We start from the raw sequence: 115,343 nt of genomic DNA on the forward strand, positions 1-115,343 counted from the left end.
TACCATTAACCTCAATTTCTCTATATTCTGTTCCTTTAAGGCCGTCTGCAATAATTATGTTGCAGCCTACTGTTAATGGATTAAAACCATTTTCAAAAGCTGCAGTTAAATGGTCGATTGCATTAGATCTTCTACCAGTATATAAAGTGTTAGAGTCTGTTAAAAATGGCATGCCCCCTAATTCAGTTATTAACTTTACAACCTTTGCAGCATAATTTGGCCTTATGTATGCCAAATTTCCTGGTTCCCCAAAGTGAATTTTTATTGCCACAAATTTATCTTTAAAATCAATACCTTCTATACCAGCTTTTTTCATCAATCTTTCAAGTTTGTCTAATAAATTTAAACCCGGTCTAGTTCTTAAGTCTGTAAAATATACCTTAGATTTTTCCATAAAGACCCTCCCAATGATATTTCAATATTTTTAGTATAAATATTACAGTAAATAAAATCAATAGCAATATTTTAACAATGAAGGAGTGAAAAGAAATAAAAGAATGGGCATAAGCTAATCTATGGGGGAACATTTCAGTTCCTATAATATAATTCTAAAAATAAGCTAAAACTATAAGAAAAGATAATGAGGAGGCAGTGCAATGACCAAAGATGATTTGTTATGCAATACTTGGCATGATGTTCTTATAGAAAATGGATTTGATTCTTCCGAGGCTAAAAGCCTTATAGGATTTGTTTCTTGGAATAAGGGAGAGGAGTTTGCACATTTAGGAAGAGAAATCACAGAAATATTGTCAGACCATCAGGGTAAAGTTTTTGCAAAAGATGCAGTGAGCAGTTCATATGGAGATAAAGCATTACTATTCTTTGATAAGGATATATCTGAAGATACATCTAACAAAATGTTTGAAGCGATTATGAATTATGAACAAAAAGAGGTTTATTCTTCTGAAGAGGTTTTACAGGAACTAGATTAGGATTATAATCTTAATTATTTCTGCAAGAAAGGAACTTGTTTTATATGAGCAGAATTAATCCAGATGATTTTGAAAAAATATTAGAAAACATAAAGGATAAAATAAGTGATTTTGTTCAAAATATAACTCTCTGGTTTCAAGAAAATTATAGGTTAGAAGAGAGCCTTAGATAGGCGATGGCTTCCCATAAGAGATACAAAACTTAAAAATAGCACAAAAACATAAGTGGGCTTTAAATTAAGCCTACTTATGTTTTTTATTAAAATGCAATATATAATTGACATTGAGTAATGTTTGAGTTACAATATGTAATATAAGGAGGGGAAATATGAAAAATAAAAGAATGAAAATTGCTCGTTTGGAATGCGATATGAAACAAGAAGATTTAGCAAAAATTGTGGGGGTAACAAGACAAACTATTGGATTAATTGAATCAGGAAATTATAATCCGACACTTAACCTCTGCATTGCAATATGTAAAGCACTTGGTAAAACATTAAATGATTTATTTTGGGAGGGAATTTGATGAGAAGAGAAAAAATTCAAGATGAAAGAATTTTAATGCAGAAAAGGAAAATAGGAAGCGATGCATTTCAAATACTTTTTTATGGATTACTTTTATCGGTGTTAATTCAACAATATATGTTTAATGCACCATTTTCACAATATGCAGTTGAGGTAATTTTATTTCTTGCTATTTCCGTATATATCATAGTTCGTAATATAATGGTGGGAAATGACCTGTTTGAATCTTCGAAATACAGCCAAAAGCTTGTTGTGTTAAATAGCCTTGTTACTGGACTTGTTGTTACAATTATTAATACTACACTTAATTATATGAAATTAGGAGAGTGGTTTAAGAGGGATATTATAAATACTCTATTAGTTGCAGTCGTAACCTTTTTGTCGTCATCTATTATTACATTTATAGCATTTGAAACTCTTTATATAGTAAACAAGAAGAAGCAAAAGAAAATTGAATCCATGTTAAATGATGAGGATAATGACTAATATTAGTGCCACCCACATGGCAAGTGGCAAGATAATTTATAAATATGATATAATTATTTATAAAAAAGAAGACAATAAAAAACACAAAGGAGCTTTATCCTTTGTGTTTTTTTATTTATGGAGCGGGTGAAGGGAATCGAACCCTCGTAACTAGCTTGGAAGGCTAGCACTCTACCATTGAGTTACACCCGCAGGTTTTGTGGTCGGGGTGACAGGGATTGAACCTGCGACCTCATGGTCCCAAACCACGCGCGCTCCCATCTGCGCTACACCCCGATATAAAGTTTGTTAATGGTGCGCCATCAGGGGATCGAACCCGGGACACCCTGATTAAGAGTCAGGTGCTCTACCAACTGAGCTAATGGCGCATATTTGGTGCGTCTTAAGAGATTCGAACTCCTGGCCCACGCCTTAGAAGGGCGTTGCTCTATCCAGCTGAGCTAAAGACGCATATTTTAAACTTTGCAAACTAAACTACATGTACTATGTTTCCGTAAGAACTATTGTTTGCGACAAAAGATATGTTATCATAAATAAAAAGGTTATAAAGTTAATAATGATGGGTATGCAAAAAATAAGTTATAATCTCTTTATTATTCGACATTATATTCGATATTTTGAATAAAGATACACACGGATGCGTTTTTACAAGTGTTTAATTCTGAAAGCTCAGCCTGCGAGAAATTTAAAATAAAAAAGATAGATACTTATTCTCAAAATAAGTATCTATCTTTTTATTATGGTGCAGGTGACAGGAGTTGAACCTGCAAGCCGTAGGCGCTAGATCCTAAGTCTAGTGCGTCTGCCAATTCCGCCACACCTGCATATTAAATTTATTTGGTGGCTCACCGGGGAATCGAACCCCGGACACCATGATTAAAAGTCATGTGCTCTACCGACTGAGCTAGTGAACCGTGGCTGGGATAGCAGGATTCGAACCTACGAATGCGGCAGTCAAAGTGCCGTGCCTTACCGCTTGGCGACATCCCAGTATGTGACGAAAATTATCTTATCATAAATATAAAAGTTTAAAAATATAATAATATGTCATATATATAAAATAAATTATATTTCCTATATTATTTGAGACTATGTTTAAGATATCGCATAAAGATACGCTCGGAAGCGTTTTAATTAAAATAAGCTTATGAATTATGAAAATTGAAATGCCTATATTATTCCATAATATTATTTACAGCAATAGGTTAATAACGTATAATTATATTACAAAAATAGGAAATTATATTGAAAGGTGAGTAATATGCATAATATCTTAACAAAAGAAGATTTAGAAGCCTTGCAAAGGGAATATGATTATAGAAATACAACGCTAAGAGCAGAAATAGCCCGAGAAAAGATGGTGGCAGCGGCACATGGTGACAGATCGGAAAATGCTGAGTATATAGCAGCTAAACAGCGATATTATGAAAATAACCGAAGATTAGGTTATTTAAGAAGGATGATTAGAACATCAAAAGTAGCAGATGATGTTAACATTGATGAATGCAATATTGGAGATAAAATACTTATAGAATTTATAGAAGATAGTGAAAATCAGGAAATAACTTTAACTACTACATTAAAAAGCAATCCAATGGAATGGTTTATTGGAGTAGAATCTCCACTAGGAGCTGCCATATATAAAAAGAAAGTTGGCAGTACCTGCGTAGTAAGTTCACCTGAAGGTGATTATACAATTAAAATACTTAAAATTATATAGAAACTTGCCATGTGCCACGTGCCACCCACGTGGCAAGTGGCAAGTTTATTTTTTGCATATAAGCTTATAAATATACATAAAACCTATTGCATCATTATGCAGATAGTAGTATAATTATTCTATCGTCAAATTAAGTAGTAAATATTAGGGGGAAAGACAATGAAAAAAGTGATAAAGTTTATTCTTGCATTAACATTATGTACTGTTGCACTAGCTGGATGTGGGAAAAAAGCTGATTCAGCTCCAGCAGCTGCTGAAAATAGTGGAAAAGCATTATCAGGAAAACACTTGAAGGTTGCTATGAGTGCTAACTATAAGTACTTTGAAACAGTAACAGTAGATTCAAAGGGGAAAGAAGTATATGAAGGGTTAGACATAGATATTTTAAACAAAATGTCAGAAGACCTTGGTTTCACATATGAAATAATGAATATGCCTTTTTCTAGTTTAATTGGTTCTCTTCAAGCAAAGCAAGCGGATTTCGTAATCTCTGGAATGAGTTATACTGAAGAACGTGCTAAAAGCATAGACTTTTCAGACAAATATGCTACAGGTAAAGTTGGGGTATTAATAAAGAAGGGGTCAAATATAGACTCAGTAGCAGACTTGGATGGTAAAAAAGTTGCATGTAGTACAGGTACTAACTACGAGGATATCATTAAAAAAATTAAAGGGGCGCAATTAGTAACATTTGACGGTCAAGCTGCAGTTACTCAGGAATTAGCTATGGGGCGTGTAGATGCAGCAATCACTGGTGGAACAGCAGCTAAGAAAATATCATCAGAAAATGAGGGGCTATCATTTTTCGTTATAAATTCAAAAGAAGTAGAGTTAGGATCCTTAGATACATTTAATATTGGTTTCCCAAAAGGAAGCGAACTTGTACCTGTTTTCAATAAAGAAATTAAAAAATTAAAAGAAGATGGTACATTAAAACAAATAATTACAAAATGGCTAGGGGAAGATTACGTAGATTAATACTTTAAAATAATTTAACTAGAAAAAGAGATAGTACAAGCTGTAGAGATTACTGGTGGGAAGGTGATTTTTATGGCTTGTATCTAATTTTATAAAGGAGAATTTGTATGCAACTTGATTTTAGTTTTATGATGAAATATTTGCCCTATTTATATCGTGCAACCATTACAACTATTAATGTAACAGCTGTATCTTTATTACTAGGCATACTGATTTCTATTCCATTATCGCTTATGAAATTATCAAGATTTAAGGTGCTGAGAGCATTTGGAGCATTTTACACATCTGTTTTTAGAGGAGTACCTCTATTAGTACAGGTGTTTATGGTATATTTCGGACTTCCGCAATTATTTCCTGCACTAAAAGCTCTTTCAAATTTTGAGTTAGGATGTATTACTTTTGCATTTAATTCAGCAGCGTACATTTCTGAAAGTTTGCGTGGAGGTATTCAGGCAGTAGATGTAGGACAAAGGGAAGCTGCAATGGCCCTTGGGATACCTTATGGAAAAACTATTAGGGATATTATATTTCCACAGGCTATTAAAAGTGTCATGCCAAGTTTAATTAATGAGTTTATTGGACTTATGAAAAATACTACGTTAATTTCCACCATTGGAGTTGTGGAATTACTGCGAGCTGGACAAATGATTGTATCGGATACTTATCGTGCCTTTGAACCTTATGCAGTTATTTCTGTGTATTATTACTTTTTAGTAATGGTGTTATCTATGATAGGAAAATGGGTAGAAAGGCGAGTGAATAGAAGTGATAAACGTTAAGAATGTGTCAAAAACTTTTGGCAGACTCACAGTACTTAATAATATTTCTATGGAAATTAAAAAAGGTGAAATTGTAGCTATAATTGGCCCTTCTGGAAGCGGAAAATCAACACTGCTTAGATGTATGAATTTACTGGAGACTCCAACTTCAGGTAAGATTTTTATTGATGAGGTTGATATTACTGACAAAGATACAGATATAATGGCAATAAGACAAAGAGTTGGAATGGTATTTCAGCATTTTAACTTGTTTCCTCATATGACTGTTATGGAAAATATGATTTATGCGCCTACAAAGGTGAAAAAGATGAGCAAAAGTGAAGCTGAAGATAAAGCAATGAAGCTTCTTTCACAGGTTGGACTTTCTGAAAAAGCAGCGGTATACCCGGCAACTCTTTCTGGAGGACAAAAACAGCGTGTTGCCATAGCTCGTGCTCTTGCTATGGATCCTGAAGTGATTTTATTTGATGAGCCTACAAGTGCCCTTGACCCAGAGATGGTAAAAGAAGTGCTCAATGTAATTAAGGGCCTTGCAGGTACTGGTATTACCATGGTGCTGGTAACTCATGAAATGGGCTTTGCTCGTGAAGTGGCGGATCGTATTTGCTTTTTAGATGGAGGACAGATAATTGAAGATGATACTCCTCAAGTTTTCTTCTCAAAACCAAAATCTGATCGTGCTAGAGAATTCTTAGAAAAGGTAATGTAAAGTGCCACCCTAGTGGCAAGTGGCAAGTTTAAAATGCAGAAAAAGTTACAGCGGTTTTTAAAATATCTTTTAAACAAAAAACTATGCTAAAATATTTTAGCATAGTTTTTACATTCGATTATTTAAGTCTTAGCGGAGGATATAAAAATGGTGTGTCTTGGCTATAGAGGGAGATTACTATCTTTAGTGTTTTTTATCTTTGCTGCAATAAAAATCATAATTGGGAAAAATATCTGAAATGGAAGTGCATAATATTTATAAATTTGTGAAGTCCAAGATACTAGTTCCATTATGTTTTCGTAAAGTATATTTGAAAGATTAAACATTACTAAGACTACTGGAATTACTATTGCTGTATAATCCTTTACTTTTAATAATTTACTAATTCCTATAGAACAGGCATATATACATATACTTATTTTAATTAGACCAAATATATTTAATAATAAACCTTCGATTACTTCGAGTCTCTGAATAAAATCTCCAATACGTATTCTGCTTAGCGCTCTATAAGCTGGAAAGTATAATGAACCATACATTTCCTCGCCTAATGTTAATATTACATATAAACTAGTAAATAATAAAAATAAACCACCTACAGCAAGCCCAGTAAAATATGATTTTTTAATAAGCTTAGAATCATTGATGTTATTTGTTATGCAAAGAAATATAACACATTCACCAAAGGGAAAAGTTACAGCTGACCAAGCTCCTTTCATTACTCTAGATATACCATCCCCCATTATAGGAAGAATATTTTTCACATCTATTTCAGGTGTTAATAATATAGCAAGAAAGATTATTACAATAAATGTAAATACGCTTGAAAATAGTGAGAACCGTCCTAGTACTTCAATGCCTTTTTTTACTGCATATGCGGAAATAAAGCATGGCACAAGCATTATAACAAACTTTGGGGTTTCAGGCATGGTAAGAATATTCATGAACTCTCCAAAATCTCTTAAGGTCAATGAGGCTAAATGTATAAAGTACCAAATGTATAATATATTTAATATACCTCCGATGAATTTACCTAGTGTTAAATTACATATATCAAAGAGGTCTTTACCTGCATAAAGCAACTGTATCTCTGAATAAAGCCAAAATAATCCACAAGAAATGAAAATTGCTATTATTATAGAAAGCCATAAATCTCGACCTGCTTCTGGTGCAGTAGGAAGTATTATTGATCCATCTAATATAAAAGCTGCAATTAAAGCAATAGTTTGTTTTTTTGATATTACTTCCTTCATAGAAAATCTCCTATTTTCCTATTATAAATAGTATTATGTTCTCTATACCTTTTGCTGGACTTGGCACTTTTATCCTTAAAGATGTTAAAATGCTCAAAGAAAAAGCTGTAAAAAATATTATCAAATAAGAAAGAGGGCTACATTTTTTATAGCCTTTTACTACAGGATAGCCATCTATTATGAATAAAAATAAGTATAAAAAAATGACTATAAATATATTCAAATCATTCACTTCCTCCTAATGACTTCATAGTTTTTCCGGTATTTGTAATATTTAATTTCAAATTTATTGATACGGGCAGCGTACTAAATTTATCAGGCCACTCATCTTTTAACTTTTTCCAAAGTCTAGGATTACTTATTTGTACAGCTTTTCCAAAGCCAAAGATATCTGACTTATACTTTTTTTGGACTCTTTTAACTGTCTCAATAATTTGGCTTTTTATTTCTTCCTCACCTAAGGACTTTACTGCTTCAGTATATTCTAATTTTGAAAAATCAATAGGAGTACCTAGTTCTGCAATACCTGCATCAATTTCAGTATTTATAGTGATTTTTATATCTTCATTATCTACATTTGCTGTTATTTTAGACTTTGATTTATAAATTTCAAGAGTGATTTTTGAAATATCTTTTTCTAAGTTTTCTTTATTAATAGGAATCAATAGTAAAGGATTAGTAATGTCATTCCTTATTATTAAAGTAAATAATGTATGATTATCACTTAGTTTACCAACCATTTTATCTTTAAGAAATACAGCAGACCCTCCTAGGCTTGGAGCTAAATCTCCATCCGAGTGAAAATCTATAATTGGAAGAATAGGCTCAACTGTGTCCTCCATTGAACGCACTATAAATTCATGAAGATCAAGTGCAGGAAATGAACCTACAAATCTTTGAGTCTTTATTGCATTATTTAAGTTATAGTTCATCTTTTCTTGGAGGTTAGCTTCTAATCGTATTATTTCCTCTGCGGTTGTACTTGAACTAATATAAACTGTACAATCCTGTCTTACCTCTGGATCACGGTTAAAAAAGTCAATTGCGTTTAGCATATCCTTAGAAGCTATATTTTCACTTATTATCAAGGTTTGCATATGGCTCCAGAAAGCCTTTTTACCCAATAGTGGACCTGATTTTCTTATTGCATCAAATATTCCATCCCCTTCTACAGATATAACTTCTGGTATAATATTTACTCCACTCTCACTTGGTTTTGCATTAATGGCCTTTATAGTAACTCTATATTTTTCGCTTTTTTCAATATAATCAATACCTACAGAAATTGCTATTAACCTGTCATTTACTTCGTTATAGCTCCAGCATCCTGAGAGTAATATGCAGTTTATTAATAATATAAAAGCTAAAACCCATTTACTTATTACTTTCATGATTATCACCTTTGGAAAAATTATTCCTTTTAGTCTTTTGACGAAGAAAATTTTTCGCTGATATAAGTCTTGGCCTATATTTCATATACCACCAGGGAGATCTTACTAAAGTATCCTGCAAGTCATATTTTCTAAAGGTTGAAAGTCCCAGAGTATAGGGAATGCCAAATGACCGTAGAGAAAATAGGTATATTTCAAGTATGGTTATGGAAAATATAAATCCGTATAGTCCAAGAAGTGCAGCAAAAATAAGATTTAGTATTCTTGTAAAAACAATTGGTCCTTCTATAGACGAAACTAAAAAACTTGAAGTACCTGTTATTGCAGTTATTATTATTATAGGTGCGCTGATAAATCTAGCGGAAACAGCAGCTTCACCAAGAACTAGTGCACCAACAATACTAACTGTCTGCCCTATATTTGAAGGGAGTCTTCTACTGGCTTCTATAATAAGCTCAAACACAAAAAGCATAAGTATCAGTTCCACTATAGTTGGGAAAGGGACGGAATCCCTGGAGGCCAATATACTTACTAAAAGCGGTGTAGGTAGTAACTCCTGATGATATGTAGTTATAGCTAGATATATAGCTGGAGTACATGTGGTAATAATAAATGCCATAAATCTTAAAATTCTATAAAAACTTGCTTCCACAAAGCCTTTATAATAATCTTCATTGGATTGAAAGTTTTCAAGAAAAATAAAGGGCAGCGTAATTACATCAGGGCTTCCATTGCAAATCAGCAAGACTCTTCCTTCAAGCAGTTTACCGCAGGCAACATCTGGCCTATCAGTATATCCAGTTGTGTTGAATACAGACAATGGCGTATCAGTGATAAATTCTTCAATATAATGAGAATCTATAATGGCATCTATATCAATTAGGTTCAGCCTTTTTTCTAATTCACAAAGTATATGATGAGAGGCGATATTATCCATGTAAACTATGCAAATCTTACTTTTTGTCTGCACTCCCAAAGTTAAAGTTTTAAATTTTAGTTCAGGAGAATGAACTATTTGCTGGATTAAAGCTATATTTGTTTCCATAGCTTCTGTAAAACCTTCTTTTGGACCTCGTGTTACTTTGTTTGATTCCGGTTCAGTTATAGATCTTTCTGTTTTTTGTTGCGTATTTATTGAAATAGCTTCGCTGCATCCATCTATAAATAAAATTGTGTTTCCGTTTAAAATGTTATCAATACATGCTTCTATATCTTTTAATTTATTATTATCGTAAGTTAAAATTATCTTATTTAATAATAAGTCAATTCTATTATCATTAGGTATTTCATTTCCAAGTTCTGTAGACATAATTGGATTTAAAATGTTTCTAGATATCCTATCTATATCACATTGGTTTTCTGAAAATATAATGCAAAATAGGAGACTGTTCTTAGCTCGGCTCTCAAATTCTTTATATATGATAGATATATTGTTCTCTAAAATAGATTTTATAAGATCTACATTTTCTTTTAGCATATTGGAAATTTGAATGTTTTTGTATTCTTTGCTCATATGAACCACCTTTCTATACCGAATTTGTAATAGAAGGTAACTTTTTTTATTATTTACCAAATAAGTACTTTTATTCATAACATCAGCTTCTGGGATAAAGTAGTTTCATGGTAAGGCGGTGATCCTCTAGAGAAGTGGAGCAGACCGAAAGGATTTCACAATTTAATTTATGGGTGTTTTTTATTTTGTCTAAATAATAAATATGATATAATAATGGAAAATAAATACAATAATCAAGAAATTAAGTTGATAAAGGGTGTGAAATAAATGAGTATTGAAAAAGCAGTCACATTACTTTCTAATAGGTCTGTGCCGCTGGAGAGTGCAGCTGAAATAGCAGAAATGGATATTTTGGACTTTATCATTTTACTTCAAAGCAAGAATATACCTTGGAAGGAATATATGGAAGATGAATTTTACTTCAGTGAAATTTCACTAGGTGATGCTCAGAACAAACTAGGAGAGAAAGGAAATGACTAAGACTATTAGTAAAGTGCTTAAGTAATAAAATTGCAATAAATTTCTGTAGTATGTATTTAGAGAGAAGGCAGACACATTGAACAATATATTTGATTATTTAGAGTGGCGCGGAGACTTAAGTTTTGAAAAGGATGGATTTAATGAAGTTGATAATTTAATTATGTCGGTGCTTGCTTATGTAGAGTTCGATGACATTGCATCATTAAGTGCTGATGGAGAGTCAGTTACCATTAGGTCTGTAGCAGAACAATTTAAAAATTTATATGATGATATTTCAAAAGTTAGTGAGCATCAATTAACGATAGCTGGCTTTGAACTATTTATGAAGGCTGCAAACACAGTGCGTTATAGTGATATTATGTTGTCCAATTATGTGAATCAAATTAATTATGAAGAATCCAAGCAGTTTGCAGCTGTTATGTTTTCCTTAGATAGCAATCATCACTTTATTGCATTTCGAGGAACTGATGCTACTATTGCCGGTTGGGAAGAGGATTTTAAAATGACCTTTATGGATGAAGTGCAGGCACAGCGGGATGCGGTAAATTACACGAAAAAAGTTATGACATGTCATGATGGTGACTTTTGGTTTGGTGGACACTCAAAGGGTGGAAATCTTGCTGTCTATGCAGCAGCATATGCCTCTAATGAGGAAAGAAAGAGAATACTTGGTGTTTATAATAATGATGGGCCAGGGTTTCAAGCAAAAATAATACAAAGTGAGGGATATCAAAGTGTACTTAGCCGCATTAAAACAATAATACCTAAGTCTGCTGTTGTTGGCATGCTGCTGGAACATGGAGAAGAATATGCGGTAGTAAATAGCCATGCAATTGGCATTATGCAGCACAATCCTTTTTCGTGGGAAGTGAAGGGGAATTATTTTGTTTATGAAAAGGGGTTAACCAAATCCAGTCTTAACTTTAATAGTGTAGTAAGGGCATGGCTTAATAACTTATCCATTGAAGAGAGGGGCCAATTTGTTGATGCATTGTTTCAAATCTTACAGGCGGCAGGTGCAAAAACGCTGTTTGAATTGTCAAAGGAGCGCTTAAAGACTATTGATATTATGATTAAGACCTTCAAAAACATGGATCCAGTAACAAAACAAATATTAAAACAGACAGTGGAATCACTATTTGTGGAAAGCGAAAAGATATTTAAAACAGCTCTTAAGCCGGATAAAATATTATTTTTCTCAAGAAAAAAACGCTGATGAATTTATGGAAAAAAAGCGCTATGATAGAGAAAATAGCATGGATAATTTAATAAGGAATGAAAGTCTAAAAGCCAATGCTTAAACACTAAGCATTGGCTTCAAATTTACTAAATACTAGTTTATGTACATCGTGCACCCACTATCGACAATTAATCTACTGATAGTATTGATTTAGTTAGCTCAAATTAGGTTAATCCATGGCACTCAGAAATAATCACTTACCGCTGCTTCCTTCCAGACCTGACGGATTTCATGAGTTTCTGATGCATGGGACCCAGTTCTCAACACCACTTTTATCATACTGACTCAACAGAGTAAAGCCTATAGTGGGAATTCAATCCTGCTGTAGCGGATTGCAGGTTACAGGGCACCGCTAGCTCCCCATCTAGCACGAAAACTCTCTATTAAAGTATTTCTTCTTTTGTTGTGAGATTATAATAACATGTTTGAAGCTAATAAACAATGGAAATTGGTGCCACCCACGTGGCAAGTGGCAAGTTGAAAATTTAAACTTGTCACTTGTCATGTGGGTGGCACCAAGTAATTTGTGTTATTTTCTTTCATATGGTACATAATATGAAAGAAAATAACTTTTATTAAGGTTACTCACCATATGAAGGGGTGTTTTTATGCATATTAGCAAAGATGATATATTTGATAAACTAAAGTCAGATGAATGTATAAATAAATTTAAAGAATTAGGACTAAATACTGTAATGCTGTCTGGAAGTATAGTAACTGAGGATTTTAAGGGTTATTCTGATATAGATATAGCCATTTTAAGTGAAGAGGATATAAGCTTAAATAGGATTTTAGACCTAGAAGAATATTTGGAAAAGTTTTTAGGCACAAAGGTAGATGTAATAAATTTAGGGGATGAAAATTTGGATTTAAACCTAAAGGTCACTGTATATGATAATTCCATGATAATATACAGTGATGATAACCTTAGATTATACAACATTGAATATATAAATACAGAACTGCTTTATAAAGAAAATGAAACCTTCAATATGACTTATGGAGAATAAGTAGGTGGTGTATGATTTAATAAAAATATAAAAGAGATACCAGCACCTTCACAAGAAATTACATCTAAAACTGAGTGCATTTCTTGTGGAGAATGTATATCAAGTTGCCAAACGTTCTTTATTTGACAATATAAATACTTTTTCTGTAAAAAGGTATTGACTATTGTAAATGAATTAATTAAAATAATTACAAGTGGTTATATCAACATAACGACATAATGATAGAATGATATATAGATAGGAGTAAAAAATGGAAGATACATATTCAATGGCACCAAAATATTATGTAGTGAAAAAGAAAATTATAGATATGATTAATAGCGAAGAATTTAGTGATACTGGCATGATACCAAGTGAAAGAGAACTTATGACTATGTTTCATGTTAGTAGAATAACAGCGAGAAGAGCAGTTGATGATTTGGTAAATGAAGGTTATTTATACAGAATACAGGGAAAAGGTACTTTCATAAAATCTGATGAAGGAAATTATGATCTTGTTTCAATTATGAGTTGTACTGAAGATATTGTAAGAATGGGCATGACTCCATCAAAGAAGCTAATTTGCAGTACAGTTATGGAGGCTGATAAAGTAAGAGCTAAGAAATTACAGTTGATAAATGGCGATAAAGTATTAATGCTAAAGAGAGTATATTATGCAAATGAAGAACCACTTAACTATACAACTGCATATTTACCATGCAAGATTTTTCCGGGCATTGAAAATTATGATTTTGGAAAAGAATCAATTTATAACATAGTTGAAAATGTATATGGAGTAAAAATTACTAAGGCTCATAGAACTTTAGAGGCTGTTCTTGTAACAGATGAAGTAGCTGAATGCCTGGAGTTAAATTTAGGAGATCCCGTAATTTTATTTAATGCAGTAACCATGGGGATGGTAAATGGCAAGGAAGTACCAATAGAGACATTTAAAAGTTATTATAGATCGGATAAATTTAAATTTTATATAAATCAAGTAAAATAAAAATTTTATTTATCAAGAAAACGTTTTAAGGGGGATAAAGATGTTAAAAATTAAATCAACAAAAAAGTTAATTTCTATTATTTCTATGTTAATGTTATGTACTATGTTATTTACAGGTTGCGGTGGTAAAAAAACTGCAAATGAAGATTTGGGTATTGCTCTAATAACTTCAGCAGCTGGTCCTAATGACAATGGATATAATGCATCAGCAATTAAAGGTCTAGAAAAAGTTAAAAAGGAACTTGGAGTAAATTACAAAGTAGTTGAATCAAAAGATATCCCTGGAAGCCTATCAGAGCTTGCTAAATCAGGGTACAAGCTTATATTTACATTAGAATATAATTTCGATGCTCTAATAAATGGAGTAGGAGGAGGAAAATCAATAGCCGAACAATATCCTGATACAACATTTGTTATTTTTAATGATAATCCAAATGTAAATAAAGATGGTAGTGTAAAACATAAAAATGTAATTTCGGTACTTTTTGATGTACATGAAGCTGCATTCTTAGCAGGGGCTCTAAGTGTTTTAGTTAATGAAAATAATGCTCAATTATTTGATAAAGCACAATATAACTTTATAGAAGGCGATGCAGGTAGAAAATTGGGATTCTTTGGTGGAACAAAATCAAATGGAATTACAGTGTTTAGTTATGGTTTTGCCGAAGGAGCAAATTATATAGCTAAAAAATTAAATGTAAATTATAAATGTCTTAGTGATTACAATGTTGGATTTAGTGATTCAGCCGCAGGTGCAACAAAAGCAAATACTTATTATTCAGAAGGTACAAATATAATAATGTCTGTTGCTGGTGCAGTAGGTGATGGTGTAACATCCAAAGCTAAAGAAGTAAAGAAATTAGCTATAGAAGTTGATGCTGACAAAGATAACAATCAACCTGGATACATTCTTACAAGTGTATTAAAAAATACAGAAGTTCCAGTGTACAGCATAGCACAGCACTATAAAAATAAAACTATGGCAGAAGTTAATGGTAAAGTAATAAACTATAATTTAGCTTCAAAGGCAACAGGTATTACAGATTTATCAGTTATAGAATCAAAGGTAAAAGAATCAGGAAAAGATAAGTGGAAAGAAATCAAAAGTCAAATAGAGGAAATTACTAAAAAAATTGATTCACGTGAAATTAAAGTAACTAATGCCCAAGCAGGGGAAAAGCTTAATAAGTCTAGCTTAACTAATTTATCAATGCCAAATGATTAGCATCTAAAGAGAAAGGAGCTATCATGTACAAAATACAAACTTTTAATTTAACAAAAAAATTTGATAACTTTGTTGCAAATGATAATATAAGTATTTCTATTAAGCAAGGAGAAATTACTGCAATTATTGGAGAAAACGGAGCAGGAAAAACAACCTTGATGAATATGTTATATGGATTATTACAGCCTACAAGTGGAAAAATTGAAATAAACGGTAAAGAAGTACATTTGAAGTCTCCTATAGATGCAATAGAAAATGGTATAGGCATGGTGCACCAACATTTTAAGTTGGTGCCAAGTCTTACTGTTTTTGAAAACATCATGTTAGGAACAGAAGTAAAAAAGGGCATAAGAATTGGTAAGAAACTTAAATTTAATAGTTTTATTATAGATAATAAAAAAGAAAAAGAAGAAGTTCAAAAGATAATTGACTTATATAAATTTGATTTAAATCCTAATGACATTGTGGATAATATCTCCATCGGGTCTAAGCAGAGAATTGAAATTTTAAAAATGTTATATAGAAATGTTGATATTTTGATATTTGATGAACCAACAGCAGTTCTTACGCCACAAGAAGTAGATGAACTATTAGAAAGTTTTAGAGAACTTAAAAGTCAAGGGAAAACAATAATATTAATAACGCATAAGCTTAGAGAAATTATGGAAGTAAGTGATAATGTCGTTGTTATAAAGCGCGGTAAAGTTATAGGTGAAAAAAAGACTTCAGAAACCACCGTTGAAGAAATTGCTAATATGATGGTTGGAAGAGATGTTGTAGTAAATGTAAATAAGGATAGGAATACAGGAAAACAAGGCGAAGTAGTATATGAACTTCGAAATATATCTACCGAATCACAACCAGGCAAAAAGTGTTTGAAAAATATAAACCTTCAAATTCATGAAGGAGAAATAGTTGGAATTGCAGGGGTAGAAGGTAACGGTCAAAGTGAGCTTGTAAAAGTTATTACTGGTCTCATGGAGTCTACAGAAGGTGAAATATTAATTAATGGTCAAGATATTACAAATAAATGGCCAAAGGAAATAAGAAAATCTGGTATAGGTATCATTCCTGAAGACAGATATGCACAGGGTTTATGTATAGATATGAAAATATGTGATAACTTTATAGCTGGTTATCATGATAAAGAAGAATTTTCAAGCAAAGGATTTTTAAAATTTGATGAAATAGAGGAAAATTCAAACAAGCTAATAGATAAATATGATATAAGAGTAGCTGATAGAAAAGGGAATGTATCACAATTATCAGGTGGAAATGCTCAAAAGATAATAATTGCAAGAGAAGTTGAATCTAATCCAAGTTTATTAATTGCATCTCAGCCTACTAGAGGTGTAGATATAGGATCCATAGAATTTATTCATAACAAGATATTAGAATTGAGAAAATCAAATAAAGGCATATTATTAATTTCAAGTGAGCTATCGGAAATCATGAATTTAAGCGATAGGATTGCTGTAATGTATAAAGGGGAAATTATTGACATTGTAAATGCTGATGAAACTACCTCATCTGAACTAGGATTACTTATGGCGGGAATAAATAAAATTTAGAAAGAAATGAGCAGGGGGGCTAATAATGAAGGCATTTGAAAATAAATTCAGATCATTACTTGGACTAGTAATCCCTATACTTGCAGCATTTATTATTGGTGCAATTTTAATAATATTTATTGGAGAAAATCCATTTTTAACATATAAAATAATGATTGAAAAATCATTATTTAGTGCATCAGGAATAACAAAAACACTACACTTTGCATCCCCTTTGATTTTAACTGGATTGGCAATAGCAATTACCTTTAAAGCAAATATTTTTAATATGGGAGTTGAAGGAGCAGCAGTTTTAGGCGGATTCTTTGCGTGTGTTACAGGATTCTCCTTAAAGGGATTACCACCAATGATTCATATCAGTTTATGTTTATTAACTGGTATGATTACAGGAATGATATTTTGCTTAATACCAGCACTTTTAAAAGCTTACTTTAAAGTAGATGAAATGGTTGTAACACTAATGCTTAACTATGTAGTAGTAGAACTTGTTAAATACTTAGCTCAAGGGATATATAGAGATCCATCATCAGGTTATGTAGCAACCTATTCAATTTCAGAAAATGCTATGTTTAGTAAATTATTTGGAACAGATATTACAATGTTTTTCTTAATAACATTAATTATATTTGCAATAATTTATGTAGTATTTAACAAGACCAAATTTGGTTATGAAATAACAGTTATAGGAAAGAACCCAGAATTTGCTGAAGCTATGGGGATGAAAGTAAGTAAAAATATTATCAGGATGATGCTTATAAGTGGTGCATTAAGTGGACTAGCTGGAGCTGGTTACTTAATGAGCGAAAAATATAGATTTACATTGGATTTTTCAGGAAACCCCGGATTAGGATGGGATGGCATGCTCATAGCTTTGCTAGGTAATCATAATCCTGTAGGTGTATTAGTATCATCCATATTTTATGCAGCACTAAAGACTGGAAGTGAATACATAGGTATATATACTAATGTTCCAAAAGATATAGTGTCAATAATTCAAGGTATTTTAATTTTGTTCTTATCAGTAAAGTTTATTAATGAGAGAATAAATTTTAGTGGGAAGATAAGAAGTAAAATGGCAAAGGTAGAATTAAAGCAGTTAGGGGGAAATAGTAATGAATCTATTAAATAATATATTATATGATATGGTTTATCACAGTACTCCATTGATCCTAGCTGTATTAGGTGGCTTATTTGCTTATAAAGCAAACGTACTAAATATTGGACTTGAAGGTATGATACTGATGGGAGCATTTTCAAGTTCCTTTTTTATCTTAATATTCAAAAGTTACTATTTAGGAATAGTGCTAGCAATATTATGTACATTATTAGTTGGATTGATATTTTCAGTATTTGCTATCACTTTAAAAAGTAATTTTATTATCACTGGATTTGGATTAAATATACTTGTATCAAGTATGTGTACATTTATACTAAAGTATAAGATGCTGGTAAATATAAATATAGGATATTTAGTTAATGTTAATAATATGAAAATCAAAATTCCATTCATTGGTGACATTCCTGTTATATCTAAAATTCTAAGTGGACATACCCCTATTACCTATATAAGTTTTATACTAATTATCATTGCATATATTGTTCTTTATAAAACAAGATTTGGAATACATCTAAGGGTTGTAGGAGAGAGTGAAGGAGCAGCAAAGTCAGTTGGTATAAAGAGCGATAGGCTAAAATACATAGGAATCTTAATTGGTGCAGTTTTATGTGCTTTAGCTGGAATAAATTTATCAGCTGAAAGAATGGGCCTATTTACTGATAATATGATTGCAGGAAGAGGATTTATAGCTATAGCCGCAATTTATTGTGGAAAGGGAGAACCTTTAAAGTGTTCAGTTTATGCAGTTATATTTGGACTGGCAAAATCTTTGGCAATAAATTTAGGATTATATGCCGGCCCAATATCAGGATTGTTTGAAATTATTCCTTATTTAATGATTGTATTAGTTCTATTTGCTGTATCCAGTTCAGAATGTAGGAAAACAAAAATAAGGGGGATTAAAAATGCGTAACACAGCATTATTTATTATTGATATGGTAAAGGATTTTACAGATCCTGATGGATTAGTTTTTTATCCTCAAAATAAAGAAGTATTGCCAAGAATTAAAAATGTATTAGACGAGTGTAGAAAAAGTGACGTTTTAACCATTTTCTTTAGACATAGTTACAGAAAAAATAAATTTGACAAAAATCTAGTTAACATGAGACCTAACTGTATTGAAGGCACTGGTGGAGATGAAATTGATTCAATGCTTGAAGTAAATGAAGATAAGGACTATGTAATTAAGAAAAGAAGATATAGTGGATTCTTTGGAACTGATTTGGATTTAATATTAAGAGAAAATAAAATAGAGAATGTAATAATAACAGGTACTAAAACTAACTGCTGCATTAGAGCAACAGTTACAGATGCTTATTATCTTGATTATAACGTATATGTTGTATCAGATTGTGTGGCAACTAATGATGAGTTAGTAAATGAAGTTCATTTAACAGATATTAAAAAGTATTTTGGTAAAGTAGTATCATCTGAGGAGCTTTTTGAACTTCTTGAAAAAGGAGAAATATAGATGAAATATGATATTGTAACTAGTGGTTATATTAGCATGGATAGGATAATAAAAGTTGAAAACTCTATAAAGGTTGGTTATACATCTATTATTTCAAATTCTGATAATACAAAGGTGTATTATGGCGGCTGCCCTATAAATATTTCTTATTTGGCAGCTAAAATGGAACTAACGGCTTTACCAATAATGAGGGTTGGAGAAGATAAAGATACAACTGGATTTATTAACTACCTAAAAGCAGCTAATGTAAATATGGATGCGGTAGAAGTAATCGAAAATGAATCATCTTCCAATTGTTATATAATATCAGACAAAGAAAATAAGCATATAACAATATTTTATCCAGGAGCAATGGATTCCAAGTACAGTAAAGATATGAATGATGAATTCTTTAAAAGTTCTAAATTAGCTGTTCTTACAGTGGGATCCTATAAGGATAACTTAGAGTTTTATAATAAATGTAAAAAACATAACCTTCCAATTGTATTTGGAACAAAATTAGATTTTGATGCATTTCCTAAAAGTTTTTTACATGAAATTTTAATTAATAGCAAAATAATTTTTTCAAATGAAGCTGAAAGCGAAGATATTAAATCAATACTTAATATTAATGAAATTTCAGATTTGTTTAAATTAGGGCAAGCAGAAATGATAATAACTACTTTAGGTGAAAAAGGCAGTATGTATTATAGAAAGACTGAAGATGGTTTTGAATCAGGGGAAATTAAACCATGTAAACCCAAAAGTGTAGTAGATGCTACAGGAGCTGGAGATGCTTATATAGCTGGATTTTTGTATGGATATCTTAATAATAAAAGCATTAGGGAATCCTGCCTGATGGGAAGCGTAATGTCCTCCTTTGTTTTAGAAAGTGTTGGATGTACAACTAATGCACCAAGTAAAGAAGAATTTTTTGAAAGATTTAATCAGTATATAGAAACTATTTAGTAAAAACAGATTGAAATATCTAGGAGGTATATATGTCAACTTTATATTTAAAGGCTAGTGAAGAAAAGATATCAAAATATGTAATATTTTCAGGGGATCCTTGGAGAGTAGAAATGCTTCAAAAATTATTAGATGATCCGAATCATGTAGCTTTCAATAGAGAATTTAATACTTATACGGGTACATATAAAGGTATTCCAATAACCATATCATCAACAGGTATAGGAGCACCATCAGCTGCAATTGCAATGGAAGAGTTATATGATTGCGGCATGGAAGTAGCAGTTAGAATGGGAACAATTATGGGATTAAAAGACGGAATGATTGGCAAACTTTTAATACCAAATGGATCTATGAGAATGGAATCCACTAGTGATACTTATGTACCTAAGTCATTTCCTGCTGTAGCAAATCTCGAATTAGTAAACTGCATGAATAAAAGTGTTGTTCAAAACAATAGGGAATATATTAACGGAATTACATGTACTATGGATGGATTCTATAGTCAAATGAGAGAATCAAGATTATCTAAGAAAATGAAAACTAATATTTTAAATACATTTGATGAAATTGAGAAATATAATATTTCTGGAGTTGATATGGAAACAAGCTGTATGCTTGTGCTTGGAAATCTTATGAACATAAAAGTTTGTAGTGTTACCATGACTACTGTACTAAAAAACTTAAAAGAAGTGCTAGAAGGTGAAGATAGACTTAAAGCAGAACAAGATTTATGCAAGATTGTGTTAGACGGAATAAAAATTTATCACGAGGGAGGATATAAGTATGAGTAAATTAAATTTTGATAAAAAATTAGTTATAGGAATGGTACATTGTCTTCCGCTCCCTGGAACTTTAAAATTTAAAGACAATATGCATGAAATAATTGCACAAGCAATCGAAGATGCAATAACGCTAGAAAAGGCAGGAGTAGATGCCATAATAGTTGAAAATATGGGAGATGATCCATTCAATGTAACTTTAGATAACATACAGGTTGCAGCATTATCAGTAGTAAGTGCATTAGTGAAGCAAAGTGTAAATATTCCAGTAGGAATTGATGCTGCTATGAATGATTACAAAACAGCACTATCTATAGCTAAAGTTATTGATGCTGATTTTGTAAGAATACCAGTTTTTGTGGATACAGTTGAATTTTATGGTGGAGTTATTGTTCCTTGTGCAAGAGAAGCATTACTTTATAGAAAAAATATCGGAGCAGAAAATGTAAAGATATTTGCTGATATACAAGTTAAACATACACATATGGTACTTCCTACAGTTTCAATTGAAGATTCAGCAAATGCTGCTATAAGCTGTGGTGCCGATGCTATCATTGTAACAGGAACTCATATAGGTAAAGAAACACCTATTGAGATTATAAAAAGGGTAAAGAATATATCATCAATACCAGTAATAATTGGAAGCGGAGTTAACAAAAACAATATAAAAGAGCAATTAAATATTGCAGATGGAGCAATTATTGGTTCTAGCTTAAAAGTAGGAGGGAAAATTGAAAATCCTATTTCCTATGATTTAACCAAGGCAGTTTTAGATAATATAAAATAAATAGGAGTGATGACATGATGATGAGACCTATGAAATTGGCAGGATCCCAGTTAATGTTTGGCGAAGGATGTTTAGAACATTTAAAGACTCTTAAGGGCAGTAAGGCAATGATTGTTACTGGAGGATCCAGCATGAGAAAAAGTGGGATTCTACAAAAGGTTATAGATTATTTAAAAGAAGCAAATATTGAAAGTGATGTGTTTTCTGGAGTTGAACCAGATCCTCTATTTAGTACTGTTATCAATGGTGCAAATAAAATGAAAGAATATGGACCAGACATTATTATAGGACTTGGCGGCGGATCTGCAATGGATGCTGCTAAAGCAATGTGGATATATTATGAAAATGAGGAGTTTAAAACATTACAGGATATATTACCTCCAAATGAGTTTCCTAAACTTAGGGAAAAGGCTTACTTAGTATGCATACCTTCGACAAGTGGATCAGCAAGCGAAGTAAGTAGATCTATAGTAATTACAGAAGATGCAACGCATACTAAGTTTGGAGTAGGTAACATGGAAATGATGCCTGATATAGCAATATGTGATCCATTAGTTACTGCTACAATGCCTGGTAAAATTACTGCAGAAACTGGAATGGATGCATTAACTCATGCATTAGAAGCCTTAGTATCAAAAAGAGCTAATTATCTTAGTGACATTTTTTCACAGGCTGCAATTAAAGATATAGTACAGTATTTGCCTAAAGCATTTGAAGATGGTGAAAATCTTGAATATAGAGAAAAAATGCTAAATGCTTCATTTACAGCTGGATTAGCATTTACTAACGTATCCTTAGGAATAGTGCATTCTATGGCTCATACATTAGGAAGTCTATTTGGACTAGCACATGGACTTTTAGATGCTGTATTGCTTCCATATGTTATGGAGTTCAACAGTAAAGATGGAAATGCAAGGGAAAAATATAATAAAATTGCAACTGAAATTAAAGGTGGAAGTGATTTAGTAAGTATTGTTAAGGAATTAAATAATGAAGTTAACATTCCTGCTTGCCTAAGTGAATTAATACCAGATGACAAGAGCTTTAATGAGAAAATGGAACTCATGATTGATATGGCTTTAGCTGATGGATGTACAAAAACTAATCCAATTATTCCAACTAGAGATGAGTTAAGAGACTTGTACTTATATGCTTACAATGGAAGAAGGTAGGTTAAATAATATGAAATTAATTTGTTATTTATCAAATGGATATCCTACTATAGAAAGTAGTATAGAAATGGCAAAGATTTATACTGAAGCTGGATGTGATGTTATTGAAGTAGATTTTCCTTCACATGATCCATATTTAGAAGGAGATTTTATAGCTGGTAGAATGAGACAAGCCCTTAAGAATTGCAATGATTATGATAAGTATATGGATGGAATTCTAGAAATTAAAAAGAATAATCCTGATACACATTTATTACTTTTAGCATATGGTAACACAGTATCAGAAATAGGCGATGATAAATTTATAAAGTTTTGCTTAGATAATGATATTAAAGACTTAATATTTGTGGGAGAAGATATCGAACTTTTAAATAAACTTATGGAGCATGGATTGAAGATTTCCTGTTATGTTCAGTTCCATATGCCTGAAGCAGAATTAAAAGCTGCAAAGGAATCAAATGGTTTTGTGTATATGCAAGCAAAGCCAATGACTAACAATATAAACGAAAAATATCCAACTTTAAAAGATTGTATAGCTCATTTAAAGGAAATAGGAATAGATAGAGAAATATACTGCGGTGTTGGAATAAGAGATGCAAATGACATTAATATGGCTAAATTGTCCAATGCAGATGGTGTATTTGTTGGAAGTACAATTTTAAAATTACATGATGATATTCCGAGATTAAAAGAGGGCATAAAAGAACTTAAGAGTGCAACATAAATAATTAACGTGTATTGAACTCATATAAAGCACCATAATCATAGTATGTATAAAATAGTTATTATTAAAGAGCATCTAAAATGAAAAATTTAAGATGCTCTTTTTATATGCAAAAATAAATAACATAACTTGATACATTACTTTAAATTAAGTAAACTAATATAGCAGTTTATTGCAATATAAAATAGGAGTAAAATAAAATATGAGATTAGATAAATTTTTAGCACAATCATCCGTTGGCAGAAGGATAGAAGTTAGAAATTATGTTAAAGAAGGTATGGTTAAGGTGAATGGAGAAGTGATAACAGAGCCTGCTATGGAGATTAACGAAAGTTTTGATGTTATTGAGTATCTTGATAAGGTGGTACATTATACTGGAAAAGTATATTATATGTTTAATAAACCTGCTGGCTGCATTACTGCAAGAAAAGATGCAGTTAATAAAACAGTATTTGATTATCTTGATGATGCTCACATGAATGGAGTATTTCATGTTGGAAGACTAGATAAGGATACAGAAGGATTATTGCTATTTACCAATGATGGTGAATTTGAACATAAATTAATGCATCCACAAAAGCATGTTGAAAAAACTTATTTCTTTTGGGCTCTTGGTACTTTAGAAGAGGAAGATATAAAGGCATTAAAGCAGGGAGTTTATATTGGAAAAGGTGAAATATTAACAAAGCCTGCAAAAATAGAAGTAGATAAACATGGAGTGTATGAGCAATTCAAAAATGAAATATCTATTAATAATTTAGAGAGTATTGATTCAACACATTATAATCAGCCCATGGTATTAGGATATCTTACTATTTCAGAGGGACGTAAGCATCAAGTGAAGCGCATGTTAAAAGCAGTAGGATGTTATGTGGTGTATTTAAAAAGAATTTCCATTGGAGGATTAACTTTAGATGAATCGCTAAAAAAAGGTCAGTATAGATCCTTGACAGAACAGGAAGTTAAAAAACTAGTTGAATAATTACAGTTTTTTAACAAAAAAATATGGTTGAATTACTTTTTATTTCTAACTAATTTAGTATAATATTAAATAGAAATTCAAATATTATAGGAGCTTAAATATGGATAATAAAAATATAAAAATTGTAGTATCAGGCGATATATGTGTAAATCAGTTACAGTGGCTCACATATCCCAGCATAAATGTAGGATTAAACTGGCAAACGCACTTAAACATGCACAGTATTTTTAGTTCGGGAGAAGCTTTGCTTTTATCAAAGCTTACAGCTTTATCAACTAAGGCGCCTGTGATGTCACCTGATACAGAAAATATGGAGTTAACTTTATCAGGAGAAATTCTTCGATCAACTGCAGAATTAGGCCTTTTTCCAGTATATGGGGATAAAACCAATGATAAAAAGGTTTATAGGATAAGTCGTTTCATGGGATTTACAGGACCCAAGGATGCTAAAGCTAAACTGCTTCCTATTGTAAATGATGATCCTAATGCAGATATAGTGATAATAGATGACGAAAATAATGGTTTTAACTCCAATGAAGAATTTTGGCCATTGGCTTTAAAATCATCTGAATCATCACCAATAATTTTATACAAGATGAGCAACGTTATTGATTCTAGTAAGCTTTGGAAACATATCCAGGGACTTAACAATGAAAATGTTATAGTAATTGTAAATGCTGATGATTTGCGTTCTAAAGGAGTTAATATAAGCAAAGGCTTGTCATGGGAAAAAACAGCTCAGGATTTTGTATGGCAAATTAACAATAATCCTAGCCTTGCATTTTTGGCAACCTGCCGTCATATTATAGTTCCTTTTGGACTTGAAGGGGCTATTTATTACAAAAATGAAGATGTACGTGAAGTTAGATTATATTTCCTCCCATATGAATTTGAAGGCGGCTTTGTTAAGGATTCACAAGGTAAGATGTACGGACTTACTTCTTGTTTTGTTGCAGGGCTTGCAAGTACTATTGTTTCAGGAAATCAAGAAAATGAAGAAATATCAGAATCAATAAATATGGGAATTCGTAAAGGAATTGTTTCTGCTCATAAATATTTCCTTGAAGGATTTGGAGAAAATGTGGAGGAATGTGTATTTCCTAATCCAGAAATATTTACTGAAAAAGAAGAAGATTTTATACATAGGGATCATGTGCAGGATGCAGTAGTACCTGTTTCTTCTAACTCTAGCTGGTATATTTTAAAGGATAAGAGCTCTACAAGCTTAGCGGAAATAGCTTATGATATTGTTAAGAATGGGGTTAAAAATGCACTTAAGTTTATACCAATAGCTAAGTTTGGAAATTTAACAACCGTAGATAAAACAGAAATTGAGAGTTATAAGAGCATAGAAAATCTTATGCTTGAGTATATTTCAAATAAAAATACCGTACGTCCTCTGTCAATTGCTGTATTTGGTACCCCTGGGTCTGGTAAGTCCTTTGGTATAGTTGAGGTGGCTAATAGTATTGCGCCAAATATAATTAAAAAGATAGATTTTAATTTATCCCAATTTAGATCCACAATGGATTTAGTCAATGCCTTTCACAAAGTAAGAGATATCGTACTGGAAGGTAAAATTCCACTAGTAATTTTTGATGAATTTGATTCTGCTTTTGAGGTAAACCTTGGATGGCTTAAATATTTCCTAGCCCCTATGCAGGATGGTGTATTTAGGGAAGGGGATTCTATTCATCCTATTGGAAAGGCTATCTTTGCATTTGCAGGCGGAACAAGCAGCACTTTCAGCGAATTTTTCGGAGAAGATATAGAAGATGAAGAGGAGCAAAGACAGTTTTTATTAAAGTTTAGAAGTGCAAAGGGACCTGATTTTGTAAGCCGTTTAAGAGGATATGTAAATATTATGGGTCCAAATCAAACAAATAAGAAATTGGATCAATTGTTTATAATTAGAAGGGCAATATTACTTCGTTCATTATTAGAACGTAAAGTTCCCCACCTTATAAATGATAATGGAGAGGCTCAAATTGATAATGGAGTGCTAAGAGCAATGCTTAAAATTCCAAGATATAAACATGAATCAAGATCAATGGAAGCCATATTGGATATGAGTATGCTTACAAACTCTACAAAATGGGAGCAATCCTATTTGCCTTCCAGAGAGCAGCTAAAGCTTCATGTGGATGAAGAACAGTTTTTACGTCATTTAATGCATGATGCCTTTTATGGTGAAAAAATTGAAAGTATTGCAATGGCAATTCATGAAAAGTATAGAATCATTAATGAAAAATGCGAAAACATGGATGAAAATTGTATAAAGCCTTGGCAGGAGCTCAGTGAGGAACTTAAAAACTCTAGTCGTGAACAGGCCAGAAACATCCCAAGTAATTTAATTAAAATTAACTATGACATTGTTTCAATTAAGGATAAGCCTAAATTTAAACAATTTACACCTAGGGAATTAGAGATTTTAGCTAAAAATGAGCACATGAGATGGTATAGATATAGAAAAGAGTCTGGCTGGAAGTATGGCAAAGTTAAGGACAGCATTAAAAAGACTGACTCTGACCTTGTTTCATGGAATAGTTTGACTGAGGATAAGAAAGATAAACTATATAAAATGGTTGAAAGCTGGCCGGAAATATTGGCTAAATCAAATTTCAAGATAGAGCCAGTAAGAGTTTCCTAATAATGGAATGGTGCCACCCACATGACAAGTGGCAAGTTTGAAACAAAATATATTTAAAGATAGGGCTATCGCATTAAAAAATTAAACCTCAATATACTGTTTTAGAATTCAAAAAATCTAATACAATATAGTGAGGTTTTTATTCTTTGTGTCACAGCCTCATTTTTTATGAGATATAAAACCTACAGCTCGTCAGCAGAGGTAAATAAAATATTAACAATTTTCCTAATTTTTGATATAATAATCCTTATTTATACTAGAGAGTAAAGGAGGTATTAAATTTGAAAAAATCTCCTGGTATTATGGGTGTATTAAGTTTAATAATCATTTCTTTTATTATTGGGGAAGTTATAAAAATTACAATAACGAAGAAAGATGTAAATATGGCTGCTATACCAGCAGTAAGCTATAGCTTGATAAAGCCTATTGAGCCTAGATTTCAATTGCCTGATATTAAGGATAATAGGCCATCGCTTTTAATGGAAAAAGAACGTTTGGCAAAGGGTGGCGTAATAGGTACATCTGGAAGAGGAGTAGTTGCACTAAGATTTGATGATTATCAAAATGTATTTAGGGAAAAAATATATCCATTGCTAGTGGCTCGGGGCCTTCCATGCAGCATGGTCTTGATATCAAGATTTGATACTGCACAAAGCTGGGGTATAGGAACAACTTGGGATGACATTAGAGAGTGGAATAGAAACGGCGTTGAAATATGGAGTCATGGAACAGACCATAAGGATTATAGTAAAAGTGGATATTCAGGACTTTACAGTCAAATAGTTACTTCAAAAAAAGAGATAGAAATGCAGGGTATAAAAGTTGTAGGGTGGGCACTCCCTGGTGTTAAACCTAGTACAAGGAATTTGCCTTACAATGGATTGACCAAGCCCAGTCATTATAACAGTACTACTGGAAGATTACTGATGAATACATATGCTTTAACAGAAGCTTATATATATAATCCTCGGAGAGTTTTACCAGCGAGCATTTATCATGGATTAGGTCATGTAACTGCCTCTGATGGTAGAGAAACAGTTTCATCTTTAATGGAAGAAATAAATATAGCCATTAAATATAAATCAGGCATTGAGATAATGTGTCATGCGGGTAATTTGGGCAAGCCTGGGAATTTAACTTTTAAAGAGTTTGAAAATATATTAAATTATATAAAAATACAGTGGGATAAGGGCTTAATAGAGGTGTTAACTCCTTCTGGAATTTACTTTTCAGACCCTAATAGCAGCATCAGACTTAAATTAAATGCTGATGACAGCTTTGAAGGTTTAACAACAGCTAATTCAGGAGCATGGAAGGGAACAAGAAATTGGACCGGCAAGACTATTGAAACAAGTAAAGGAAGGACGGGAAAAAACTTTCTACGCATAGGCAGAAGTATTACCCATTCAGCAGTAACTCAAAAAATTGTAAACTTAGATAAATTAGGAGTTTCAGGAGAGCAATTTGTATTTGAAGGATGGTTCAGGTCCTATGGCAGTAAAGATGCAGCTGGTATGGTACAAATAAATGATTATGATAGTCCTAGTAAGTTGAAAATAATAAAAAAATCAGTAAGTAAGGGCAAAGAATGGACAAGACTAAGATTTGTATTTTGTATTCCTCCTGGCACAAAAAACATTGCAGTATCTCTTTATGGGGATCTAGAATTTGGTACTGATTGGGATGACATAAGTATAAAGAAGATATAGTGCCACCCACGTGACAAGTGGCAAGTTGAGTATAAGACATTGGTTTCAATAAAAAATAAATCAATAGATCATTCTTAAAGATGCACATAAGTGATTTTTATAAATAACTTGCTTTATATAATAAACTGTGTTATTGTTAACTGTAACTTAAATTAATAGTAAATAATGTATTATCATATATTTCAATTAGTACTAGATAAATATAGTATGTTGATATCGAAATTTTGTTAGTTAATTATTACAACTAGTTTAAGAATAATAAAATTTCGGAGGTACACATTATATGAATGGTACAGTTAAATGGTTTAACGCAGAAAAAGGATTTGGATTTATTACAGGAGAAGACGGAACAGATGCTTTCGCACACTTTTCTCAAATAAATTCAGAAGGCTATAAATCACTTGAAGAAGGTCAAAAGGTTTCCTATGACGTAGTTAAAGGCGCTAAAGGACCTCAAGCAGAAAATATTACTGTTATTTAATTAATAGATATTTTACCCCTTAAATAGTTTTCTATTTAAGGGGTTTTTAGTTTTTTGTTAACCTTAATACAATAGAAAAATTAGATAAAAATAAGTGAGCAATAGTTTAAATCTATTGCTTTTTATTTTATGTAACTTTAAGCATAATAAGCAAAAAATGAGCATATGTTTAAAATGTAAAATAAAAAAGAAATCTTACAAAAGATAATGAATACGTTTTTTATATAAAGTGTAAAAAATCGCAATAAATCAAATATGTTACAAAAGAAAAATAATGAGCAGGTGGCATGATGAGAAAGGATGATTAATTTATGAGCGAAAAAAGAATGCTTGTTAAGATAGCTCATTATTATTATGAGTTAGGGATGACTCAAGAAGATATAGGACAAAGGCTTTCAATGTCAAGACAAAAGGTCAATAGAATGATAAAAAGTCTTATAGAAAAAGAGATAGTATCAATAAAGATAAATGGATATGATGAGACTTATGTTGGTCTTGAGGACACTTTAGAAAAGGAGTTTTCCCTTAAAGAAGTTATAGTAACTTCAGTAGATGACGAGGATGTTTTAATAGATAAATTATCAGATGCAGCAGCTTTATATCTTGAAAGAACCATAGAAAATAATGAAACAATAGGAGTCTCCTGGGGAACTACACTTTCAAGTACTGCTGCCAAGTTAAAAAGTTTAAGAAAAAAGAACATATCTGTTGTTCAAATAGTAGGTGGGGAGAATCTGCAAGATCCATCTTTAAAGGCAGATGAAATTACAAGGGTGATTGCAAATAAACTTAATGGTACCCCATATCTTATGTATGCTCCTGCTATAGTTAAAGATGAAAGATTAAAAACAGCTATGATGAATGAGCAAAGTATAAAGAACATATTTAATCTTATAAAAAACTGTACTACGGCAGTAGTGGGAATAGGAAATTTAACTGAAGACTCTACTATATGTAAGCAAAGCTATTTAACAAAGGAAAATTTGGAAAAGTTAAAGGAGAAAAAATGTGTTGGGGATATATGCCTGCAGGCTTATAAAATTAATGGTGAAGTAATAGAAGATAATATAAGCAAAAGAGTTATAGGTATAGGAGCAGATGATTTGAAAAATATTCCTAGGGTAATAGGTATAGCTGGAGGAAAAGAAAAGACAAAAGCTATACTTGGAGCTTTAAGAGCAGGATTTATAGATGTGCTGGTAACCGATAATATAACTGCTGAAAGTATATTAAAAATTAAAAATGAACAGCAATAAATTTGGGGGGATTGTAGGTGTGTGACAATTATCTTTTAGGGATTGATGCAGGCACTTCGAAAATAAAAGCAGTTATATTTAACTTCAAAGGGGAAGAAATTTTTGTAGAGGAAAAAAGCAATTCCATTATTACAAAACATAGAACTTGGACAGAACAAAACATGGACTTATTATGGCAAGATCTTTGCTTTATAATAAAGAAGCTTTTAAATAAAAACAGAATTAATCCTAAAAGCATTTTGGCAGTAGGAATAACTGCACAGGGTGAAGGATGCTGGCTTATTGACAAAGAAGGAAATCCTGTGCGGGATGCAATATTATGGTCTGATGGAAGAGCTAGAAGCATTGTTGAAGATATAAAAAAAGACGAAGAGATGACACTTAAGATAAAAAAGATAACGGGATCTTATCCTTTTCCAGGAGCTACATCAATTATATTAAAGTGGCTGGCTATAAATGAAAAGGAAACTTTAGACAAGGCCTATGGATGCATGTTTTGTAAGGATTGGTTAAGATACAAACTGACAGGAGACATGTGTCTTGAAACCACAGATGCTTCAACATCATTATTAGATTTACAAACAGGAGAGATATCAGAAGATTTATTAAGACTGCTAGGTATTCACGACTATAGATTTCTTTTCAATCCCCTTTCTAATTGCTGCAAGCTTATAGGAAGAGTTACAAAGGAAGCTTCAGTTTTAACAGGGCTTGCAGAAGGAACTCCAGTATCAGCAGGTCTTATGGACATTGTAGCAGCGGCAACTGGTATGGCAGCGGTAGAAGAAGGAGACAGCTGCACTATTTTAGGCACAACTTGCTGCAATAGTGTGGTAAGAAAAAATCGTGAGTGCAGTACAGAAAACACTTCGGGATTTGAATGTCATGCTGTGGAAAACCTTTATTTAAATGTAATAGCTTCCATGGCTGGGACACCTAATTTAGAATGGGCAATAAATACATTTTTTCAAAGGGAAAGAGAAGAAGCTGAGAGTGAAGGAAAAGATGTATATAATATTTTAGAGGACTTAGTAAAAGACATAAAGGCAGGTTCAGGAGGAATAATTTATCATCCATATATAAGTACTGGAGGAGAAAGAGCTCCATTTTTCAATCCAAACGCAAGAGCGCAATTCTTTGGCATTTCATCTAATGCAACTAAATACCATATTTTAAAAGCGGTGTATGAGGGAGTAGCCTTATCCATCAAAGATTGTCTTCAAGATGTTCAAAGTAAAGGAAAGATATATCTAGGAGGAGGAGGGGGAAAAAGTTATTACTGGGCACAGATAATAGCAGATTGTACAGGTAAGGAAGTAGTAATACAAGAAGGAAAGGAATATGCAGCAAAAGGAGCAGCGTTATGTGCTGGTGTTGCAGTAGGAGTTTATAAAAATATAAGGGAAGGGGCTTTAAAAACTCTCCGTATAAAAAGAACTTTTATGCCAGATGAAAAAAATAAAGTTACATATGACAAGGTTTATAAACTATACAAGGGATTAAGGGAAGCGGAGTCATATTACTGGAACTTAAGAAGTGAAATTTTTCATGGGAATTAAAGTTTTATGGAGGGATTAAAATGGAAAATTATTTAAAGGAAAAAAATGAAGTCATACAGGCTGGCAAAGCTATGCTAAATGAAGGATATACCGTTGGAACCTGGGGAAATATAAGCGTTCGTTCTGATGATGGAAAATATATGATTATAACCCCAAGTGGAGTTGATTATGAAATCATAACCCCTGAGATAATGTCAGTGGTTGATATGGAAGGAAATTTAGTCTCAGGTAAAACACCTTCAATTGAAACAGGACTTCATCTTGCCATATACAAAAACAGGCCTGAAATAAATGCAATTATGCATTCGCATTCTATATATACCTGCGCAATAGCAGCAACAAGGGAAGAAGTGCCTCCAGTATTAGATGAATTGGCTCAAATAGTTGGTGGAGGAATAAAGGTTGCAGAATATGGACTCCCTGGTTCTAAGGAGCTTGCTGAAAATTGCGTAAAGGCCCTTGAAGATAGAATGGCAGTACTCCTTGCAAATCATGGAGGAGTGTGTGTTGGACGAAATATTAAGGAGGCTTATAAGATAACAAAGGTTGTAGAAGTCTCTCTTCAATCCTATTGTTTAGCAAAAAGTATAGGATGCCCAGTGGCACTTTCAAAAGAGCAGGTAGACTTTATGAGAAACTTCTTTTTAAACGCCTATGGAAAGCAAAATAAATAAAGAGAGAAGGTTATATAATGAAGGCTTTGGTTACTGCTGAAATAAATGAAGGTATAATAAGCGAGCTTAAGGACTATATGGAGCTTACCTTCGAAGGCTGGGGCAAGGAATTAAGAAAACTTACAGAGGATGAGATGATTTATTTCCTTAAAGATAAGGAAGTTTTAATTACAAGCTATGATCCAATTACAAGAAAGGTTATAGAAGCATGCCCGAATTTAAAACTAATAGCCTGTACCCGTGCTAATCCTGTAAATATAGATATAGATTGTGCAAAAGAAAGAAATATACCTGTAATATATACACCGGGAAGAAATTCAGATTGTACAGCGGAATTTACAATAGCATTAATGCTAGGTATAGGAAGAAAAATACCTATGGCCTATAAGAGCTTAAAGGATGGAAGGTATTTATCAGATAAAAAAGTAGAAAATGAAGCAAAAGAGGGACTAAAGGAGGATGTAACCTGGGCTCTTGGAGCAGGGACTCCCTATGTAGAGTTTAAAGGAACACAGCTTAAAGGACATACTCTAGGACTACTTGGATATGGAAGTATAGGCAGGAGAGTGGCAAGTATTGCAAAAGCCTTTGGAATGAAGATATATATATATGATCCTTTTATATCAGAAATAGAGTTAAATGATAATGCACAGACAAAGGTTTCCCTTGAAAAGTTACTTAAAGAATCGGATTTTATAAGTTGTCATTGTAAGGTTGATGAAAGTACAAGGGGACTTATGGGTAAAGAAGCCTTTGATATGATGAAGAATACAGCTTATTTTATAAATACTTCAAGAGGGGCTATAGTGGATGAAGAAGCTTTGATAGAGGCCTTAAGAGGAAAGAAAATTGCAGGAGCAGCCATTGATGTATTTAGCGCAGAACCTTTATTTAAGAATCATCCTTTTGTGAAAGAGCTCAGCAATATAGTTATCACACCTCATCTTGCAGGAGCAACCTATGATGCCATAAATAATCATTCCATAATGATTGTTCAAGATATAAAAAGTTTCTTAAAGGGCGAGAGAATGCTGCATGAATATAAATAAGCAAATTAGGGGGATAGGAAATGAACAAATTTGAAAAATGGGGACCATGTACAAAAGCAGTACACGTTGGTTCAGAACCTTGTCCAGCTACTGGAGCACTAGTGGCACCTATATACCAAACTTCTACCTATGCTTATGAAAGCACAGATGAAGCAGCGGAGGTATTTACGGGACAAAAATTTGGATATCTTTATGGAAGAGATCACAGCCCAACGGAATACCAGCTGGAAGAAAAGCTTGCAGCCTTAGAGGGAGGAGAAGCATGTAAGTTTTTTGCATCTGGAATGGCTGCTATTGCAAATGCACATATGGCATTATTAAAAGCAGGAGACCATGTAATATGCGGAGCTGTTGTATATGGAGGCACCTATGGATTATTTGACAAGATGCTTAGACCCTTTGGAGTAGATGTAACTTATGTAGAAACCTCAGATATAGAAGCTTTAAGAAAAGCATTAAAGTCTAATACAAAGGTTGTTCATGTGGAAACTCCAGCAAATCCTACTCTGAGAATAACTGATATAGCAGAAGTTTCAAGGTTTTGTAAAGAAAATAACTTAAAGCTCATTGTAGATAACACATTTTGCACGCCCTATGTCCAAAGACCCTTAGAACTTGGAGCAGACATTGTAGTTTATAGTGCTACTAAGTACTTAAATGGCCATGGAGACTGTATTGCAGGAGCCATAGTAGGATCAAAGGAATTTATAACAAAGGGACTTCATGAAGGAGTTACGAAGCTTGGAGCATTAATTTCTCCATTCACAGCTTTCCTTGTAAAAAGAGGAATGCAGACATTAACTCTTAGAATGGATAAACACTTATCAAATGCAATGAAGGTTGCAGAGTATCTTGAAAACCATCCTAAAGTTCAATGTGTAATATACCCAGGGCTTAAGTCTTTCCCTCAACATGAACTTGCCAAGAAACAAATGAGGGGCTTTGGAGCTATGATATCACTAGAAGTTAAAGGCGGACTTGAAAATGCTAGAGCCTTATGTAATAACCTTAAGATGATAAAAATAGCAGTAAGTCTTGGAGATGTAGGAACACTTATAGAGCATCCAGCTACAATGACACACAAATCATTACCAGTGGAAGAAAGAAAGGCAAGTGGAATTACCGATGGATTAATAAGACTTTCAATAGGAATTGAAGACCCAGAAGACATTATTAATGATTTAGAGCAGGCTTTTGAGAAAATTTGATGTAAATCCAATAACAGTTAAACATTTCTAGGATTCATTATATCGGAGAAATGAAGAGCGGGGAGGTTAATATTCATGGGAAAACGTTTATATTCAGTAGGAGTATGGGCATTTGGTTCCTGCAGTGATAGGTTTTGTGAAGCTGGATATCATGAAGGCAGAACTTTTAAAGAAAAGGTAGAATGTGCAAGTAAGGTAAAGGGACTTTCTGGTATAGAAATACACTATAATGGAGATTTTACAAAAGCAAATGCAGAAGAAACTAGAAAGATAATACAAGATGCAGGACTTAGAGTATCAGCAATAAATTGTGAAACCTTTGGAAATAGAATTTTTGCTAAGGGAGCTTTAACTTCAACAGATTCTAAGATAAGGCAAAGTGCCATAGACATTGTAAAAGCAGCGGGCGAAATGACAGAATATTTCGACGCGTCTCTTGTGAATTTATGGCCAGGAGCTGATGGGTTTGATTACTCCTTCCAAATAGATTTTGTAAGAGAATATGAACTGTTAATGGATTCTATAAGACAAATTACAGAGGCTAATCCAAAGGTTAAGTGTTCTCTAGAATACAAATTAAGAGAGCCTAGAATGAGGTCAACTATCGGAACTGCTTGCAAGGCATTAGCAGTTACAAATGAAATTTCTAAAGAAAATTTAGGAGTTACTTTGGATTTTGGTCATTCTATTGCAGCAAAAGAAAGTCCAGCTGAAGCAGCAGCTTTCTTAAGTAGATATAATAAATTATTTCATGTTCATTTAAATGATAATACAAGAGATTGGGATGATGACTTAATTACGGCTTCTTATCATCTATGGGAAACATTAGAGTTTTTATATTATTTAAAGAAATGTAATTACAATGGCTGGATAGGCTTTGACATGTCCCCTTGGAGAGAAGATCAAATAAAGGCTGTTGAACATTCTATAGAAATAGTAGAAAAGATGTTTGGATATGTAGATGAGATAGATGATGAAGAATTAAGTGAAGCCCTTAAGGACACCAATGCTCTTAGAAGTCACAGACTTTTATGGGATAAATTATTTAAGTAAAGGTGAAAGGGGGGAGAATTATGTATTGTATGGACATGACTGGAAAGGTAGCAATTATTACAGGGGGAGCAAGGGGTATAGGCAGAGCAATTGTAGAAGCTTTTGTAGAATGTGGAGCAAAGGTTGTTGTAGCTGATATAGACTTTGAAGAAGCATCAAAGCTTTGCAAGGAAATAGGGGAAGAAATAGCCCTGCCAATAGGCTTAAATGTAACTAAAAAGGAAGAGGCTGAAGATATGGTGAAGAAGGCCGTAGAAAAGTTTAAACGGGTAGATATATTAGTTAATAATGCAGGAACTTCAACTATGGATTATGTTGAAGACATCAAAGAGGAAGACTGGGATAAGATAATGGATATTAACGCAAAAGGGGTACTTTTATGTTCCCAGCCAGTGCTGAAGTTTATGAAAAAAGAGTCTATAAAGGGAAAGATAATTAATATAGCTTCTCAAGCAGGAAAAAATGGCTATAGATGTATGGGAAATTACTGTGCTTCAAAGCATGCAGTAATGGGACTGACAAAAGTTATGGCAGTAGAAAATGCTAAGTACGGTATAAATATTAATGCAGTATGTCCAGGAATAATTGAAACAGATATGAAAAGAAGAGAAAGAGTTTGGGGCGGAGCTTTAAGAAAAATGGAGGCTAAAGACATAGAAAACGAGGATAATTCTCAAGTGCCGCTAGGAAGAACGGGGCAGCCTGAGGATGTAGCAAATGTGGTAATGTTCTTAGCTTCTAAATATTCAGATTACATGACAGGTCAAGGAATAAATGTCACTGGTGGAATGACAATGAACTAATAATATTTTGAGAATGGAATAATTAAAACTAATTATCTTGCCTTTAAAATAATTATAAATTTATATGGGGGATGTAAAATGAAAAAAAGCAAACTCAGAAATATTATAAGTATGTCCTTAATTTTAGGTATGGCTTTGATATCTTTATCAGGCTGCGGATCAAGTAAAAGTGATAAGGCTGAAACCATAAAAGTAGGATATATTGGAGCACTTTCAGGGGATACAGCTGTTTGGGGTCAAGCTGGATTAAATGGTATGAAACTTACTGCAAAGAAAATTAATGCTGAAGGCGGAATACTTGGTAAGCAAGTTGAAATAGTATCTCTTGATGGACGTGGGCAGCCAGTTGACTCAGTTAATGCTTTTAATAAATTAGCAGATCAAAAAGATGTTATTGCAGTTGTTGGAACAAACTTCTCAAGCTGTAATATTGCAATGGCGCCTATTGCAGATTCAAAGAAGATTCCTTTAATTGCAACAGCAGCGTCAAATTTAAGGGTTACTGTTGATGAGCAAGGGAATTTACATCCATACTCATTTAGAATAGGATTTATTGATCCTTTCCAAGGAGAGGTTCTTGCAAACTTTGCATCAAAAGAGTTAAAAGCTAAAACTGCTGCAGTTATGACTGACGTTGGCTCGGATTACTCCACAGGACTTACATCATACTTCATTGAAAGCTTCCAAAAGAGCGGCGGAACTATAGTAGAAAAAGCAACAGGACACTCAGGAGATAATGATTTCCGTGCGCAGCTAAGTAAAATTGCTCAAAAGAATCCAGACGTTGTTTTAGTTCCATGGATTTATAAAGATGTTGCTTTAATTGTTAATCAAGCAAGAGAGCTTGGAATAAAATCAGTATTTCTTGGTGGAGATGGCTGGGACTCAAAGGAAATCTTAACTATGGCTGGTCCAGCACTTGAAGGCTGCTATTATACATCACAGCCATCCTTTGCAAGACCTATTACAAAACCATATCATGATGAATATGTGAAAGAATTTAATAATTTAGTTCCTGAAACAGAGGCGCTTTTTGCACATGACGGACTTTATTGGATAAAAGATGCATTAGTAAGAGCAGGAAAAGTTGATAGAACAGCATTAAGAGATCAATTAGAAAAGACTGAAAAGTTTGATGGACTTCTTGGAAGCATGAGCATTGACCCAAAAACTCATAATCCATCTAAACCATGCAGTATTTATCAAGTTAAAAATTCTAAATTTGAATATGTTGGAGATTTTAAGTAAGTTTAATTTGTTTTAGGAAAGTGGGACTGTCTCAAAAGGAACTATTCATAATATGTACTTAAACATTGCGAGATAGTCCCGCCAAATTATAAAGGAGGAGGGGCGTAGATGTTACTTCAGCAGATTATAAATGGCATTTCAATTGGTGGAATTTATGCACTGCTTGCTACAGGTTATGCACTTATATATAGTTTACTTGGATTTTCTAACTGGGCCCATGGCGATGTTGCCATGCTAGGTGCTTATATGGGACTTTTAAGTGTTACCACAGGTAATATGCCATTCTGGCTTTCTGCTATCATTGCAGTAATGGGTGCAGGGATAATTAGCATATTAAATGAAAGAATTGCATATAGGCGCATTAGAAATAATAATTCACCTACAATGTTTTTAATGATAGCAGCTATGGGACTATCAATAACCTTTCAAAATGCAGTGATGTTATTAATTGGACCAAAATTTAAGACATTTCCTCCAGTGTTTCCTGTAAAGGCATTGTCCTTAGGAAACGTAAAAATAGGAGTTCTTGATATATTTTCACTTATTATTGTACTTACAGCATTAATTTTACTCTCGTTTTTAATTAATAAAACTAAATTTGGCCTTGCAGTTAGGGCGGTATCTTCAAATATGAGAACAGCTTCAATCCTTGGAGTAAACGTTGATAAATATATAATGCTTGTATTCTTTCTTTCTGGAGCACTTGCAGGAGCAGCTGGGATGCTCCTTGGAATGAAATACACTGTATATCCCCTTATGGGAAATACCTCGCTAAAGGCATTTATAGCATCAGTACTTGGAGGTCTTGGCAGTGTTCCAGGAGCGATAATTGGTGCTTTTATTATTGGACTAATGGAGACTTTTGTATCTGCTTATATTAACACAACACTTAGGGATTTATTTGTTTTTGGACTTCTTGTATTAATTCTTCTTGTTAAACCTACTGGTCTTTTGGGTAAAGAAGTGGAAGATAAAGCTTAAAGAAAGTTGGTGAAAAAATGTCAGGATATGTTGGAGGAATAATTATACTTGTAGGTATTAACATAATAGCTGTTCTTGGAATATCAATACTCACAGGCTTTACAAGATTGTTTTCCTTTGGTAATGCAGGCTTTATGTCAATAGGAGCATACACTTCTGCGATTTTAACAACTAAGTTCCATGTTCCATTTGTTATGGCAGTGATATTAGGTGCTTCTATGGCTTCTATTTTAAGTTATGGACTTGGAAAACTTACATTAAATCTTAAGGGAGACTATTTTTTAATTACAACCCTTGGTTTTGGAGAATGTACAAGAGTATTTATGGAGTATATGGATAGGTATACAGGGGGAGCAAGGGGATTTGCAGGTATTAAGCAAAGTACTTCTATAACAGTTGTCATAGTTTCTGTTATACTTGCATCCTTTTTAGCTTGGAATTTCACTCATTCAAAGTATGGAAGAAACTTAGTTGCAGTTAGAGAACAGGAGGTAGCTGCAGCTGCGTCTGGTGTTGATGTGGTAAAGGCAAAGCAAATGTCATTTACAATCAGCGCATTTCTTGCAGGATGGGCAGGGGCATTATTTGCTCATTACTATACCTTTATAACTCCTGCAATGTTTAATCTTGATAAATCATCAGAGCTCACCATAACTGTTGTTATTGGTGGTCTTGGAAGCTTAACAGGCTCAATTATATCCACAGTAATACTTACGGTGCTTCCAGAGGTTATGAGAGCTTTTGCAAGTTATAGAATGTTATTTTATGGACTGGCAGTTGTTCTTGTTATAACACTAAGACCAAGTGGACTTATGGGATATAGAGAATTCTCACTTTCAGGTATTAAAAGGCTTTTTACCAAAAAGCATACTGCAGAGGTGAATAAAAATGAGTGAAATAATTTTAGAAATGAAAAATGTAAATAAGCAGTTTGGTGGAGTAAAGGCAATTGATAATTTTTCCGTTGAGCTTGAGAAAGGTAAAATCCATGGGCTGATTGGTCCAAATGGAGCTGGTAAGACAACAATATTTAATAATATCACTGGTATTTATGCACCTACATCAGGAACCATTCATTTTGACGGCAATGATATAACTGCACAAAAGCCTTTTATGATTGCAAGAATTGGTATAGCAAGAACCTTTCAAAACATAAGATTGTTTTCCCAGGTATCTGTTCTTGAAAATATTTTAATAGCAAGTCATATGGATGCAAAATATAATTTTTTTACTGCGGTAACTCATATAGGTAAGTATAGAAAAAATGAAAAGGATTTAAAAGAAAAGGCGATAAATTTACTTAAAATACTGGAACTTGACCATAAGATAAACGATTTGGCTGGAAGTCTTCCCTATGGTGATCAAAGAAAGGTTGAAATAGCTAGAGCACTTGCACTGAATCCAAAGCTTCTTCTTCTTGACGAACCAGCGGCGGGTATGAATCATGAGGAATCAAAGGAGCTTGTTAATTTCATAAAGGAATTAAAGGAAAAATTCAATTTGACAATACTGATGATTGAGCATCATATGGACGTAGTTTCGGGACTATGCGAGAATGTAACGGTTCTAAATTTTGGTAAGACTATTGCATGTGGAAATACAGATGAGATAAAGAATAATAAGGTAGTTATAGAGGCGTACCTTGGAGAGGAGGAGAGCAGCGATGTTAAAGGTAGATAATTTAAGAGCAAGATATGGTGGAATTAACGCAATAAGGGGAGTAAGTATAGATGTTAATGATAATGAGATAGTAGCCATTCTTGGTTCAAATGGGGCAGGAAAATCAACTTTGCTTAAATGTATTACAGGGCTTATGAAATGTGAGTCAGATGGCATTACCTTTGATGGCAATAAGATTCCCTCATCTCCTTATGAAGTAGTTAAAATGGGAATTTCCCATGTTCCAGAGGGAAGGCAGATATTCCCTAATCTTACTGTTTACGAAAATCTAATGGTAGGTGCGTTTCTTAGAAATAAAAGGAGTGAAATAGAAAAGGATTTAAAACATATATATGAGCTTTTTCCAATATTAAAGGAAAGAGAACAGCAGTATGGAGGGCTTTTAAGCGGTGGAGAACAGCAAATGCTTGCAATTAGCAGAGGACTTATGGCAAAACCAAAGCTTCTTCTTCTTGATGAACCATCCCTTGGACTTGCTCCAATAATTGTAAATCAAATTTTTGAAATTATTAAGGAAATTAATAAAGAGGGAACAGGAATATTGATTGTTGAACAAAATGCATATAAGGCTCTAAGGATATGTGATAGGGCATATATGTTAGATGTTGGCAAGATAGAAGATACAGGTACAGGTAAGGAACTCCTGGAGAAAGAAGATCTAGCCAAACATTATCTTGGGAAGTAGAGATAAAAGAAGCAATAGAATAATCCATTGCTTCTTTTATTTGCGTGTGTAGAGTAAAATATTATCAGGGGATGAGTGGAACATAATCCATATTATATGGAAAACATGTAATTAAATCGCGTACACGTCCTTGTATATGGAATTAAGTTCATAAATTACAAACAACCCACTATTGTTGTTAATATATCGTTCATATTATTATTAACATGCAATGGCGAAAGGAGAGAATTTATGAACAAACTATTTCAACAACGTATAGCAACAATGCTTATTGTATTTATGATTACTGTAATGCTTCCTGTCAGGGTATTTGCAGCAGGTGAAGACGGCATAGTTACTACTGCACAGGAAATCTCAGAAAACATAAATATAGAATCAGAAGAATTGGAAGCAAAAATAGTTGGGGAGGTGAAGGAAAAAAGAGAGAAAAACGTTAAATACTTTTTTAAGGACAATGGAACCTATGAGGCTGCAATTTATAATACTCCAGTGCATTACTTAGAAAATGGAGTATGGAAGGATATCGATAACAGCTTGATAGAGGAAAAGGATGAAGAAAACAGTAATGTTTTAGGTAACAGAGAAAACGATTACAAAGTAAAGATAGCAAAAAATTCTAATGCTAAAAAGCTTGTAACAATTGCAAAAGATAACTATGAACTTTCTTGGAATATAGAAAATCCTAAAGAGTCCCCTGTTGTGGTACAAGCTTTAGAGGAAGCAAAGCTCAATGAAGATACAGAAAAGGAAACATTATATGATTTAGAAACAAATAAAATTTATAAGAAAAAATCTGAAACAGAAAAGGAAAAGATAAAGAAAAACGCCATTGAAAATGAAAAGAAGAAAATTGTTAAAAATACCTCATCTTCAGTAAAGTTTACTGAAATTTTTGAAGGGGTAGATATAAGCTATGACATTTTAAGTGATAATGTGAAAGAAAACATAATTATAAACAAGCCTATTGAAAACAGCACTTTTAAATTTAATTTATACATAAAAAACTTAGTACCAAAACTTCAAAAGGACAAGACAATAGTATTTTATGACAAAAATGATACAAGTAAAGCAGTATTTATGATGAAAGCACCTTTTATGGTGGATGCTAAAAATCAGCATAGTGAAAATGTAGAAATATCTTTAGAGGAAAATGAAAATGGGTATGCTCTTTTACTAACCCCAGATGAGGAATGGTTAAATGACAGCAGCAGGGCATTCCCAGTAGTCCTTGATCCGCCAGTTAAAACGAATTTAGGCATTAATAGTATCGAGGATACTTTTGTAGCATCAAAACTCCCTACGGAAAATAAGTATAACTCAATACTTATTGGAGCAGGCAATGGAAGTGCTTCAGGAGTTACACGAAGCTTTTTAAAGTTTGAACTTCCAGAAGACTTAAAGAAGCCAGGCTCTGTAGTTGTAAATGCAAAACTTAATTTATCACTATTTACAGAAAATATGCAGGCTATGTACGTAGATGTGCATAAGGTACTAGCAAACTGGGATTCAAAAACAATAACTTGGAATAATAAACCCGATTATTATACTTATATAGAAGATTATGAAGTTGTAAAAGGCATATTACGAACTTGTTTTGATTGGGATATAACAAGTATAGTAAGAGAATGGTACAAAAATGGAAATAACTATGGAGTAATGATTAAGGCCCATGATGAGAGCACTGGTTATAATGAATTTTTATCTTCGGATTGTTCAGATGCCTATGCGTCATCTAGACCCCAAATTGTTATACAGTATGTAAATAACTCAGGACTTGAAGATTATTGGACTTATCATTCCCAAGATGCAGGCAGAGCAGGTACAGGATACATAAATGATGCTAATGGAAATTTAGTATTTACTCATAACGACTTAACTATGAATGGGAATAGAATGCCAGTTAGCATAAGTCATGTGTTTAATAGCAATGATAGAGCATCCAGTATGGGCTATGGAAATGGATGGAGATTAAATTTAAGTCAAAGAATAACTCCTAAAAGTTTTGAGGGAACTATATGGTACGAGTATATAGATGGAGATGGAACAAGAGTATACTTTAAGCCGGATTCACAGCCGGGAGTTTATAAAGATGAATCAGGAACGGAGCTGACTCTTAACAAAAATGCGGATGGAACTTTTACTATAAATGATAAGATGGATAATCTATTAATTTTTACATCCGCAGGATATTTGCTGAAAATACAAGACAGTAATGGAAATGTACAATTGCTTTCCTATCAAGGAACAACCCTAAAAAGTATAACGGATGGAGCAGGAAGAACTACAAACTTTAGAATATCAGATAGCGGGTATCTACTTGGAATTATAGAGCCAAGCGGAAGAGAAACAAGCTTTGCATATACTGGAACAAAACTTACTAAAATAACTTATCCAGATGGAAAGATAGCACTTTACGATTACGATATTAATAATAATTTAATAAATGTAACAAATATTGATGGATATAAAATAACCTATGGTTACAACACAAATGCTCCATATACAGTAAAAAGTGTACAGGAAACAGGAACAGATGGGACTCCAGGAGGAAATTTAAATTTAGTTTATGGTACCAATACCACTATATTTACCCAAATAATTGATAATGCACAGCCAATACCAAATATAAATAGAAATATATACCAATTCAATAATTACGGGAACACTATAAGCATAAAGGAAAATGATGATGCTACTGCGGTATCTTATAGGTTTGGCAGAGAGGAAAATAAAGATAAAAATAAATTAATCTTTGAATCTAAAATTCAAAAAACTATCACGAATCATTTGAAGAATCATAATGTGGAGATTACAAACGACAGCTGGAGTGGAGATTACTGGGGAACTTCCTTAGGAAGTACTGCATTTACCACAGAAGCTAAATATATAGGGAATCAATCCATAAAGATAACAAAAACAAATAATACAGCGAGACACTTTTACAACCAATTATTAACTCTAGAAAAAGGTAAAACCTATACTCTTTCAGGTTATGTAAAAGGCTCAGGAATTTCAAGCACTAATGGAAAAGGCGCAGCCCTATTTGTAAATTATCAAAATAAAGCCGGAACTTATGAAACGGTGGAATCAAAGTTTATAAGCGGAAATAAGGACTTTGAAAGAATTGAAGTAACATTTACAGTACCTAGTGATGCACTATCTGCCAACGTATATGCAAGGGCCGGGTTGATTGAAGAAACAGGTACAGCTTATTTTGATTGCCTTCAGCTTGAAGAAGGAGAAATGTCTAATAGATATAACCTTGTAGAAAATTCAGATTTTAATTATGGAACTACTGTTCCAACTTATTGGAATAAAAATTCATATAGTACTGTAGATGATATATCTACTAAAGTAAATGAAAAATCTACTTTTCAATTTAAGGGCTCAGCAACCTTAAAAAAGAACATCAACCAAACTATAAAGATTTCAGGTAAGGCAGATGATGTATTTATACTTAGTGGATGGGCTATGGGAAATTCTGTACCTGTAAGCGAAGAAGGAGAAAGATACTTTGCCTTAGATATTGGATTTAAAAAGGCAGATGGAAGTTATGTGTATAAAGTTGTACCTTTTAATGAAGATACAACAGGCTGGCAGTATGCAGCAGATGAGATAGTTCCAGGGGTAGATTATACAGAAGTAAATGTATATGGATTATATTACAATAACTTCAATACTGTAAACTTTGATAATATACAGCTTTATAGAGAAGAATTTGGAACAAATTATAATTACAATGCACAAGGAAATTTAGAATCTAATAAGGACTTATCAGGCAATGATATTAAATTTGGATATGATGGCAATAACAATAGGACTTCAATTACTGAAGGAAGCCAGGTGAAATTAACTTCACAGTATGATCCTAAGCATAATTTAGATAATGAAACCACAGCTGAAAATGTAATATCTTCTTTTGAACAGGATTCCTACGGAAATCCTACAAAATCTAAAGTAGGAAATGAATCATTATTTATGGAATCAGAATCTGCTTATACAACTAGTGGAAATTATATGTCCCAGAGCACAGATTCCTCTGGAAATAAGGTAAACTATAGTTATGATGAAACTAAGGGAACTTTAAATAATGTTAAGGATGCAAGGGGAAATACTATAAATTACACCTATGATAATATGGATAGGGTAAATAGTGTATCCAGCATGGCAGATGGACAAGAGGTTAAAAACAGCTATGGTTATGAAAATGATAAGTTAAAATCTATAACTCATAATGGTTTTAATTATAACTTTTTATATGATTCCTTAGGAAATAACACAGAAGTTTCCGCAGGAAATCAAAGATTAATAAAAAATACCTTTGATAACTTAACAGGAAATCTCACTAAATCTGAATATGGAAATGGACAAACAACTTCAATTATTTATGATTATCTAGGAAGAGCTACCGGAAGAACATATAATGGAGTAGAAAAGTTTAAGTATTCCTATGATGCTTCAGGGAATCTAGGGAAGCACGTAGATTTAGAAAATGGTGTAACCTATAGATACTTCTATGACATGGCGAATAAGCTTACAAAAATCGAAGATTCAAATAAAAACAGCACTGAATATAATTTTAATATAGGCAGTAATTTAACTGGCATTACAGAAAAAATCAATAATGCTACTTATTCTACTACCTATGGATATGATAAGGACAATAGATTAAAAGAAACAAAGTACGGCAGTAATTCAGTACTTTTAAATTACGATACTTTAGCAAGGCTTAAAGATTCTACTATAAACACTGGAGAAGCCAGCTTTAAAACAAGCTATGAGTACGAAGCTGGTGCTAAAGCAAATTCTACTACAGAAAAAGTAAGTGTATTAGACAACAATGGAGAAAAAATAGGGTATACTTATGATAAAAATGGCAACATAGAAACTATAACCTATAACAAAGGTGAAGGTACTGAAAATCAAAAGAAAATATACTACACTTATAACGAGTTAAATGAGCTTATACGTGAAGATAATGAACTTCTTAATAAAACCATAAAGTACTCCTATGATCTAGGAGGAAACATACTAAAAAGAGAAGAATTTAACTACACTAGAGAAGTACCGCAGACATTAGTTAAAACCTATGAATATAAGTATGAGGATACAAATTGGAAGGATAAACTTACAAGCTTTGATGGAAAACCAATAACCTATGATGCTATAGGAAATCCATTAAGCGATGGAAACTATACTTATACCTGGGAGCAAGGAAGACAGCTAAAATCCATAACAAAGGAAAACTTAAACATTTCCTTCAAATACAATGATGCAGGTATAAGAACAGAAAAAACAGTAAATGGCAAAACCACAAAGTATCATCTAGTAGGAGACAAAGTAACTTTTGAAACTGATGGTGAAAACAGTATATACTATACTTATGATGTAGGTGATAAACTTGTATCCATGAATTTAAACGGAGTAGAGTATTGCTACATAAGAAATCTTCAAGGCGATATTACAGGATTATTTGATAAGACAGGAACGCAGGTTGTAAGTTATACTTATGATTCTTGGGGGCAGCTAATCAGCATTAAAGACAAAGATGGCAGTGATGTGACTAATGTTACAACACATATAGGATATAAGAATCCGTATCGTTATCGAGGTTATCGTTACGATAGTGAAACGCAGTTATATTATTTACAATCAAGATATTATAATCCTAGCTGGGAGAGATTTATAAATGCGGATGATGCCTATATACTGCAGTTAACACAAGGACAACTTTTAGGATCAAATTTATTTAGTTATTGTTTGAATAATCCAATAAATGATGAAGATCCAAGTGGATACTATCCTTGTTGGAAGCATATGATTATAGCTGTAACAGAGATATTTGCATTTATAAACTTGATCCAAAGGCTACTGCCTATGGTAAAAGCTTCAATGAGATTTGTTTTGATGGCAAATTTAGCAGCTGTAAAAGCATCTACAGTTACAGGGAATTTATTAGTAGCATTATCAATAATTACTGGAATTACCGTATTTGTTTGGAATATAAGTTACACTGCTAGGGCACTCGCAGAAAGTATACAATATCATGTAATTAGAGGCCTAAATCCACGACATAAAGATTAGACTTTGTGGAATTGAAGTTATTTATGCATGACAAAATTAACTGGAGGTTATTCATATGAATTATATTCTTAAACGAGATTTAGTCATAGTAGTATGTATATTTATCTATTCTATTTATAATTGTTTTCATACTAAAAGAAAAGTTGAAGGATTCGTTTTTATTATTCTAAGTTTTTTGTCACTTATTTTTATTTTACAAGAAATGCTAAGAATATAAAGACAACTATGAACAAGCGAAAATAGCCTAGAATCAGTTGCTGCAAAGAGCCTAGGTAGTAGGTGTGTGATAGCAAATGACCTCACAAGTTCGATAATTATAAATCAAGGGTAAAAAAATACCATATAATGTTTTGGTGGGCTAGCAAATGTCAGTTTAAACAAAAGATAAACCGAAGGATGGCGAGGATGAAAGTCTGATGAAGATTTAATATGAAAGAAGTTAGATTAAAAAGATATATAGTAAATAAAGAAAGACAATAAAAAAGTTAAAAAAAACTAGAGCATCTTCAATAGTCATATTTATTATTACAATTATATTTATTTATATGCTGTGGGGACTTTAATATTTAGTAAGATTAAGCTAATAATATTGTAAAAAGTATATTATTTTAATAGTTTACAGTAAAAATAAGCCAATAGAACAATACTAGAAGTTTTATTGGCTTATTTTTTAACAAAATTTCCCTCTAAGGGAATTCATGCGGAGCTAGGAAGTATTTAGCTTTTATTATTTAAAGCTTAAACTGTCATCATAAATTGAAAGTCAATGCGGAAGCATTTTTTAAATTACATATCTATTACTATAAGATAAAGTAAAATATAAAAAGAATAACTAATGATTGGATAAAGTATCAGTTATATAAGAAATGCCCAAGGAGACATAATAGGATTATTTGATAAGACAGGAACACAGGTTGTAAGTTATACTTATGATTCGTGGGGGCAGCTAATCAGCATTAAAGACAAAGATGGCAATGATGTGACTAATGTTACAACACATGTAGGATATAAGAACCCATATCGATATAGAGGTTATAGATATGATGATGAAACTCAGTTATATTATTTACAATCAAGATATTATGATCCTAGCTGGGGAAGATTTATTAATGCGGATGATGTCGGTATATTACATTTAACACAAGGAGAACTGTTAGGAGCAAATTTATTTAGTTATTGTGTCAATAATCCTATTAATAATATGGACCCTAGTGGTTTATTTGCAATGAGAGTAAGTGATGTGACTGGCTTAATTGATACAATAATTACTGCAATTCCTTTTATGCGTGACGTAAGTAGAATGCTTAAATATGCAAAACGTGGTGGAAAACTTACTGATGTTTTGTCAGGATTTTATATGGAGACATTTAAACTGGCTACAGAAAAAGTTGTTGGTAGATTAGGCTTGCAGAGATCTATAGCAGGCAAATTGTTTGCAGTTATGAATGAGGCGTTCAAAAATATGACAGGAATTTCAGCTGGAAGTTTAATCACGTATGGATTAACAAGGATTTTTCCAACTGTTATATGGAAGGTTCGTAAGTATTGGTACTGGGGACCGATAGAAGATACTAAATTTATAATTTTTTCAAAGGAGAAGAAATGATGGATTTTTTTTGGAAAGCTATAGGTATAATTTTAACAGTAGCTTTGTGTTTGCCAGCTATAGTAATTTATAAAAATGATTATAATTTAATGATAAATAATATTATCATAATGACAAAGCAATATAAGTTGAAGGTAGTGCGTCATGAATCTGGTGACAAAGTTATTTTTATCAATGGCAAAGAGAAGATGGATTATGTCAGAGCCTTTAATCAAAACATTTTGCGTATCTTCGTATATGGTGAGAAAGGTTACTATATAATTAGTAAATGCACAGGAAAAATGTTATTTTACGAAAGTTATGAGTTAATTCCCCCAAAGTATAAATATGCTTTTGATAAAGTTATTGATAATTAAAGTTAAAAGAATATCAAATACACTAAAAAACTAGCTAAGTGAGAAAGTAGTAACTTAAAGTGTTTTCAATATAGTTACTATAATAGAATTCTCAAAATAATAGTTGTTGAATCTTAATTCAACAGTTAAAATCTGCTAAGTCTGCGTTACCCAAGTAAATAATCAAAGAGGGAAGTGAAATTTGAATTTAAAAATTTTACTTCCTTTTTTAAAATGATTTATTATGGACATTTTTTATAAATTCTCTATGGGAAATTCCGTTCCAACCGGTGAAGAAGGAGAAAGATATTTTGCCTTAGATATTGGAATTAGAAAGACAGATGGAACTTATCAGTATAAAGTTGTACCCTTTAATGAGGATTCCACAGGCTGGCAGTATGCAGCAGATGCAGTTATTGCAGAGGCGGATTATACAGAAGTAAATGTATATGGACTATATTATAACAATTTAAATACTGTAAATTTTGATAATATACAGCTTTACAGAGAAGAATTTGGACAAAGCTATACTTACGATAAGGATGGTAACTTAATATCTACACAGGATTTAGCAAAACAAACATCCACCTTTGTGTATGACACTAATAATAACTTAATTAAAGCTGTAGACCCCAAGGGATCAGCCTTTGAATATCATTATGATGAAGCAGGGAAAAACTTAACCAGTGCAAACTCTGCTGAAAATGTGGTATATTCATTTCAATATGATTCCTACGGAAACCCTAAAACAGCAAAGGTAGGAAGTGATTCATCATTTATAGATTCAGGATCTACCTATACTACTAGTGGAAATTATATGTCTGAGCTTACAGACGCATCTGGAAATAAGATTACCTACAGCTACGATGAAACCAAAGGAAACTTAAGTAGTGTTAAAGATGCAAAAGATAAGACTACTACCTACACCTATTATGATGATTCAGATAAGCTAGAAAGTGTATTCAAACAAGTAGATGGACAAGAAGTTAAAAATGTCTATAAATATAAAGATGAAAATAAGGATGACAAATTAGAAACTATAACTCACAATGGATTCAATTATAAATTTGAGTATGATGTTTTTGGTAATAATAATAAGGTTTCTGTAGGAGATCAAAATTTAATAACCAATACCTTTGATAACCTAACAGGAAATCTTACTAATTCAACATATGGTAATGGACACATAACCTCAATTATTTACGATACCTTAGGAAGAATTACAGGCAGAAAATACAATGGAGTAGAAAAATTTAGATACTCCTATGATGCTTCTGGTAACTTAGGAAAACATGAAGATTTAGAAAATGGTGTAAGCTATAGATATTTCTATGATATGTCAAACAGGCTTACAAAAATCGAAGATTCTAATAAAAACAGCATTGAATATAATTTTGATTTAAACAGCAATCTAAATACAATTACAGAAAAAATAAATGATGGATCTTATCATACAAAGTATGAATATGATAAGGATAATAAGTTAAAGAGCATATACTATGATAGATTTAAAGTAGAAAGCTCAAAAATAGAAAGATTTTCTTTAGATGGTATTCTTATAGGGGACAAGGGTACAAAGCCTTATAGTGAAAATGGGAAATTTGAAAATGATGAGGTAGGGGGAGTTGCCTTAGCAGCCCGCAGTGGAACTGATCCTACAAAGGTGCTTTATAACCTTGGAATGAATAAAGTATCTGGAACTATGGGTGTATGGTTTAATACTTCACAAGATAAAACCACAAGACACGTCATAGGAAATCAAAAGGATACATCACAATTATTTAATGTATATATAGATTCAAATGACAAATTAAACTTGGCTATTATAGATAAGGGAGTGTTTAGAAACCTAATTGTTCTGCCAGATATTATAGCAAAGGATAAATGGTACTTTGTAACTTTGTCATGGTATATGGAAGGGGACACTTTAAAGTGTAAGCTTTACTTAAATGGTAAAACACCTGGAGAAGGAAGTATATTAAATCCAGTGGACTTTACAGGAGCAGTAACAGCACTAGGCAGCAGCATAAATGGTACTCAGCACCTTAACGGAAGACTTAAGCAGTTTACATTCAGTAAAGAAGTGTTAAGTAATGAGGAAATAGCTCTCATGTATGCATCAGGAAGAGCAAGTACAGGAACTTCAGTAAGTTTAAATTATGATGCTTTAGGAAGACTTATAGATAAATCTGTAAATCCTCAAAATGTAAGCTTTAAAACAACATATGAGTACGAAGCAGGGATTAAAACAAATTCAACTACAAATAAAGTAAGTATAATGAGCAACAATGGAGAAAAAATAGGGTATAGCTATGATAAAAATGGCAATATAGAAACTATAACCTATAACAAAGGTGAAGGTACTGAAAATGAAAAGAAAATATACTACACTTATAACGAGTTAAACGAGCTTATACGTGAAGATAATCAAGTGCTTAATAAAACCATAAAGTACTCTTATGACATGGGAGGAAACATACTAAAAAGAGAAGAATTTGAGTACACTAGAGAAGTGCCGCAGACTTTAGGTAAAACCTATGAATATAAGTATGAGGATACAAATTGGAAGGATAAACTAACATCTTTTTATGATGGTGAAGAAATTAAGCAAATAACCTATGATGCCATAGGAAATCCACTAACTTATGATGGCTATACTTATACCTGGGAAAATGGCAGACAGTTAAAATCTATAGTAAAGGGAAATTCAAATATTTCCTTTAAATATAACGATTCAGGCATAAGAACAGAAAAAACAGTAAATGGCAAAACCACAAAATACCACCTGTTAGGGGATAAAGTAACTTTTGAAACAGATGGTGAGAATAGTATATACTATACTTACGATAGTAATGACAATCTTGTGTCTATGAATTTAAATGGAGTGGAGTATTACTATATAAGAAATGCTCAAGGAGACATAACAGGATTATTTGATAAGACAGGTAAAACAGTAGTATCCTACAGATACGACAGCTGGGGACAGATTATAAATATAGATGGAGAACTTAAGGATACTTTAGGTAAAATTAACCCATATAGGTATAGAGGCTACAGATATGACGATGAAACATCACTTTATTACCTGCAATCCAGATATTATAATCCTAGCTGGGGAAGATTTATAAATGCGGATGGAATAGCTGGACAAACAAGCAACCTGCTTTCACATAACATGTTTGCATATTGTCTTAATAATCCAGTAAATATGGTAGATCATTATGGATTTCTACCTAAAAGGCTACAAACGACTATCAATGTAGCTTCAGGATCACTTAATATTTCAGGTGGTATTGCTATGGCAGCTTCAGGTAACCCTTTAGGTATTCTAGTAGCCTTTCACGGGGTAAACCAGTTAGCAGAGGAAGCCTTTGGGTCGAAATATAATATTGAAAAGAAAGTTTTAGGTGAAAAGGGATATTTAGCATATGATTTTGGATTAAGTTTACTCAGTCTTAAGTTTTCATTTGATGATGTACTCAGTAAAAGTTTTTCTAAAATTTATCTAAAGACAACTACAACGATTATTAAGAAGCAAAAAGGAAATGTATATAAAGGATACACATACATTAAGACTTCGTCCACTTTAAAAGGTAAAAAGACAGTTTTTGATGCCGCAAGTACTGCTGCAAGTGGTTACTCTTTGTACAGTGACCCTAAAGATATAAATAACTACCAAGCTCCTACCACGTCATATCCAAATCCAAAGTCTGATTTTGGATATAGCATTGGATTTTGTTAAATAAGTTACCCATTAGTGTAAGTATTGATAATGTATGGAGGATTATAACTTTGAAATATAATAGAACAGAAGTGTTAAAATGTAGTTTATATGTAATGGCTGTATCTCTATTCTTTGAGTTATATTTAAGTTTTATAGCTGTAATAGTAAATAATAATACAATAAAAGAAGTGAAGAATGTATTGATAGCGGCTCCTTTACTATTCGGACCATCTTTAGGATATGGGATATACAAGATTATAAAATATAGAAAGAGAATAAAAACTGATTTGGAATTTCGTCGACAGTTAATAATAAGAACTACAGCTGAGATCATAGCTATTCTTATTCCATTATATATCCTTGCAGTTTTTCTAAAGCTTGTAAAATACTAAATGTACAAAAAATATAGATTGGACAATTAACAGCATGAAATATAATAGGAAATGGGTTGGATTAGGAAGTGCAGTATTAGCAATTGTAATAACTAAGCAACTATTGAACAGTATAGGTGGTATAAGAAATCTTCCCTATTTAACACAAATATTTGTTGTTATATTATGTCCTATTCTACTTTCATTAGTAGTAAAAAGGGAAAAACAAAAAATAAGTGATTTTCAATATAAATTCTTAAAAGTAGTTGTTTTATTTATTAGTGCTATGACCGCTATGGTTAATATAATAATTATATTAAATAATATGTTTTATGATATATGGATAACATATAAAGATTTATTAATATGTGTAACGTTAGGATTATTTATATCATTTACGATATATGTAATAGCAGCTGCAATTATTAATATAAAAAAACAAAACAAATAGAATATAAAAGGGCTGTCTAAAAATAATTTTTTAGTTATTTTTAAACAGCCATTTATTTTCTCAAGCATAATATAATCAATATTTAATTTCTATAAGTGAATTTATGCGGAGCTAGGAAGTAGTCAGCTTTTAATGTTTGCATACCAAAGTGTTTTTATAAGCTAAAGCCAATGCGGAAGCATTTTAAAAGCATATCTTTAAGATTGCAATATAAAGTAAAGATAGGGTAAGAATAACTAGCAATTGGTTAGAGTATTGCTATATAAGAAATGTCCAAGGAGACATTACAGGATTATTTGATAAGACAGGAACACAAGTTGTAAGTTATACTTATGATTCCTGGGGCAGCTTATATCTATAGATGGAGAACTTAAGGATACTGTAGGTAAAATCAATTCATATCTATACAGAGGTTATAGATATGACAGTGAGACTGGTTTATATTACTTGCAGTCAAGATATTATAATCCTAGCTGGGGAAGATTTATAAATACGGATGCTATTACAGGAGTAAATGGTGCGTTACTTTCGCATAACATGTTTGCATATTCAAGAAATAATCCAGTTATTTTCTCTGATCCAAGCGGATATAATCCATTACTTATAACCATGGCTATCGGAGCTGGAATTGGTGGTGCTATCAATACAGGGATAAATATTTATTTTCAAGTTAAGAATGGAGGATTAGATTGGAGCCAAGTAGGAGTTGCTGCTTTGAGTGGAGCAGCATCTGGAGCACTAAGTGGTTCTGGAATAGGAATATTTGGTGCTATTACCGGGAATGCGGTAATAGGAGGAAGTTCGTATGCAGCAAGTCAGTTAGTTTCTGGTGAGAACATTAACGTAATAGGTTTGGGTGTAAATACTGTTTATGGTGGACTATCAGGTTTGTATGGAGGTGCAGGAATGTATGGTGGAGAAGATGGAATTGGAATGGCACTGAAAAGGTAAATCTTACAGCAATCAATGCTACTTACGGACAAGTTAAATCTGGGGCATTTAATAGTGCCGTAAATGGATTTGTTAGCACAACTAGAAAAAAATTAGTTGAAAATACAACTAAAACTGCACTTGGTGGAACTATATCAAATTATACAGGAAATGTAACTAACTATATTTCTAATAGGTTAACTAATAATACAAATCCAGCTACTGATTTTGGATACAGTATAGGTTCTTGCTAAATAAGAATTTTAATCGCAAAGCTATAATTTTAATGTAAACAATTCCGCATATATTGGCAAATAATCGTATATAAAAAGGTAGTATTGTTTATTTTTATTAATAAGCTTTATTTAAATATTTAAATTAAGGAGTGCATTATGAAATTAATTAGTCTTTCAGAAATAATAGATAGTATGCCGTTATTATTTATGTTCTTAGGACTTATAGCTCTCACCTCTAGTCGAGATGAACATTATCAATACCGAATAAACATTCAAAAATATTTAAGAAAATTATACTTTGGTTTCATTAAAAATGATTCTGTGCCACTAATAACTTTTTTAACAGCTATGCAATTCAACATTATGCTGCCAATATCAATATTTATTAGATTAAGGTATTCAACTTTAAGCCTAGAGGAACTTTTAATAAGATTTCTGTTTATACCATGGTTTTTTGTGGGATCGGCTGTAGCTTTATTAGAGATAGTATCATATCTCATAATGCAGAAAAGGGTTAAAAAAAAGAAGAAATCTACAGAACAAAGGCATATAAAATCAAAGAAAAACAATAAGCACTCTAGATAGTACAGGTTTGTTGAAAAGCTGTGATTGGGTATAGATAGATATTAGAATCATTATAATGAAGAAATATAAGAAATATAAAAAACTTGATATAATTACTGACCAAGAGAAAATGTCAACAGGTTCTTATACCAGTTGACGTTTCTTGGCTATTGGAGCTAGAATTGGTTGTGCTATCAATACAGGGATAAATATTTATTTTCAAGTTAAGAATGAAGTTATTATCAAGTATAGTATTAAGGGGGAATAAAATGAGTTCATTAAGTATAGCTGAAATAATAGATAGTATACCTTTAATAGTTTTATTTGTATTAGTGATATATCTTTCATCCAGTAATGACAAACACTATCATTATAGAATGAATGTTTCTGAATACTTAAGAAAGATATATCTTGGAAATATAAAAAATGGTTCTGTGCCACTAATAACTTTTGCTACAGCTATACAGTTTTATATTACCCTAATTATAACAATAATTATTAGAATAAAAAGTGATGATTCAAAGTTACCAAAGCTTTTAAGTAAATTTTTATTTGTACCATGGTTTTATTTAATTTGCGTAATATTTTTACTAGAAATAATAATATATCTTAAAAATCTAAAATACTTAAATAAAAAAGAAAATAAAGAAAGCAAAAGTAATTCCAAGAAAAAATTCAAACACAAGAAATAGCCTTAAAAATAAACCAATAGAGTTCTATTGGTTTATTTTCGTTTAAGCTAACAAAATTCATGCCTATCTAGGGAATATTTACTCCTTAATATATGCAGCTGAAAATGTTAATATAAATTAGAACCTAATGATGTGGAAGGGATATAGAGGATAATGAAACATCAGAAAGGATCTTTAATTATTAAGATTCCATTAGTAAACCAACAGACGGGCAAAGGAGATATTATGGACGTAGATATTTTAAGAAAGGAACTAAAAAACAATAATATAGATAATGCGATAAGAGTTATTGAAGAGTTTGGTGAAAATAAGTTTTATGAAGCAGTACCATATCTAATAAAATGTTTTGAAGATACAAGTAATCACAAATTGAGAAATACTATTGCTATAGCTTTAGCAGATATAGGTGATCAATCCGCACTTAAACCTATAATAAACGCTTTGAATGATCCCAAAACTATAGGCAAAAGAGGAACTTTGTTATATGCATTAGGATTTTTTGATTATTCGCCATATATTGAGCTACTCACTAATCTTATAATCAGTGGCAATTTTGAGGAAAGCAGGCAATCATTAAGCTTACTAGAATCTATTGATATAAATATTGAACATGAAGTAATTGATGAATGTACTAAAGAAATTAGCAAAGATATTAACAAACTAGAAGAAAAAATTGAGTTTCTTTTGGAAGCAATAGATATTTTAGAGTCCTTAAAGAAATAGGACAAACTATTGATAAAAACAGATAAATTTGCAAGCTATCTTTATGAGGGGATAGGAGAACACAATTGATTAAAGGGAGCTTAACATTATGAAAAGGGTGTCTAAAAATAATTTTGTGATTATTTTAGACACCCTCTTATTTTTTCAAGTTAAATTGCAGGTAACTCATAGTCAGGGTATAATTTAGAGTTAATATTCTCTCTTGTTATATTAAAATGGCTTCCTACAAAAGGAGTTTTGTCAGGTACATGATAGTCAATTTCTCTTTGGAAATATTCAATAAGCTCTGTTATAACTTCCATATTCATATTCTTTGTTGTACCTGTTAGCCCTGCATATTCAATTAGCATAGCTTCTAATGGAGAAATTCCATTTCTTTCGCCTATTCCTAAAAGTGAAGTGTTTATAGAAGATGCTCCATAAAGCCAAGCTGTGGTTGCATTACTTACAGCTGCATAAAAGTCATTATGACCGTGCCATTCTATCATTTCCGATGGAACATTACAATAATATCTAAGACCGTGAATAAGTCCCTGTACGCTTCTTGGCAGTGAAGCTTTATTATATGAAACACCAAGTCCTAAGGTATCGCAAACTCTTATCTTTATAGGAATATCGGTTTCCTTTGAAAATCCCATTAATTTATCCACTAGTGGCAACACAAATCCATAAAAATCAGCCATAGTTATATCTTCTAAATGGCATCTAGGACGAATACCATGATTTAGTGCTTCTATGACTACAGATAGGTACATATCCATAGTTTCTTCTCTTGTTTTGTTTAATTTTTTAAATATATGATAATCAGAGCAGGACATGAGTATGCCAGTTTCTTTAATGTCCATTTCCTTTACTAATTCAATATCTTCTTTATCGGCTCTTATCCAGGATGTAACCTCTGGAAATTCATATCCTCTTTCAATACAAGTCTGTGCAGCCTTTCTATCTTTTTCTGTATATAAAAAGAATTCTGTCTGCTTAATTACTCCTGAGTTGTTATCTAGGTCGTGAAGATAATCGAAAATTCTCACCATCTGTTCAGTAGTATATGGAGGCATTGATTGCTGCCCGTCTCTAAAGGTAGTATCCGTAATCCATATGTCTTCTGGTAAATCCATAGGCACTTGTGAGTTATTGAAATTTACCTTCGGAATTTTAAAATAAGGAAATGTATCCTTATAGAGATTTCTCATAGATACATCTTGAGGGTAGTAATTGTAATTGGATTTTACCATATCATTCATCATCTCAAAACCTCCTTATAGCCAAGGTGTTGGCTTATTATTTGAATTAGAATATTGAATGAATTTAGTTTCTATATTTCATATATATTCATTACTGTGTGTTTTGTTTACAATTATTTTTATAGGGTGATTTTGTACTGTTGGTACTAAAAGTTTAGAAAAGCTAGGTTGCAAGTATTTGTTTTCTATATTGTAGCATTTTAGCTTTATGCTGGCAAAGAATAATTTTCTGAAAAATTGCAATTTTAACTAAATATCCATTCATGTGATTCGTTTACAATACGAAATAATATTGGTTATTACAAAATTGGATTTTGCAATAAAGTCCAATTCGGGGCGAAAATTTATCCCAAGTAAGATAATAGAAGAAATAGAGAATAGAGAGACTAAAGGCATTTTTTTATTTAATTCTATAAAAATAAATTATATTACTTTAAGGAATTTTGATATTATAATTTTTAAAACGTTGACATCCATATGTAAAAAGAATATACTTTTATTGAAATTAAATAATCCTCGGTAGGTGAGGCTACTATAAGGATATGGGTTGCTGCCGTAAAAGAATGGAAACATTCTGCACTGGTCAACAGATTTTGCCGAACAAAGAAGGTTTAATCTAATGCAACTTCACTGCCTAGTAGAGCTAAAACTTGAACGAGAAAGTATTGTAGATAATACCTTCATCATATTCAAGTTGTGATGGAGGTTTTTGTTTTAGGAGGTGGCAAGAATGGAAGATGGCGATAGTAGTATGGATGGAGAGATTAATAATACATTTAGTTATGTAGAGTCTATCTTCTATTCTTCTTACTTAACGTAATTATTTGTGCTAATATCTCTTCACCAGGATATCATATTTTAAGAAATTCAAATTTAATATGAACAATTAAATACAACTAAAACTCCACGAGGTGAAGAAATATGTTTCAAGAAAAGCAAAGCGAATTGATAAATAGTTTACTACAAAATGATAAGAATAAAATATATGAAATTATTGATCATATGTATCCCATAGATATTGCATTGGTTTTAGAAGATTTTAGCGATGAAAGTTTGTTGAAGTTTTACAAATTAGTACATAATGAGTTTATGGCTCAAATTATAGAGCAATCCAGTCATGAATTACAAGTTAGAATCATTAAACTATTTGATCTTCAAGATATAGCAGATTTATTTTCTTACATGTCCAATGACGATATTGCTGATATTTTAGGGAATCTTCCCATTAAAATGAGAAAAGATTTATTGAAAATGATGAAAAAAGGTGATACCAAACAACTCCAAGAACTGCTGGGATATGACGAAGATAGTGCAGGTGGTATCATGACAACAGAATATATTGCACTGAAAAGTGATTTGACTATAGAGGAAGCCCTAAAAAAAATTAGGGAAATTGGCCCTGAAACAGAAGTGATTGAAATTATATTTGTACTAGATAAAACTAAAAAGTTGATTGGAACAGCAGATTTACGAGATATATTATTGGCATCCGAAGATAAAAAGTTATTTGATATAATGAATGATAATGTAATTTCTGTTAATCCTGAAGTGGACCAAGAAAAAGTATCCTTACTTGTTTCAAAATATGATTTAAAAGCTATTCCAGTTATTAATCACAAAAATTGTCTCTTAGGAATTATTACAGTAGATGATATAATTGATGTTATTGTTGAAGAGCAAACAGAAGATATGTTAAGGTTAGGTGGTGTAAGTAAGGAAGAGAGAGCAAATAGTACGCTTAAAACTTCTATTACAAAGAGGCTTCCTTGGCTGTTTATAAACTTGGGAACAGCTTTCTTAGCTTCCTTTACAGTAGGTTTATTTGAAGACGTTATAGCTCAGGTAGTAGCTTTAGCTGCTGCTATGCCTATTGTTGCTGGTATGGGAGGAAATGCAGGTACTCAAACTTTATCTGTGGCAATTAGAGGTATTGCTCTTGGAGAACTTAGCCTTAAAAAGAATTGGAAGTTGGTATTTAAAGAAGTTACTCTAGGAGTAATAAATGGTGCAGCTACGGGTATTTTAACAGGTATTATACTTTATATGAAGTATAATAACCCTTATCTTGGATTAATTATTTTTGCCGCGATGGTTGGAAATTTAATGATAGCAGGATTTTTTGGATTTTTAATACCTTTACTGCTAAAGGTATTTGGTGTAGATCCAGCATTAGCTTCAGCTATATTTTTAACAACGGCAACGGATGTTTTTGGATTTTTTATTTTTTTAGGATTATCAAAAATGTTTTTACCTCTTTTAATGTGAATATATATAATAGTATGATTATTTTAAAATACTGTGCTACTAGAAATATAAATTATAATCAATTTAAGATAATTGGGTGGGAGAATTTTTAATTATGATGATTATTATAAAAGGAATTATTATTGGAATGATTGTTGTGTTTCCAATAGGACCTCTTGGAATTATAGCTCTGCAAAGAACTATAAACCGAGGTTGGAAAGTCGGTTTTTTTTCGGGCGTAGGTGCCGCTGTATCTGATTTGATTTATTCTTCAGCTGCAATATTTGGAATTAGTTTTGTAGATGATTTTATAGTTAAACGCAGGCATCAAATTAACCAAATAACAGGTGTGCTTTTTTTAATTGTTGGAATAAATATTTTTATTAATGCCATAGAGAATAAAGGAATAGAAGAAGAGGAGAAAAGAGAAATAATGCACCCAGCACTTTCAAATTTTCTACTGGGATTATCGAATCCAATGACTTTTTTAATTTTTCTAACCATATTTACTAAAATGGGAACAAAATTAAAAAATGGAGAACCGATACATAACCTGATACTTGTGATTTCTATATTTATTGGTTCGATACTCTTTTGGCTTATCACTTCTAAATTTGTTAATAACTCTAAAAGAAACTTTAAGATTGAAACGTTTTATATGATAAATAAGGTTATTGGTGTTATAATATCTTTGCTTGGAGTATATAGTATATTAAAAGGGATATTAAGGTTATAACAGTTAAAAAACATTGGACAAGTTTCCGATGTTTTTTATTTTATGTATTGTATATGCTGGAGAATTCATAATACATATAAAGATTAAAGGTCTATGATTAAGATTATCAAGTATTATATGTTAGTTCAACTCGGAATTTTTATGAATAATACCATCGTGGATTTATTTTACAATTTTCTAATTGACTAATTATATATTGAAGTGTAAAATTACACTATAGGTGTATAATTACTACTGGAAAATAACTAGATCTATAGTTGCTTATTAATTCAAATGGGGGGGATATGTTTTGAGAGTAAAAGATTTTATAAGTTTAAGCATCTTTGGAATGAAAACCATATTGTTTAAAATGAGAAAACCAATCTTGGGCACTATAATACTTACAGATTATTGTAATTTAAGCTGCAAGCACTGTGCGGTTAATAATATAAATAAGATCATGTATCCCTATGAAGATATAGTAGAAGAAATGAACAAGCTTTATGATGAAGGCATAAGGATACTTTTTTTCTGTGGTGGTGAAACTTTAACTTGGAAGGATGGAGACAAGACAATACGGGATCTTATTAAAGAAGCTAAGAAAATAGGTTTTTTAATAGTTAATATTGTGACCAATGGCACTATTGATTTGGACATACCTGAAGCCGATGTAATATTTTTAAGTCTTGATGGAATGAAAGAAAATCATAATTTAATAAGAGGAGATACCTTTGACACCATCTTAAACAATGTTTCTAAAGCTGACGCTTCTAATATTTGTGTATATATGGCTGTAAATAATATGAATCATACGGATATTGAAGCTTTATGTAAGCTGGTAAAAGAGACAAAAAATTTAAAATCCATATCCTTTAATTTTCATACTCCTTACGAAGGCACAGAACATTTATCTTTATCAAGGGAGCAGCAAGTACAAGCTGTGAATTCAATTAAATCCATGATAAAAGGCGGCTACCCTGTATTTAATTTATATTCCGCTTTGGATTATTATCTGCAAAATAAGTGGGACAGACCATGCTATCAATGTATCGTATCCGAAAACAAAAAAAGATTTGTCTGCGGCAGATGCGTTGAAATTGAAGGTCTTTGTGAGAAATGCGGATACCTATTTGCTGTTGAATTTTCTCTTCTTTGCAGAGGAAATGCTAGAGTGATTTTTGATATGATAAAAACTTACTTAAAATACGTATAGGAGTGAGGAATAGTGATTACAAATTTTCTAAGATTGCTTTTTACTAAATCCATTAAGCCCTTTGCTTTTACAAATGAAAATAGTTATGAGCTTAATATGGATGTTCCAGAGCTGGGTGTATATATTCATATTCCCTTTTGTACTACAATATGTGCCTTTTGCCCATATAATAAGATAAAGTATGATAAGACTTTAGCAGCAGCATACAAGGATGCTTTAATAAAAGAAATAAGTATGGTAGGGGGTATAAATAAGAAAAAGAATAAAATAACTAGTGTGTATTTTGGTGGAGGCTCCCCAGCCCTTATGCTTGAAGACCTACCTGATATTTTAAAAGCTTTAAGAAGTAATTTTGATATAAATTGCAATATAGGTTTAGAGCTACACCCAAGAGATGTGAATGAGGAGGATCTTTTAAAACTAAAAAATATTGGTTTTGACATGATAAGTATAGGTATTCAATCCTTTGATGAAAAATCCCTAAAGACTTTAGGTAGGGACTATATTAATGGTGCTGAAAAAGTCAGGATGGCAGCTTCTTTAGGCTTTAAAACAATAGATGTAGATCTTATCTTCGGTATAGAAGGACAATGTGAAGAGAGCTTAAAAAAGGACTTTAAGACAGCCTTTGAGGCAGGGGCAACTCAGGTCTCAACCTATCCCTTTATTGATTTTTCCTATGCTAATAACAAAAGTAAACCTCTAGGAAAGAAGGATAAAAAGAAACTTCTTAACTATCTTGAAAAAGTAAGTGAGGAACTTCAATGCAAAAGAACTGCTGTATGGACCTTTGGTAAAAAGGATGTTCCAAAGTATTCATCCATAACAAGAGATAATTTTATAGGTTTTGGGCCAAGTGCTACAACTCTTCTAAGGGATTTCTTTAAAATTAATACTTTTTCAGTAGAAGAATATATTAAGTGCGTTAATGGCAAAAAAATACCCACTGCTCTTACTATGAAATTTAATGAAAGAACACGAGCGCTTTATTGGTTATTTTGGAATTCATATACATTGAGTATTGATAATGAAAGTTTTAAAAAACTTTTTAACAAGGAATTGGAACAAATATTTAAACTTGAGTTGACCCTTGGAAGGCTAATGGGATTAGTAACTAAAACAGACCAGGGCTATGAATTAACAGAAAAGGGTACATATAAGTATCATTTAATTGAACAAGCCTATACCCATCAATATATTGATAAAACTTGGAGAATAGCAACACAAGAAGCATGGCCAAATAGGATAGAGTTGTATTAAGACAATGTTTAAGAAGCAGTAGTTTAAACTATTGCTTCTTTTTAAGTTGATTGCAAACCTACTGAGTCTAAGAATCACGTGATAAAAAATTATATTTTTAATTTTTCAGGTGAAGCTTTACTCATACTCATAAATGTACTTGCAATTATTGCATCAACTAATGCTATTGCTACAAGCATAAAACTTTGGTTTAAGATAATAACTGGGAATAGGGAAAAAATTAAGCTGGATAATATCATACAATACATAATACTGCCGCTTGCTTTATAAAGAGTAGTTAATAATATACTTATTCCAACCAAGTATGCTGAGAATTGTGCATAAAACTGTGGAAGCACAATAAACTTTGGTATATAAATAAGTGGTAAGAACCACAATGACCAAAAGAGGCCTGTTGAAATAGAAGACTTCCAAAAGCCGCTTTTCTCTTCGTTTGAGGGCTGTACTATTCCTCTCCAGCCAATTTCTTGAGAACCCAAGATTAATATTAACAAGGGCAGATAAAAAAAGAAATCTGTAAAATTACCATATTTATATACACCTTTTAAAAGTATGGCAAAACCATAATGTGCTCCTAGAAATATTGGTATTAAAATAATATTTTTAGGAGCGTTAATTGCTTTTAATTTAGTTATAAATCCTTTTGCTCCACCAAAAATTTCTTTGTTTAAAATGTGCACCAAAAATGCTGAAATAAGTGGACCTAAGCATCCAAGAATAAAAATAAATGAATAAAGTGGATTAGAGAATATGTCGTTAAATATAACTTTGTAATAAATTATTAAGCCAAAGCATGTGTAACTTATCAGAAAGGATATTAATAAAAATTGATTAGAACTTTTCTTCAAGATTTCTCCTCCAACAAATTGTATTTGGTTGATGATGGAGTATAAATGCCCATTATACATATACTACCACATTTATACATATAAGTCAGTATTTTTAGCTATTTTTTTAAAAATTATGAAATAAATGAAGATAAAAATAATTTAAAATAAATTACCAATTGGTTGTTGACATTCCATATTTTTCATAATATAATAAAGATGGTTGATGATGTATGATGCATCATATATAAAACACCATATAAAAATAAAATATAAATTAAATTTCAAGGGGGAGTTTTATTATGTATATGGATTTAAGTAAGTATCCTGCAGAACCTTTCAAGATTAAGAGTGTAGAACCTGTTAAAATGATTTCAAGAGAACAACGTGAAATCGCTATGAAAGAAGCTGGATATAATACATTCAATTTAAAATCAGAGGACGTATATATTGATCTACTTACTGACTCAGGAACTAATGCTATGAGTGATGCTCAGTGGGCAGGAATGATGATAGGTGACGAAGCTTATGCTGGAAGTAAAAACTGGATATACTTAGAATCAACTATAAAAGAATTGTTTGGATTTAAGCATGTTGTGCCTACTCACCAAGGACGTGGTGCAGAAAACATTCTTTCAACTATAGCTATTAAACCAGGCCAATATGTAGCTGGAAATATGTATTTTACAACTACTAGATATCACCAGGAAAAAAATGGCGGTGTTTTTGTAGATATAATTAGAGATGAAGCTCATGATGCAAGTATAGATCTTCCTTTCAAAGGAAATATTGATATTAATAAATTAGAAAGACTTATTGAAGAAAAAGGTGCAGAAAATATAGCATATATATGTCTTGCTGTTACTGTAAACTTAGCAGGTGGACAACCAGTTTCCATCGCTAATATGAAAGCTGTTAGAGAAGTTACAGCAAAACACGGTGTTAAGGTATTCTTTGATGCTACCAGATGCGTTGAAAATGCATATTTTATTAAAGAAAGAGAAGAAGGATATGCAAACGTTTCAATTAAAGATATAGTACATGAAATGTTCAGTTATTCCGATGGGGCTACTATGTCAGGTAAAAAAGATGGTATTGTAAATATTGGTGGATTCTTAGCAATTAATGATGATGAATTATTTGGAAAGGCTAAGGAAATAGTAGTTGTTTATGAAGGTATGCCATCCTATGGTGGTATGGCTGGCCGTGATATGCAGGCAATAGCAATTGGATTTAGAGAAGCAATGCAAGAAGAGTATATAGAACATAGAATAAAACAAGTTAGATATCTTGGAGATAGATTAAAAGAAGCAGGAGTTCCAATAGTTGAACCTGTTGGTGGACATGCTGTATTCCTAGATGCAAGAAGATTCTGTCCACATCTAAATCAAGAACAATATCCAGCTCAATCACTAGCAGCATCACTTTATATTGACTCTGGTGTTAGATCAATGGAACGTGGTATAGTTTCTGCTGGTAGAGATGTAAAGACTGGTGAAAATCATAAACCAAAATTAGAAACAGTTAGACTTACTATTCCAAGAAGAGTTTACACTTATAGACATATGGATGTTGTAGCTGAATCAGTTATTAATTTATATAAACACAAAGAAGATATAAGACCACTTAAATTCATATATGAACCTGCCCAATTAAGATTCTTTACTGCAAAATTTGATTATGCAGACTAGTAGGAGTAAAAAATTATTATTCTATATTATCAGGCTTCATGCTTGATAATATAGAATATAAGCATGGTACAAAAAGGTATGTTGAGTATAAATAAAAATACTACTTTATAATGACTCCTATTGTAGGGGTGAAAATTGGGAGGAGATGTATGGAAACTCAAGTTGCTCAAAATACTCAGAAGAGTGCTAAGTTTCAATCCAAGTGGGGATTTATATTAGCATGTGTAGGTTCTGCTGTGGGTATGGCTAATGTTTGGGGATTTCCTTATAAATTAGGTAGCAACGGTGGTGGAGCATTTTTAGTAGCTTATCTTATATTTATAGTTATTTTTAGTTATGTAGGGCTTTCTGCAGAATATGCAATAGGTCGTAGATCAAAAACTGGTACAGTTGGTGCTTATGAAAATGCTTGGGAATCTGGAGGTAAGGGAGGTATTGGGAAAATTGTAGGGTGGCTTCCCCTTGCAGGTTCTATGTGTATAGCAATAGGATATGCAGCAATTATTTCATATGTACTTAAAGGATGGACTGAATCTGTTACTGGTACTCTTATGACTGTAGATACAGGCATGTGGTTCGAATCATTTTCTATGACAGATTATTCAGTTGTACCGTATCATATAATAGTAGTTATTGGAACATTACTTACATTAACACTTGGCGCAGATAGTATTGAGAAATCTAATAAGGTTATGATGCCATTGTTTTTTATACTATTTATAGTTCTTGCTATTCGTGTGGCTTTTTTACCAGGCGCAGTAGAGGGATATAAATTCATGTTTATGCCAAGATGGGAATTTTTAAAAGATCCAATGGTTTGGATTTGGGCTATGGGACAAGCATTCTTCTCACTATCTGTAACTGGTAGCGGGATGATTGTATATGGTGCATATCTATCAAATGATGAAGATATCATAGATGGTGCAAAAAATACTGCTATATTTGATACTATTGCGGCAATAGTAGCGGCATTAGTTATTATACCTGCTTGTTTTGCATATAATGTAGACGTTGGATCAGGACCGGGACTTCTATTTGTAACTTTACCTAAAATACTACAAAACATACCGGGGGGCAGGATATTTGCAATAATATTATTTACAGCAGTAGTATTTGGCGGAGTAAGCTCTCTACAAAATATGTTTGAAGTAGTTGGGGAATCACTAATGTATAAATTCCCTAAATTAAAACGTGTTCCTATGTTAGTATTACTCTGTATAATTTGTTTTGGTATAGGTGTTAATATGGAACCTATATTCAAGTGGGGACCATGGATGGATATTATATCTATATATATTATTCCAATTGGAGCAACTTTAGGTGCCATATCTTGGTTTTGGATTATGAAAAAGGAAGATTTAATTAATGAGATTAACTTAGGCGCTAAGAAGAAACAAGGTGAGTTATGGTATAATATGGGCAGATACCTTTACGTACCATTTGCAACAATATTATGTATAATTGCGTTGTTCATGAAAGTATCATTTTAAATTTAATAGAGCTAAATAGGTGGATTAGTACTCCACCTATTTTATTTACATAATAAAATATTAGTGATATAATATATTAAATTATTAGTTTGTTTAATCAATAAAAAGACAGGAGTAATAGCGTGTTAATTAACAAAAAAACTTTAAGTGATCAAATTTATGATATATTAAAAATGGAAATATTAAAAAGAGAAATCCCCTTTGGAACAAAACTAGTCAATAGAACGCTGCAAAAAAGATTTGAGGTTAGTTCATCTCCTATTCGAGATGCTATAAACCGCTTAAATCAGGATGGACTTATTACATCTATTGATAAATCTGGAGCAACAGTAGTTGATTTTGATTACGATTTTTTTCTTGAAATAAATGAAGTACTTTTGTATGTAGTTAACACTGGAATAAAGTTGTCTTTTGAAAAGTCTAATATAGAAGAAGTTTGCAAAGATTTAGAAGAGTATGTGCTGCTTCAAGAAAAGCATATAGGAACTGATAAATTTTATGATTATGATTATAAATTTCATAAAACGTTTATTGAATACTCCCAAAACGGAAGATTAAAAAAGATTTTTGATGAATATAACGTTCTTCATGAAATGCTTGTTAGAAATTACTATGAGGCAGAGACATTTCAAATTCAGGAAGACGGTATCGATATACATAAAAAAATAATGGATGCATTTAGAGCTAAGGATTATCAATTAGCTATGACGCTTACTGAGAAACATTATAAAGCTGCTGAACAGATTTTTAAAAAGGTACTTCAACCACCAAAAGAAAAGTTGGAAGAAGATGGTTCTTGTAATTAAACTAAATTACTATTTATAAAAAACACTTAATAATTAATGAAAATTAATTATTAAGTGTTTTTTTGTTTATGGAAGAATACTTTAAAGGTTTCAATTTGAAAAGTTCTTTATTATATCCATTAACTTTTATAATTTTTACTTAAGTATTAAAAAAATGTGAAAAAATTGTTAAAAAAAACACAAATTTTGTTAATGGTTTTTATTTACAAGTAATCCCAAAAGAGTATAATAAAGTTATAAATATTAGAACGCATTCTAGAATTAATTCTAAAATATATTCTAAAACATATTCTAATTTCATATAATTACATCGAATAATACTGAAAAGCTTCAAGAAATTTCATTAATAAATCATAGTTTATATCTTTCATAAATCAAATCACTTTGTCAATATGATAAATTACTTTAACACTAATTATTTGGCTTGAGTTGGTGTGAATTTGCCTATTAAAAACAAAGTTCATTTAACCATTTCAATATAGTAAGTTCTAATATTTACTTCAATTGCTACTTTCGTAATTAACCATAAAACCAAATTTTTAAGGGGGAATAAAAAAATGGACAAAAATGGTTTAGCTTTAGAAGGTGTAAAGATAGTTGAACTATCAAGCTTTGTAGCAGCACCTAGTTGTGCAAAAGTACTAGCTGACTGGGGAGCAGAGGTAATTAAAGTAGAGCCAGTTCAAGGAGATAACTTAAGAATAGTAGGTCCGGTTTATAATGCACCTGCAAAAGATGAAGAAAACCCTATGTTTGAACTTGAAAATGGAAACAAGATGGGGATTGCTATAAATACCGGAAGTGAAAAAGGTAAAGAAGTATTAGGAAAATTGCTTCAAGATGCAGATGTTTTTATAACAAATGTAAGAGAAAAGGCCTTAGAAAGAAGTGGACTTTCCTATGAACAATTAAAAGATAAATACCCTGGATTAATTCATGCTCATATATTAGGCTATGGAGAAAAAGGACCTCTTAAGGACAAGCCTGGGTTTGACTACACTGCATACTTTGCAAGAGGCGCTGTAAGTATATCTTTAATGGAAAAAGGAACATCACCAGCTAATACCAATGCAGGTTTTGGTGATCATTATGCTGGTATGAGTTTAGCAGCTGGTATATTGGCAGCGCTTCATAAAAAGACACAAACTGGTAAAGGCGATAGAGTAACAGTAAGCTTATATCATACAGCTATATTTGGTATGGGATTAATGATTACTACAGCACAATATGGAAATAAAATGCCATTATCAAGAAGAACGCCTAATAATCCATTAGCAACGACTTTTAAATGTAAAGATGATAGATGGATACAATTAGCTTTACTTTCATATGATAAGTGGTTTCCTAAGTTCTGTAAGGAAGTAATAAACAGATTGGACTTAATTGAAGATGAGAGATTTAATACTCAAGATGAAGTAGTAAAACATGTTGAAACCTTTGTGGGAATATTAGAGCAAGAAATGATTAAAAAGACTTTAGGAGAATGGGCTGAATTATTAGATAAAGCTGATTTGCCATATGAAAAATTACAAACTTGTGAAGATATACTAGAAGATGAGCAAGCATGGGCAAATGATTATTTATTTAAGAAAACATATGACAATGGAAATACCGGCGTGTTAGTTAATACACCTGTTAAATTTAATGAATCTGGAATTAAGCCATATAAACCTTCACCAAAACTTGGGGAAGATACTGAGGAAATTCTTTTAGGGTTAGGATACAGCAAAGAAGAAATAGAAGAAATGAGAAAAGAGAAAGCAATAAGATAAGCTATGAAAAGCTCTTAATATAGAGGGACAAGAATGTTGAATGTTAGAAAGGGGCGAAATATTTATGGCAGATAAGAAAGATGAAAAAAAGAGAGCTGCCGAGGTGATCAATGGCATACTAGCTAAATCATACGCAGATGCTTGGAAGGCAAGAGAAGAAGGGAAACCAGTTGGATGGGCAACCTCTGTATTTCCACAGGAATTGGTAGAAGCATTTGGATTAGATGTATTATATCCAGAGAATCAGGCTGCAGGTGTTGCAGCTAAGAAAGAGTCGTTATCTCTTTGTGAAGCAGCTGAAAGCATTGGATATTCAATTGATTTATGTGCATATGCAAGAACAAATTTTGGATTACTAGAAAAAGGTGGCTCGGAAAACTTAAATATGCCAAAGCCTGACTTTATATGCTGTTGTAATAATATTTGCAATCAAGTTATTAAGTGGTATGAAAACATTGCAAAAGAACTAGATATACCACTAATAATGATTGATACCACATTTAATAATGAAGATCAGGTAACAGAGAGCAGAATAAAATACCTTAGAGCACAATTTGAAGAGGCTATAAAACAACTTGAAAAGATTTCTGGAAGGAAATTTGATCCTAAAAAATTAGAAGAAGTTATGAAGATTTCCGCTGAGAACGGAAGACTCTGGAAGTACTCTATGAGTTTACCATCAGGAGCTTTTCCATCACCAATGAATGGATTTGATTTATTTACTTATATGGCTGTTATTGTATGCTATAGAGGCAAAAAAGAAACCACAGAAGCTTTTAAATTATTAATTTCTGAATTAGAAGAAAATATTAAGAATAAGCAAACTTCATTTAGAGGGGAAGAAAAATATAGAATTATGATGGAAGGGATTCCTTGCTGGCCATATATCGGTTATAAAATGAGAACGTTATCAAGTTATGGAGTTAATATGACCGGAAGCGTTTATCCTCATGCATGGGCATTACAATATGAAGCAAATGACTTAGATGGAATGGCTAGAGCTTACAGCAGCATGTTTAACAATGTTAATTTAGACGCAATGAGTAAATACAGAATAGATTCCTTGATAGATGGAAATTGTGACGGAGCATTTTACCATATGAATAGAAGCTGTAAATTAATGAGTTTCATTCAATATGAAATGGAAAGAAAGGTTTTTGAAGAAACTGGTATACCATATGCAGGATTTGATGGAGATCAAGCAGACCCAAGAAGTTTCAGTAAGGCTCAATTTGAAACAAGACTTCAAGCTTTAGTAGAAGTTATGGAAGAAAGAAAGAAAGGAGGAGACAAGTAATGGATAATATAAAAAGCATTGTATCTAAGTTAGAGGAAGCTATTAAAAATCCTAAAAAAGTTGTTTCTAATTACAAAGAAAAAACAGGAAATAAAGCAATAGGATGTTTTCCTGTATATACTCCAGAAGAGATAGTATATGCAGCAGATATGCTTCCAATAGGCATTTGGGGAGGCGACGTTGAAGTAAATTTGGCCAAACAATATTATCCAGCATTTTGCTGCTCAATAATGCAATCATGTATGGAGTTCGGCTTAAAAGGTATATATGATGATTTATCAGCGGTTATTATTCCAGGTATGTGTGATACATTGAACTGTATGGGACAAAATTGGAAAAGTGCTATAAAAAATGTCCCATATATTGCTTTAGTTCATCCTCAAAATAGAAAGTTAGAAGCTGGTGTAGAGTATTTAGTTTCTGAATACAAACATGTAAAAGAAAAAATAGAGAAGATTAGAGGCAAAGAAATAACTGAAGAGGAGTTACAAAATAGTATAGGAATATACAATGAACACAGAAAAGTAATGAGAGAATTTGTAGATCAAGCAGCTAAACATCCTAATACAATCAATAACTATGAAAGAAATATTGTTATTAAAAGTGGTTTCTTCATGAGAAAAGATGAGCATACAAAAATAGTAAAAGAATTAAATGATTTATTAGGTAATTTACCAGAAGAAAAATATGATGGCAAAACAGTATTGGTGACTGGGATATTATTAGATTCCAAAGAAATGCTTGATGTTTTTGAAGAGAACAAGTTAAGAATAGTAGCTGATGATTTAGCTCAGGAAAGCAGACAATTCAGAACCGATGTTCCTGAAGGTAAAAATGCATTAGATAGATTAGCAAGACAATGGAGCAATATTGAAGGATGTTCTTTAGCATATGACCCTAAAAAAGTTAGAGGTACAATGATTGCAAAAGAAGCTAAAGATAAAGGAATCCAGGGCGTAGTATTTGCAATGATGAAATTCTGTGATCCTGAAGAATATGATTATCCAATAGTTAAAAAAGATATTGAAAAAGAAGGCATCCCTACAACAATGATAGAGGTGGATCAACAAAATAAGAGCACTGAACAAATAAGAACAAGAATTCAAACATTCTCAGAAATATTATGAAAATATTTCATATAAAAAAATAATTAAATTTCCTTTGTAAGCCATGCAGCAGTTTTTTATGGGAAAAAGATTATGAAATTAAAATCTACAATGAAGAATTGCTGCAGTTTACTAAAGGCGTAAATTTAAAAGGAGGAAAGTATGTTATTTAAGAAAGAACATGAACTTTTAAGAAAATCTGTAAGGGATTTTGTAGCTAAGGAATTGATAGATATTCCGGAGCAACTTGATACTGAGGGTAAATTGCCTAAAGAATTAATAGAAAAGCTTGCAAAATATAAATTTATTAGTCCAGTAATACCTAAGGAATATGGTGGAGCTGGTGCAGATTACGTTTCTTACACTATAATAATGGAGGAAATTAGCAGGCGTTGTGCTTCTACTGGAACATTTATAACAGCAGGGGCATCATTGGTAGCATTACCTTTGCTTAATTATGGAACAGAAGAGCAAAAACAAAGATATTTAAAGCCTCTTGCAACAGGGGAATATATTGGAGCTTTTGGACTTACTGAACCAGGAGCAGGATCTGACGCTGGTGCTACTCAAACTACAGCGGTTTTAGATGGAGATTATTATATTTTAAATGGAAGAAAAACATTTATTACAAATGCACCTATTTGTGATTTTGCTATCGTAACAGCAGTGACTGAAAAAGGTAAAGGAACAAAAGGAATTTCAGCATTTATAGTTGAAAGCAAGTGGGATGGCTTTTCAACAGGCGCTCATGAAAACAAAATGGGCATCAGGGGCACTGAAACAGCAGATTTAATATTTCAAAATGTAAAAATCCCTAAAGAAAATCTTATTGGAAAAGAAGGTAAAGGATTTAATATTGCTCTAAACACACTTGATATTGGTAGAATTGGAGTGGCTGCACAAGCTCTTGGAATAGCTCAAGGTGCATTAGATGAAGCTGTGAAATATGTTAAGGAAAGGGTTCAATTTAATAAACCTTTAGCAAAATTTCAAAATACTCAATTTGTGATTGCAGATATGCAAACAAAAGTTCAAGCGGCAAGATTGCTTGTATATGATGCTGCACAGAAGAAAGATGCCGGCATAAATCCAGGGTTTGAATCTGCAATGGCTAAATATTATGCAGCTGAAGTAGCAAACGAAGTAGCTTATAAAGCATTACAATTACATGGTGGATATGGATATATGAAAGATTATCCAATAGAAAGAATATATAGAGATGCTAGAATTACATCCATATATGAAGGAACATCTCAAGTTCAGCAGATGGTTATTGCGGGAAAAGTTCTTGGCTAGTATATACTCACAAATAAATGAAATTGGAGGGTAAAGATTTGAGGATAGTAGTATGTGTTAAACAAGTTCCAGATACAACAGAAGTGAAAATAGATCCTAAAACAGGTACATTAATAAGGGAGGGTGTTCCAAGTATATTAAATCCAGATGATGCAAATGCACTTGAAGAGGCTTTAAGATTAAAAGATGCAGATGAAAATGTAATTGTCTCAGTTGTTACAATGGGGCCACCTCAGGCAGAGGTTATGTTAAGAGAGTGTCTTGCAATGGGGGCAGATGAGGCTTACTTGATAAGTGATAGGGCTTTTGCAGGTTCTGATACTTGGGCGACTTCAAAAGTTATTGCTTCAGCAATTAGGAAAATTAAAGACTATGATATTATATTTGCCGGTAGACAAGCTATAGATGGAGATACAGCTCAGGTAGGTCCACAAATTTCTGAAAAGTTGGACATCCCACAAGTTACCTATGTTCAAGATTTTAAAATTAATGGTGATGAAATAACAGTACAAAGGCAATTAGAAGATGGATATGAAACAATTAAAGTTAAAAAACCTATTTTACTAACCGCTGTAAGTGCATTGAATATTCCTAGATATATGGCTGTTGATAAAATATTTGAGGCATATGAAAAGGAAATAATAACTTGGACTATTGATGATTTAGATATAACAAAAGAAGGAGTTGGTCTTCAAGCTTCTCCAACTAAAGTGTTTAAATCATTTACTCCAGAACCTAAAGGCAAAGGTATTATGCTGAAAGGGTCAACACAAGAAGTTGTGGAAAAACTACTTGTAGGCTTGAAACAAAAACATATTATATAAAATGATTGGAGGATAATATGGATATAAATAAAGATTTAAGTGCTTATAAAAATGTTTGGGTAATTGCAGAACAAAGACAAGGTAAAATAACTCCAGTAGTCATTGAATTATTAGGGGAAGGTAGAAAGATAGCTAATGACATAGGAGTAGAATTATGTGCCATTTTACTTGGACATAATGTTGATAATTTAGCAGATGAATTAATCAAATTTGGAGCAAATAAGGTTTATTATGCTAATAGTCCACTACTAGAAAATTATACTACTGATGGATATACAAAAGTTATAGTTGATGCAGTAAATGATATTAAACCTGAAATTATATTAATAGGTGCAACTCATATTGGAAGAGATTTAGCTCCTAGAATAGCATCAAAACTAGATACTGGATTAACAGCTGACTGCACTAAGCTAGATATAGATCCCGAAGACAAAAAACTCAGACAAACTCGTCCAGCTTTTGGCGGAAATATTATGGCAACAATTATATGTCCTAATAATAGACCGCAAATGTCTACAGTAAGACCAGGTGTCATGGATAAAGCTGAAAGGGATGAAAATAAAAAAGGAGAAGTTGTGAAGTTAAGTGTAAATTTAACTAAAAAAGATATAAGAACTGAAGTTGTAGAAATAGTTAAATTTAAAAAGGAATTAGTATCATTAACAGAAGCAAACTTCATTGTATCGGGGGGGCTTGGACTTGGAAATGCTGATGGTTTTAAGTTATTAAAAAGGTTAGCCGATAGATTAGGCGGAGTGGTTGGATCTTCTCGTGCAGCTGTAGATGCTGGATGGATTGATAATTCACATCAAGTAGGACAAACAGGAACAACAGTAAAACCAACAGTTTATATAGCATGCGGTATTTCAGGTGCTATACAACATTTAGCTGGTATGCAGGAATCAGATATAATAATTGCTATAAATAAAAATGAATCAGCTCCAATATTTGAAGTTGCAGACTATGGAATAGTTGGAGACTTATATGATGTGGTACCTAAGTTACTAGAGTTATTAGATGATGAAGAGCGTATTACAGAATTATTTGAAGAAAGCAAAATAGCGAAGTAACTGAGTTATTTATAATGGTCATCCCTGTTCTAATATAGTCATATTAGAATAAGGGATAACATTATAAAACAAACCTAAATATCTAATCTAATTATCTTAAAGTGACTGCAGAATATAAAAATTATACCTAATTTTATAGATATGGAGAGGATAATATGAGTGAAAATTCAAAATCTAAGGTAGGACTTTTAACTGCTTTTGAAGTAGCAGCAGTATGGTTTGGGGCTCATGTAGGAGGGGGATTTGCAACTGGTAACCAGACAATGAATTTTTTTGTTAAACATGGCTGGAATTCTATATGGTTACCTGCAGTCATAATTACAATTATAGGATTAACTTATAGAGAGTCATTAATACTAGCAAGAAACTATGGAACCTATGACTATAAAAGCTGGTCAAAAAAAATGTATGCACCTTATGATAAAGTTTTTTCTGTTATTTTTGAACTAGGATATTTAATGATAGTATTATTAGGTACAGGAGGATCCATAGCAGGGTCAGCTTCTTTACTGGAGAGTTTTGGATTAAATTATCTAGTAGGAGTTTTAATTACAGGTGCTGTTTTTTATATACTAACTATATATGGAGCAGATTTAATAAGGAAAGCGTCAACTATTATAACTCTATTAATACTAATATTCTTAACAATCATAGTAATTGTGGGTATATCTAGTAATTCATCAAATTTATCACATCTTGTTGCAACAAAATATTCACCTTCATCTATAGGAACAACTTTATATAGTGGACTTAGATATGCTGGTTATCAATCTTTTGTTGTTGCTATTGTACTTAGTGCAAGTGACAACTTAAAATCTGATGCAGCTATTAATAAGTCAGTAGTTCTAGGCATTATTTTAAATGGTGTGATGATAACATTATCCTGCTTAATGCTATTATCATGGGTACCAGGGACTTTAAAGCAAACCTTACCGCTTTTATATGTATGTAAGCAGTTAAATAGCAAATTTTTATTAGTAGCTTATTCAACAGTACTATTCCTTGCATTTGTATCAACAGGTATAGGTTGTGTATTTGGAGCAGTGGCTAGATTTGAAAAAATCTTTAAGAAACCTGAGAATATTAAAACAAAAAGAGGCCTGATTTCTTTAGTTTGTATGTTGTTTTCTATGGGAATTTCCTTATTTGGATTAACCAAAATTGTTGTTGTGGGTTATGGATATGTTGGAATACTAGGTATATTTGTTGTGGTAATTCCATGCATAGTTGTAGGAAGAATAAAAAATAGTAGGTTTAAAAAAGAAAAGGATAGTGTATCATCCTTAGAAGTATAATAACGGATTAATAGATTATAAAATATTTTATGAAGAGGGAGATACAAATGTATACAATGGGATTGGATATAGGATCTACTACTTCTAAAGGTGTAATTATAAAAGATGGAAAAGAAATTGTTATAAGTGTCGTAATACCTGTTGGAACTGGAACTAGTGGACCTGAAAAACTAATAAGAGAATTAAAAGAAAAATCTAATTTAACAGAAAAGGATATAGCGAAAACAGTAGTTACGGGTTATGGTAGAATTCAATACAAAGATGCAGATAAACAAATAAGTGAATTAAGCTGTCATGCCAAAGGAGTAGCATTTTTAATACCAGAAGTAAGAACTATTATAGATATTGGTGGGCAAGATGCTAAGGTTATGAAGTTAAATGATAAGGGTAAGCTTATAAATTTTATAATGAATGATAAGTGTGCTGCTGGTACAGGGAGATTTTTAGATGTTATGGCTAGAGTTCTTGAAACAGATGTTTCTAAGCTAGGACAAATATCAGAGAAATCTAAAAATGAAGTTTCAATTAGCAGTACGTGTACTGTATTTGCTGAATCAGAGGTGATATCTCATCTGTCAGCAAATGCAGAAAAAGAGGATATAATAGCAGGAATTCATACTTCAGTAGTAAGACGTGTAGCTGCTCTTGCAATGAGAATGGGTATTGAGGATAAAGTAGCCATGGTAGGTGGGGTGGCTAGAAATAGTGGAGTAGTTAGAGCTATGAAAAAAGAATTAGGTCATGATATAAAAGTACCGGAATTAGCGCAATTGACTGGGGCACTGGGTGCAGCTATCTACGCATTTGAGGAATTAAAATAGAGAAATAATAAATGGGAATACTTTATCTTTATTAGGTTAAGTATTCCTTTTTTGACATATTATTAAAAATAAAATATAATAAAAATATGGAATATTTAATAAGTTTTCAATAATATTAAATATTCATTAAAATATATTATTCTAGGTGGTGAATTTATTTTATGACTAACATAGAAGAAAAGCAATTTGAAAAGAGAAAAATTATTACTGATAAGGCAATGGATTTGATGAATGAAGTGGCATTTGAAAAAGTGACTGTTCGAATGATTTGTGAAGCAGCAGATATTTCAGCCGGAACATTTTATCATTATTTTGAGAATAAGTTAGATCTACTTATAGAATTATTTGGCTTAATAGATGGATACTTTAAGGAAAATGTTCTAGAAAAATTAAATAATGAAGATGAAATAGAAAATATAATTAAATTTTGTGAGGGATTTGCTGAGTATGCTACATTAATAGGTTTCAAAAAATGTAAAGTACTTAATTCTACATTTCCTATTGGAAGCAAAGAAAATTATTATGAGGAAAATAACCGTATTCTTTATAGTGAATTAAATAAAATCATAAATCGTGGACAAGAAAAAGGACAAATATCTACTGATTATACTGTAGATAAATTGGTTAATATGATTATTACCATAATAAGGGGATATTGTTTTGACTGGGCGAGAAGAGAAGGCCCTTATGATTTAGTAAAGTATATTAATGAAGTCATTATGGTATTTGTAAAAAGCATTAAGATTAATAAATAATATTAGAATGAAATTATCTAGAAGCAATAGGGCAGTCATATGCTTCTTTTTTTTGTATCGATTGTAAACCTGAAATGATATACAAGTTGACAATTATGATGTTATTTATTATTATTGATACAAGAAAGAAAATATTGTAAGAGGAGTATATTTTATGAGAAGTACAAGAAATTTAATTTTAGTGGCTATGTTTGCCGCATTAACAGCAATTGGAGCATTTATTAAAATACCCATACCTTATGTGCCTTTTACCCTTCAATATTTATTTTGTGCCTTGGCTGGTGTGATTTTAGGTTCAAGACTAGGGGCTTTATCTCAAATAGTTTATGTATCCATTGGACTTTTGGGAGTACCTGTATTTACTGAAGGTGGAGGCTTCAACTATATATTTAAACCTACCTTTGGATATCTTATAGGGTTTATTATAGCGGCCTATGTCATAGGTAAAATAAGAGAAAGTGTTAAGGAGCTGACCTTTATTAAGACAATATTTATGCTGCTTTCCGGTCTGTTTTTTATATACTTATTTGGAGTCATATATTTATACATTAGTTATAATCTGTATCTAGGGAAAAGCATTTCTTTTTATTTTGCATTTTTTTATGGCTTTATAGTTTGCATAGGGGGAGATCTGGTACTAACAGTATTTGCAGCCTATGTTTCAATAAAAATATTACCTATATTAAGAAAAAGTGGACATATTGTTTAGAAAATAATAAGGGGGAAATATAAAATGAAAGAGTTTATTAAGGGGTTAGAGAAAAAGGTTATAGGAGAACAGCATATAAGTTTTGAAGATGCTATGAAATTAGTAAGTATTGAAGAAAAGGATGACATAGCAGAGCTATGTAATAGTGCTAATAACATAAGGGAGTCTTTTTGCGGCAGAGAGGTAGATCTTTGCAGCATTATGAATGCAAAGTCAGGGCACTGCTCTGAGGACTGTAAGTTTTGTGCTCAATCTGCCCATTACAGAACTAATGTAGAAGTATATGATTTAGTTTCAAAGGAAGCAGCTTTAAAGCTTGCAAAGGAAAGCGAAAATGAAGGAGTGAATAGATTTTCATTAGTAACCAGCGGCAGAGGAATTATTGGCAGTGACTTTGAGAAGGTCTTAGAGGTTTACGAAGAGCTAAATAAAGAAGTTAAAATGGATTTGTGTGCATCCTTAGGAATACTAGGATATGGTGAGCTGCTTAGTCTAAGAGAAACTGGAGTAACTATGTATCATCATAATTTGGAAACCAGCAGAGACTATTACGAAAGAATATGTACAACTCACAGTTATGATGAAAGAATAGATACTATAAATGCAGCTAAAAAAGCTGGCATGGCTGTTTGCTCAGGAGGAATTATCGGCCTTGGAGAAAGCTTAGATGACAGAGTTAAATTAGCTTTTCAGCTAAGGGATTTAGATGTTCAATCCATTCCTATAAATGTATTAAATCCAGTGAAAGGAACACCTTTAGAAAACCAAGGAAGATTAAGTCAAGATGAAATACTAAAAACTATTGCCATCTTTAGATTTGTTAATCCGAAAGCGTTTATAAGACTTGCTGGAGGAAGAAACCTCATTGATGAATTTGGTAAAAATTGTTTCAATGCAGGAGCCAATGCTACAATTACGGGAAACTATCTGACAACATCAGGCAATAAAATATGTGATGATAAGAAAATGGTAAGTGATTTAAAGCTGGAGGTCAGAAGAAATGGCTAAGGGAGTATTCATAGTTGGAACTGATACTGATGTGGGCAAAACTGTTGTAACTGCTGGACTTATGCATGTACTTAGAAGCAATGGATATAAGGCTACTTATTTTAAAGCGGCACTCAGCGGTGCTTTAGAAATAGGTAATAAGCTTATTCCAGGTGATACCAAGCTTGTAAGTGAAGTGAGTAAATTAGAAGAAGCATATGAAAACATCACACCCTATGTTTATAAGACAGCAGTATCACCTCATCTTGCAGCAAAACTTGAAAATAATCCAATGGATTTGGATATAGTAAGAAAAAAGTACACTTATTTAAAGGAAAAGTATGATTTTATAATTGCTGAAGGCAGCGGTGGAATAGTATGTCCATTGATAGATCATGAAAGAGGATTATATAGCCTTGAAAATCTTATCAAGGATTTGAATATGAGTGTTATTGTTGTTGCAAGGGCTGGTCTTGGAACAATAAATCATACAGTGATCACAGTAAAATATATAGAAAACTTAGGAATTAAAATTAAAGGTATTATAGTAAACAATTATAAAGATAATTTCCTTTGTGATGATAATATTGAAATGATAGAAAAGCTTACTAAAGTACCTATTATAGGAAAGTTAAAAAGTATTGAAAATTTAGAGGAAGATATGATAGAAGCCATAAGAAGAAATGCTGAAGAGGCTTTTCACCCTCTGAAAATAATAGAATGTATGGAAGAACTTAAATAAAGGATGAGGTGTGGATATGAATGATTACGTAAAAAGGGATTTAAAGTATATATGGCACCCCTGCGCACAAATGAAGGACTATGAGGAACTTAATCCAATAGTTATAGAAAAAGGAGAAGGGGTTTGGCTTTATGATATTCATGGAAATAAATATTTAGACTGTATATCATCTTGGTGGACAAATACCCTGGGACACAGCAATAAGAGAATAAATGAGGCAATAAAAAAGCAAATAGATAGAATTGAACATGTCATATTTGCAAATTTTTCAAATAAGCCTGCTATAGAGTTAGCAGAAAAACTTGTAAATATAACACCGAGCAGGCTTAAGAAAGTGTTTTTTTCTGATAATGGGTCTTCAGCAGTGGAAATAGCATTAAAGATGAGTTTTCATTATAACATGCAAAAGGGGAATACCAAAAAGAAGAGATTTGTGGCTTTAAGTGATGCATACCATGGAGAAACTTTAGGTGCCTTGTCAGTTTGTGATATTGATGAATTTAATAAGGTGTACAAACCTCTGCTTCTAGATACCATAAGAGTGGAAGGACCTGACTGCTATAGGTGTAAATACAATTGCTTTAGGGATAATTGTAATGCAGAGTGCTTTGAAGTCATGGAAAAGAGAATAATTGAAAATCATGAAGAGATAAGTGCTGTAATAGTTGAACCTATGGTTCAGGGAGCTGCAGGTATGAAAATTTATTCACCTATTTATTTAAAGAAGCTGCGTAAGCTTTGTGATAAATATGATATACATTTTATTGTAGACGAAATTGCAATGGGATTTGGCAGAACTGGGGAAATGTTTGCTTGTAATCATGCTCAAATAAGTCCTGACTTCATGTGTCTTTCAAAGGGGATTTCTGCTGGATATATGCCTATGTCTGTAGTTTTAACCACTGACGAAGTATATGATTGTTTTTATGGAGATTATAATGAGAGAAGATCATTTCTTCATAGTCATACTTATTCAGGCAATGCTATGGCTTGCGCAATTGCTTTAGAGAATCTAAAAATATTTGAAGAATATAATATTATAGAAACAAATAAGGAAAAAGGTAAGCTAATAAGAAAACTTACTCTAGAAAAGGCAAAAAGTTTAAAGCATATAGGTGAAGTAAGAAGTATAGGCATGATAACAGCCATTGAAATAGTAAAAGATAAATCCATCAAGGAAGGCTATCCTTGGGATATGAGGATAGGTTATGAGATTTATAAAATTGCTCTTAGAAAAGGGTTGTTATTAAGGCCTATCGGGAATGTACTATATTTTATTCCTCCATATATTATTAGTGAAGAGGAAATAATGTTTATGGTGGATACTTGTTTCCAGAGTATAGAAGAATACTTTATGAAAAGCACGATATTTTAAGATAATGTTGAATCGGTCGCATGAAATTTTCATCTTATGAAGGTGTTTATTTCGCTAAAAACGGCTAATATTTATAAATTTAAAATAACTAAGCCTCCTAAACTCGATGCCACTCAGATAGTAGGAGGCTCTATACGCTATTTTAAGTTTATAAATAAAGCCGTTTTAAAGCTTAAACAGAACTATTAAAAGATTCCTTTACTCCCACCTCAGCAAGCGCTTCCTTATTAGTTAACTCACCGGAACAGTCGAAATAATGACCATTATATTCAATCTTACCACCAAGTGGTTTTATTTTATTAAAATATTTATCTTCATAATCTTTATAAATTGTCATAAATGCACCACTTAAGAATAACAGAGCCGTTACATTTGGTATAACCCAAAGACCTGCGCAAATATCTACAACAGCCCATACACTCTCACTAGTTTGTAGTAATGTTAAAAATGATGGAACTAACCATAACAAACGCCATAATTTAAGATGCTTATTACCAAATAAATAAACAATAGAGGTTTCATATTCGAACTCCCAACCGCACATTGAAGAAAAGGCAAATAGACAAAGACTAACACCAACTACAAAAACACCTACTGGACCAAGGGCGCTATTAAATGCTGCCATAGTTAGAGCAAGACCTTTTTTACCGCTGGCCCAAACATCAATATTGCTCGTAAGGATAACTAATGCGGTCATACTACATACACAAATTGTATCAACAAACACTTCAAAGCAGCCCCACATGCCTTGCTTAAATGGATGGTCAGTTGTAGCGGTTGCATGAACCATAGGCGATGAGCCAGCTCCTGCTTCGTTAGAAAAGGTACCACGTGCTGCACCGAATTTCATGGCCTGAGTAACTGCGATACCAATTACACCTCCAGCTACAGGCTGAAAACTAGAGAAGGCATATTGAAAAATTAGGCCGAATGCGCGTGGAATGTTTGAAAAGTTTATTATAAGACAAATTGATCCAGCAACCACGTAAAATAAGCACATAAATGGACCAAGTTTCTCACAAAAGCTGCCAATGGATTTAAAACCACCCAAAATAACTGCACCAGTAGCAGCAGCAGCTATGGTAACGGAAATCCATTGAGGTACGCCAAACATATTATTCATGGATTCTGCAATAGTATATGGCTGTAGGAATGCTGCAGTTCCCAAACCACCAGTAATGATAGTGATTGAAAAGAAGGCTGCTATAGGCTTCCATTTTGGACCAAGACCCTTTGTCATATAGAACATAGGTCCACCATAGTAGCTTCCTTTATCATCTTTTTCACGGTAAAATACAGCCAAAGTACATTCTACCATTTTTGTAAGCATACCAAAAAGTGCGATAACCCACATCCAAAAGATTGCACCTGGGCCACCAGAAACGATGGCAGAAGCTACACCGGCCATATTTCCAGTTCCAACACTGCCTGATATAGCTGTAGCAGCAGCTTGGAATGGAGAAAGTGTTCCGTCTCCTGAACCTTTTTTAAACATAGAGCCACCTGTTTTTTTAAGTATATAACCTAACTTTCTAAATTGTAGAAATTTAGTTTTTGATGCATATAAAAGACCCACTGCAAATAGAAGAATAATTGCGGGAGCTCCCCATAGCCAGCTAACAATCATATTTAATATCTCCATAAATAATGCCCCTTTCTTAATTAATTAACTTCATACGCCCCAAATTTTTCTTTAACCACGTTTCCTTATGCACGTTTCAATTAGTTGTCTGTATATAAATAGTTGCTCAGGATGCTTTTCAAATAAGAGTTCAGGGTGCCACTGTACGCCCATCATCAAGCCGTCAATAGATTCAATTCCCTCGATAATACCATCTGAGGATTTTGCGGTAACTCTTAGCTCTGTACCAACACAGCGAACTGCCTGATGATGCCAAGAGTTTGCTAGTATGCATTCACTTTTAAATAATTCATATAATTTACTATCTGGAGTTAAAGAAATGCTGTGAAATAATTCTCCTAATTGTTCCTCAGGTTGATTATGCTCAATAGTATTTGGATGTTGAGTAAAGATATCTTGATAAATTTTACCGCCAGTGGACAGAGCTATAATTTGACAGCCCTTACATATGCCAAGTATGGGCTTGTCTTGCCTTCTTGCTTCTTCAAATAGCATAAATTCAAAACGGTCACGTTCTGCGCTGACATAGCCAATACCACGTATAGGCTCTTCATTTAATAGCATAGGGGAAACATCTTCACCACCAGGTAAAACCAAGCCATCGCACATGGAAACATATGATTTAACTTCATCTAAATCATTTGTAATTGGTGCTAATATTGGAGTACCACCAGCAGCGCGTACTGCATTCACATAGCTTTCATGCAACATGAACTTTTCTTTAGAATTTTTTAAATTACGGACAGCAGAAATTAATATAACTGGCTTCATAAATATCCCTCCTTTGTATTGAAAGCTTTTACCGAAGCTTTGGCCACCAGCTGCGGGTTTATATTTTTAGTATAACATTAGACATTTTATGGATGGTAATATATAATTTGTATATATATCCATATAAATTACATATCTATATATTTGGTACTTTGGCAGCTTAGTACTTTTTACCGATGAATTGCATATAACAACTGGATGGAAGGAGTAATTCACATGGAATTTAAGCAAATTCAGCAGGTTATAGAAATCGCTAAAACAGCATCTATAAGTAAAGCAGCGCAAAATCTTTATATTTCACAGCCCAATCTAAGTCTTTCTATTAAAAATTTAGAAATGGAACTAGGAGCATCATTGTTCATTAGAACTACAAAAGGAATTGAGCTTACGGAATTTGGAGAGCAGTTTTTAGCTTATTCAAGACCTGTTTATCAACAGTTTTTGCAGCTAGAAGAAATTTGCCAGCATGTAATTCATGAAAATAGAAAGATTTTTTCAGTATCCACAGTTACATTAAAGTTTGTTTATAATGTTTTTGTTGATATATATCAAAAACATCGCGAAGAAAATATTTATTTTTCCCATAATGAAAACACTACAAAAGGGGTTATTGAGGATGTATGCCAGCAAAATGCGGACATAGGAATAATCATATTTACATCCTTGCAGAGGAAGTCAATTAAGCGAGTATTAAAGCTTAAGGAGCTTGAATATACGCGTCTTTCTATGGAGCTGCCATATGTTATTGTAAGTACATTAAATCCGTATTTTTATAAGGATATTGAAAGTGTTGATATAAAAGAGTTATCTATATATCCATTCATTGCATCATACGGTGATATTTTTTACAGTTCAGCTAATGAAATGTCTACTGTAAGCAGTATCAACCAGCTAGCGCGAACTAGTAAGATTTATATTTCAAATAGAGCTTGCTTATATGACTTGCTTTATCGAACTGATGCATTTAGCATCTGTTCCAATAATGCAGTAGCATATAAAGAAGAAAAGGCTTACGAAAAAATTAGGCCCATTCCAATTAAGTCACCAGATTTTAATTTTGAAATTGGCTGGATTAAACGTAAAAATTATATTATATCTCCTATAGCTGAGGAATTTATCTATAAGGTTATACAAACTATGGAAGGGTAGGGTGAAAAATTTAAGTACAATATTTGTTTTGAAATAGATAACGCACTAGATGATGCAAAAGAAGTTATTTGTATATATTACATTTTATTGAAAAATTATGAATAAACTAATATAATATTAATATGACTTTTTAGTACAAAATTAATATCAGTTCTTGTAAACATTTTTGAAATTTAGAGGAAGGGTTTTTGTATTGTGATTTGTTAATGTTAAATGGGGGGATATATATATGAACAATATATATCAAAAGTTTAAAAAGAATATAAAAGCAAAAAATACCTTTCATAAACTAATGCTTTCTTATGTTATCTTCATAGTTCTCTTTCTTTTAACGACCATGTTTGTCTTATATAAAGGCTATAAAAAGCAAATTGTTGAACAATCCAGCAGGGTATCTGAAAATATTATAAATCAAGCAGAGTACTATACGGGGTATACTCTTGACTGGGCAAAGTCGTACATATACAAATTGTATTTAGATGAGCAGGTTTATAATTTGATGTTTGATTATAATAGTAATTCCAAGTTAGGTTTTTCACCATATTTAAAGGTAAAACAAGCTGCTGCTATGATTCCATCTATCCAATCTGTGTACGTTTACAACCGTAATAATAAGATGATATATTCATCCGATGGAAACTCATCTTATTATTCCTTGTTTTATGATAGCGATATAATGAAGAGACTTAAAGAGTCCACTGAATCACTCAGTTCAAATTTTATCTCAAGACAGATAACCGTACCAATCAATGGAGAGGAATATAAGAGGAATATACTTACCTTAATTTTATCAAATTCAAAGTCGGATATAGATGGAAATCCATATGGAGCTATAGTTTTAAATCTTGATGCAAATTCTGTACAAGCCTATTTTCACAATATGTCAGAAAGCGATTATAATTTGATGGCTATAAATAAAAAAGGCCAAGTAATTTTACATTCAGATGAAGATATGTTTTTAAAAGATATATCAAATTTAAATTATGTTGATAAGATAATAAATTCTAAAAATAAACAGGGAAGTTTTTTAGTCAATATTGAAGAAAGTCCATCAATAGTAACCTATAGATACAGCAAGAAACTAGACTTATTTTTTTTAAATATAGTAAGGTATGATACCTTGATTGAAAGTATTAGAGGAATGAGCAGATTTTTGATTTTAGCATTTATTTTATTATTTTTATTTGGACTAGGATATTCAGTATTCACCTCTAAAAAAATATATAAGCCAATTGCAGAAACAGTAAATACAGTTAAAAAATATTTAGATGTTGATGAGGATATAAATAAAGAACTAGGTATTGAAGAAAATTCGAGAAATGAAATGGAATATGTTACAAAGGTAGTAGATACTCTTATGAATAAGCCGATATCCTTTGCAAAGCTTTCGGATAAGGATTTATATTTCATTAGAAATCAACTGCTTAAAGCTCTGCTTTTAAATATGGTTACAGAGTTTGAAAGTTTCAAAGTAAAGTTAAAGGAAGTAGGTTTTGAGGTAGCTAGCAGAAATATGGCTATAGTATTATTTAAGATGGATTTTTATAAAAAACTTATAAAAGAAAAGGGAGATGTAGAATTTAAAAGTTTAAAACGCAATTTATATATTGAGCTTTCTAATATATCCAAAGAATATTTTGATTGTGAGATTATAGGATTGGAAGAGGATGAAATATGTCTTATTATCAAGGTCAAAGATAAAATAGATGATGAATTAACAAATAAAATAGTCCAGTTAATCCAAGAAATCCAGGAAACAGTACTTAATAGATTAAATATTTCTCTTTCTGCATCAATAGGAAGATATGCAGAAAGACTTGAGGAAGCGTCTGTTGCATACAAGACTGCCAAAGACTATATTAATTATCGGTTTAAATATGGACCTAAATCAATACTGATTAATGAACAAATAACCCAGGATATTTCCGGGGAAAGTAAGTATGAAGATGCACATCCAGAAGCACTTTTTAAGGCTGTAAAGCTGGGAAACCTTGATGAGGTAGAAACTGAACTTGATAAAGTATTTAGTATACTGAAGAAAATGTCCTATAGCGATATGAGAATTTCTATTACTCAATTTGGAATTAACTCTCAAAAGGTTATAAATAATATTTGTCACATGAGCAAGGAAAATGCTTATATAGACATTAAAGAACTCACTGATAATTTATTTAATTATGAAACTATAGATGAAGTTAAAGATTACTTCCTAAATATATATAAAAGTGTTTTAATTCAAATAAAAGAGAAGAAGTCCAATAGAAAAAATGATGTAATTGAAAGTGTAAAAAAGTATATAAATCAAAACTACTGCGATCAGTTATTAGCCTTAGAGGTGATAGCATCAGAAATGAGGCTTTCTCCAAATTACTTAAGGACTATGTTCAAGGAAAGTGAAGGTAAATCTATTTCTAATTATATAAATGAGGTTAGATTTGAAAAAGCTAAGGAGCTTTTAAAGACTACAGAGCTAACAGCAAAAGAAATTTCAATAAAAATAGGCTTCGAAAACTTCAATTATTTTTATACGGCTTTCAAGAAATACTATGGAGTGTCTCCAAATCAATTTAGAAACAATATAAATAGTATATATCAATAGGATAAACAGTATAGCCTAAATGTAGAAAAAGACTTGGTATTAGCATAGCTTTAATATTAAGTCTTTCTTTATATCTAACTTTTCAAGGGAATTTTGGTAATTATTTAACAATGCTTTAATTTTTAAACAAATAATCAAATTTTAAACAAGGGAAATAGTTAGAAAATTAAATCTTTTATAAACATTTGAACTATGTTGATTTTTGAAAACGTTTTATGATTATAAAGACGGCACGAGAAGTAACAAATGTGTAAAACATTCAATTAAATAAGGGGGATATATTAAAATGAGAAAAAACTTATTAAAGGTACTTAGCCTTGCAGCGGTGACTACAGTCATAATGGGTTCATTAGCAGGTTGCGGTAAGTCAAAAGAAACCAACACAAGTGGAAAAGAAGGCACAGCAAAAACTGAAACAAGAATAGCAGTAGTTTTAAAGGCGGTAAACAGTGATTATTGGAAGCAAGTTAAGGCAGGAGCTGATGATGCAGGTAAGGCACTTGGAATAAAAGTAGATGTACTTGGACCAAATGCTGAAACTGATATAGCAGGACAAACTTCTATTATGGAAGATCAAATAGTTAATAAGGCATCTGCTTTAGTAGTAGCTCCATCTCAGCCAAGTGCAGCAGTAGCTACCTTTGATAAGGCTGATGCAGCAAAAATTCCAGTACTTTTAATAGACTCAGATGCTGACTGGGATAAAAAACAATCATTTATAGGTACTGGGAACCTTGCAGGTGGAGAAGTTGGCGGTAAGTATATAGCAGGAAAACTTCAAAAGGGTGACCAGGTTGTAGTTTTAAGAGGAGCTTTAGGAGATAAAACTCATGACGATCGTACTAATGGAGCTAAAAAGGCTATGGAAGATGCCGGCTTAAAAGTTGTAGCTGTTCAGCCAGCAAATAGTGATAGAAATATGGGTATGTCAGTTATGGAAAACTTAATTCAAACTAATCCAAATATCAAAGGTGTGTTCTGCTCAAATGATGAAATGGCTCTTGGTGCTACTAGAGCTTTAAGTCAGGCAGGAAAGAAGGGCGTTATAGTTGTAGGATTTGACGGATCACCAGATGCGTTAAAGGCAATAAAGGCTGGAGAACTTACAGGTTCAGTTGCTCAAAGTGCATATAATATTGGAAAATTTGGTGTTGAAGCAGCAGCTAAAGTAGTTAAGGGAGAAAGCATAGATAAGAGAATAGATACAGGAACATCAATGGTTACAAGTGAAAACGTTGATAAGGTTCAAGCTGAGCTTGACAAAATACTAGGAAAATAATTTTGGGTAATTTGCTAGAAAATAATTGGGGAATTTAACTAGATTGAATCCAAGCTTTAATAACTTGGATTCAATTCTTTAAATAATAAATGAATGGGGTGTTAGATTATATGCAGCCATTTTTGGAATTAAAGGGCGTATCTAAAGTTTTCCCTGGAGTTAGAGCATTGGATTCAGTTGACTTAGAAATATATCCCGGAGAAGTACATGGACTTGTAGGTGAAAATGGAGCAGGTAAGTCAACCTTAATAAAAATACTTACTGGTGCGCATAAAAACGAAACGGGACAAATAATTATCGAGGGCAAAGAATCAAACATCAAGGGACCAAGAGATGCCATGAATTATGGAATAACAGCTATTTATCAAGAACTTAATATAGTTAAGCAGCTTTCTGTAGCAGAAAATGTATTTCTAGGCAGAGAAATTAAGAAAAACGGAAATAAGGGACTTTTAGATATAAGTGTTATGAGACAAAAATCAGAAGAGCTTTTAGAAGAATTAGGTCAGAAAATTGATACAAAAATTAATGTTGCAAAGCTTGGTATCGGACAGCAGCAGATGGTGGAAATTGCCAAGGCATTAAGCGTTAAAACTAAGCTTTTAATTATGGATGAGCCTACTTCAAGCCTCGCAGAAAGAGAAGTTAAGGAATTATTAAAAACAGTTAAAGAGCTGAAAAATAAGGGAATAGCAGTTATTTATATATCTCATAGACTGGATGAGGTAATGGAAATATGCGACAGGGTTACGGTAATGAGAGATGGACGAAAAATAGATACTTTAGATATAGATAAGGTAGATATAAATGGACTTATAAGACTTATGGTTGGACGTAATCTAGAACAGCAGTATCCAAAAATAGAATCCAATGCTAATGAAGAGGCATTAAGAGTTGAAAATTTAAATAGAAGAGGTGTATTTAAAAACATATCTTTTAACGTTAAAAGGGGAGAAATTGTAGGCTTTTCAGGCCTTGTAGGTGCAGGAAGAACAGAGGTTATGAGAGCCATATTTGGAGCAGATGAGCATGATTCGGGAGAGATATATATAAATGGTAAGAAAGTTAAGATAACCTGCCCAAAGGATGCAATGAAAAATGGAATTGCATTTTTGACTGAGGATAGAAAGGGACAAGGGTTGGTACTTGATAATACGATAGATTTTAATACTAATATAGCTTCTTATGACAAAAGTTCATCTGGAATGCTTTTAAATATTAAGAAGCTTAAAGAATTAACTAAAGAAAATATAAAGAAGCTAAACATAAATCCTCCTTCAGAAGATTTTATTGTAAGACAGTTAAGCGGAGGAAACCAGCAGAAAGTTGTAATAGCCAAGTGGCTTAATACAAAGGCTAATATCTTTATATTTGATGAACCTACAAGAGGAATTGATGTTGGAGCAAAGGTTGAGGTTTATAATGTTTTAAATTCACTTATAAAGCAAAACTGTGCAGTAATCATTGTCTCTTCAGAGCTTCCTGAGATACTTGGAATGAGTGATAGAGTTTATGTTATGCATGAGGGGGAAATAACAGCTGAAATAAATAGAAAAGATGCAAATCAGGAAAATATAATGCGTGCAGCATCGGGGGAGGTATAGGGTATGAATAATACGGGATTAGAAAATGAAAAAAGAGAAAGATTTCAAAGTTCTGATAAAAAGTCAGTAAAAGATACAATTAGCAAGTTTGGGTCCCTTCTTGGATTAATTCTTTTATGTATTGGTCTTACAATTGCATCAGAGCAATTTTTCACACTGACAAATGTCATGAATATTGCCAGGCAATCAGCTATTAATAGCTTGATATCAGTAGGTATGCTTTTAGTAATATTAACGGCGGGTATAGATAATTCAGTTGGATCAAATGTTGCACTTTCAACTTGTCTTATGGGAGTTGCAATTATTAAGTGGCACATGAACCCATATCTAGCTATGTTATTATGCTTAGCAGCTGGAACAGGGCTTGGTTATTTAAATGGAATTTTACTTACTAAACTTAGACTGCCACATCCATTTATATCAACCCTTGGAACAAAAAACGTGGCAAGAGGACTTGCACTTATTTTAACAGGAGCATCACCGCTATCAGGATTTCCAAAGTCAGTTCAATTTTTAGGAAATGGTTTTATTGGACCGATACCAATAAGCTTTATTTTAGTAATAGTTGTGTTTGTAGGATTTTCAATTTTCTTAAACAAAACTGCACAAGGAAGATATATATATGCAGTTGGGGGAAATCTTGATGCTGCAAAACTTTCAGGTATAAATGTAGATAAAACTTTGGTTCGTGCTTATGTGCTTTGTGGAGCTATGGCAGCTATAGCTGGAATAGTGCTTACAGGTAGAGTTAATGCAACGTTCCCACTAGCAGGTCTTGATTATGAGTTAGATGCAATAGCAGCATGTATCATAGGTGGAGCATCCTTTATGGGAGGTTCAGGTACAGTGTGGGGAACTCTTATTGGAGCTATGATAATGGCAGTATTAAGAAATGGACTTAACCTTCTTGGAGTATCTGCAGATGTTCAGGCTATAGCAATTGGTGTAGTTATCATTGGAGCTGTTTATGTAGACGTATTAAGAAGACAAGCAGAAAAGAAAGCAAAAACTCAAGCAGCATAGTATCAATTAAAATGGAGCTGCTAGAAAAACAGATATCACACCCAAATAGGTGGTTGTAAATAAATATAAAATTTAGGAGGTTATGCAATATGATTAAAGTTGGAGTTGCAGGATATGGAGTTATTGGACAAAGACTGGCAGATGGAGTTGCAGCGCAAAAGGACATGGAGCTTGTAGGAGTTGCAGATGTTGCACCTACACTATCTGTAAGAGCATTAAAGGAAAAAGGAATGCCATATGATTTATATAACTCACTTCCAGATAATCAAAAATTATTTGATGAGGCTGGAATAAAGATAAGCGGAACACTTGAGGATTTAGTTCAAAAGGTAGATATAATGCTTGATGCAACCAGTGCAGGAATTGGAGCAAAGAATAAAGAGATTTATACAAAATACAACAAAAAAGCAATATTCCAGGGGGGAGAGAAAAACAGCGTTGCTGATGTATTCTTCCATGGTTATGCAAACTATGAAAAGGGTGTTGGAAAACAATTTTTGAAATTAACATCCTGTAATACAACGGGACTTATAAGAGCAGTTGACTGCTTAGACAAACTAGTTGGCGTTGAAAAAGTTGCAATTACAATTATAAGACGTGTGGCTGACCCAGGTGATTATCACAGAGGACTTACAAATGCACTTCAAGTAGATAAAGCACCAAGTCATCAGGCACTAGATCTTATGACAATAATGCCACATGTAGAGGCTACTGGAATATTAGTTCATACACCAGTAACTCATGGACACATAATTACAGTAGTTGCTACCCCTAAGAAAGATATATCAAAGGAACAACTATTAGAAGCTTTTAGTAAACATCCAAGAATAAGGGTGGTAAGACTTGCAGATGGATTCCAAGGAAATGCTTCCTTATTTAGATATGCAAGAGATTTAGGTAATCCAAGAGGAGATATGTATGAAATAGCATTATTTGAAGAATCCGTAGTTAAATCAGGTAAAGATATAATGTTTGCAATAAACATTCCACAGGAAGCTGTAGTTATACCAGAAAATATGGATGCTATAAGAGCGGCTATGGAAATGCAAACTGACGGAGCAGAAGGAGTTCACGAAACAAATAAATATTTGGAGTTGGGAAAATGGATGGAAAAATAGGAACTAAAATAAAATCAATGAGAGAATTTAATTATAAAGATAAAACTGTGCTTTTAAGACTTGATATAAATTCCCCAATTGATCCTGATACAAAGAAGATAGTAAGTGAAAACAGGATAAAGAAAAGTATTCCTACACTAAATTATCTTATAGAGCAGGGAGCTAAAATTGCTATTATAGCTCATCAGGGAGACACCTTAGACTATCACAATTTAATGTCTATGAAAGAACATGCACAAAAGCTAACAGAAAGACTCGGAAGAGAAGTTAGATATATCGATGACGTTTGTGGCCCAGCAGCACAGGAGGCAGTAAAAAGTTTAAAACCTGGAGAGATCATTTTACTAGGAAATCTAAGATACTTGGCAGAGGAAATATCAACCTTTGAAGATGCTGTAAAGCTTCAGCCAAAGGAAATGCTAAATACCTATTTAGTTAGAAGTCTAGCACCTATTGTAGATTGTTATATTAATGATGCCTTTGCAGCGGCCCATAGAAATGCTCCTTCCATGGTAGCCTTTCAGGAAATACTTCCTAGTGCAGCAGGGGATTTGATGTTCAATGAGATAAGTGCACTTACAAAGGTTATGGAGACCCCAGAGAAGCCTTCAGTATTTGTTCTTGGAGGACTTAAAATATCTGATGCCTTTGGAATGATGAAACAGGTTTTAGAAAATGGCAGTGCTGATAAGATACTATGCTCTGGAATAACAGGACATATCATGCTTATGGCAAAGGGATATGATCTAGGAAAGATCAATGAAAAATTCATTAAGGATAGAAAGCTGGATGTATTTATAAAGCCAGCTAAAGAGTATTTAGAAAACTATGAAGAAAAGATAGTATATCCTGTGGACTTAGCTTATGAAGAAAATGGTTCAAGAAAAGAAATAAGTATAGAAGATTTACCAAGTGATAAGTCCTTTATGGATATAGGTCACAAAACAATAGAAATATTTGAAGAAGAACTATCTAAAGCAGGTACAATTTTTGTCAATGGACCTGCAGGAGTGTATGAAAATAAGACCTTTGAAGCTGGAACTAAGGCTATATGGAATGCTATAGCAGAAGCAAAAGGTTATTCCGTTATAGGAGGAGGAGACACTGTAAGCGCAGCACAACGCTTCATTGACACCAGCAAAATAAATTATGTATGCACTGCTGGGGGCGCCATGGTTAGATTCCTTTCAGGAGTAAAGCTTCCTTTAATAGAGGCAATGAAAAATGCTAAATAAGTAGCAGGAGGTGCAGCATGATAAGTGAAGAAAAGATAAAAGAATTAAAGGCTCTTGCCTTAAATATAAGAATAGAAACGCTTAAAGCTATTGGTACACTAGGATTTGGACATCTTGGAGGTGCCATGTCTATAGCGGATGCCATAGCAGTACTTTACGGTGGAGCTATGAACATAGATGCTAAAAACCCAAGGTGGGAAGATAGAGACTGGCTGGTATGCTCAAAGGGGCATGCTGGCCCAGCTATATATTCAGCTCTAGCACTAAAGGGATATTTTAATAAAGAAGAATTATTAACACTAAATAAGCCTGGCACTCATTTTCCAAGCCATTGTGATAGAAACTTAACCATAGGCATTGATATGACTACAGGATCCCTTGCACAAGGGGCATCTACAGCGTTAGGAGTAGCCCTTGGGAATCGCTTAAAAGGAAAAGACAATTATACCTACTTAATACTTGGAGATGGAGAAATACAGGAAGGTCAGGTGTGGGAGGCTGTAATGTGTGCTGCTCAGCAGAAGGTAGGTTATCTCATAGCTTTTGTTGATTGTAATAAGCAGCAGCTTGATGGCTTTACAAAGAACATAAATGACTTAGGAGACATAGGCAGCAAATTTGAAAGCTTTGGATGGCATGAGCAAACTATTGATGGTCATAGTGTGGAGGAAATTTACAATGCTATTAAAGAAGCTAAAGAAAATAATGGAAAGCCATCAGTAATAGTTTTAGACACAATAAAGGGAAAAGGATGCGGCTTTGCTGAAGGAGTATTGAATAACCATCATATGAACGTAAGCAAAGAGCAGATGGAAGAATCTTTAAAAGTACTGGAAAAAGAACTTGAAGAGGTGATGAAATAATGGGCGTAAAGTTAGCTGAAAAAAGAATAATTGAAGAAGTGGCAATGAGAGATATGTATTGTAAAACTCTTATGGATCTTGCTTCTAAAAATGAAAATATAGTTGCACTTGACGCTGATTTAATGAATTCCATGGGAATGATGCCTTTTCAAAAGGCTTATCCAGAAAGAACTTTTGATGTAGGGATTCAAGAAGCAAATATGGTTGGAGTGGCAGCTGGAATGTCCGCTGTGGGGATAATACCTTTTGCACACAGCTTTGCACCCTTTGCGACAAGAAGATGTTTTGACCAAATTTTCATATCCTGTGCCTATGCAAAACTTAATGTAAAAATAACTGGCAGCGACCCTGGAGTTACTGCAGCCTATAATGGAGGAACTCATATGCCCTTTGAAGATATGGGGATACTCAGAAACATTCCGAGTTTAACAATAATAGAACCTGTAGACAATGCTATGCTTAAGGATGTTTTAGAACAAATTGCAGATAAGTATGGAGTTTTTTATACAAGACTCTTAAGGAAAAATCCTGTAAAGATATACGAAGAGGGATCAACCTTTGAAATAGGAAAGGCAGTACCTTTAAGGGATGGAAGTGATGTAACAATATTTGCTACAGGAATAATGGTAGAAGAAGCATTAAAGGCAGCTGAAGAATTAGAGAAAGAAGGAATTTCCGCAAGAGTTTTAAATATGTTCACAATAAAACCAATAGATAAGGAAGCTATAGTAAAGTGTGCAGAAGAAACAGGAGCAATAGTAACTTGTGAAAACCACAGTATTATAAATGGTCTTGGCTCTGCAGTTGCAGAAGTTATAACAGAAAATATGCCCGTACCTTTAGAAAGAGTTGGAGTTTGCGATAGATTTGGTCAAGTTGGCCCTGTGGACTATTTAAAAGAGGAATATAACCTTACCTATAGTGATATTATGGCAAAGGTTAAGAGAGCAATAGAGAGAAAAAGCAAGTGAATAAATATAAATAAGAGGTGAAAGGTCATGCTTAGAATTAGACAGAATGAGGGTTTTAAATTTGGATACAATCCAATAACTACTATGGATGAAACAGAACATAATACCATGATGGACTTTGGAATATTAAGGCTTAGGAATGAACAGGTTTATATAGATAAAGATGAAAAGGAAAGAGTCTTTCTTTTAATTACAGGGGAAGTAATTTTTGAGTACGAGGATAAAAAAGAAACAGCACTTAGAAATTCATGTTTTGATGAAGATCCTTGGGTACTTCATGTACCTAAAGGTGTAGAAGTAAAAATCACTGGAGTTTCAGAGGATACAGAAATTTGTGTTACTAAAACCACCAATGATACTATATTTGAATCAAAATTTTATACAAATAAAGAATGCAGAAGTGAAAACCGCGGCGCAGGCACAATGAAGGAAGCTTGTACAAGAATAGTAAGAACAGTTTTTGATTACTCAAATGCTCCTTATTCAAACTTAGTTATAGGGGAGGATATAGATTATCCAGGTAAGTGGTCAAGTTACCCACCACATCATCATCCACAGCCAGAAATATACTTCTATAAATTTAATCCAGAAAATGGATATGGGTTTTCAGAGCTTGGTGAAGACGTGGTTAAATTAAAACACAATGATGCAGTAAAGATATTAGATGATGTAACCCATCCACAGGTAAGTGCGCCAGGATATGCGATGTACTATATATGGGTAATAAGACACATAGACGGCAATCCATATATAACTCCAGTGTTTGTTCCAGAGCATTTATGGCTTACAGATAAGGAAGCTGAAATTTGGCCAGATAAATAAAAATAGAGGTGAAAATATGAGGACTATAAGGCTTACAATGGCACAAGCTCTTATTAAGTTTTTAGATAATCAGTATGTAGAATTTGACGGAATAGAAAATAAATTTGTAAAAGGTATATTTACGATATTTGGGCATGGAAATGTATTAGGACTTGGGCAGGCATTGGAACAGGATCCGGGTGACCTAATAGTTCATCAAGGAAGAAATGAGCAGGGTATGGCTCATGCAGCTATGGGATTTGCAAAACAAAAACATAGAAGAGAGATTTATGCTTGTACTTCATCTGTTGGCCCAGGTGCAGCAAATATGGTAACTGCAGCGGCAACTGCTACTGCAAATAGGATCCCTGTATTATTTTTGCCAGGAGATGTGTATGCAACAAGACAGCCTGATCCAGTTCTTCAACAGGTAGAACAATTTTATAACCTAAACATCAGTACAAATGATGCCTTTAAGGCAGTAAGTAAATATTGGGATAGAATATCAAGACCAGAGCAGCTTATGACTGCATGTATAAATGCTATGAGAGTACTTACAAGTCCTGCAGATACTGGTGCTGTTACATTAGCCCTTCCTCAAGATGTGCAGGGTGAAGCTTATGATTATCCTGAATACTTCTTTCAAAAGAGGGTTCACAGAATAGAAAGAACACCTGCTACAAAGGAAATGCTAAGAGATGCAGTAAGTCTCATCACAAAGAAAAGTAAACCAATGCTTATATGCGGCGGCGGAGTTAGATACGCAGAAGCAGCAGAAGCATTTAAAACCTTTGCTGAAAAATTCAACATACCCTTTGGGGAAACCCAGGCAGGAAAAAGCGCAATAGTATGGGATCACGAATTAAACATGGGTGGTATAGGAGAAACAGGAAGCCTAGCTGCCAACACTATTGCAAAGGAAGCGGACCTTATTATTGGTGTAGGTACTAGATATACAGATTTTACTACATCATCAAAATGGATATTCCAAAATCCTGAAGTAAACTTCTTAAACATCAATATAGCAGCCTTTGATGCTTATAAATTAGATGGGGTAAGGGTTACAGCTGATGCTAAAGCTGCTTTAGAAGACTTGGCAATTCAACTTGAGAGGATTGAATATAAATCAGCATATACAACTGAGATAAAGAATGCTAAAGATACGTTAAATGCAGAAGTGGATAGAGTTTACAGCGTGGAATACAGTGGCGAAGACTTTGTCCCTGAAGTAAATGATGACCTGGATCAAAAGGCTGTATTTGAAGAGTTTAAAAAGATAACTGGTTCCAGCCTTACTCAGTCAGGAGTATTAGGTGTGCTTAATGAAATGCTCACCGACAAAGATATAGTTGTTGGAGCATCAGGAAGTCTTCCAGGAGATTTGCAGAGAGTTTGGAGGGCAAAGGGTGCTAACACATATCATATGGAATATGGCTATTCCTGCATGGGATATGAAGTAAATGCAAGCTTAGGCGTAAAAATAGCTGAACCTGATAAGGAAGTATATACACTTCTTGGAGATGGATCCTATATGATGCTTCATTCAGAGTTAATAACTTCTATTCAGGAAAGAAAAAAGATAAATGTGGTTGTATTTGATAACATGACCTTTGGCTGCATAAATAATCTTCAAATAGGAAATGGGATGGGAAGCTTTGGCACAGAATTTAGATTTAGAAATGAAGAAACAGGAAGACTTGATGGAGGATTTGTTCCTATAGATTTTTCTATGAATGCAGCAGCTTATGGATGTAAGACCTATACTGTTAAAACTATAGAAGAATTAAAAGAAGCTATAATTGATTCCAAAAAGCAGAAGGTTTCTACACTAATAGATGTAAAAGTGCTTCCTAAGACTATGGTTCATGGTTATGGTTCTTGGTGGAGAGTAGGAGTGGCAGAAGTATCTAATAAGGAAAAGATACAAGAGACATATAAAAAATTAAGAGAAAACATTGATAAGGCTAGACAATACTAATAGGCAGGGTGGCATAACTTAGGCTGTGCCACTAAGTCTTATATAAGATGGAGGGGAAATATTATGTTTGACAATAAAAAAGTAAAACTTGGTATTGCACCAATAGCTTGGACTAATGATGATATGCCAGAATTAGGTGGAGAAAATACCTTTGAGCAGTGTGTAAGTGAAATGGCCCTAGCTGGATTTACTGGCAGCGAAGTTGGAAATAAATATCCTAGAGACACAAATGTACTTAAAAAGGCTCTTGAGCTTAGAGGAATAAACATAGCAAGTGCTTGGTTCAGCTCCTTTCTAACAACTAAGCCCTTAGAAGAAACCGTTGAAGCTTTCATAAAACATAGAGATTTTCTTCATGAAATGGGAGCTAAGGTTATAGTTGTGGCTGAGCAGGGGCACAGTGTTCAGGGGCAAATGGAAACACCAGTATTTGATGGAAAGCCTAAGTTCACTGAAGAAGAGTGGGAAAAGCTTGCTAGAGGTCTTGAAGAACTTGGAAGACTGGCAAAAGAAAAGGATATGAAAATAGTATATCACCATCATATGGGTACTGGAGTTCAAACCACTGAAGAAGTTGATAAGCTTATGAGTATGACTGACGAAAATTTGGTTTACTTACTATTTGATACAGGACATTTCACATTTTCAGGAGAAGATCCAGAAGAAATTCTTAAGAAATATGTAAATAGAATTAAACATGTTCATCTTAAGGATATAAGAAAAGAAGTTTTAGATAGGGTTAAAGAGGAAAAGCTAAGCTTCTTAAAGGGTGTTAAGGCTGGAGTGTTTACAGTTCCTGGAGATGGAATGATTAATTTCGACCCATTATTTAAAGTACTAGAGGAAAATAATTACGAAGGTTGGTTTATTGTAGAAGCAGAACAAGATCCTGCACTTGCAAATCCACTGGAGTATGCAATAAAGGCGAGAAAATTTATAAACGAAAAAACTGGATTATAGGATAGGGGGACATAATAATGAGTAAAAAAATAAGAGTAGGTGTCATTGGAGCAGGAAGAATAGGAAAAATTCATGCTGAAAATATAGCAAAGAGATTTGGAACCGAGGCAGAGCTTGCGGCTATAGCTGATGTGTTTTTAAATGATAGCGTAAGACAGTGGGCTAAAGGCTTAGGAGTAGAAAATGTATATGATGATTATAAGAAAATAATAGATGATTCATCTATAGATGCAGTAATAATTTGCTCATCCACAAATACTCACTCAAAAATAACCGTTGAAGCAGCAGAGGCTGGAAAACATATATTTTGTGAAAAGCCAATTGATTATGATTTAGAAAAGATTGCTGGAGCACTAGAAGCAGTTAAAAAAGCAGGAGTTAAGTTCCAAGTTGGGTTTAACAGACGTTTTGATCATAACTTTAAGAAGGTTAGAGAACTTGTTTCTGAGGGGAAAATTGGAGATGTTCATATAGTAAAGGTTACTGCAAGAGATCCAGAACCTCCTTCAGCAGAATACGCAAAGGTATCTGGGGGAATGTTCCTTGATATGACTATTCATGACTTTGATATGGCTAGGTATTTAAGCGGAAGTGAAGTGGAAGAAGTTTACACGAATGCAGCAGTTCTTGTTGATCCAGCCATAGGGGAAGCAGGAGATGTGGATACAGCATTAATATCCTTAAAGTTCAAAAATGGAGCAATAGGAATTATAGATAACAGCAGAAAAGCAGTTTATGGCTATGACCAAAGAGTTGAAGTTTTTGGTTCAAAGGGATCTGCTGAAGCATCCAATGATACTCCTTCAACTGTCGTGTTAAGTACAAAGGATGGAGTTCAATCCGAAAAACCACTATACTTCTTCCTTGAAAGATATATGGAATCCTTTGCTGAAGAAATGAAGGAATTCTTTAGTGCAATAATAAATGACACAGATACTGTAGTATCAGGCATAGACGGCTTAAAGCCAGTATTATTAGGCATGGCAGCAAAGAAGTCCTACTTAGAAGGAAGACCAGTTAAGATGGATGAATTCGAAATATAAAGATGTTAGTTTTAGAAAATCCATTATAGGGAGATAGAGAAAATGGGAAAACTGTTACAAGGAAAGCTGTGTATTGTTACAGGAGCAGCAAGAGGCATGGGGAAAGCTTTGGCTCTTAAATATGCTGAACACGGAGCAGATGTAGTTTTAATGGATATAAATAAAGAGGGCCTTGAAAAAGCAGCCATTGAAGTAGAAGCTTTAGGCGCTCATGCACTGCCCATTGTAGTTAATATGGCTTCATCAAAAGAAATTAATGAAGCTATGGATAAGGTTGAAGCTAAATTTGAAAAGATAGATATTTTAGCAAACTGTGCTGGAATTTCAACCTCAAGATTAATTCTTGATGTAGAAGAAGAAGAGTGGGATAGAGTATTTAATATTAACTTAAAGTCTATTTATCTGATGTGCAGACGCACAGCTAAAAATATGATAAAGAACAAAGTTAAAAATGGAAAAATAGTCTCAATATCTTCTCAAGCGTCAAAGATTGGTGAGCTGGGAAATGGAGCTTATTGTGCATCAAAGGCAGGAGTAAATTTGCTTACTCAGGTCCTTGGACTAGAACTAGCTGAGTATGGCATTACAGTTAATGCAGTTTGTCCTGGCTATGTTAATACTGAAATGATGCAGTCAGTTTTTGAGAAGAGAGGACCAATTGAAGGAATGACTCCAAAGGAATATGAAGAGCTTTTAACAAGCTATGTGCCAATGAAAAGAATGGCCGAGCCTGAAGAAATAGCAGAGTTTATGCTTTTCTTAAGCAGTGAAAAGGCAAATTATATTACTGGAATATCTCATACTATTGCTGGAGGAAAAACGCTTATTTAGAGAGGGGATTTACTATGAGGCTTTGCATTATGACAGATGCTTTAGGATATATGCCCTTTGAGGAGATGCTTTACACTGCATCAAAATTAGGCTTTGAGTCTCTTGAGTTTGCCACTGGTAATTGGTCAAAAGCACCCCATTTAAATTTAGACGAATTACTTAGGGAATCTCAAAAACGTGAAGCTTTTATAAATGCTATAGATAGCAGAGGCCTTAAAATAGAAGCCTTAAATTGTTCAGGTAACCAGCTGGCTCCAAATGAAGAAGGGAAAGCACATGAGCTGGTAGTTCAAAAGACCTTCAAGCTTGCAGAATTGCTTGGTATTAAAACTATAGTAATGATGTCAGGACTTCCAGGGGGTGCACCACAAGATACAACCCCAAACTGGATAACCACAAGCTGGCCGCCAAGAAACAATGAAATTCTTGATTGGCAGTGGAATGAGGTAGCACTGCCTTATTGGCAAAACACCGTAAAGCTTGCAAAGAACCATGGAATTGAAAAAATTGCTTTGGAGAACCATGGATGCCAGTTGGTTTACAATACTGAAACTTTGTTTAAGCTAAGAAACCATGTTGGAGATACGGTAGGAATGAATCTTGATCCAAGTCATTTATTTTGGATGGGTGGAGATCCTATTTTAGCAGCAAGAGCGCTAGGAGATTCGATTTACCATGTCCATGCAAAGGATGTGAGAATTGAGAGAGGAATGGCAGGCGTCAGTGGGGTGCTTGATACAAAACCTATAAGTTCATTTTATACTCGTTCGTGGAATTATGTAGCAGTAGGACATGGCCACAGCATAGGCTGGTGGAAGGAATTCTTTTCTGTGGTAAGTATGACTGGCTATGATGGTGCAGTTAGTCTTGAGATGGAGGATATGACCATGGATCAGCTAGCTGGAGTTAAGAAGTCTGTGAAGGTACTAAAGGAAGCACTTCCTAGAGAATTCTAATAAAAATAATTTTTCATAGTAGGGCTTAACTCCAGTTATGCCCTGCTTTGTTATATAGGGGGATATAAATGAAGTATAGTGTAGAAATTGCTAAAACCACTATGGAAGTTGAAATTCATGATAAGAACCTTTTAGGAATACTGCATGCAAATAATGTACAGGTAGACTTAACTGGAGGAGAAGAAGTAAAAAGAGCCCTTGATAATCCAATAAATTCAAGAGGATTACACGAAATAGTTAAACCAGGGGAAAAGGTTGCAATAGTAACAAGTGATATAACAAGACCTATGCCCAGTAAGCTTGTATTGCCATACATTCTTGAAGAATTAAAAAAGTCAGGCTCAAAGGATGATGATATAACAATTGTTTTTGCATTAGGCAGTCATAGAAAACATACTGAAGAAGAAAAGAAGTATCTAGTAGGTGAAGAAATTTACAATAGGATAAAATGTATTGACAGCGATTCAAAGGATTTTGTTCACTTCGGATACACTAAAAATAATACTCCTATAGATATTTTTAGACCTGTGGCAGAAGCTGATAGGAGAATATGTCTAGGAAATATTGAGTTTCATTATTTTGCAGGCTACAGCGGAGGAGCAAAAGCTATAATGCCAGGGGTTTCCACTAGGGCAGCTATACAAGCAAATCACAGTAGAATGGTAGATGAAAAGGCACATGCAGGTAATTTAAAAACAAACCCTGTAAGAATAGATATAGAAGATACAATAAAGTTTGTTCCTATAGATTTTATATTAAATGTAGTGTTAAATGAAAATAAAGAAGTAATAAAGGCTGTGGCAGGTCACTATATAGATGCCCACAGAGAAGGATGTAAATTCCTTGATAATTTATATAAAACACCTTTAAGAGAAAAAGCTGATGTGGTAATATCGTCTATAGGTGGATTTCCTAAGGATATAAATTTGTATCAGGCACAAAAGGCTCTTGATAATGCTAAGCATGCTGTAAAAGATGGTGGAATAATAATACTTGTAGCTTCCTGTAAGGAAGGTCTTGGGGAAAAGGTCTTTGAGGATTGGATTATGGAGGCGAAAAAGCCACAAGATCTTATAGATAGAGTTAAGACAAAGTTTGAGCTTGGAGGGCATAAGGCAGCAGCTATAGCTATGGTACTTCAAAAGGCAAGGGTTTTCTTGGTATCAGAACTTGATGAGGACTTTGTGAAAAATATATTCCTAGAGCCCTATGAAGATGTGCAAAGTGCTTATGACAATGCACTAAAAATCATGGGTGAAGATGCAAAGGTTATTTTAATTCCTCATGGAGGTTCCATATTACCATATATTAAGTAGGTGAAATAGATGAAGATAGGAATTTTAACAAGTGGAGGAGATGCTCCAGGAATGAATGCTGCAATAAGGGCAGTAGTAAAATCAGCAATCCATAATGGCATAGAAGTTATGGGAATAAAACATGGGTACAAAGGTCTAATTAACGAGGAATTAGTGCCATTAGTTAGCTCTGATGTGGATGGAATTTCAGAAAAGGGTGGAACTATATTAAAAACAGCTAGATGTCCAGAATTCATGGAGGAACAAGGAAGAAAAAAGGCCCTAGAAACATTGAAAAAGTTTGAAATAGATGGCCTAGTTGTAATTGGAGGAGATGGGTCATTTCAAGGAGCAGAAAAGCTTGAAAAGCTTGGAGTAAAGGTTATAGGGCTGCCGGGGACTATAGATAATGATTTAGCCTACACTGATTACTGCATAGGATTTGATACAACTTTAAACACAGTGCTAGAGTGTATTGCTAAAATAAAAGATACGGATTCCTCCCATGAAAAAACAACTATTGTAGAGGTAATGGGGAGATACTGCGGTGATTTAGCTTTATATTCTGCCTTGGCTGGTGGAGGGGAAATAATATCTACCCCTGAAATGAAACTGGATTTTCATACTATATGTACAAAGCTAAGTGAAAACATAGGTAAAGGAAAAAATGATAATATAATCATAATAACTGAAAGAATGTATGATATAGAAGAGCTTCAAAAATACTTGGAGGAAAAGCTAAATATCAGCATAAGAAGCACAGTGCTAGGATTTGTTCAAAGAGGAGGAAACCCTTCTGCTTTTGATAGAGTTTTAGCAGGCAAAATGGGTATTAAAGCTGTAGAATTATTAATGAAAGACTCTTCTGGAAGATTTGTAGGAATTAGAGATAATAAAATAATAGATGTAGACTTTAGCAGCATAAACAATATAAATGACAATAAACAAAAGGAATATGATTTGTTAAAAGAGCTTTTGTAATAGTGCCACCCACATGGCAAGTGGCAAGTTTGAATGTAAAATAGAGTAGATATAAAAACATAGCGAAGTTGGAATTTATTTCCGACTTCGCTATGTTATATAATTAAATCAAATTTATTCTATTTAGTGATAGCAATTTCTCTTCCTTCTTTACGCCACTCAGCAAATTCAGCTGCTGCTGTGAAAAGCACGTCTGTGGATGAGTTAAGCGCTGTCTCGCAAGAATCCTGTATAACTCCTACGATAAAGCCTACACCAACTACTTGCATTGCAACGTCGTTTGGAATTCCAAAAAGGCTGCATGCTAGAGGAATAAGTAATAATGAACCACCAGCTACTCCTGAAGCGCCGCATGCGCTTACAGCTGATAGTACGCTAAGAATTAGTGCAGTAGCGATGTCTACTTCAATGCCTAGAGTGTGAACTGCCGCTAGAGCTAAAACGGAGATAGTAACAGCTGCACCAGCCATATTAATAGTAGCACCTAATGGAATAGATACTGAATAAGTGTCCTTATCTAAACCTAATTTTTTACACAAACTCATATTTACAGGGATATTTGCAGCAGAGCTACGTGTAAAGAATGCTGTAATACCACTTTCTCTTAAACATTTAAATACAAGTGGAAATGGGTTTTGACGAATACAAAAGTATACTATGATTGGATTTACAACAATAGCTACAAATGCCATACAACCAACTAAAAGTATAATTAATTTTCCATAGCTAAGTAGTGATTCGAATCCACTTGTAACAATACTATCAAATACAAGTCCCATGATTCCTAGTGGAGCAAAGTTTATAACCCATATAACCATTTGGGATAGTGCATCTGAAAAATTGGAAATCATTGTTTTTGTAGTATCAGGTGCATTTTTTAAAGCTAGGCCAAGAAGTACCGCCCAAGCTAATATACCAATATAATTGGCATTAAAAAGTGCTTTTACTGGGTTATCAACAAGGTTCATAAGTAATGCTTTAATAACTTCTGTTACACCGCCAGGAGGAGTTACGTTCTCAGCGCCAGCACCTGCAAGTGTTAAGTTTACTGGGAATATAAAGCTTCCCACAACTGCGACAAATCCAGCTAAAAATGTTCCTAAAAGATAAAGTACAATAATAGATTTCATGTTTGTTTGATGGCCAGCCTTGTGTTGAGAGATGGCTGACATTACCAAGAAAAGTACTAATATAGGTGCAATGGCTTTTAAAGCACCTACAAATAAAGAACCGAAAATAACGATTGGTTTTGCTGTTTCTGGAATAAATCTAGCTAAAATAATACCAATAACTAAACCTATAATTATTCGTTTTACAAGACTTAAATTATTCCATTTTTTTATTAGGTCTTTCATAATTTTCCTCCTTAATATTTAATGTAGTAATAATATTTTTTCATATATAATTTTGTTAGTGTTTTTAACAAATAAACACTTGTACACTCTCTGAATACGATAAATATTAACATCTTTCGACTAGGTTGTCAATAACAAGGTTTGAGGATATTTCAACCAATTTTTTTAAAATAATTTTAATAAGTTTTTGAAGGCTTTATAGAAGATGAAGCAATCAATTTATAGTGTTCGAAAGGAGGTTCATTTATTACATAAATTCAAGTAAAAACAAAATAATATATACATATACTATAAAAAGGAGAGATACATATGGAAATAATGGATAATTGGAATGATTGGAAGAAGACTCTTGGCAAGGCTGTTGATATTGGTGAAACAGTGGGAATGTCTGATAAAACCATAACTAATATAGCCGAGAAAGTTGGAACCTACCTTTCAAATAATGTAAATCCACATAATGATCAGGAGAGGCTTCTTAAAGAGATGTGGCATGCTGCAAGTGAAGATGAGAGGCAGGTTTTAGCTAAACTTGTTGTAAAAATTAGCGATAAATAAACATCTATATGAAATTCTTCTACTAATGCATAAATTAATCCAGTGGTTTTATTTTCAGCTACTGGATATTTCTATATAATAAGGGTTAAAATCAGTGAAATTAATGGATATTATAATCTAAGATTATTGTAGACAAATATCGTCAAAACAACTTATAATATAACATAGTAATAGGAGTTTCATAAGAAAAGAGGATGAAAATGAATAATATTGAAAATACGTTATTTAATGGAGAACTAGGAATAATTGCATTGCAGAGCTGTAAAGAGCTTGGAGAAAAAATAAATTATCATATTAAAGAAAAAAGAAATGAAGAAAAATCCTACCTAATAGAAACTGAGGATATAAGATTTTCTAATGGGGAAGGGAAAGTAAAACTAGGAGATTCTATAAGAGGAAAAGATGTTTACATACTTTGTGATGTTGGTAATTACAGCATCCAATATAAAATGTTTGGTTTTATGAATCATATGGGCCCAGATGAGCATTTTCAAGATATTAAGAGAACGATTTCTGCAATCAGGGGAAAAGCATCTAGAATTACTGTAATAATGCCTTTATTATATGCATCAAGACAACATAGAAGAAAGGGAAGAGAATCCCTTGACTGTGCAATGGCATTGCAGGAATTGGAAAGATTGGGAGTGCATGAGATAATAACCTTTGATGCCCATGACCCTAATGTTCAAAATGCTATTACATTAACTTCTTTTGAAAATTTATATCCTACTTTTGATATTGTGAAATCATTTATTACAAATGAGGAAGAATTAGAAATAAATAAAGATAAGTTAATAGTTATAAGTCCAGATACAGGTGCTATGGATAGAGCAATTTATTACTCTAGTGTGCTCGGGGTTGACGTAGGATTGTTCTATAAAAGAAGAGATCATTCAACAATTGTAAATGGTAAAAATCCTATTGTAGAGCATGAATACATGGGAAGAGATGTATCAGGCTGTGATGTTTTAATTGTTGATGATATGATAGCTTCAGGAGAGTCTGTATTTGATATTGCAATAGAACTTAAAAAACGTAATGTAAAAAATGTTTATGTAGCAGCTACTTTTGCATTTTTTACTGAAGGAATAGAAAAATTTCAGAAATTTTATAATGAAGGTATTATAAAGAGAGTTTATTCAACAAATCTAACTTATATTCCACAGCATGTAAGAGAAGCAGAATGGTTTAGGGAAGTTGATATGTCATTCTTTATTTCAACGATCTTAAATAAATTAAATTATGATCAATCCATAGCTTCATATTTAGATGCAACTAATGTTATTAAGGAATTACTGAATAAAGAGTAACAGCAAACTCATAATATTTAATAAATTTATTAATTACATATATAAAGCTTGAAAGTCAGTGTTTAATATTATTAAGCATTGATTTTTATTTTTTGTTTTAGGATCAGAAATGGAGTGCATTTCTAGGTTTACACGTCTTTATTCAGAAACTATACCTAAGTTTTTTAAAGCTTTACTAAATTAAGTTATTTAATGACCATAAAAATAGTTTCAGTATATTATAATATTAATTATGAATTAATAAACAAAACTATTATTAATATCATATGTATTAATAACAGGCAAAAAGTATAAAATTTAAATAGTAAGCAGAAGGGAATTTTTTAAAGTAATCTTTAAGGGGGGTTATGAATGTGAAGTTTTTTAGGAAAGCTGCCTCATTTGTAATAATGCTGGCACTGGTAGTGCTTACTGGGTGTCAAGCACAGAAACAGTCCGTGATGGAAGCTAAGGTATCTGCTCCTCCATCTGTGGAGACAATGGATATGGCTGTATACTACTTGAAGGACAATAATAATGAAATGTATCTAGTACGAGAGGTACACAAGGTTCCGAAAAGCAGCGGTGTAGCGAGGGCATCTCTGAATGAGTTGATTCTAGGCGAGCCAGTTACTCCAGGAGCTTTTAAGGTACTACCGAAAGATACGAAGATTTTAGGGATTAAAATTGAAAATGGATTGGCAACAGTGGACTTCTCTAAAGAAGTGCTTAAGGCTAATGTTGGTTCTAGTGGCGAAATGCTGGGGATTGTTAGCATGGTAAATACGCTTACAGAGTTTCCAACTATTCAAAAGGTAAAGTTTACAGTTGAGGGGAAAGATGATAATTCTATGGATTGGTGGGGACATATGGGTCTTTATCAGCAGCCTTTTAAGAGAGATCTCAGTTTTATTCATGAGCCTGCGATATGGGTCACTTCGCCTATATCAAACCAAACTGTAAAAAATACCTTTAAAATAAAAGGAAATGCTAGGGTATTCGAAGCTTTCGTAAGTTTTTGTCTCAAGGATACTCATGGTAATATTTTAGCAAAAGGTTCAACCAGGGCTGCAGCAGGTGCTCCAGAGCGTGGAGATTTTGAAATAGAAGTTAATTTCATACCATCTTCTACGGGAATGGGACAATTGGAGGTCTTTGAGGAAAGTATGAAGGATGGCAGCCCAATAAATATGGTGGTTATTCCAGTTAAGTGGTGAAAAAACAATAAATAACTATCTTAAAACTAGAATAAATATAGAAACTACAGAGATTTTTAGCACAAATTTCTGTAGCTTTTTTATTTATGAAGAGCTTTATACATAGAGAAGAATATAATTGATACGAGAAATTAGTGAAAATCTAAGTGAGGTTCTTGATACATTTATTGTAGAACTGTGTCATATGATTTATTTTGACATGCAATTTACATCATATTAAACTAAATGTAATAAATAGAAAAAATGAACAATTTTATGTCTAGTATGTTAACGAGACTTGAGATGTTATAAATAATTTTAATATTACAGAAGGTGTTATGAATTGAGGACAGATAATAATATCCCTATAGATTCCTTTTATGAACAGCTATTTGAAAATAGTAATGACATACAAGTCATAGTAGATGGTGAGAATGGACAAATTGTAAACGCCAATAAAAGAGCTTGTGAATTTTATGGATATCCTAAGGAAAAAATAAAAAAATTTAAAATACACGATATAAGTAAGGCAAAGAATTTAGAAGAAATAGGACATGTATTTAAGCAACCTTTAAATTGTAAAAGCAATGAAATATATTTAACACATAAATTAGAAAATGGTTCTAAAGAAGAGGCAAAGGTAACATTTTCAAAAATGTGCATAAATGAAAAGATATATTTCAACATGATAATATTGGATATTGTAGAAGACAACAACATTAAAGGCAAAGAGAACAACACAGAAATAGAGCTAGATGACTATGAAGAAAAACTTAAAAAAGTTGAAGTAGATTATCGCAAAATGCTGGAACATTTACCGGTGGCGGTAATAGTTTCTTTAGGAATAGAGCAAAACATGCTGTATCAAAATCCATTGTTCATAGAGTTCTTCGGGCATGCTTTTCAAGAATCTTCTGATATAACAGAGTGGTGGCGTATGGCATATCCAGATACAGAGTATCGTGAATTGGTATTAGGGGAATGGAATGCTAGGTTATCAGAAGCAATCAAAAATCAATCTAAAATTGAACCTATGGAAGTTAATTTAACTATAAAAGATGGCTCTATAAAACAAGTTTGCGTACATGCTACTGTAGTTGATGATATGAATTTTATTACTTTTATAGATATGACTGAGAGAAAAAAGGCTGAGGATGCAATACGATTGATAAATTCCTATAATCGCAGTCTGATTGAAACTAGTCTAGATGTTCTTATGACAATTGATTCACAGGGCAGCATTAGAGATGTAAATTCAACAACAGAAAAAGCTACTGGATACTCACGTGAAGAACTTATTGGGACATATATTTTTAACTATTTTACTAATCTTGAGAAGTCGAAGGATGCACATAAGCAAGTTTTTAAGAACGGTATTATTCAGGAATGCGAGCTTGAACTTAAGCATAAGGATGGTCATGTCACTACAGTAATTTGTAATGGCGCAGTTTATAAGGATGAGTGTGGACAAGTGGAAGGAGCCTTTGTGTCTGCTAGAGATATTAATGAGCGTAAGATGAGAGAATCAGAATTAGAAAGACAAAAGTCAGCAGCAGAGGAAGCAAATGTTTTAAAAAGTGAATTTCTTGCTAATATGTCTCATGAATTAAGAACTCCAGTAAATGTTATTTTTAGTGCAATTCAACTTTTTGAGTTATATTTTAAGAAAAGTTCAGATACTAATTCACTAAATTGCGATAAGCATTTGAAAGCAATGAAGCAAAATTGTCATAGATTATTGAGGCTTATAAACAATCTTATTGATATAACAAAAATAGGTGCAGGTTTTATGGAGTTACAGCTTAAAAATGTGAATGTAGTAAGTATAGTAGAGGAGATAACCCTTTCGGTTGGAGAATATGCAAATGTGAAGGATATATATGTGCAATTTGATACTGAAGTTGAAGAAAAAATAATGGCTTTAGATCCGGATAAATTGGAAAGAATATTTCTTAATTTACTTTCCAATGCTATTAAGTTTACAAGTAAAAATGGAAAGATTTTTGTAAATATCTACGATAGAGGAACAAGCGTGGTGATTTCAGTAAAAGATACCGGTATTGGTATACCACAGGATAAAATAAATGAAATATTTGAGAGATTTATTCAAGTAGAGAATACGATGGTGAGAACTAATGAAGGAAGCGGCATCGGACTTTCTATTGTTAAGTCTTTTGTTGAAATACAAGGTGGTACAATTAATGTATTAAGTGAGGTAGGTCTGGGGAGCGAATTTATAATAGAATTTCCAGTAAATGTTTTATCAGAAGAATATCACGAAGATTATAATATTATAGACAATAAACAAAATTATGCGGAAGTGCTAAATATTGAGTTTTCTGACATATATAAATAATCTACATAAAATTGAATTTCAGTTAACAATATAAAGGGCATCTGTAGTCTATAAGCTACAGATGCCTCTTATATTGTTACTGACTTACTTGGATAAATTGTGTTAAATTTCCGAAATTGTTACAAATTGTATTTATATTCTTAATAGTATTAGTTATAATTATATTATAATCTTTTGTGGGAAATATAGTTTTGAAGGGTATTAATGTTTTAGATTATATGCGGAAATTGATTAGAAATATTTTTGAATTTTTAAGATATGCAGATCAATTGATGTATTACCAAAAGCAAATTAGAAAGAATAAGTTATAAGTTAAAGTATGTAGTACATTTAGAAAGGAGAACTTATGAAAAAGTTCATTATTTTAACAGAAAGTGGAGCAGATGTACCTTTAGACCTAGTAAACTTACACCAAATTTGCGTGCTTCCAATGCATGTAATTATGGATAATATAGATTATTTGGATGGTTCTATACCTGTAACAGAAGTATACGATTATTATAAGAGAACTAAGAAGATACCAACAACATCAGCCATAAATCCTAATGAATATCAGCATATGTTTGAAAAAATAACCGAAGAAAATCCCGGATGCAGTATTATTCACATCAGCTATTCATCTAAGGCTTCCTGTACCTATCAAAATGCCTTGATTGCTTCGGATGGCGTGAAAAATGTTTATCATGTTGATTCTTTAAGTGTTTCGGGGGGAGAAGCAGCAATTGTACTTAAAGCAGCTGAGCTTGCCCAAAAGTATCCAGAGATTTCACCAGGAGACTTAGTTAATAAAATTAAATCTTTTGTGGATAGGGCAAGGGTATCCTTTATTCCTGGGAACCTCGAATATCTAAAGGCTGGAGGACGTTTGTCAAATGCGGCATATTTAGGTGCGTCCATACTTCAGCTGAAGCCATTAATTGAAATTGTAGACGGCAAATTGGTTGCAACAAAAAAGTACCGCGGTATAATGAGTCGTGTTGCTCAGAAATATTTAAATGAATATTTTGATAGATATAATTTTGATAAAGAGCAAATTTGCTTTTTATATTCATTAGGACTTGAGGAACACATAAAACATAGTATAGAACAAATAGCAAAAGAAAGAGGCTTTAAAAAAATTATATGGACTCAGACAGGCTGCGTAATTTCAACTCATAGTGGGCCTGGAGCTATTGGAATAGCAGGATTTGAAATTTAATGTGAAATTAGTTTCAAAAAGAAATATAAAGATACAAAATAAGAGGTGAGCTTGTGCTTACCTCTTATAATTTATAAATATAGGTCAAATCATGGAAAATTGTTACTACATATTGGATAAAACCTGTATAACCTCATTTATATCAGGGAGTTCTTGGGAATAATACACCTTTGCCCATTTAACTTTACCACTTTCGTCTATTATAATGTTTGCTCGTTCTGATACTCCATGTTCCTCATTAAATATTCCATAGTCTTTTGCAACTTTTCCATGAGGCCAAAAGTCTGAAGGAAGACTTACATTATTAACTAAGATTGCTGCTGCCCATGCCTTTTTACAAGGTGTGGGGTCAACGCTGAATCCAAGAGGAACTGTATTGAGTTTTTGAAAGGTCTGCCAGTTATTTTCTAGTGCTCTCATTTGATCAGTACATACTGGTGTCCAAGCAATGGGATGCCAAGAGAGCAGTACCTTTTTTCCTCTATAGTCTGATAAATTTATGTCTTGGTCTTTATCATCTTTTACGCTGAAGTCTGGTGCAACACTGCCAACCTCAATAAGTTTCATTATTTTAGTCTCCTTTCAATGATACATGTATTAATATTAGGATGCTCTTGTAGGTAAAATTTATGCAGAATGTGGAGCTTTATGGATGGCTTGAAGTGAGATTTGTCAATAGGAAAAAAATATGATACTATATGATGGCATATAAGGAACCCCTTATATATTTTTTGTAAACTTCAAGTTTATAATTAATATTTATGCTAAGTAGTAATGGTAAAATAATTCTTATATATTAAAATTAACAACAAGTGGAGGAAACAAAATTATGCTTAATTTACCAAATTGTCCAAAATGTAATTCAGAGTACACTTATGAAAATGGAAATGTTTTGGTTTGCCCAGAATGTGCTCATGAATGGACTTCAGAATCAGGAAATGAAAATAGTGAAGATAAAAAGATTGTTAAAGATTCAAATGGGAATATATTAAATGATGGTGATTCTGTAACAGTAATTAAAGACTTAAAGGTAAAAGGAAGTTCATCATCTATAAAGATGGGTACAAAAGTAAAAAACATAAGATTAGTTGATGGAGATCATGATATTGATTGTAAAATTGATGGTTTTGGAGCTATGAAATTAAAATCTGAATTTGTTAAAAAGATATAGAAAATTATATACTAAGTAATGATAGTCCATTTTTATAAATTTTAACAAATTC

At 32.7% G+C, this 115,343-nt stretch carries 99 protein-coding genes, 7 tRNA genes, 1 other RNA gene, 2 pseudogenes and 1 riboswitch (1 of these 110 only partly in view); of the genes and pseudogenes, 91 read left to right on the top strand and 18 right to left on the bottom strand.

Annotated elements, in window-relative coordinates:
* Positions 1-394 carry the start of a DUF362 domain-containing protein gene (locus JOC70_RS14485; protein WP_204599618.1) on the bottom strand. The gene continues 716 nt to the left of window position 1, outside the view, so only the first 394 of its 1,110 coding nucleotides appear in the window; the start codon lies at positions 392-394; the stop codon falls past the left edge of the window.
* Between the two features lie 202 nt (positions 395-596).
* On the opposite strand from JOC70_RS14485, the gene JOC70_RS14490 reads away from it, so the two are divergent.
* From JOC70_RS14490 to JOC70_RS14500, 4 genes are all read left to right on the top strand, one after another.
* Entirely contained in the window at positions 597-932 is a 336-nt protein-coding gene (locus JOC70_RS14490; protein ID WP_204599619.1) for a hypothetical protein, read from the top strand.
* Positions 933-976: 44 nt separating this feature from the next.
* On the top strand, positions 977-1,105 hold the full coding sequence (locus JOC70_RS19425) for a hypothetical protein (protein ID WP_279381263.1): 129 nt from the start codon (positions 977-979) through the stop codon (positions 1,103-1,105).
* 155 nt (positions 1,106-1,260) lie between these two features.
* Entirely contained in the window at positions 1,261-1,458 is a 198-nt protein-coding gene (locus JOC70_RS14495) for a helix-turn-helix transcriptional regulator (protein WP_204599620.1), read from the top strand.
* On the top strand, positions 1,458-1,943 hold the full coding sequence (locus tag JOC70_RS14500) for a DUF6773 family protein (protein WP_204599621.1): 486 nt from the start codon (positions 1,458-1,460) through the stop codon (positions 1,941-1,943). The genes JOC70_RS14495 and JOC70_RS14500 overlap by 1 nt, the downstream gene beginning before the upstream one ends.
* A gap of 118 nt (positions 1,944-2,061) precedes the next feature.
* On the opposite strand, the gene JOC70_RS14505 is transcribed toward JOC70_RS14500, so the two are convergent.
* The 7 genes from JOC70_RS14505 to JOC70_RS14535 all read right to left on the bottom strand — a co-directional run bounded on the left by JOC70_RS14505 (position 2,062) and on the right by JOC70_RS14535 (position 2,933).
* Positions 2,062-2,135 (bottom strand) — tRNA-Gly (locus JOC70_RS14505).
* A gap of 8 nt (positions 2,136-2,143) precedes the next feature.
* Positions 2,144-2,219, bottom strand: a tRNA-Pro gene (locus JOC70_RS14510).
* 16 nt (positions 2,220-2,235) lie between these two features.
* Positions 2,236-2,311, bottom strand: a tRNA-Lys gene (locus JOC70_RS14515).
* Between the two features lie 5 nt (positions 2,312-2,316).
* Positions 2,317-2,393: transfer RNA gene (locus JOC70_RS14520), tRNA-Arg, on the bottom strand.
* A 290-nt stretch (positions 2,394-2,683) separates the two neighbouring features.
* Positions 2,684-2,767, bottom strand: a tRNA-Leu gene (locus tag JOC70_RS14525).
* Positions 2,768-2,781: 14 nt separating this feature from the next.
* A tRNA-Lys gene (locus tag JOC70_RS14530) sits at positions 2,782-2,857 on the bottom strand.
* Position 2,858: 1 nt separating this feature from the next.
* Positions 2,859-2,933: transfer RNA gene (locus JOC70_RS14535), tRNA-Gln, on the bottom strand.
* Between the two features lie 271 nt (positions 2,934-3,204).
* Between JOC70_RS14535 and JOC70_RS14540 the strand changes: the two genes are divergently transcribed.
* From JOC70_RS14540 to JOC70_RS14555, 4 genes are all read left to right on the top strand, one after another.
* Positions 3,205-3,663: a GreA/GreB family elongation factor gene (locus JOC70_RS14540; RefSeq protein ID WP_204599622.1), complete on the top strand. Its 459-nt coding sequence runs from the start codon at positions 3,205-3,207 to the stop codon at positions 3,661-3,663.
* A gap of 159 nt (positions 3,664-3,822) precedes the next feature.
* Positions 3,823-4,641 (top strand): substrate-binding periplasmic protein, encoded by an 819-nt coding sequence (locus JOC70_RS14545; protein WP_204599623.1) that lies wholly within the window; start codon positions 3,823-3,825, stop codon positions 4,639-4,641.
* A 107-nt stretch (positions 4,642-4,748) separates the two neighbouring features.
* Positions 4,749-5,420 carry an amino acid ABC transporter permease gene (locus JOC70_RS14550; protein ID WP_204599624.1) on the top strand — a complete coding sequence of 224 codons (672 nt, stop codon included), beginning with the start codon at positions 4,749-4,751 and terminating at the stop codon, positions 5,418-5,420.
* Positions 5,407-6,129 carry an ATP-binding cassette domain-containing protein gene (locus JOC70_RS14555; protein WP_204599625.1) on the top strand — a complete coding sequence of 241 codons (723 nt, stop codon included), beginning with the start codon at positions 5,407-5,409 and terminating at the stop codon, positions 6,127-6,129. The genes JOC70_RS14550 and JOC70_RS14555 overlap by 14 nt, the downstream gene beginning before the upstream one ends.
* A 161-nt stretch (positions 6,130-6,290) precedes the next feature.
* Here JOC70_RS14555 and JOC70_RS14560 read toward each other — a convergent pair whose 3' ends face one another.
* The 3 genes from JOC70_RS14560 to JOC70_RS14570 form a co-directional block, all read right to left on the bottom strand.
* The gene (locus JOC70_RS14560) at positions 6,291-7,382 is read right to left on the bottom strand and encodes a GerAB/ArcD/ProY family transporter (RefSeq protein WP_204599626.1); all 1,092 of its coding nucleotides are present in this window, start codon (positions 7,380-7,382) and stop codon (positions 6,291-6,293) included.
* 224 nt (positions 7,383-7,606) lie between these two features.
* Positions 7,607-8,773, bottom strand: a complete 1,167-nt coding sequence (locus JOC70_RS14565; RefSeq protein WP_204599627.1) for a Ger(x)C family spore germination protein — start codon at positions 8,771-8,773, stop codon at positions 7,607-7,609.
* On the bottom strand, positions 8,757-10,286 hold the full coding sequence (locus tag JOC70_RS14570; RefSeq protein ID WP_204599628.1) for a spore germination protein: 1,530 nt from the start codon (positions 10,284-10,286) through the stop codon (positions 8,757-8,759). The genes JOC70_RS14565 and JOC70_RS14570 overlap by 17 nt, the downstream gene beginning before the upstream one ends.
* A 267-nt stretch (positions 10,287-10,553) precedes the next feature.
* Here JOC70_RS14570 and JOC70_RS14575 point away from each other — a divergent pair, with 267 nt between their 5' ends.
* Together JOC70_RS14575 and JOC70_RS14580 are read left to right on the top strand one after the other, a co-directional pair.
* A complete protein-coding gene (locus JOC70_RS14575) occupies positions 10,554-10,766 on the top strand; it encodes a UPF0175 family protein (RefSeq protein WP_204599629.1) in 213 nt (70 codons plus the stop codon).
* A gap of 76 nt (positions 10,767-10,842) precedes the next feature.
* Positions 10,843-11,982, top strand: coding sequence for a DUF2974 domain-containing protein (locus JOC70_RS14580; protein WP_204599630.1), 1,140 nt, complete (start codon positions 10,843-10,845; stop codon positions 11,980-11,982).
* Between the two features lie 131 nt (positions 11,983-12,113).
* Here the strand turns inward: JOC70_RS14580 and ffs are convergent.
* Positions 12,114-12,379: signal recognition particle sRNA large type (gene ffs, locus JOC70_RS14585), an RNA gene on the bottom strand.
* Positions 12,380-12,614: 235 nt separating this feature from the next.
* On the opposite strand from ffs, the gene JOC70_RS14590 reads away from it, so the two are divergent.
* The 38 genes from JOC70_RS14590 (at position 12,615) to JOC70_RS14775 (ending at position 57,533) form a co-directional block, all read left to right on the top strand.
* Positions 12,615-13,016, top strand: a complete 402-nt coding sequence (locus JOC70_RS14590; protein ID WP_204599631.1) for a nucleotidyltransferase family protein — start codon at positions 12,615-12,617, stop codon at positions 13,014-13,016.
* Positions 13,017-13,266: 250 nt separating this feature from the next.
* A complete protein-coding gene (locus JOC70_RS14595) occupies positions 13,267-14,001 on the top strand; it encodes a GntR family transcriptional regulator (protein WP_243429148.1) in 735 nt (244 codons plus the stop codon).
* A gap of 40 nt (positions 14,002-14,041) precedes the next feature.
* Positions 14,042-15,226: a BMP family lipoprotein gene (locus tag JOC70_RS14600; protein ID WP_204599632.1), complete on the top strand. Its 1,185-nt coding sequence runs from the start codon at positions 14,042-14,044 to the stop codon at positions 15,224-15,226.
* A gap of 23 nt (positions 15,227-15,249) precedes the next feature.
* Positions 15,250-16,797: an ABC transporter ATP-binding protein gene (locus JOC70_RS14605; RefSeq protein ID WP_207755322.1), complete on the top strand. Its 1,548-nt coding sequence runs from the start codon at positions 15,250-15,252 to the stop codon at positions 16,795-16,797.
* 25 nt (positions 16,798-16,822) lie between these two features.
* Complete coding sequence (locus JOC70_RS14610; protein WP_204599633.1) at positions 16,823-17,926, top strand: ABC transporter permease; 1,104 nt, start codon at positions 16,823-16,825, stop codon at positions 17,924-17,926.
* A complete protein-coding gene (locus JOC70_RS14615) occupies positions 17,910-18,827 on the top strand; it encodes an ABC transporter permease (RefSeq protein ID WP_204599634.1) in 918 nt (305 codons plus the stop codon). Before JOC70_RS14610 ends, JOC70_RS14615 begins: the two co-directional genes overlap by 17 nt.
* Complete coding sequence (locus tag JOC70_RS14620) at positions 18,820-19,386, top strand: cysteine hydrolase family protein (protein WP_204599635.1); 567 nt, start codon at positions 18,820-18,822, stop codon at positions 19,384-19,386. The genes JOC70_RS14615 and JOC70_RS14620 overlap by 8 nt, the downstream gene beginning before the upstream one ends.
* Positions 19,387-20,334, top strand: a complete 948-nt coding sequence (locus JOC70_RS14625; protein WP_204599636.1) for a carbohydrate kinase family protein — start codon at positions 19,387-19,389, stop codon at positions 20,332-20,334.
* Positions 20,335-20,366: 32 nt separating this feature from the next.
* The gene (locus JOC70_RS14630) at positions 20,367-21,128 is read left to right on the top strand and encodes a nucleoside phosphorylase (RefSeq protein WP_204599637.1); all 762 of its coding nucleotides are present in this window, start codon (positions 20,367-20,369) and stop codon (positions 21,126-21,128) included.
* Complete coding sequence (locus tag JOC70_RS14635) at positions 21,121-21,903, top strand: BtpA/SgcQ family protein (RefSeq protein WP_204599638.1); 783 nt, start codon at positions 21,121-21,123, stop codon at positions 21,901-21,903. The genes JOC70_RS14630 and JOC70_RS14635 overlap by 8 nt, the downstream gene beginning before the upstream one ends.
* 17 nt (positions 21,904-21,920) lie before the next feature.
* Positions 21,921-23,075, top strand: a complete 1,155-nt coding sequence (locus JOC70_RS14640) for an iron-containing alcohol dehydrogenase (RefSeq protein WP_204599785.1) — start codon at positions 21,921-21,923, stop codon at positions 23,073-23,075.
* A 10-nt stretch (positions 23,076-23,085) separates the two neighbouring features.
* Positions 23,086-23,799: a tryptophan synthase subunit alpha gene (locus tag JOC70_RS14645; RefSeq protein ID WP_204599639.1), complete on the top strand. Its 714-nt coding sequence runs from the start codon at positions 23,086-23,088 to the stop codon at positions 23,797-23,799.
* 202 nt (positions 23,800-24,001) lie between these two features.
* Entirely contained in the window at positions 24,002-24,781 is a 780-nt protein-coding gene (locus JOC70_RS14650; protein ID WP_204599640.1) for a pseudouridine synthase, read from the top strand.
* A 100-nt stretch (positions 24,782-24,881) separates the two neighbouring features.
* Positions 24,882-27,431, top strand: coding sequence for a RyR domain-containing protein (locus JOC70_RS14655; protein ID WP_204599641.1), 2,550 nt, complete (start codon positions 24,882-24,884; stop codon positions 27,429-27,431).
* A 281-nt stretch (positions 27,432-27,712) separates the two neighbouring features.
* Entirely contained in the window at positions 27,713-29,140 is a 1,428-nt protein-coding gene (locus JOC70_RS14660) for a polysaccharide deacetylase family protein (protein ID WP_204599642.1), read from the top strand.
* 283 nt (positions 29,141-29,423) lie between these two features.
* Positions 29,424-29,621, top strand: coding sequence for a cold-shock protein (locus JOC70_RS14665; RefSeq protein ID WP_204599643.1), 198 nt, complete (start codon positions 29,424-29,426; stop codon positions 29,619-29,621).
* A gap of 311 nt (positions 29,622-29,932) precedes the next feature.
* A complete protein-coding gene (locus JOC70_RS14670) occupies positions 29,933-30,877 on the top strand; it encodes a sugar-binding transcriptional regulator (RefSeq protein WP_204599644.1) in 945 nt (314 codons plus the stop codon).
* A 17-nt stretch (positions 30,878-30,894) separates the two neighbouring features.
* Positions 30,895-32,436: an FGGY family carbohydrate kinase gene (locus JOC70_RS19550; RefSeq protein ID WP_204599645.1), complete on the top strand. Its 1,542-nt coding sequence runs from the start codon at positions 30,895-30,897 to the stop codon at positions 32,434-32,436.
* Between the two features lie 20 nt (positions 32,437-32,456).
* Positions 32,457-33,110, top strand: coding sequence for a class II aldolase/adducin family protein (locus JOC70_RS14680; RefSeq protein WP_204599646.1), 654 nt, complete (start codon positions 32,457-32,459; stop codon positions 33,108-33,110).
* Between the two features lie 17 nt (positions 33,111-33,127).
* A complete protein-coding gene (locus tag JOC70_RS14685) occupies positions 33,128-34,159 on the top strand; it encodes a 2-hydroxyacid dehydrogenase (protein ID WP_204599647.1) in 1,032 nt (343 codons plus the stop codon).
* A gap of 20 nt (positions 34,160-34,179) precedes the next feature.
* Positions 34,180-35,367: a trans-sulfuration enzyme family protein gene (locus JOC70_RS14690; RefSeq protein ID WP_204599648.1), complete on the top strand. Its 1,188-nt coding sequence runs from the start codon at positions 34,180-34,182 to the stop codon at positions 35,365-35,367.
* A gap of 75 nt (positions 35,368-35,442) precedes the next feature.
* Positions 35,443-36,420, top strand: a complete 978-nt coding sequence (locus JOC70_RS14695; protein WP_204599649.1) for a sugar phosphate isomerase/epimerase family protein — start codon at positions 35,443-35,445, stop codon at positions 36,418-36,420.
* Between the two features lie 20 nt (positions 36,421-36,440).
* Complete coding sequence (locus JOC70_RS14700) at positions 36,441-37,223, top strand: SDR family NAD(P)-dependent oxidoreductase (RefSeq protein ID WP_204599650.1); 783 nt, start codon at positions 36,441-36,443, stop codon at positions 37,221-37,223.
* Between the two features lie 78 nt (positions 37,224-37,301).
* Positions 37,302-38,471, top strand: coding sequence for an ABC transporter substrate-binding protein (locus JOC70_RS14705; protein ID WP_204599651.1), 1,170 nt, complete (start codon positions 37,302-37,304; stop codon positions 38,469-38,471).
* Positions 38,472-38,579: 108 nt separating this feature from the next.
* Positions 38,580-39,452, top strand: coding sequence for a branched-chain amino acid ABC transporter permease (locus JOC70_RS14710; RefSeq protein WP_204599652.1), 873 nt, complete (start codon positions 38,580-38,582; stop codon positions 39,450-39,452).
* A 17-nt stretch (positions 39,453-39,469) separates the two neighbouring features.
* Complete coding sequence (locus JOC70_RS14715) at positions 39,470-40,348, top strand: branched-chain amino acid ABC transporter permease (RefSeq protein ID WP_204599653.1); 879 nt, start codon at positions 39,470-39,472, stop codon at positions 40,346-40,348.
* Entirely contained in the window at positions 40,341-41,132 is a 792-nt protein-coding gene (locus JOC70_RS14720) for an ABC transporter ATP-binding protein (RefSeq protein WP_204599654.1), read from the top strand. Before JOC70_RS14715 ends, JOC70_RS14720 begins: the two co-directional genes overlap by 8 nt.
* Complete coding sequence (locus JOC70_RS14725) at positions 41,116-41,817, top strand: ABC transporter ATP-binding protein (protein WP_204599655.1); 702 nt, start codon at positions 41,116-41,118, stop codon at positions 41,815-41,817. The genes JOC70_RS14720 and JOC70_RS14725 overlap by 17 nt, the downstream gene beginning before the upstream one ends.
* Before the next feature lie 231 nt (positions 41,818-42,048).
* Positions 42,049-47,901 carry a DNRLRE domain-containing protein gene (locus tag JOC70_RS14730; RefSeq protein ID WP_204599656.1) on the top strand — a complete coding sequence of 1,951 codons (5,853 nt, stop codon included), beginning with the start codon at positions 42,049-42,051 and terminating at the stop codon, positions 47,899-47,901.
* A gap of 883 nt (positions 47,902-48,784) precedes the next feature.
* Positions 48,785-49,507: an RHS repeat-associated core domain-containing protein gene (locus tag JOC70_RS14735; RefSeq protein WP_423880684.1), complete on the top strand. Its 723-nt coding sequence runs from the start codon at positions 48,785-48,787 to the stop codon at positions 49,505-49,507.
* On the top strand, positions 49,507-49,863 hold the full coding sequence (locus JOC70_RS14740; protein WP_204599657.1) for a hypothetical protein: 357 nt from the start codon (positions 49,507-49,509) through the stop codon (positions 49,861-49,863). Before JOC70_RS14735 ends, JOC70_RS14740 begins: the two co-directional genes overlap by 1 nt.
* A gap of 223 nt (positions 49,864-50,086) precedes the next feature.
* Positions 50,087-53,584 (top strand): RHS repeat-associated core domain-containing protein, encoded by a 3,498-nt coding sequence (locus JOC70_RS14745; protein ID WP_204599658.1) that lies wholly within the window; start codon positions 50,087-50,089, stop codon positions 53,582-53,584.
* Between the two features lie 50 nt (positions 53,585-53,634).
* Positions 53,635-53,958 carry a hypothetical protein gene (locus tag JOC70_RS14750; RefSeq protein WP_204599659.1) on the top strand — a complete coding sequence of 108 codons (324 nt, stop codon included), beginning with the start codon at positions 53,635-53,637 and terminating at the stop codon, positions 53,956-53,958.
* A gap of 34 nt (positions 53,959-53,992) precedes the next feature.
* Entirely contained in the window at positions 53,993-54,388 is a 396-nt protein-coding gene (locus JOC70_RS14755) for a hypothetical protein (protein ID WP_204599660.1), read from the top strand.
* Positions 54,389-54,778: 390 nt separating this feature from the next.
* Positions 54,779-55,339 carry an RHS repeat-associated core domain-containing protein gene (locus JOC70_RS19555; RefSeq protein ID WP_341534914.1) on the top strand — a complete coding sequence of 187 codons (561 nt, stop codon included), beginning with the start codon at positions 54,779-54,781 and terminating at the stop codon, positions 55,337-55,339.
* 371 nt (positions 55,340-55,710) lie between these two features.
* Positions 55,711-56,139 (top strand): hypothetical protein, encoded by a 429-nt coding sequence (locus JOC70_RS14765; RefSeq protein ID WP_204599661.1) that lies wholly within the window; start codon positions 55,711-55,713, stop codon positions 56,137-56,139.
* Between the two features lie 248 nt (positions 56,140-56,387).
* A complete protein-coding gene (locus JOC70_RS14770; protein WP_204599662.1) occupies positions 56,388-56,810 on the top strand; it encodes a hypothetical protein in 423 nt (140 codons plus the stop codon).
* A gap of 153 nt (positions 56,811-56,963) precedes the next feature.
* Positions 56,964-57,533: a HEAT repeat domain-containing protein gene (locus tag JOC70_RS14775; RefSeq protein WP_204599663.1), complete on the top strand. Its 570-nt coding sequence runs from the start codon at positions 56,964-56,966 to the stop codon at positions 57,531-57,533.
* A gap of 185 nt (positions 57,534-57,718) precedes the next feature.
* On the opposite strand, the pseudogene JOC70_RS14780 reads toward JOC70_RS14775, so the two are convergent.
* A pseudogene (locus JOC70_RS14780) lies at positions 57,719-58,780 on the bottom strand (2-isopropylmalate synthase); the annotation flags it as partial.
* A 505-nt stretch (positions 58,781-59,285) separates the two neighbouring features.
* A riboswitch (M-box (ykoK) riboswitch) is annotated at positions 59,286-59,447 on the top strand.
* A gap of 251 nt (positions 59,448-59,698) precedes the next feature.
* On the opposite strand from JOC70_RS14780, the gene mgtE reads away from it, so the two are divergent.
* The 4 genes from mgtE to JOC70_RS14800 all read left to right on the top strand — a co-directional run bounded on the left by mgtE (position 59,699) and on the right by JOC70_RS14800 (position 64,209).
* Positions 59,699-61,042 carry a magnesium transporter gene (gene mgtE, locus JOC70_RS14785; protein ID WP_204599665.1) on the top strand — a complete coding sequence of 448 codons (1,344 nt, stop codon included), beginning with the start codon at positions 59,699-59,701 and terminating at the stop codon, positions 61,040-61,042.
* Positions 61,043-61,136: 94 nt separating this feature from the next.
* Positions 61,137-61,757: a LysE family translocator gene (locus tag JOC70_RS14790; protein WP_204599666.1), complete on the top strand. Its 621-nt coding sequence runs from the start codon at positions 61,137-61,139 to the stop codon at positions 61,755-61,757.
* 289 nt (positions 61,758-62,046) lie between these two features.
* Positions 62,047-62,949, top strand: coding sequence for a radical SAM protein (locus tag JOC70_RS14795; RefSeq protein ID WP_204599667.1), 903 nt, complete (start codon positions 62,047-62,049; stop codon positions 62,947-62,949).
* A 12-nt stretch (positions 62,950-62,961) separates the two neighbouring features.
* Entirely contained in the window at positions 62,962-64,209 is a 1,248-nt protein-coding gene (locus tag JOC70_RS14800; RefSeq protein ID WP_204599668.1) for a radical SAM protein, read from the top strand.
* Positions 64,210-64,298: 89 nt separating this feature from the next.
* On the opposite strand, the gene JOC70_RS14805 is transcribed toward JOC70_RS14800, so the two are convergent.
* Positions 64,299-65,057 carry a CPBP family intramembrane glutamic endopeptidase gene (locus tag JOC70_RS14805; RefSeq protein ID WP_204599669.1) on the bottom strand — a complete coding sequence of 253 codons (759 nt, stop codon included), beginning with the start codon at positions 65,055-65,057 and terminating at the stop codon, positions 64,299-64,301.
* Between the two features lie 287 nt (positions 65,058-65,344).
* Here JOC70_RS14805 and JOC70_RS14810 point away from each other — a divergent pair, with 287 nt between their 5' ends.
* The 16 genes and pseudogenes from JOC70_RS14810 (at position 65,345) to bioA (ending at position 83,072) form a co-directional block, all read left to right on the top strand.
* On the top strand, positions 65,345-66,727 hold the full coding sequence (locus JOC70_RS14810) for a tyrosine phenol-lyase (RefSeq protein WP_204599787.1): 1,383 nt from the start codon (positions 65,345-65,347) through the stop codon (positions 66,725-66,727).
* Between the two features lie 149 nt (positions 66,728-66,876).
* Positions 66,877-68,217 carry a sodium-dependent transporter gene (locus JOC70_RS14815; RefSeq protein ID WP_243429149.1) on the top strand — a complete coding sequence of 447 codons (1,341 nt, stop codon included), beginning with the start codon at positions 66,877-66,879 and terminating at the stop codon, positions 68,215-68,217.
* Between the two features lie 122 nt (positions 68,218-68,339).
* The gene (locus JOC70_RS19560) at positions 68,340-69,023 is read left to right on the top strand and encodes a GntR family transcriptional regulator (protein WP_204599671.1); all 684 of its coding nucleotides are present in this window, start codon (positions 68,340-68,342) and stop codon (positions 69,021-69,023) included.
* A gap of 557 nt (positions 69,024-69,580) precedes the next feature.
* Positions 69,581-70,795, top strand: a complete 1,215-nt coding sequence (locus tag JOC70_RS14825) for a CaiB/BaiF CoA transferase family protein (protein ID WP_204599672.1) — start codon at positions 69,581-69,583, stop codon at positions 70,793-70,795.
* 64 nt (positions 70,796-70,859) lie between these two features.
* Positions 70,860-72,092 (top strand): (R)-2-hydroxyisocaproyl-CoA dehydratase subunit alpha, encoded by a 1,233-nt coding sequence (gene hadB / locus JOC70_RS14830; RefSeq protein ID WP_204599673.1) that lies wholly within the window; start codon positions 70,860-70,862, stop codon positions 72,090-72,092.
* Positions 72,092-73,219, top strand: coding sequence for a (R)-2-hydroxyisocaproyl-CoA dehydratase subunit beta (gene hadC / locus JOC70_RS14835; protein WP_204599674.1), 1,128 nt, complete (start codon positions 72,092-72,094; stop codon positions 73,217-73,219). The genes hadB and hadC overlap by 1 nt, the downstream gene beginning before the upstream one ends.
* Before the next feature lie 141 nt (positions 73,220-73,360).
* Entirely contained in the window at positions 73,361-74,494 is a 1,134-nt protein-coding gene (gene acdB, locus JOC70_RS14840; protein WP_204599675.1) for a putative isocaproyl-CoA dehydrogenase AcdB, read from the top strand.
* Between the two features lie 38 nt (positions 74,495-74,532).
* Complete coding sequence (gene etfB, locus JOC70_RS14845; RefSeq protein WP_204599676.1) at positions 74,533-75,318, top strand: electron transfer flavoprotein subunit beta; 786 nt, start codon at positions 74,533-74,535, stop codon at positions 75,316-75,318.
* Positions 75,319-75,335: 17 nt separating this feature from the next.
* Positions 75,336-76,388 carry an electron transfer flavoprotein subunit alpha/FixB family protein gene (locus tag JOC70_RS14850; protein WP_204599677.1) on the top strand — a complete coding sequence of 351 codons (1,053 nt, stop codon included), beginning with the start codon at positions 75,336-75,338 and terminating at the stop codon, positions 76,386-76,388.
* A gap of 155 nt (positions 76,389-76,543) precedes the next feature.
* Positions 76,544-77,665 (top strand): annotated as a pseudogene (locus JOC70_RS14855) (YkvI family membrane protein); the annotation flags it as partial.
* Between the two features lie 65 nt (positions 77,666-77,730).
* Positions 77,731-78,504: a 2-hydroxyisocaproyl-CoA dehydratase activator HadI gene (gene hadI / locus JOC70_RS14860; protein ID WP_204599678.1), complete on the top strand. Its 774-nt coding sequence runs from the start codon at positions 77,731-77,733 to the stop codon at positions 78,502-78,504.
* A 161-nt stretch (positions 78,505-78,665) separates the two neighbouring features.
* Positions 78,666-79,259, top strand: coding sequence for a TetR/AcrR family transcriptional regulator (locus JOC70_RS14865; RefSeq protein ID WP_204599679.1), 594 nt, complete (start codon positions 78,666-78,668; stop codon positions 79,257-79,259).
* Positions 79,260-79,413: 154 nt separating this feature from the next.
* Entirely contained in the window at positions 79,414-79,968 is a 555-nt protein-coding gene (locus tag JOC70_RS14870) for a biotin transporter BioY (RefSeq protein ID WP_204599680.1), read from the top strand.
* A gap of 24 nt (positions 79,969-79,992) precedes the next feature.
* Positions 79,993-80,976, top strand: coding sequence for a biotin synthase BioB (bioB, locus tag JOC70_RS14875; protein WP_204599681.1), 984 nt, complete (start codon positions 79,993-79,995; stop codon positions 80,974-80,976).
* Positions 80,969-81,697: a dethiobiotin synthase gene (gene bioD / locus JOC70_RS14880; RefSeq protein ID WP_204599682.1), complete on the top strand. Its 729-nt coding sequence runs from the start codon at positions 80,969-80,971 to the stop codon at positions 81,695-81,697. Before bioB ends, bioD begins: the two co-directional genes overlap by 8 nt.
* Positions 81,698-81,713: 16 nt before the next feature.
* On the top strand, positions 81,714-83,072 hold the full coding sequence (gene bioA, locus JOC70_RS14885; protein ID WP_204599683.1) for an adenosylmethionine--8-amino-7-oxononanoate transaminase: 1,359 nt from the start codon (positions 81,714-81,716) through the stop codon (positions 83,070-83,072).
* 172 nt (positions 83,073-83,244) lie between these two features.
* Here bioA and JOC70_RS14890 read toward each other — a convergent pair whose 3' ends face one another.
* Together JOC70_RS14890 and JOC70_RS14895 are read right to left on the bottom strand one after the other, a co-directional pair.
* Positions 83,245-84,714, bottom strand: a complete 1,470-nt coding sequence (locus JOC70_RS14890; protein WP_204599684.1) for an alanine/glycine:cation symporter family protein — start codon at positions 84,712-84,714, stop codon at positions 83,245-83,247.
* A 51-nt stretch (positions 84,715-84,765) separates the two neighbouring features.
* Positions 84,766-85,485, bottom strand: coding sequence for a gamma-glutamyl-gamma-aminobutyrate hydrolase family protein (locus tag JOC70_RS14895; protein WP_204599685.1), 720 nt, complete (start codon positions 85,483-85,485; stop codon positions 84,766-84,768).
* A 216-nt stretch (positions 85,486-85,701) separates the two neighbouring features.
* Here JOC70_RS14895 and JOC70_RS14900 point away from each other — a divergent pair, with 216 nt between their 5' ends.
* From JOC70_RS14900 to pfkA, 17 genes are all read left to right on the top strand, one after another.
* A complete protein-coding gene (locus tag JOC70_RS14900; protein WP_204599686.1) occupies positions 85,702-86,634 on the top strand; it encodes a LysR family transcriptional regulator in 933 nt (310 codons plus the stop codon).
* Positions 86,635-86,863: 229 nt separating this feature from the next.
* Positions 86,864-89,233, top strand: a complete 2,370-nt coding sequence (locus JOC70_RS14905) for an AraC family transcriptional regulator (protein WP_204599687.1) — start codon at positions 86,864-86,866, stop codon at positions 89,231-89,233.
* Positions 89,234-89,519: 286 nt separating this feature from the next.
* A complete protein-coding gene (locus JOC70_RS14910; RefSeq protein WP_204599688.1) occupies positions 89,520-90,512 on the top strand; it encodes a sugar ABC transporter substrate-binding protein in 993 nt (330 codons plus the stop codon).
* Positions 90,513-90,622: 110 nt separating this feature from the next.
* Positions 90,623-92,116 (top strand): sugar ABC transporter ATP-binding protein, encoded by a 1,494-nt coding sequence (locus JOC70_RS14915; protein ID WP_204599689.1) that lies wholly within the window; start codon positions 90,623-90,625, stop codon positions 92,114-92,116.
* 3 nt (positions 92,117-92,119) lie between these two features.
* Positions 92,120-93,139 carry an ABC transporter permease gene (locus tag JOC70_RS14920; protein WP_204599690.1) on the top strand — a complete coding sequence of 340 codons (1,020 nt, stop codon included), beginning with the start codon at positions 92,120-92,122 and terminating at the stop codon, positions 93,137-93,139.
* 89 nt (positions 93,140-93,228) lie between these two features.
* Positions 93,229-94,257, top strand: coding sequence for a type II glyceraldehyde-3-phosphate dehydrogenase (locus JOC70_RS14925; protein WP_204599691.1), 1,029 nt, complete (start codon positions 93,229-93,231; stop codon positions 94,255-94,257).
* The gene (locus tag JOC70_RS14930) at positions 94,242-95,492 is read left to right on the top strand and encodes a phosphoglycerate kinase (protein WP_207755323.1); all 1,251 of its coding nucleotides are present in this window, start codon (positions 94,242-94,244) and stop codon (positions 95,490-95,492) included. Before JOC70_RS14925 ends, JOC70_RS14930 begins: the two co-directional genes overlap by 16 nt.
* Positions 95,493-95,509: 17 nt before the next feature.
* The gene (locus tag JOC70_RS14935) at positions 95,510-96,355 is read left to right on the top strand and encodes a transketolase (RefSeq protein WP_204599692.1); all 846 of its coding nucleotides are present in this window, start codon (positions 95,510-95,512) and stop codon (positions 96,353-96,355) included.
* A complete protein-coding gene (locus JOC70_RS14940; protein ID WP_204599693.1) occupies positions 96,355-97,326 on the top strand; it encodes a transketolase family protein in 972 nt (323 codons plus the stop codon). Before JOC70_RS14935 ends, JOC70_RS14940 begins: the two co-directional genes overlap by 1 nt.
* A gap of 27 nt (positions 97,327-97,353) precedes the next feature.
* The gene (locus tag JOC70_RS14945) at positions 97,354-98,148 is read left to right on the top strand and encodes a 5-deoxy-glucuronate isomerase (protein WP_204599694.1); all 795 of its coding nucleotides are present in this window, start codon (positions 97,354-97,356) and stop codon (positions 98,146-98,148) included.
* Between the two features lie 16 nt (positions 98,149-98,164).
* The gene (iolD, locus tag JOC70_RS14950; RefSeq protein ID WP_204599695.1) at positions 98,165-100,105 is read left to right on the top strand and encodes a 3D-(3,5/4)-trihydroxycyclohexane-1,2-dione acylhydrolase (decyclizing); all 1,941 of its coding nucleotides are present in this window, start codon (positions 98,165-98,167) and stop codon (positions 100,103-100,105) included.
* 63 nt (positions 100,106-100,168) lie between these two features.
* Positions 100,169-101,065 carry a myo-inosose-2 dehydratase gene (gene iolE, locus JOC70_RS14955; protein WP_204599696.1) on the top strand — a complete coding sequence of 299 codons (897 nt, stop codon included), beginning with the start codon at positions 100,169-100,171 and terminating at the stop codon, positions 101,063-101,065.
* Positions 101,066-101,082: 17 nt separating this feature from the next.
* Positions 101,083-102,108, top strand: coding sequence for an inositol 2-dehydrogenase (gene iolG / locus JOC70_RS14960; RefSeq protein ID WP_204599697.1), 1,026 nt, complete (start codon positions 101,083-101,085; stop codon positions 102,106-102,108).
* 42 nt (positions 102,109-102,150) lie between these two features.
* The gene (locus tag JOC70_RS14965) at positions 102,151-102,939 is read left to right on the top strand and encodes an SDR family NAD(P)-dependent oxidoreductase (protein ID WP_204599698.1); all 789 of its coding nucleotides are present in this window, start codon (positions 102,151-102,153) and stop codon (positions 102,937-102,939) included.
* Between the two features lie 14 nt (positions 102,940-102,953).
* The gene (locus tag JOC70_RS14970) at positions 102,954-103,895 is read left to right on the top strand and encodes a sugar phosphate isomerase/epimerase family protein (RefSeq protein ID WP_204599699.1); all 942 of its coding nucleotides are present in this window, start codon (positions 102,954-102,956) and stop codon (positions 103,893-103,895) included.
* 68 nt (positions 103,896-103,963) lie between these two features.
* On the top strand, positions 103,964-105,211 hold the full coding sequence (gene larAH6 / locus JOC70_RS14975; RefSeq protein WP_204599700.1) for a nickel-dependent malate racemase, LarAH6 family: 1,248 nt from the start codon (positions 103,964-103,966) through the stop codon (positions 105,209-105,211).
* A gap of 9 nt (positions 105,212-105,220) precedes the next feature.
* The gene (pfkA, locus tag JOC70_RS14980; RefSeq protein ID WP_204599701.1) at positions 105,221-106,171 is read left to right on the top strand and encodes a 6-phosphofructokinase; all 951 of its coding nucleotides are present in this window, start codon (positions 105,221-105,223) and stop codon (positions 106,169-106,171) included.
* 119 nt (positions 106,172-106,290) lie between these two features.
* Here the strand turns inward: pfkA and sstT are convergent, their stop codons facing one another.
* On the bottom strand, positions 106,291-107,526 hold the full coding sequence (gene sstT, locus JOC70_RS14985; RefSeq protein WP_204599702.1) for a serine/threonine transporter SstT: 1,236 nt from the start codon (positions 107,524-107,526) through the stop codon (positions 106,291-106,293).
* 309 nt (positions 107,527-107,835) lie between these two features.
* On the opposite strand from sstT, the gene JOC70_RS14990 reads away from it, so the two are divergent.
* The 5 genes from JOC70_RS14990 (at position 107,836) to JOC70_RS15010 (ending at position 114,120) form a co-directional block, all read left to right on the top strand.
* The gene (locus JOC70_RS14990; protein WP_204599703.1) at positions 107,836-108,081 is read left to right on the top strand and encodes a DUF3243 domain-containing protein; all 246 of its coding nucleotides are present in this window, start codon (positions 107,836-107,838) and stop codon (positions 108,079-108,081) included.
* A 200-nt stretch (positions 108,082-108,281) separates the two neighbouring features.
* Positions 108,282-109,391 carry a ribose-phosphate pyrophosphokinase gene (locus JOC70_RS14995; RefSeq protein WP_204599704.1) on the top strand — a complete coding sequence of 370 codons (1,110 nt, stop codon included), beginning with the start codon at positions 108,282-108,284 and terminating at the stop codon, positions 109,389-109,391.
* Between the two features lie 347 nt (positions 109,392-109,738).
* Positions 109,739-110,587, top strand: coding sequence for a Gmad2 immunoglobulin-like domain-containing protein (locus JOC70_RS15000; protein WP_204599705.1), 849 nt, complete (start codon positions 109,739-109,741; stop codon positions 110,585-110,587).
* A 322-nt stretch (positions 110,588-110,909) separates the two neighbouring features.
* Positions 110,910-112,922: a sensor histidine kinase gene (locus JOC70_RS15005; protein WP_204599706.1), complete on the top strand. Its 2,013-nt coding sequence runs from the start codon at positions 110,910-110,912 to the stop codon at positions 112,920-112,922.
* A 346-nt stretch (positions 112,923-113,268) separates the two neighbouring features.
* Positions 113,269-114,120, top strand: coding sequence for a DegV family protein (locus JOC70_RS15010; RefSeq protein ID WP_204599707.1), 852 nt, complete (start codon positions 113,269-113,271; stop codon positions 114,118-114,120).
* Positions 114,121-114,225: 105 nt separating this feature from the next.
* On the opposite strand, the gene JOC70_RS15015 is transcribed toward JOC70_RS15010, so the two are convergent.
* Positions 114,226-114,687: a redoxin domain-containing protein gene (locus JOC70_RS15015; RefSeq protein WP_204599708.1), complete on the bottom strand. Its 462-nt coding sequence runs from the start codon at positions 114,685-114,687 to the stop codon at positions 114,226-114,228.
* Positions 114,688-114,949: 262 nt separating this feature from the next.
* On the opposite strand from JOC70_RS15015, the gene JOC70_RS15020 reads away from it, so the two are divergent.
* On the top strand, positions 114,950-115,291 hold the full coding sequence (locus tag JOC70_RS15020) for a zinc ribbon domain-containing protein YjdM (RefSeq protein ID WP_204599709.1): 342 nt from the start codon (positions 114,950-114,952) through the stop codon (positions 115,289-115,291).
* Positions 115,292-115,343: the final 52 nt, after the last annotated feature.

This window comes from Clostridium pascui, assembly GCF_016908015.1.
Lineage (GTDB): Bacteria > Bacillota > Clostridia > Clostridiales > Clostridiaceae > Clostridium_AK > Clostridium_AK pascui.

Coding starts and splice junctions, on each gene's coding strand:
- JOC70_RS14490 (WP_204599619.1), top strand. CDS start 597: ATGACCAAAGATGATTTGTTATGCAATACTTGGCATGATGTTCTTATA.
- JOC70_RS19425 (WP_279381263.1), top strand. CDS start 977: ATGAGCAGAATTAATCCAGATGATTTTGAAAAAATATTAGAAAACATA.
- JOC70_RS14495 (WP_204599620.1), top strand. CDS start 1,261: ATGAAAAATAAAAGAATGAAAATTGCTCGTTTGGAATGCGATATGAAA.
- JOC70_RS14500 (WP_204599621.1), top strand. CDS start 1,458: ATGAGAAGAGAAAAAATTCAAGATGAAAGAATTTTAATGCAGAAAAGG.
- JOC70_RS14540 (WP_204599622.1), top strand. CDS start 3,205: ATGCATAATATCTTAACAAAAGAAGATTTAGAAGCCTTGCAAAGGGAA.
- JOC70_RS14545 (WP_204599623.1), top strand. CDS start 3,823: ATGAAAAAAGTGATAAAGTTTATTCTTGCATTAACATTATGTACTGTT.
- JOC70_RS14550 (WP_204599624.1), top strand. CDS start 4,749: ATGCAACTTGATTTTAGTTTTATGATGAAATATTTGCCCTATTTATAT.
- JOC70_RS14560 (WP_204599626.1), bottom strand. CDS start 7,382: ATGAAGGAAGTAATATCAAAAAAACAAACTATTGCTTTAATTGCAGCT.
- JOC70_RS14565 (WP_204599627.1), bottom strand. CDS start 8,773: ATGAAAGTAATAAGTAAATGGGTTTTAGCTTTTATATTATTAATAAAC.
- JOC70_RS14570 (WP_204599628.1), bottom strand. CDS start 10,286: ATGAGCAAAGAATACAAAAACATTCAAATTTCCAATATGCTAAAAGAA.
- JOC70_RS14575 (WP_204599629.1), top strand. CDS start 10,554: ATGAGTATTGAAAAAGCAGTCACATTACTTTCTAATAGGTCTGTGCCG.
- JOC70_RS14590 (WP_204599631.1), top strand. CDS start 12,615: ATGCATATTAGCAAAGATGATATATTTGATAAACTAAAGTCAGATGAA.
- JOC70_RS14595 (WP_243429148.1), top strand. CDS start 13,267: ATGGAAGATACATATTCAATGGCACCAAAATATTATGTAGTGAAAAAG.
- JOC70_RS14600 (WP_204599632.1), top strand. CDS start 14,042: ATGTTAAAAATTAAATCAACAAAAAAGTTAATTTCTATTATTTCTATG.
- JOC70_RS14605 (WP_207755322.1), top strand. CDS start 15,250: ATGTACAAAATACAAACTTTTAATTTAACAAAAAAATTTGATAACTTT.
- JOC70_RS14610 (WP_204599633.1), top strand. CDS start 16,823: ATGAAGGCATTTGAAAATAAATTCAGATCATTACTTGGACTAGTAATC.
- JOC70_RS14615 (WP_204599634.1), top strand. CDS start 17,910: ATGAATCTATTAAATAATATATTATATGATATGGTTTATCACAGTACT.
- JOC70_RS14620 (WP_204599635.1), top strand. CDS start 18,820: ATGCGTAACACAGCATTATTTATTATTGATATGGTAAAGGATTTTACA.
- JOC70_RS14625 (WP_204599636.1), top strand. CDS start 19,387: ATGAAATATGATATTGTAACTAGTGGTTATATTAGCATGGATAGGATA.
- JOC70_RS14630 (WP_204599637.1), top strand. CDS start 20,367: ATGTCAACTTTATATTTAAAGGCTAGTGAAGAAAAGATATCAAAATAT.
- JOC70_RS14635 (WP_204599638.1), top strand. CDS start 21,121: ATGAGTAAATTAAATTTTGATAAAAAATTAGTTATAGGAATGGTACAT.
- JOC70_RS14640 (WP_204599785.1), top strand. CDS start 21,921: ATGATGAGACCTATGAAATTGGCAGGATCCCAGTTAATGTTTGGCGAA.
- JOC70_RS14645 (WP_204599639.1), top strand. CDS start 23,086: ATGAAATTAATTTGTTATTTATCAAATGGATATCCTACTATAGAAAGT.
- JOC70_RS14650 (WP_204599640.1), top strand. CDS start 24,002: ATGAGATTAGATAAATTTTTAGCACAATCATCCGTTGGCAGAAGGATA.
- JOC70_RS14655 (WP_204599641.1), top strand. CDS start 24,882: ATGGATAATAAAAATATAAAAATTGTAGTATCAGGCGATATATGTGTA.
- JOC70_RS14665 (WP_204599643.1), top strand. CDS start 29,424: ATGAATGGTACAGTTAAATGGTTTAACGCAGAAAAAGGATTTGGATTT.
- JOC70_RS14670 (WP_204599644.1), top strand. CDS start 29,933: ATGAGCGAAAAAAGAATGCTTGTTAAGATAGCTCATTATTATTATGAG.
- JOC70_RS14680 (WP_204599646.1), top strand. CDS start 32,457: ATGGAAAATTATTTAAAGGAAAAAAATGAAGTCATACAGGCTGGCAAA.
- JOC70_RS14685 (WP_204599647.1), top strand. CDS start 33,128: ATGAAGGCTTTGGTTACTGCTGAAATAAATGAAGGTATAATAAGCGAG.
- JOC70_RS14690 (WP_204599648.1), top strand. CDS start 34,180: ATGAACAAATTTGAAAAATGGGGACCATGTACAAAAGCAGTACACGTT.
- JOC70_RS14695 (WP_204599649.1), top strand. CDS start 35,443: ATGGGAAAACGTTTATATTCAGTAGGAGTATGGGCATTTGGTTCCTGC.
- JOC70_RS14700 (WP_204599650.1), top strand. CDS start 36,441: ATGTATTGTATGGACATGACTGGAAAGGTAGCAATTATTACAGGGGGA.
- JOC70_RS14705 (WP_204599651.1), top strand. CDS start 37,302: ATGAAAAAAAGCAAACTCAGAAATATTATAAGTATGTCCTTAATTTTA.
- JOC70_RS14710 (WP_204599652.1), top strand. CDS start 38,580: ATGTTACTTCAGCAGATTATAAATGGCATTTCAATTGGTGGAATTTAT.
- JOC70_RS14715 (WP_204599653.1), top strand. CDS start 39,470: ATGTCAGGATATGTTGGAGGAATAATTATACTTGTAGGTATTAACATA.
- JOC70_RS14720 (WP_204599654.1), top strand. CDS start 40,341: ATGAGTGAAATAATTTTAGAAATGAAAAATGTAAATAAGCAGTTTGGT.
- JOC70_RS14725 (WP_204599655.1), top strand. CDS start 41,116: ATGTTAAAGGTAGATAATTTAAGAGCAAGATATGGTGGAATTAACGCA.
- JOC70_RS14730 (WP_204599656.1), top strand. CDS start 42,049: ATGAACAAACTATTTCAACAACGTATAGCAACAATGCTTATTGTATTT.
- JOC70_RS14740 (WP_204599657.1), top strand. CDS start 49,507: ATGGATTTTTTTTGGAAAGCTATAGGTATAATTTTAACAGTAGCTTTG.
- JOC70_RS14745 (WP_204599658.1), top strand. CDS start 50,087: ATGGACATTTTTTATAAATTCTCTATGGGAAATTCCGTTCCAACCGGT.
- JOC70_RS14755 (WP_204599660.1), top strand. CDS start 53,993: ATGAAATATAATAGGAAATGGGTTGGATTAGGAAGTGCAGTATTAGCA.
- JOC70_RS14765 (WP_204599661.1), top strand. CDS start 55,711: ATGAAATTAATTAGTCTTTCAGAAATAATAGATAGTATGCCGTTATTA.
- JOC70_RS14770 (WP_204599662.1), top strand. CDS start 56,388: ATGAGTTCATTAAGTATAGCTGAAATAATAGATAGTATACCTTTAATA.
- JOC70_RS14775 (WP_204599663.1), top strand. CDS start 56,964: ATGAAACATCAGAAAGGATCTTTAATTATTAAGATTCCATTAGTAAAC.
- mgtE (WP_204599665.1), top strand. CDS start 59,699: ATGTTTCAAGAAAAGCAAAGCGAATTGATAAATAGTTTACTACAAAAT.
- JOC70_RS14790 (WP_204599666.1), top strand. CDS start 61,137: ATGATGATTATTATAAAAGGAATTATTATTGGAATGATTGTTGTGTTT.
- JOC70_RS14810 (WP_204599787.1), top strand. CDS start 65,345: ATGGATTTAAGTAAGTATCCTGCAGAACCTTTCAAGATTAAGAGTGTA.
- JOC70_RS14815 (WP_243429149.1), top strand. CDS start 66,877: ATGGAAACTCAAGTTGCTCAAAATACTCAGAAGAGTGCTAAGTTTCAA.
- JOC70_RS14825 (WP_204599672.1), top strand. CDS start 69,581: ATGGACAAAAATGGTTTAGCTTTAGAAGGTGTAAAGATAGTTGAACTA.
- hadB (WP_204599673.1), top strand. CDS start 70,860: ATGGCAGATAAGAAAGATGAAAAAAAGAGAGCTGCCGAGGTGATCAAT.
- hadC (WP_204599674.1), top strand. CDS start 72,092: ATGGATAATATAAAAAGCATTGTATCTAAGTTAGAGGAAGCTATTAAA.
- acdB (WP_204599675.1), top strand. CDS start 73,361: ATGTTATTTAAGAAAGAACATGAACTTTTAAGAAAATCTGTAAGGGAT.
- JOC70_RS14850 (WP_204599677.1), top strand. CDS start 75,336: ATGGATATAAATAAAGATTTAAGTGCTTATAAAAATGTTTGGGTAATT.
- hadI (WP_204599678.1), top strand. CDS start 77,731: ATGTATACAATGGGATTGGATATAGGATCTACTACTTCTAAAGGTGTA.
- JOC70_RS14865 (WP_204599679.1), top strand. CDS start 78,666: ATGACTAACATAGAAGAAAAGCAATTTGAAAAGAGAAAAATTATTACT.
- JOC70_RS14870 (WP_204599680.1), top strand. CDS start 79,414: ATGAGAAGTACAAGAAATTTAATTTTAGTGGCTATGTTTGCCGCATTA.
- bioB (WP_204599681.1), top strand. CDS start 79,993: ATGAAAGAGTTTATTAAGGGGTTAGAGAAAAAGGTTATAGGAGAACAG.
- bioD (WP_204599682.1), top strand. CDS start 80,969: ATGGCTAAGGGAGTATTCATAGTTGGAACTGATACTGATGTGGGCAAA.
- bioA (WP_204599683.1), top strand. CDS start 81,714: ATGAATGATTACGTAAAAAGGGATTTAAAGTATATATGGCACCCCTGC.
- JOC70_RS14890 (WP_204599684.1), bottom strand. CDS start 84,714: ATGGAGATATTAAATATGATTGTTAGCTGGCTATGGGGAGCTCCCGCA.
- JOC70_RS14895 (WP_204599685.1), bottom strand. CDS start 85,485: ATGAAGCCAGTTATATTAATTTCTGCTGTCCGTAATTTAAAAAATTCT.
- JOC70_RS14900 (WP_204599686.1), top strand. CDS start 85,702: ATGGAATTTAAGCAAATTCAGCAGGTTATAGAAATCGCTAAAACAGCA.
- JOC70_RS14905 (WP_204599687.1), top strand. CDS start 86,864: ATGAACAATATATATCAAAAGTTTAAAAAGAATATAAAAGCAAAAAAT.
- JOC70_RS14910 (WP_204599688.1), top strand. CDS start 89,520: ATGAGAAAAAACTTATTAAAGGTACTTAGCCTTGCAGCGGTGACTACA.
- JOC70_RS14915 (WP_204599689.1), top strand. CDS start 90,623: ATGCAGCCATTTTTGGAATTAAAGGGCGTATCTAAAGTTTTCCCTGGA.
- JOC70_RS14920 (WP_204599690.1), top strand. CDS start 92,120: ATGAATAATACGGGATTAGAAAATGAAAAAAGAGAAAGATTTCAAAGT.
- JOC70_RS14925 (WP_204599691.1), top strand. CDS start 93,229: ATGATTAAAGTTGGAGTTGCAGGATATGGAGTTATTGGACAAAGACTG.
- JOC70_RS14930 (WP_207755323.1), top strand. CDS start 94,242: ATGGATGGAAAAATAGGAACTAAAATAAAATCAATGAGAGAATTTAAT.
- JOC70_RS14935 (WP_204599692.1), top strand. CDS start 95,510: ATGATAAGTGAAGAAAAGATAAAAGAATTAAAGGCTCTTGCCTTAAAT.
- JOC70_RS14940 (WP_204599693.1), top strand. CDS start 96,355: ATGGGCGTAAAGTTAGCTGAAAAAAGAATAATTGAAGAAGTGGCAATG.
- JOC70_RS14945 (WP_204599694.1), top strand. CDS start 97,354: ATGCTTAGAATTAGACAGAATGAGGGTTTTAAATTTGGATACAATCCA.
- iolD (WP_204599695.1), top strand. CDS start 98,165: ATGAGGACTATAAGGCTTACAATGGCACAAGCTCTTATTAAGTTTTTA.
- iolE (WP_204599696.1), top strand. CDS start 100,169: ATGTTTGACAATAAAAAAGTAAAACTTGGTATTGCACCAATAGCTTGG.
- iolG (WP_204599697.1), top strand. CDS start 101,083: ATGAGTAAAAAAATAAGAGTAGGTGTCATTGGAGCAGGAAGAATAGGA.
- JOC70_RS14965 (WP_204599698.1), top strand. CDS start 102,151: ATGGGAAAACTGTTACAAGGAAAGCTGTGTATTGTTACAGGAGCAGCA.
- JOC70_RS14970 (WP_204599699.1), top strand. CDS start 102,954: ATGAGGCTTTGCATTATGACAGATGCTTTAGGATATATGCCCTTTGAG.
- larAH6 (WP_204599700.1), top strand. CDS start 103,964: ATGAAGTATAGTGTAGAAATTGCTAAAACCACTATGGAAGTTGAAATT.
- pfkA (WP_204599701.1), top strand. CDS start 105,221: ATGAAGATAGGAATTTTAACAAGTGGAGGAGATGCTCCAGGAATGAAT.
- sstT (WP_204599702.1), bottom strand. CDS start 107,526: ATGAAAGACCTAATAAAAAAATGGAATAATTTAAGTCTTGTAAAACGA.
- JOC70_RS14990 (WP_204599703.1), top strand. CDS start 107,836: ATGGAAATAATGGATAATTGGAATGATTGGAAGAAGACTCTTGGCAAG.
- JOC70_RS14995 (WP_204599704.1), top strand. CDS start 108,282: ATGAATAATATTGAAAATACGTTATTTAATGGAGAACTAGGAATAATT.
- JOC70_RS15000 (WP_204599705.1), top strand. CDS start 109,739: ATGAATGTGAAGTTTTTTAGGAAAGCTGCCTCATTTGTAATAATGCTG.
- JOC70_RS15010 (WP_204599707.1), top strand. CDS start 113,269: ATGAAAAAGTTCATTATTTTAACAGAAAGTGGAGCAGATGTACCTTTA.
- JOC70_RS15015 (WP_204599708.1), bottom strand. CDS start 114,687: ATGAAACTTATTGAGGTTGGCAGTGTTGCACCAGACTTCAGCGTAAAA.
- JOC70_RS15020 (WP_204599709.1), top strand. CDS start 114,950: ATGCTTAATTTACCAAATTGTCCAAAATGTAATTCAGAGTACACTTAT.